Annotated in this window: 101 protein-coding genes (1 of these 101 only partly in view); 67 read left to right on the forward strand and 34 right to left on the reverse strand. The window is 50.2% G+C overall.

The genetic code is table 11. From position 1 onward, the window contains the following. The 7 genes from IC230_RS13855 to IC230_RS13885 form a co-directional block, all read right to left on the reverse strand. Positions 1 to 2,221, reverse strand: partial view of a gliding motility-associated C-terminal domain-containing protein gene (locus tag IC230_RS13855; RefSeq protein WP_191039620.1) — the 5' portion only. It extends 158 nt beyond the left edge of the window; only the first 2,221 of its 2,379 coding nucleotides appear in the window; it begins with the start codon at positions 2,219 to 2,221; the stop codon falls past the left edge of the window. Between the two features lie 570 nt (positions 2,222 to 2,791). Beyond that, complete coding sequence (locus IC230_RS13860) at positions 2,792 to 3,202, reverse strand: hypothetical protein (RefSeq protein ID WP_191039621.1); 411 nt, start codon at positions 3,200 to 3,202, stop codon at positions 2,792 to 2,794. 22 nt (positions 3,203 to 3,224) lie between these two features. After that, positions 3,225 to 3,488 (reverse strand): hypothetical protein, encoded by a 264-nt coding sequence (locus tag IC230_RS13865; protein ID WP_191039622.1) that lies wholly within the window; start codon positions 3,486 to 3,488, stop codon positions 3,225 to 3,227. Between the two features lie 342 nt (positions 3,489 to 3,830). Beyond that, on the reverse strand, positions 3,831 to 5,174 hold the full coding sequence (locus IC230_RS13870) for a DUF4270 family protein (protein ID WP_191039623.1): 1,344 nt from the start codon (positions 5,172 to 5,174) through the stop codon (positions 3,831 to 3,833). A gap of 12 nt (positions 5,175 to 5,186) precedes the next feature. Continuing rightward, the gene (locus IC230_RS13875) at positions 5,187 to 5,534 is read right to left on the reverse strand and encodes a DUF4907 domain-containing protein (RefSeq protein WP_191039624.1); all 348 of its coding nucleotides are present in this window, start codon (positions 5,532 to 5,534) and stop codon (positions 5,187 to 5,189) included. A gap of 12 nt (positions 5,535 to 5,546) precedes the next feature. Further along, positions 5,547 to 6,629 carry a Kelch repeat-containing protein gene (locus IC230_RS13880; RefSeq protein ID WP_191039625.1) on the reverse strand — a complete coding sequence of 361 codons (1,083 nt, stop codon included), beginning with the start codon at positions 6,627 to 6,629 and terminating at the stop codon, positions 5,547 to 5,549. Positions 6,630 to 6,962: 333 nt separating this feature from the next. Further along, a complete protein-coding gene (locus tag IC230_RS13885) occupies positions 6,963 to 8,441 on the reverse strand; it encodes a S41 family peptidase (RefSeq protein ID WP_191039626.1) in 1,479 nt (492 codons plus the stop codon). A 443-nt stretch (positions 8,442 to 8,884) separates the two neighbouring features. On the opposite strand from IC230_RS13885, the gene IC230_RS13890 reads away from it, so the two are divergent. From IC230_RS13890 to IC230_RS13900, 3 genes are all read left to right on the forward strand, one after another. Beyond that, positions 8,885 to 9,394: a gluconate 2-dehydrogenase subunit 3 family protein gene (locus IC230_RS13890; RefSeq protein ID WP_191039759.1), complete on the forward strand. Its 510-nt coding sequence runs from the start codon at positions 8,885 to 8,887 to the stop codon at positions 9,392 to 9,394. Positions 9,395 to 9,421: 27 nt separating this feature from the next. Continuing rightward, on the forward strand, positions 9,422 to 11,134 hold the full coding sequence (locus tag IC230_RS13895; protein WP_191039627.1) for a GMC oxidoreductase: 1,713 nt from the start codon (positions 9,422 to 9,424) through the stop codon (positions 11,132 to 11,134). 111 nt (positions 11,135 to 11,245) lie between these two features. Next, positions 11,246 to 11,872, forward strand: a complete 627-nt coding sequence (locus IC230_RS13900; protein ID WP_191039628.1) for a class I SAM-dependent DNA methyltransferase — start codon at positions 11,246 to 11,248, stop codon at positions 11,870 to 11,872. Here IC230_RS13900 and IC230_RS13905 read toward each other — a convergent pair. After that, positions 11,853 to 12,296, reverse strand: a complete 444-nt coding sequence (locus IC230_RS13905) for a response regulator (protein ID WP_191039629.1) — start codon at positions 12,294 to 12,296, stop codon at positions 11,853 to 11,855. The two genes, IC230_RS13900 and IC230_RS13905, sit on opposite strands and share 20 nt — an antisense overlap. 161 nt (positions 12,297 to 12,457) lie before the next feature. On the opposite strand from IC230_RS13905, the gene IC230_RS13910 reads away from it, so the two are divergent. From IC230_RS13910 to IC230_RS13920, 3 genes are all read left to right on the forward strand, one after another. Beyond that, entirely contained in the window at positions 12,458 to 12,943 is a 486-nt protein-coding gene (locus IC230_RS13910; protein ID WP_191039630.1) for a response regulator, read from the forward strand. Positions 12,944 to 13,194: 251 nt separating this feature from the next. Continuing rightward, the gene (locus IC230_RS13915) at positions 13,195 to 14,496 is read left to right on the forward strand and encodes a PQQ-dependent sugar dehydrogenase (protein ID WP_191039631.1); all 1,302 of its coding nucleotides are present in this window, start codon (positions 13,195 to 13,197) and stop codon (positions 14,494 to 14,496) included. Between the two features lie 672 nt (positions 14,497 to 15,168). After that, positions 15,169 to 15,696, forward strand: coding sequence for a DMT family transporter (locus IC230_RS13920; RefSeq protein WP_191039632.1), 528 nt, complete (start codon positions 15,169 to 15,171; stop codon positions 15,694 to 15,696). A gap of 111 nt (positions 15,697 to 15,807) precedes the next feature. Here the strand turns inward: IC230_RS13920 and IC230_RS13925 are convergent, their stop codons facing one another. The 3 genes from IC230_RS13925 to IC230_RS13935 all read right to left on the reverse strand — a co-directional run bounded on the left by IC230_RS13925 (position 15,808) and on the right by IC230_RS13935 (position 18,803). Then, positions 15,808 to 17,118 (reverse strand): cryptochrome/photolyase family protein, encoded by a 1,311-nt coding sequence (locus IC230_RS13925; RefSeq protein WP_191039633.1) that lies wholly within the window; start codon positions 17,116 to 17,118, stop codon positions 15,808 to 15,810. A 104-nt stretch (positions 17,119 to 17,222) separates the two neighbouring features. Further along, positions 17,223 to 18,089: an SDR family oxidoreductase gene (locus tag IC230_RS13930; RefSeq protein ID WP_191039634.1), complete on the reverse strand. Its 867-nt coding sequence runs from the start codon at positions 18,087 to 18,089 to the stop codon at positions 17,223 to 17,225. Positions 18,090 to 18,290: 201 nt separating this feature from the next. After that, positions 18,291 to 18,803 (reverse strand): pyridoxamine 5'-phosphate oxidase family protein, encoded by a 513-nt coding sequence (locus tag IC230_RS13935; protein WP_191039635.1) that lies wholly within the window; start codon positions 18,801 to 18,803, stop codon positions 18,291 to 18,293. Positions 18,804 to 18,970: 167 nt separating this feature from the next. On the opposite strand from IC230_RS13935, the gene IC230_RS13940 reads away from it, so the two are divergent. Next, complete coding sequence (locus tag IC230_RS13940; protein WP_191039636.1) at positions 18,971 to 19,696, forward strand: DUF72 domain-containing protein; 726 nt, start codon at positions 18,971 to 18,973, stop codon at positions 19,694 to 19,696. A 91-nt stretch (positions 19,697 to 19,787) separates the two neighbouring features. Beyond that, positions 19,788 to 20,678, forward strand: a complete 891-nt coding sequence (locus IC230_RS13945; RefSeq protein ID WP_191039637.1) for a sugar phosphate isomerase/epimerase family protein — start codon at positions 19,788 to 19,790, stop codon at positions 20,676 to 20,678. 91 nt (positions 20,679 to 20,769) lie between these two features. On the opposite strand, the gene IC230_RS13950 is transcribed toward IC230_RS13945, so the two are convergent. The 5 genes from IC230_RS13950 to IC230_RS13970 all read right to left on the reverse strand — a co-directional run bounded on the left by IC230_RS13950 (position 20,770) and on the right by IC230_RS13970 (position 24,871). Beyond that, on the reverse strand, positions 20,770 to 21,009 hold the full coding sequence (locus IC230_RS13950) for a hypothetical protein (RefSeq protein WP_191039638.1): 240 nt from the start codon (positions 21,007 to 21,009) through the stop codon (positions 20,770 to 20,772). Between the two features lie 58 nt (positions 21,010 to 21,067). Next, entirely contained in the window at positions 21,068 to 21,475 is a 408-nt protein-coding gene (locus tag IC230_RS13955) for a hypothetical protein (RefSeq protein ID WP_191039639.1), read from the reverse strand. 30 nt (positions 21,476 to 21,505) lie between these two features. Next, on the reverse strand, positions 21,506 to 22,789 hold the full coding sequence (locus IC230_RS13960) for an acetyl-CoA hydrolase/transferase family protein (protein WP_191039640.1): 1,284 nt from the start codon (positions 22,787 to 22,789) through the stop codon (positions 21,506 to 21,508). A gap of 207 nt (positions 22,790 to 22,996) precedes the next feature. Continuing rightward, positions 22,997 to 23,410, reverse strand: coding sequence for a DUF2267 domain-containing protein (locus IC230_RS13965; protein WP_191039641.1), 414 nt, complete (start codon positions 23,408 to 23,410; stop codon positions 22,997 to 22,999). A gap of 63 nt (positions 23,411 to 23,473) precedes the next feature. After that, a complete protein-coding gene (locus tag IC230_RS13970; protein WP_317171795.1) occupies positions 23,474 to 24,871 on the reverse strand; it encodes a GH1 family beta-glucosidase in 1,398 nt (465 codons plus the stop codon). A 199-nt stretch (positions 24,872 to 25,070) separates the two neighbouring features. On the opposite strand from IC230_RS13970, the gene IC230_RS34000 reads away from it, so the two are divergent. Further along, complete coding sequence (locus tag IC230_RS34000) at positions 25,071 to 25,652, forward strand: hypothetical protein (protein WP_223860637.1); 582 nt, start codon at positions 25,071 to 25,073, stop codon at positions 25,650 to 25,652. A 100-nt stretch (positions 25,653 to 25,752) separates the two neighbouring features. On the opposite strand, the gene IC230_RS13980 is transcribed toward IC230_RS34000, so the two are convergent. The 3 genes from IC230_RS13980 to IC230_RS13990 all read right to left on the reverse strand — a co-directional run bounded on the left by IC230_RS13980 (position 25,753) and on the right by IC230_RS13990 (position 30,806). Then, positions 25,753 to 26,157, reverse strand: a complete 405-nt coding sequence (locus IC230_RS13980) for a hypothetical protein (RefSeq protein ID WP_191039642.1) — start codon at positions 26,155 to 26,157, stop codon at positions 25,753 to 25,755. Positions 26,158 to 26,277: 120 nt separating this feature from the next. Further along, a complete protein-coding gene (locus IC230_RS13985; RefSeq protein ID WP_191039643.1) occupies positions 26,278 to 27,294 on the reverse strand; it encodes a bile acid:sodium symporter family protein in 1,017 nt (338 codons plus the stop codon). An 83-nt stretch (positions 27,295 to 27,377) separates the two neighbouring features. Next, positions 27,378 to 30,806: a methylmalonyl-CoA mutase family protein gene (locus IC230_RS13990; protein WP_191039644.1), complete on the reverse strand. Its 3,429-nt coding sequence runs from the start codon at positions 30,804 to 30,806 to the stop codon at positions 27,378 to 27,380. Positions 30,807 to 30,934: 128 nt separating this feature from the next. On the opposite strand from IC230_RS13990, the gene IC230_RS13995 reads away from it, so the two are divergent. The 3 genes from IC230_RS13995 (at position 30,935) to IC230_RS14005 (ending at position 36,082) form a co-directional block, all read left to right on the forward strand. Next, complete coding sequence (locus IC230_RS13995; RefSeq protein ID WP_317171796.1) at positions 30,935 to 31,816, forward strand: TraB/GumN family protein; 882 nt, start codon at positions 30,935 to 30,937, stop codon at positions 31,814 to 31,816. 205 nt (positions 31,817 to 32,021) lie between these two features. Next, positions 32,022 to 34,772, forward strand: a complete 2,751-nt coding sequence (locus tag IC230_RS14000; protein WP_191039645.1) for a PQQ-dependent sugar dehydrogenase — start codon at positions 32,022 to 32,024, stop codon at positions 34,770 to 34,772. 191 nt (positions 34,773 to 34,963) lie between these two features. Continuing rightward, on the forward strand, positions 34,964 to 36,082 hold the full coding sequence (locus IC230_RS14005; protein WP_191039646.1) for an outer membrane protein assembly factor BamB family protein: 1,119 nt from the start codon (positions 34,964 to 34,966) through the stop codon (positions 36,080 to 36,082). 110 nt (positions 36,083 to 36,192) lie between these two features. Here the strand turns inward: IC230_RS14005 and IC230_RS14010 are convergent, their stop codons facing one another. From IC230_RS14010 to IC230_RS14020, 3 genes are read right to left on the reverse strand one after another with little or no spacing between them, the layout of a single operon-like run. Further along, on the reverse strand, positions 36,193 to 38,385 hold the full coding sequence (locus tag IC230_RS14010) for an alpha-galactosidase (protein WP_191039647.1): 2,193 nt from the start codon (positions 38,383 to 38,385) through the stop codon (positions 36,193 to 36,195). Between the two features lie 31 nt (positions 38,386 to 38,416). Then, entirely contained in the window at positions 38,417 to 39,031 is a 615-nt protein-coding gene (locus IC230_RS14015) for a cysteine hydrolase family protein (protein ID WP_191039648.1), read from the reverse strand. A gap of 52 nt (positions 39,032 to 39,083) precedes the next feature. Beyond that, positions 39,084 to 39,875, reverse strand: coding sequence for a hypothetical protein (locus IC230_RS14020; protein ID WP_191039649.1), 792 nt, complete (start codon positions 39,873 to 39,875; stop codon positions 39,084 to 39,086). Positions 39,876 to 40,037: 162 nt separating this feature from the next. Here IC230_RS14020 and IC230_RS14025 point away from each other — a divergent pair, with 162 nt between their 5' ends. From IC230_RS14025 to IC230_RS14090, 14 genes are all read left to right on the forward strand, one after another. Then, positions 40,038 to 40,721 carry a sigma-70 family RNA polymerase sigma factor gene (locus IC230_RS14025; RefSeq protein ID WP_191039650.1) on the forward strand — a complete coding sequence of 228 codons (684 nt, stop codon included), beginning with the start codon at positions 40,038 to 40,040 and terminating at the stop codon, positions 40,719 to 40,721. A 22-nt stretch (positions 40,722 to 40,743) separates the two neighbouring features. Continuing rightward, positions 40,744 to 41,769 carry a FecR family protein gene (locus IC230_RS14030; RefSeq protein WP_191039651.1) on the forward strand — a complete coding sequence of 342 codons (1,026 nt, stop codon included), beginning with the start codon at positions 40,744 to 40,746 and terminating at the stop codon, positions 41,767 to 41,769. Next, complete coding sequence (locus tag IC230_RS14035; RefSeq protein WP_191039652.1) at positions 41,766 to 45,245, forward strand: SusC/RagA family TonB-linked outer membrane protein; 3,480 nt, start codon at positions 41,766 to 41,768, stop codon at positions 45,243 to 45,245. Before IC230_RS14030 ends, IC230_RS14035 begins: the two co-directional genes overlap by 4 nt. A gap of 18 nt (positions 45,246 to 45,263) precedes the next feature. After that, positions 45,264 to 46,697 (forward strand): RagB/SusD family nutrient uptake outer membrane protein, encoded by a 1,434-nt coding sequence (locus IC230_RS14040; protein WP_191039653.1) that lies wholly within the window; start codon positions 45,264 to 45,266, stop codon positions 46,695 to 46,697. A gap of 142 nt (positions 46,698 to 46,839) precedes the next feature. Continuing rightward, on the forward strand, positions 46,840 to 48,849 hold the full coding sequence (locus IC230_RS14045; protein ID WP_191039654.1) for an FAD-dependent oxidoreductase: 2,010 nt from the start codon (positions 46,840 to 46,842) through the stop codon (positions 48,847 to 48,849). A 341-nt stretch (positions 48,850 to 49,190) separates the two neighbouring features. Beyond that, entirely contained in the window at positions 49,191 to 49,832 is a 642-nt protein-coding gene (locus IC230_RS14050; protein WP_191039655.1) for a response regulator, read from the forward strand. A 30-nt stretch (positions 49,833 to 49,862) separates the two neighbouring features. Further along, positions 49,863 to 51,641 carry an ATP-binding protein gene (locus IC230_RS14055; protein WP_191039656.1) on the forward strand — a complete coding sequence of 593 codons (1,779 nt, stop codon included), beginning with the start codon at positions 49,863 to 49,865 and terminating at the stop codon, positions 51,639 to 51,641. A gap of 93 nt (positions 51,642 to 51,734) precedes the next feature. Beyond that, a complete protein-coding gene (locus IC230_RS14060) occupies positions 51,735 to 54,965 on the forward strand; it encodes a SusC/RagA family TonB-linked outer membrane protein (RefSeq protein ID WP_191039657.1) in 3,231 nt (1,076 codons plus the stop codon). A gap of 95 nt (positions 54,966 to 55,060) precedes the next feature. Further along, complete coding sequence (locus IC230_RS14065) at positions 55,061 to 56,629, forward strand: RagB/SusD family nutrient uptake outer membrane protein (RefSeq protein WP_191039658.1); 1,569 nt, start codon at positions 55,061 to 55,063, stop codon at positions 56,627 to 56,629. Positions 56,630 to 56,647: 18 nt separating this feature from the next. Beyond that, complete coding sequence (locus IC230_RS14070; RefSeq protein ID WP_191039659.1) at positions 56,648 to 57,742, forward strand: IPT/TIG domain-containing protein; 1,095 nt, start codon at positions 56,648 to 56,650, stop codon at positions 57,740 to 57,742. A gap of 227 nt (positions 57,743 to 57,969) precedes the next feature. After that, on the forward strand, positions 57,970 to 59,088 hold the full coding sequence (locus IC230_RS14075; RefSeq protein WP_191039660.1) for a glycosyl hydrolase: 1,119 nt from the start codon (positions 57,970 to 57,972) through the stop codon (positions 59,086 to 59,088). 294 nt (positions 59,089 to 59,382) lie between these two features. After that, positions 59,383 to 60,672, forward strand: coding sequence for a LamG-like jellyroll fold domain-containing protein (locus IC230_RS14080; protein ID WP_191039661.1), 1,290 nt, complete (start codon positions 59,383 to 59,385; stop codon positions 60,670 to 60,672). Between the two features lie 70 nt (positions 60,673 to 60,742). Beyond that, positions 60,743 to 61,156 carry a hypothetical protein gene (locus IC230_RS14085; RefSeq protein WP_191039662.1) on the forward strand — a complete coding sequence of 138 codons (414 nt, stop codon included), beginning with the start codon at positions 60,743 to 60,745 and terminating at the stop codon, positions 61,154 to 61,156. Positions 61,157 to 61,281: 125 nt separating this feature from the next. Continuing rightward, positions 61,282 to 62,493: a pyridoxal phosphate-dependent aminotransferase gene (locus tag IC230_RS14090; protein ID WP_191039763.1), complete on the forward strand. Its 1,212-nt coding sequence runs from the start codon at positions 61,282 to 61,284 to the stop codon at positions 62,491 to 62,493. 125 nt (positions 62,494 to 62,618) lie between these two features. Here IC230_RS14090 and IC230_RS14095 read toward each other — a convergent pair whose 3' ends face one another. Together IC230_RS14095 and IC230_RS14100 are read right to left on the reverse strand one after the other, a co-directional pair. Continuing rightward, complete coding sequence (locus IC230_RS14095) at positions 62,619 to 64,109, reverse strand: hypothetical protein (protein ID WP_191039663.1); 1,491 nt, start codon at positions 64,107 to 64,109, stop codon at positions 62,619 to 62,621. A 56-nt stretch (positions 64,110 to 64,165) separates the two neighbouring features. Beyond that, positions 64,166 to 65,380 (reverse strand): autotransporter outer membrane beta-barrel domain-containing protein, encoded by a 1,215-nt coding sequence (locus tag IC230_RS14100; RefSeq protein ID WP_191039664.1) that lies wholly within the window; start codon positions 65,378 to 65,380, stop codon positions 64,166 to 64,168. Positions 65,381 to 65,745: 365 nt separating this feature from the next. On the opposite strand from IC230_RS14100, the gene IC230_RS14105 reads away from it, so the two are divergent. Beyond that, a complete protein-coding gene (locus IC230_RS14105; RefSeq protein WP_191039665.1) occupies positions 65,746 to 66,546 on the forward strand; it encodes an LOG family protein in 801 nt (266 codons plus the stop codon). A 78-nt stretch (positions 66,547 to 66,624) separates the two neighbouring features. Here IC230_RS14105 and dnaB read toward each other — a convergent pair whose 3' ends face one another. Next, positions 66,625 to 68,211: a replicative DNA helicase gene (gene dnaB / locus IC230_RS14110; RefSeq protein WP_191039666.1), complete on the reverse strand. Its 1,587-nt coding sequence runs from the start codon at positions 68,209 to 68,211 to the stop codon at positions 66,625 to 66,627. A 360-nt stretch (positions 68,212 to 68,571) separates the two neighbouring features. Between dnaB and IC230_RS14115 the strand changes: the two genes are divergently transcribed. The 5 genes from IC230_RS14115 (at position 68,572) to IC230_RS34485 (ending at position 73,710) form a co-directional block, all read left to right on the forward strand. Beyond that, positions 68,572 to 69,537 carry a PhoH family protein gene (locus tag IC230_RS14115; RefSeq protein WP_191039667.1) on the forward strand — a complete coding sequence of 322 codons (966 nt, stop codon included), beginning with the start codon at positions 68,572 to 68,574 and terminating at the stop codon, positions 69,535 to 69,537. After that, complete coding sequence (locus IC230_RS14120; RefSeq protein WP_191039668.1) at positions 69,518 to 70,870, forward strand: M43 family zinc metalloprotease; 1,353 nt, start codon at positions 69,518 to 69,520, stop codon at positions 70,868 to 70,870. Before IC230_RS14115 ends, IC230_RS14120 begins: the two co-directional genes overlap by 20 nt. Before the next feature lie 96 nt (positions 70,871 to 70,966). Further along, the gene (locus IC230_RS14125; RefSeq protein ID WP_191039669.1) at positions 70,967 to 71,419 is read left to right on the forward strand and encodes a GNAT family N-acetyltransferase; all 453 of its coding nucleotides are present in this window, start codon (positions 70,967 to 70,969) and stop codon (positions 71,417 to 71,419) included. Further along, the gene (locus IC230_RS14130) at positions 71,416 to 73,548 is read left to right on the forward strand and encodes a ComEC/Rec2 family competence protein (RefSeq protein WP_191039670.1); all 2,133 of its coding nucleotides are present in this window, start codon (positions 71,416 to 71,418) and stop codon (positions 73,546 to 73,548) included. The genes IC230_RS14125 and IC230_RS14130 overlap by 4 nt, the downstream gene beginning before the upstream one ends. Before the next feature lie 36 nt (positions 73,549 to 73,584). Next, on the forward strand, positions 73,585 to 73,710 hold the full coding sequence (locus IC230_RS34485) for a hypothetical protein (RefSeq protein WP_262893164.1): 126 nt from the start codon (positions 73,585 to 73,587) through the stop codon (positions 73,708 to 73,710). Between the two features lie 108 nt (positions 73,711 to 73,818). Here the strand turns inward: IC230_RS34485 and IC230_RS14135 are convergent, their stop codons facing one another. Both IC230_RS14135 and IC230_RS14140 read right to left on the reverse strand, forming a co-directional pair. Then, positions 73,819 to 74,403 carry a hypothetical protein gene (locus IC230_RS14135; RefSeq protein WP_191039671.1) on the reverse strand — a complete coding sequence of 195 codons (585 nt, stop codon included), beginning with the start codon at positions 74,401 to 74,403 and terminating at the stop codon, positions 73,819 to 73,821. Between the two features lie 72 nt (positions 74,404 to 74,475). After that, entirely contained in the window at positions 74,476 to 75,018 is a 543-nt protein-coding gene (locus IC230_RS14140) for an ABC transporter permease (RefSeq protein ID WP_191039672.1), read from the reverse strand. A 115-nt stretch (positions 75,019 to 75,133) separates the two neighbouring features. Here IC230_RS14140 and IC230_RS14145 point away from each other — a divergent pair, with 115 nt between their 5' ends. Together IC230_RS14145 and IC230_RS14150 are read left to right on the forward strand one after the other, a co-directional pair. Further along, entirely contained in the window at positions 75,134 to 75,793 is a 660-nt protein-coding gene (locus IC230_RS14145) for a TetR family transcriptional regulator C-terminal domain-containing protein (protein WP_191039673.1), read from the forward strand. A 78-nt stretch (positions 75,794 to 75,871) separates the two neighbouring features. Beyond that, entirely contained in the window at positions 75,872 to 77,197 is a 1,326-nt protein-coding gene (locus IC230_RS14150; protein WP_191039674.1) for an ABC1 kinase family protein, read from the forward strand. An 84-nt stretch (positions 77,198 to 77,281) separates the two neighbouring features. On the opposite strand, the gene IC230_RS14155 is transcribed toward IC230_RS14150, so the two are convergent. Further along, positions 77,282 to 78,202, reverse strand: a complete 921-nt coding sequence (locus IC230_RS14155; RefSeq protein WP_191039675.1) for a pirin family protein — start codon at positions 78,200 to 78,202, stop codon at positions 77,282 to 77,284. 311 nt (positions 78,203 to 78,513) lie between these two features. On the opposite strand from IC230_RS14155, the gene IC230_RS14160 reads away from it, so the two are divergent. Continuing rightward, on the forward strand, positions 78,514 to 79,326 hold the full coding sequence (locus IC230_RS14160) for a class I SAM-dependent methyltransferase (protein ID WP_191039676.1): 813 nt from the start codon (positions 78,514 to 78,516) through the stop codon (positions 79,324 to 79,326). Positions 79,327 to 79,354: 28 nt separating this feature from the next. On the opposite strand, the gene IC230_RS14165 is transcribed toward IC230_RS14160, so the two are convergent. Beyond that, positions 79,355 to 80,377, reverse strand: coding sequence for a Gfo/Idh/MocA family protein (locus IC230_RS14165; protein WP_191039677.1), 1,023 nt, complete (start codon positions 80,375 to 80,377; stop codon positions 79,355 to 79,357). Positions 80,378 to 80,448: 71 nt separating this feature from the next. On the opposite strand from IC230_RS14165, the gene IC230_RS14170 reads away from it, so the two are divergent. The 4 genes from IC230_RS14170 (at position 80,449) to IC230_RS14185 (ending at position 83,225) form a co-directional block, all read left to right on the forward strand. Beyond that, a complete protein-coding gene (locus IC230_RS14170; RefSeq protein ID WP_191039678.1) occupies positions 80,449 to 81,564 on the forward strand; it encodes a glycerate kinase in 1,116 nt (371 codons plus the stop codon). Between the two features lie 70 nt (positions 81,565 to 81,634). Further along, positions 81,635 to 82,177 carry a deoxycytidylate deaminase gene (locus IC230_RS14175; RefSeq protein ID WP_191039679.1) on the forward strand — a complete coding sequence of 181 codons (543 nt, stop codon included), beginning with the start codon at positions 81,635 to 81,637 and terminating at the stop codon, positions 82,175 to 82,177. Further along, positions 82,174 to 82,779: an acyl carrier protein phosphodiesterase gene (locus tag IC230_RS14180; RefSeq protein ID WP_191039680.1), complete on the forward strand. Its 606-nt coding sequence runs from the start codon at positions 82,174 to 82,176 to the stop codon at positions 82,777 to 82,779. Before IC230_RS14175 ends, IC230_RS14180 begins: the two co-directional genes overlap by 4 nt. Next, on the forward strand, positions 82,776 to 83,225 hold the full coding sequence (locus IC230_RS14185; RefSeq protein ID WP_191039681.1) for a rhodanese-like domain-containing protein: 450 nt from the start codon (positions 82,776 to 82,778) through the stop codon (positions 83,223 to 83,225). Before IC230_RS14180 ends, IC230_RS14185 begins: the two co-directional genes overlap by 4 nt. 53 nt (positions 83,226 to 83,278) lie before the next feature. Here IC230_RS14185 and IC230_RS14190 read toward each other — a convergent pair whose 3' ends face one another. Further along, positions 83,279 to 83,425: a hypothetical protein gene (locus tag IC230_RS14190; protein ID WP_191039682.1), complete on the reverse strand. Its 147-nt coding sequence runs from the start codon at positions 83,423 to 83,425 to the stop codon at positions 83,279 to 83,281. A gap of 221 nt (positions 83,426 to 83,646) precedes the next feature. On the opposite strand from IC230_RS14190, the gene IC230_RS14195 reads away from it, so the two are divergent. The 15 genes from IC230_RS14195 to IC230_RS14265 all read left to right on the forward strand — a co-directional run bounded on the left by IC230_RS14195 (position 83,647) and on the right by IC230_RS14265 (position 101,637). Next, complete coding sequence (locus IC230_RS14195) at positions 83,647 to 86,811, forward strand: lantibiotic dehydratase (protein ID WP_191039683.1); 3,165 nt, start codon at positions 83,647 to 83,649, stop codon at positions 86,809 to 86,811. Positions 86,812 to 86,957: 146 nt separating this feature from the next. Then, positions 86,958 to 88,010, forward strand: a complete 1,053-nt coding sequence (locus IC230_RS14200; protein WP_191039684.1) for a hypothetical protein — start codon at positions 86,958 to 86,960, stop codon at positions 88,008 to 88,010. Positions 88,011 to 88,190: 180 nt separating this feature from the next. Then, entirely contained in the window at positions 88,191 to 88,838 is a 648-nt protein-coding gene (locus IC230_RS14205) for a hypothetical protein (RefSeq protein ID WP_191039685.1), read from the forward strand. Between the two features lie 44 nt (positions 88,839 to 88,882). Further along, positions 88,883 to 89,638 (forward strand): 3-oxoacyl-ACP reductase family protein, encoded by a 756-nt coding sequence (locus IC230_RS14210; RefSeq protein WP_191039686.1) that lies wholly within the window; start codon positions 88,883 to 88,885, stop codon positions 89,636 to 89,638. 38 nt (positions 89,639 to 89,676) lie between these two features. After that, positions 89,677 to 90,897: a beta-ketoacyl-[acyl-carrier-protein] synthase family protein gene (locus IC230_RS14215; protein WP_191039687.1), complete on the forward strand. Its 1,221-nt coding sequence runs from the start codon at positions 89,677 to 89,679 to the stop codon at positions 90,895 to 90,897. Positions 90,898 to 90,909: 12 nt separating this feature from the next. Beyond that, positions 90,910 to 91,386: a 3-hydroxyacyl-ACP dehydratase FabZ family protein gene (locus IC230_RS14220; protein ID WP_191039688.1), complete on the forward strand. Its 477-nt coding sequence runs from the start codon at positions 90,910 to 90,912 to the stop codon at positions 91,384 to 91,386. Between the two features lie 11 nt (positions 91,387 to 91,397). After that, a complete protein-coding gene (locus IC230_RS14225) occupies positions 91,398 to 92,627 on the forward strand; it encodes a beta-ketoacyl synthase N-terminal-like domain-containing protein (RefSeq protein ID WP_191039689.1) in 1,230 nt (409 codons plus the stop codon). Positions 92,628 to 92,731: 104 nt separating this feature from the next. Next, a complete protein-coding gene (locus tag IC230_RS14230) occupies positions 92,732 to 93,427 on the forward strand; it encodes a DUF2306 domain-containing protein (protein WP_191039690.1) in 696 nt (231 codons plus the stop codon). Then, positions 93,424 to 94,629 (forward strand): lysophospholipid acyltransferase family protein, encoded by a 1,206-nt coding sequence (locus IC230_RS14235; RefSeq protein ID WP_191039691.1) that lies wholly within the window; start codon positions 93,424 to 93,426, stop codon positions 94,627 to 94,629. Before IC230_RS14230 ends, IC230_RS14235 begins: the two co-directional genes overlap by 4 nt. A gap of 199 nt (positions 94,630 to 94,828) precedes the next feature. Beyond that, a complete protein-coding gene (locus IC230_RS14240; RefSeq protein WP_191039692.1) occupies positions 94,829 to 97,183 on the forward strand; it encodes a TonB-dependent receptor in 2,355 nt (784 codons plus the stop codon). 123 nt (positions 97,184 to 97,306) lie between these two features. Further along, positions 97,307 to 97,738 carry a DUF2141 domain-containing protein gene (locus IC230_RS14245; protein ID WP_223860638.1) on the forward strand — a complete coding sequence of 144 codons (432 nt, stop codon included), beginning with the start codon at positions 97,307 to 97,309 and terminating at the stop codon, positions 97,736 to 97,738. A gap of 91 nt (positions 97,739 to 97,829) precedes the next feature. Then, positions 97,830 to 99,266 carry a class I adenylate-forming enzyme family protein gene (locus IC230_RS14250; protein ID WP_191039693.1) on the forward strand — a complete coding sequence of 479 codons (1,437 nt, stop codon included), beginning with the start codon at positions 97,830 to 97,832 and terminating at the stop codon, positions 99,264 to 99,266. Between the two features lie 12 nt (positions 99,267 to 99,278). Continuing rightward, complete coding sequence (locus IC230_RS14255; protein ID WP_191039694.1) at positions 99,279 to 99,950, forward strand: 4'-phosphopantetheinyl transferase family protein; 672 nt, start codon at positions 99,279 to 99,281, stop codon at positions 99,948 to 99,950. A gap of 71 nt (positions 99,951 to 100,021) precedes the next feature. Further along, entirely contained in the window at positions 100,022 to 100,750 is a 729-nt protein-coding gene (locus IC230_RS14260) for a thioesterase II family protein (RefSeq protein ID WP_191039695.1), read from the forward strand. Positions 100,751 to 101,079: 329 nt separating this feature from the next. Beyond that, positions 101,080 to 101,637 (forward strand): TlpA family protein disulfide reductase, encoded by a 558-nt coding sequence (locus IC230_RS14265; RefSeq protein WP_223860639.1) that lies wholly within the window; start codon positions 101,080 to 101,082, stop codon positions 101,635 to 101,637. Between the two features lie 297 nt (positions 101,638 to 101,934). Here the strand turns inward: IC230_RS14265 and IC230_RS14270 are convergent, their stop codons facing one another. Both IC230_RS14270 and IC230_RS34640 read right to left on the reverse strand, forming a co-directional pair. Then, complete coding sequence (locus IC230_RS14270) at positions 101,935 to 102,669, reverse strand: LytR/AlgR family response regulator transcription factor (RefSeq protein ID WP_223860640.1); 735 nt, start codon at positions 102,667 to 102,669, stop codon at positions 101,935 to 101,937. Positions 102,670 to 102,684: 15 nt separating this feature from the next. After that, the gene (locus tag IC230_RS34640; RefSeq protein ID WP_191039697.1) at positions 102,685 to 103,791 is read right to left on the reverse strand and encodes a sensor histidine kinase; all 1,107 of its coding nucleotides are present in this window, start codon (positions 103,789 to 103,791) and stop codon (positions 102,685 to 102,687) included. A 325-nt stretch (positions 103,792 to 104,116) separates the two neighbouring features. On the opposite strand from IC230_RS34640, the gene IC230_RS14280 reads away from it, so the two are divergent. The 13 genes from IC230_RS14280 (at position 104,117) to IC230_RS14340 (ending at position 112,720) form a co-directional block, all read left to right on the forward strand. Beyond that, positions 104,117 to 105,226, forward strand: a complete 1,110-nt coding sequence (locus IC230_RS14280; protein ID WP_191039698.1) for a glycoside hydrolase family protein — start codon at positions 104,117 to 104,119, stop codon at positions 105,224 to 105,226. 104 nt (positions 105,227 to 105,330) lie between these two features. After that, positions 105,331 to 105,486, forward strand: a complete 156-nt coding sequence (locus IC230_RS14285; protein WP_191039699.1) for a hypothetical protein — start codon at positions 105,331 to 105,333, stop codon at positions 105,484 to 105,486. Positions 105,487 to 105,545: 59 nt separating this feature from the next. Next, entirely contained in the window at positions 105,546 to 105,800 is a 255-nt protein-coding gene (locus IC230_RS14290) for a helix-turn-helix domain-containing protein (RefSeq protein ID WP_191039700.1), read from the forward strand. A gap of 183 nt (positions 105,801 to 105,983) precedes the next feature. Continuing rightward, positions 105,984 to 106,277 carry an acyl carrier protein gene (locus IC230_RS14295; protein WP_191039701.1) on the forward strand — a complete coding sequence of 98 codons (294 nt, stop codon included), beginning with the start codon at positions 105,984 to 105,986 and terminating at the stop codon, positions 106,275 to 106,277. 64 nt (positions 106,278 to 106,341) lie between these two features. Next, entirely contained in the window at positions 106,342 to 106,494 is a 153-nt protein-coding gene (locus IC230_RS14300; protein ID WP_191039702.1) for a hypothetical protein, read from the forward strand. A gap of 54 nt (positions 106,495 to 106,548) precedes the next feature. Further along, a complete protein-coding gene (locus IC230_RS14305) occupies positions 106,549 to 106,701 on the forward strand; it encodes a hypothetical protein (RefSeq protein WP_191039703.1) in 153 nt (50 codons plus the stop codon). A gap of 114 nt (positions 106,702 to 106,815) precedes the next feature. Beyond that, positions 106,816 to 106,956, forward strand: a complete 141-nt coding sequence (locus tag IC230_RS14310; RefSeq protein WP_191039704.1) for a hypothetical protein — start codon at positions 106,816 to 106,818, stop codon at positions 106,954 to 106,956. Positions 106,957 to 107,098: 142 nt separating this feature from the next. Beyond that, on the forward strand, positions 107,099 to 107,242 hold the full coding sequence (locus IC230_RS14315) for a hypothetical protein (protein ID WP_191039705.1): 144 nt from the start codon (positions 107,099 to 107,101) through the stop codon (positions 107,240 to 107,242). Between the two features lie 29 nt (positions 107,243 to 107,271). Next, complete coding sequence (locus IC230_RS14320) at positions 107,272 to 107,412, forward strand: hypothetical protein (protein ID WP_191039706.1); 141 nt, start codon at positions 107,272 to 107,274, stop codon at positions 107,410 to 107,412. Positions 107,413 to 107,619: 207 nt separating this feature from the next. After that, positions 107,620 to 108,882, forward strand: a complete 1,263-nt coding sequence (locus IC230_RS14325) for a M50 family metallopeptidase (protein ID WP_191039707.1) — start codon at positions 107,620 to 107,622, stop codon at positions 108,880 to 108,882. An 87-nt stretch (positions 108,883 to 108,969) separates the two neighbouring features. Then, positions 108,970 to 110,214 (forward strand): arginase family protein, encoded by a 1,245-nt coding sequence (locus IC230_RS14330; RefSeq protein WP_191039708.1) that lies wholly within the window; start codon positions 108,970 to 108,972, stop codon positions 110,212 to 110,214. After that, positions 110,211 to 112,418 (forward strand): TonB-dependent receptor, encoded by a 2,208-nt coding sequence (locus tag IC230_RS14335; protein WP_191039709.1) that lies wholly within the window; start codon positions 110,211 to 110,213, stop codon positions 112,416 to 112,418. Before IC230_RS14330 ends, IC230_RS14335 begins: the two co-directional genes overlap by 4 nt. Before the next feature lie 143 nt (positions 112,419 to 112,561). Further along, on the forward strand, positions 112,562 to 112,720 hold the full coding sequence (locus IC230_RS14340; protein WP_191039710.1) for a hypothetical protein: 159 nt from the start codon (positions 112,562 to 112,564) through the stop codon (positions 112,718 to 112,720). 54 nt (positions 112,721 to 112,774) lie between these two features. On the opposite strand, the gene IC230_RS14345 is transcribed toward IC230_RS14340, so the two are convergent. Both IC230_RS14345 and IC230_RS14350 read right to left on the reverse strand, forming a co-directional pair. Further along, the gene (locus IC230_RS14345; RefSeq protein ID WP_191039711.1) at positions 112,775 to 114,154 is read right to left on the reverse strand and encodes an APC family permease; all 1,380 of its coding nucleotides are present in this window, start codon (positions 114,152 to 114,154) and stop codon (positions 112,775 to 112,777) included. A 224-nt stretch (positions 114,155 to 114,378) separates the two neighbouring features. Next, positions 114,379 to 115,311 (reverse strand): heme-dependent oxidative N-demethylase family protein, encoded by a 933-nt coding sequence (locus IC230_RS14350; RefSeq protein WP_191039712.1) that lies wholly within the window; start codon positions 115,309 to 115,311, stop codon positions 114,379 to 114,381. Positions 115,312 to 115,343 lie beyond the last annotated feature (32 nt).

The following is a 115,343-nucleotide window of genomic DNA, read 5'->3' on the forward strand; positions in this document are numbered from 1 at the left end:
GATTAAACACCGTAACGATGGCGTCGGGAAACGCTTCGATGCCGGGAAGATCCCAAACGTCGTTGACGCCATCGCCATTTGGAGAAAAGGCGTCCGGTACCCAGACCCCGATGTAGACGGTGATGCGGATGGTATCTTTTGCTTCACAGCCGTAACGATTTTTTACATCGAGCGTATACGTAATGTCGTTGGCAATGTTCGTGATCAGAGGATTCGCTGACGTAGCGTTGTCTAAATATTGACCCGATGTCCACTGAAACTGATTGGGATTGCCGGTATAGGCTGGGTTTAATGTAAATGTATTACCCCGGTACGTTGTCATCGTGTCAGCCAGTTGAATCGTCGGTATGGGCGAAACCACGGCTGTCTGTGACACCACCGTAGCCGCACACTCAGGGGCTGCTTTAACGCCATAACTCAATTTGTGATCGCCGACTCCTGCAGTTTTTGGGTCAAACGTATTGCCTGTTAGGCCCGTCCCGGTATAGTCGCCACCGGGCGGACTGCCTTTGAGGGTATAAGTTGGATTGTTGGGACCGCAAACCGCCGGAATCGAGTCGAGCGTAACGGCTGGCGTTGGCAACTGGATGACGACAAGTGGGGGAGACGTTCCTTCGCATCCGTAGGTATCCGTCGCGATGACTACGTAGGTACCCGCCTTTGAGGCCCGATACTGTGTCCCTGTAGTACCCGTGACGATCTGCCCATCCTTTTGCCATACGTAACGAAGCCCACCACTGCTTTGTAACAGCAATGAGTCCTGCGGACAAATCCGATTTTGCCCGGATGCTGACACAATCTTTGCCAGTACCGGCGCTGAGCGAACCAGTGAAGTGGTATCGGTAGTGACTGTACAGCCCACCGATGTATAAGTTAACACAGCCCAATAACGACCATCCTGCGTAGTTTTTAACGAATCCGTCACTGGGTTTGCTAATGCCTGACCCTCCCGGTACCATTTATAGGCAACGCCCGTATCGGCCGTGGCCGTTAACGTTACCGAACCTGTTTGCGCGCATAGATGGCCCGTGCTAGTCAGAGAGGCTTTCTGACCAATGACCCGAATGGCCAGCGTATCCGACGTACCTGCTTTACTACAGGTCGCTTTAGGTGAGACCAATACGGTATATTCACCCGCGTCACTTACCGTAAGCGTTGATGACGTAGCCCCCGACAAATTAACCCCATCCCGTCGCCACTGGTAGTTCCAGTCGTTGTTGATGGTAGCCTGAAGAACTGCGTTATCACCCTGGCATATCGTTGTCAGTCGGCGCTGGGGACGGTTCATGAGCTGAACGGTTGGAGCGGGGGTCGTTTGGGGTGGACAATCAATGACCAGCAACTGAAAATCGCGCCGTACCTCGCCAATCTTCACGCTATTTCGATATTCTTCTACCTTTATGGCAAAAACGAAAAGGCCTAACTGTGTTGCGGTTACAGACAGTTTTCCCGTCTGGGCATTTACGCTTAATGTTGGACTACCGGGGATGGCGTTCGTAGCGCTGAATCCCGACAGCCAGCTGACATCCGGATAAGGGCCAGGTGATACGCCTGCATTACTTCCCATTCCCGTACCTTTCTGATCGAGGGGCGTCACCATCGAATACCGTAGCTGGTCCCCATCTGGATCGGTACCACCAAACGGAAAGGTGAAGGCATCACCGATACAAACATACTCGCCATTGATAGGCCCGAAATGAGGGGATGAATACGAAACCAGTTGCCCATTTTGCATCAGGGCCGGAAATTCGAGGTAAAACGTAAAGCCGACCTGATCAGGGGTTCTGATATTATTGATACCCGAGTTTCGGTTACGGGTCTGGTAGGAGATATAATAGCCCTGTGGATCAGTATAGCTAGATGGAGCGAGCTGAATAGTCGCTTCGTAGGTAGAGACCACAAACTTCAGGTTACGTTGCTGCGCGCAGAACTCGTTGGCGTAAATAACGGGTTGTCGTCTTCCCGTTTCAGTAACAGTAAATGTCATCATCTGGGAATTGTTACTTTTTCGGAAAATGCCTAAAGATCCGGTTGAGGCCTGACGCGCTATGCCTGGTGTACCATCTTCGAAATACTGAGTAACAACAATTCGGTAATGGCCCGGTACGTCGCCAATAGCCTGCATTTCCAACTGACCACCAACCTGGTGCGTAGCCAGCGAAACGAGTGGCAAGCTCAGAAACAAAAGCCAGTATATAAACCGATAAGTAGATGTACGCATAAGCAAGTTGTTCTAAATCTCTTCCTCAATCCTTCTCTCACTATAACTGCATTAGGTATTCAATAGCCTGCATCTCCTGGGATTCAAGCTTAGTTAGTTCCCCAGTTTGCTTTGTAGGCAATCCATCTCTTCCTTTCTATACCAAAGCAAAATTTGACTCATCCATACGCATCAAGCGACTCTGTGGATCCGTACAAATTTGATTCTGATGACAGCAATGGATTGTTAATAAAATCGCTTAAAACTAAACTTATATTGTCCCTGAGAGCATTGCTTCTAAAGGACTACGAATCAAAACAATAATGGGCATAGTAGCAATATAAGGAAGCAGATTTACCCGCTTTAGTTGGCTATACGTCAGAATACGATGAACCGTTGCGAAGCCGGTAAACGAAGTACGGCTTGCTGGATGTGAGCTAACCCCAAATCACAGATTGATTGATGAGCCTGCAAGTTGGAATTAGCTTTTACCGACCGACCTGCCTGTGGAAATTACTCAGGTTCTATGGAAATTCCTTCCTGTGTATGGACCAATAGACCAACTGCCTGATCAGTACACTAGTACCTGACTCATGAGCTACCCATTAGCCAGGCATATACGTCATCATTACCGACAAAATAGCGACAGGCTAGCTCACTATTTTGGGCCAGCGATGCCCTGATGATCAAATCAGATCCAAGTTTGCCAAACTGGTTAACGTCGGTAAGGATAATAGCAATACGCGGCTGCCGGGTCAATCCCTGGCTGGCTTGTGGCAGCCAGTGTTGCATAAACCAATGCAGGTCTACGGGGTTAAATAAGCGTAACTGTCGTAAGTCGATCTGCCAGCGTTTGATCTGATGTCGTTTTGCCAGGGCAAGTGTAGCCAACGTTCCATCCCGAAAGTTTTCGCTACTGGGCAAGCCTACCCAGGTTTGTGTTAACAGGTGTACATTGCATTCGACCAATACCCGTACGTGCTCATTTTGATACGTCTTCATTGTACGTGGCAATCGTGTCGATCTAATGCAGTTGATCAATTGTATCCGCAGTCGCTTGGATCGCAAAAGCGCGTTGCAGTTCAAGTTCAGCGAACCGGTAAGCATATACGAACTTGTCGTTTTCCTGTTGAATGATGCCCATATCTTCCAACTGGATTACGTTGTTCCAGATCCGCTGCAAACTCCCGTAAAACCCGTCTTCCGATTGCGATAATAAAACCTGTAGCGAGGGATAGGTTGAAGTTTCGGGACGATTAGCGTCGATAGGTGTGATGGTACGTTCCATTTGCGTACTTATTCAGTTTAACCGCTGTCTCACGGTTTAAAAAAGTAACGTACATCTGTTGCATCAATGGGGCTGGGAAGGTTAATAATCAGTTCTGATTTTAAGGTCTTTTAACGTCACATCAATGGAGTTTCACGCAACGAAAGACCGCATTTAGCAGAATTAAACCGTCAATGGCCAAAAAAATGCCCAAAAACGGTCATTCCGCTTATATAAACCCATACGCAGGCTAGTTACAGTTTGTGGCGAATGCAACGCAATTAGGTAACGGCACTATACGCAAAAGCCGAACCATCATAACGGTTCGGCTTTTGATACGCTATACTGAATAATGTATTGATGCTACGTTCCTGAAGATATGAACAGTTTCATCTTCATCTGATCGCCCGTACGGAATGGATTTCCGAGCGTTACCCGCTGAATGAATCGCTTCAAGGTATAGGGGTCTTGACTTGTGGGAGCAGGCAGTGTCAGTAACAAAGGCTCATTCGGCGCTTTTTGTTTGAGAATCTCACCAATGTAATACGTCAGATCGAAGGTGTATGAATCGGTGAACAACTGTGCAAACGGATCGATGGAATAGTATCCTAAAGCACCACCGCCGGATTGAGGTATGGTGCCGCCTGGAATAGTGGCAATCGCCACGTTTTGATTATTGACCTGAAACAGCTCCAGTGAACTAGGCGGGGCAGCATTATCCAGCTGCGTACGACGAATAGGGCTAACAACCAATACAGCTTTGTTGAGATCAGCATAACCTTCAGGCCGGGCAAATTGGGCCAGATAAGGAAATTCAATCCGGGTTTGCAGTTGAGAAGCAATCGAAACAAAAGACGTATTGTCGGTCAGGCGACTACTCACAGCGTCCGATCGATTCTTAAGCGCATTTAATGGCGTGCCGCTACGATCGTTCTGCAACTGGGTGAAATGATAATTTGTAATCGGAAACAGTACGTCTGCCGACGTCTGCGGGTCCTCAATCGTGTGGTAATACAGTCTGAGTCCGCTGGTTGAGGTAGCAAAGCAGGCCAGTGTGTTGCTCGTTGAATTATTTACGAAAGCAAAGCCTGGTATAAATCTGGATAACGACGTGAAATCAGTAATCTGATTTGTAGATAATCTGGTAAATAAGTCCTGCGCCAGATTGTCCGTCATACGGAAGCGAATTTGTTTTCCCCGCCGATTGGGTTGCGGCAAAACAACCATTTTAGCTGTGGGCGTGGGGTCGTAAACGATTGAGCTGGTATTATAGTAAAGCTGAGGAGCGAGCGGATTTGCCAGCCGGTGTACACTTATGTCGAATAACGTAGTGGTGTCGCCATAAACAAAGGCTTGGCTAGCACTCACCAGGGAATAGTTCATTTCCAGCACCAGAGAATCCAGTCTCAGATTTGTTTGGGCTCCCAGGGAGTTTGACGTATAATCAAACGTAGCAAAAGAGCGCGCGTTCAGCCGTCCGGTTTGCGGATCAGTCCAGCGGCCAACCACTATGTCCGCATCCGTAGACGTAGCAAACGAATCAGCCCGCAGCACCGTTGAGGTCTGAATGGTTACCGTGTCAATGGACTGGATCGACAGTTCCTGCGGATTGATAACCGATTGACCAACATTCAGGTCACCCGATTGGCAGGCAACCAGCACGATACCGGTTAGCAATAGCAAACCGGCGTACCAAAAAGTACGCATAAGCAATGGAATTCAGGGAATTGTTACGCCTAACTGGCGTAGTTCGTCATTCGTCAGAGTAGGCAGTGCCTTTGTCTCTTGTAATTTCTCAACCACTCGCTCACCGACCCGGCGGGCCTGTTCCTGACTGGCAAAACCAACTGTACCAGCTTGCCCCGGTACAGTTGGTTGATGAATAAATGGGTTTCCGTTATTCAGAATATCGTAACCCCAGCCAGTTGACGTAGCAAACACCTCAACCTGGTAAGGCGATGAATTACGAAACAACCGGTATGCTGTCAAAACAGCCAGTCCAATCAGCGCTAGAATCAATGCGAATCGAATTGGGCTGATTCGCCACGTAGATTGGTCAGTACTCATTCTAACAGATACTTACAGTACTTGCTCAATCGTTGGGTCGAAATCCCATAGGTCGTCGAAACGAGAGGTCGAGCCTGGGCTACCCGTGGTAACGTAACCTTTGTTACCAATAGCAAAGCCTACGGCATTCGTGCGCGAAGAACCTTCGAAAACGCCTTTGGTTACCCACGTATCCGTAGCCGGATCGTATTCCCAAACATCTTTCGCCGTCGTGTTTCCAAGCGTAAGATAACCCTTACCGTTGATGGCAAACGCAACACCATAGCTACGGGCGATACCCGCGTTATCGGTTGTGAAATCAGCTTTTTGCGTCCAGCTGTTCGCGGCTGCATCATACATGAACCAGTCCCGTTGTGCTGTGCCGCTTCCATTCCCCGTACCGACGTAAGCTTTGTTGTCGATCACGAAAGCTACGGCGCCTTCGCGTTTGGCCCCGCCATATCCAGCGGTTTGCGTCCAGGCACCGGTTGCCGGATCGTAAGCGTAGAAATCTTTCAGGTAGTTGCCATCGTTTCCAGTGCCAACGAATCCTTTATTACTGGCACCAAACGCAACAGCATTGGTACGGGCTGATCCGGCAAAATCGGCAATCCGTTTCCACGTATTAGCCGTTACGTCATACTCCCAGAAATCCTTTAGTTTGTCGCCATTGGTGTTGCTACCTGTACCGATATAACCTTTATTGCCAACCGAGAAACCTACACCTAAATAGCGGGCGACTCCACCAAAATTAGCCCGTTGTGTCCAGGCATTCGTTGCCGGATTATACGACCAGAAATCGGACAGCATCTGGGTCTTGTTATCGATGCCAGTACCTAGGTAAGCGATGTTATTGACTACGAATCCCGAAGCTCCGGAACGGGCAACGCCATCCAGTGCTGATTTAACCGTCCAGTCGCCCAAAGTAGACACGGTTGATGAGCTACCGCAGCCCACCAGGAAACTGCTCCAACCCAGGCAGATCAGACTGAGTGCCCAGTTGATACGTTTCTGGTTTGTTTTATGAGCAGGAGCGGAGGAGAGTAGAATCTCAGAAGATACGGTTTTCGGCTGTGGGTTGGTTGCCGAACGAAATCGAAATGGTAAATGAATCATGAAAAAAGAGCGTAAACGAACGAACTGAAACGTAAAGGTATAGCAATTTGAGTTAAGAACGACTGTTTTGCCATCCAGATGGGGATAGACGAGCGAACAGCAAAGCCGACGGAGATTGCCAAAAGTCGGCATCGGTCATCGTTATAGCAGCATTAACTGATTATATTCATCTGACAAAATTAAGTTAAAGACCTGTTACTTACCAACGTAGTGGTTTCATAAAAATTCTTAATTCTGGCCAGATTATCCTCACTTTTCTGATAAAACTAAACGACTACATCACAAAGACCCCCTTCGTGACGTAGTCGTTGGAATGCTATTGAAAAAAAGCGCTTATAAATTCAGCGTCTTCAACTGACGGACCATAGCATGGCCACCCACTTTACGTTGGAGCGACGAGCCCAGCGCTGGAAGTGTGTTGCCAGCGGCTACGCCTTGTCGTGTGTTGGTCGTGCCCCCTGCTATTTGGTTCAACGCAGCACTCAGTAGATTTTCCTTTGTATCGCCAAGCGGCAATAGAGCAAGAGGCTCTTCTACTTCCACATTAGGCGTAAAGCCCGTCGAGTAATCCGACTGTCCGGCGTTGTTGTATGATTTAAAGACGATTGGTTGCATGCCCCATTGAATCTTGCCTGTTTCGTCGGTGATGGTAATGGAACCAACATTTTTGCCATACGTAGTGGTACCAATAGTAGTTACGGTCATGTATGGACGAAGGCCATTGATAATCAGTTCGCTGGCTGAAGCGGTGTGTTCGGTCGTCAGCACGATGACCCGCGAGAGGTTGCTGCCAATGTTCTGTGATTTATCCAGGAAATTCTGGATGAAAAAATTCGACCCATATTCCCGCTGTAATTCAGGCGTGATGGTACTGTTCCATTCTTCGCGGAAATACAACTTGCTCGAGCTAACGCCCTTGCCAATGAGGCTGGCCAGATTCGCTGACGAAGACGTATATCCACCGGGATTATAACGCAGATCGAGGACTAACTCATTTACACCCTGTGCTTTGAAGTCATTGAATACCGCATCGACCTGAGCATCGTACTCATTGGCCTTGCTGCCGTTAGCACCGGGTACAAATTGATTGTAGACCAGATACCCTACTTTTTTGCTGCCAACCGTATAGACTGAATCGAGAAAGACAGGGTTTTCCTGAAATGTTGTTGCCGTTACGCTGATCGTTTGACCCGAATCGACCAAAGACGAACCATTTACAGTAGCCAGACCGAACGCGAATGTCGTTCCCGAAAATAGCAAATTCGAATAGTTGGTCGTCGAAATCGTCTGACCATTCACCTTCGTAATAATATCGCCCCGTTTGATCCCAGCTTTCTGTGCTGGTGAATTCGGCAATACGTAGAGCACCTGTGCAATGACGTCCGTCGAGCCCGATGCTTTCAGATACAGGTTGTATTCCATACCCGTCGTGGTGGTTTGGCCGCTTAGGCTGGCCTGCAGGTCCGTACCACTTTCTTCAATCCACGAAAAACGGTCGCCAGTTGGGTTTGACGTAGCGTTGTATTTATTCAGAATGGAATCGAAGAATTTATCGGGCGACAGCGTTTTGTCGGGATTGGCCGGAATTGTGCTGTTCCAATAATACAACTCCTGCATGTTTTCCAGAATCCAGTCGTTGACAGCTTGGTTGTCTGTCGAAGAGCTGGCCAGTGGAGTAACGTCATCTGTTGTCTTTTTACAAGCTGACAAGGATAAGGCAAAGCCAGCGATCAGTAGCCATTTCGCAACGCGCAGGCGAGATTGTTGATGGATAAATTTTCCAGGCGTAGTATTCACAACGTATTTATTCATCTGTTTTTGGGGAAATTGAAGTACCGTACTTATCGTCATTACGAGAAGCGTTAACCGATTGTTGCAGGGCCGATCAAAGGACCAGGATATTTAATGACAGTTTAATGAAATGTACCGATGAATTGGCCGGGTTCATCGATGAACGGACTTGAGGTAGTGGGAAGAGAATTGATACCATCTTTAGGCTAGTAAACCAACGTAGTATCAGCATACTATAGTAACGTTTGCCCCCTGAAGAACGTTCGTTATTTCTCGTAGGCAAGCGCTGATACAGTCAGTGTTTTTACTTAATTTTTGATCTCTGAAATCAATGTATTCAGGATTGGTTGCGCTGAAATCAGTGGTTTCTACTAAGGGACTCCATTGGTTTGTTTTGTATCTTTGACAGAATAAACAGAATCGTAGTAAGTACTCCTGTGGAAAGACGTAACGCGTTAAAAACAATGGCCGGAGCCGTTGGTGGGTTTATTAGCCTTCCTGCCTGGGCCAACAGCTGGACAGTTGAAACAGCTCGCTCAACCCGGCAAATTCTCTCCCGAAACCAGATGGATCTGCTGGCAGACATGGCCGAAACCATTGTTCCGGCTACGGACACTCCAGGTGCCAAAGCTCTCAACGTACACCAGTTCATTCAGAAAATGGTAACGGACTGCTATGAGCCCAAAGCTCAGGAGTCGCTCAAGAATGGCCTGGATTCGCTGGATGGGTTGGCCCAGAAATCGTTTGGCAAACCGTTTAGCGAAGGCGACGTTGCGCAACGAACGGCCCTGTTAACGCAATTATCGCAGGACCCGGCACAGAAGGAATTTTACGGATTGGTGAAAGGGCTGACGATTCGGGGTTACATGAGCTCAGAATACGTAATGACTAACCTGACGCACTACCAATTTATACCCGGCCATTATCATGGCTGCGTACCCGTTCCTCAAAAAGCTGTATCTCAATCAAAATAAGCCGAAAGACTTTCTGTAACTCTTTTTATGTCTTACCTAAATATTGACGCTCAGGCGCTGAATACCTACGATGCCATTGTGATTGGGTCTGGTATCAGCGGTGGATGGGCGGCTAAAGAATTAACCGGCAAAGGTCTGCGCACGCTCGTCCTCGAACGGGGCCGCGATGTCCGGCACGTAACGGATTACCCAACCACGAACATGCAGCCGTGGGAGTTCGAACACCGGAATCAGTTGAAGCGGGACGTTCGGGATGCGAATCCGATCATCAGCAAGTGCTACGCTTTCTACGAAGGCACTGAGCAGTTTTTCGTGAAAGATGCTGAACATCCTTATGTACAGGAAAAACCCTTCGACTGGATTCGGGGCTATCAGGTCGGTGGAAAATCGCTGATGTGGGCTCGACAAACGCAACGGTGGAGTGACTTCGATTTTGACGGTCCCGCCCGCGATGGCTTCGCCGTCGACTGGCCCATTCGGTACGCTGATCTGGCACCCTGGTACAGTTACGTAGAGCGGTTTGCCGGAATTACCGGAAATAAAGACGGACTGGCAACTCTGCCCGATGGCGAATTCCTGCCTCCGCATGAGTGGAACTGCGTAGAGAAGCTCTTCCAGCAAAAAATGGCGTCTCGGTACAAAGACCGGCACGTCATTATGGGTCGGGCCGCCCACTTAACCAGTCCGAAGCAAATTCATTTCGATCAGGGTCGGGCCCAGTGTCAGCACCGCACGATTTGCGAACGCGGTTGTCCATTTGGCGGATATTTTAGCAGTAACTCTACAACGATTCCCTGGGCAGCCAAAACGGGTAAGATGACGTTGCGTCCTAACTCGGTTGTGCATTCTATCATCTACGATGAGAAAAAAGGTAAGGCGACGGGCGTTCGCGTAGTGGATACAAACACGAAGCAGATGCAGGAGTTTTACGCCAAAATCATTTTCCTGAATGCAGCTGCCTTGAACTCGAACCTGGTCCTTCTGAATTCAACCTCGAATCGGTTCCCAAATGGCTTGGGTAACGATAGTGGTGTGCTGGGAAAATACGCGGCCTTCCATAATTACCGGGCCGGTATCTCGGGCGAATACGATGGAGACCTGGACTCAACGACCGATGGGCGTCGTCCGAACAGTCCCTACATTCCTCGATTCCGTAACGTATTGAAGCAGGAAACGGGCTTCTTGCGGGGCTATGCGGCTGGCTTCTCCGCGGGTCGTATGTCTTACTCAGATCAGAATGCGATCGGGGCTGATCTTAAACAGAGCCTGCTCAACCCAAAACTGGGCGGCTGGCACGTCGGCTCGCACATGATGGGCGAAACCATCCCGAAAGAAACCAACTACGTAGCACTCGACCCCAATCTGAAAGATCCGTTCGGGATTCCGCAACTGAAAATTTCCATCGCCTATGACGACAACGACGACAAAATGGTGAAGGATTATCAGGAGCAGCTGACGGAAATGTTTACCGAAGCCGGTTTTAAGAATATTAAACTGCGTGATGATCATCGTAACCCTGGTCTCGATATTCACGAGATGGGTGGGGTACGGATGGGGAAAGACCCCAAAACATCGATGCTGAACAAATGGAACCAGCTTCATGCGGTCAAAAATGTGTTCGTAACCGATGGCGCCTGCATGACATCGACTTCCACTCAAAACCCATCGTTGACCTACATGGCCATGACCGCCCGTTCGGCTGACTACGCTGTCAAAGCGATGAAAAAAGGGTTGGTATAACTTAAAATCTGGCATTTTCAGCCCCTGGATAGTGGAACAGTGGTGTCAGGTTCGAAAACCTGACACCACTGTTCCACTATCCAGGGGCTGAAAATGTATAAGCACACAAGTATGAACGATCACGGAATCGGCGACCTATACGAAGCGATTGCGGACTGGTTCGACCAGAACCGGAATAAAAACCTGGTCGAACGTAACTACCTGGAAGCGCTTCTGCAGAACCGCAGACCGGGTGCTTCCGTGCTGGATTTGGGATGTGGATCAGGAGAGCCCATCGCTCGCTTTCTGATTGAGCAGGGATGCCAAGTTACCGGCGTCGACGGCTCATCGAACATGATCGCTCTGTGTAAGAACCGATTTCCCGATATGGAGTGGATCCGGGCAGATATGCAAACGCTGAATCTTGGTCGGAAGTATGATGCCATCATTGCCTGGGATAGTTTCTTTCATCTGACTCACGATGCGCAGCGGGCAATGTTTTCAGTCTTTGCCAATCATATCCAAAAAGATGGCATGTTACTCTTCACGTCAGGCGACGAGCATGGGGTCGCCTACGGAGAAATGAGTGGCCACACCGTCTATCACGCCAGCTTAGCTTCGGCAGAGTATCATTCCTTATTTGAACGATATGGTTTCGAGGTACTGCTCCATAACGTCAATGACGTAACGTGTGGTAATCGTACCGTGTGGCTTGTGAAAAAAACGATAGGTGCAGTTCTTACAAACGGGGTAGAGTAGCGGTCTGCTGCCAGAAGTTTTTCAGCAGTTCCATAAAGCGAACCCACTCTCCATACGATTCTGGTTTGGTCATGTACGCATTAGCCCCCTGAAAATAAGCTTCCTTAATGTGGAAATCGCTATCGGAAGCGGATAGAATGATAATAGGGATTAGGTGCACAGGAGAATTCTGGCGCAATTGGGTCAATAGTTTGAACCCTTCCGCACTATCGGGTACGTTCAGATCCAATAAAATGAGTTTGGGTAAAGGAGCCGCTTGTTTTTGTAGATATTCATCCAGAGCCGCAATTGACTGAATGGGAATTACGCTGGCTTCGGGAAAGCTAACTTGTGACGACCGTTCCAAAAGGTCGGCTATCGTAGGGTCGTCGTCAATGGATAAAATAATAAATCTACCAGGAGTGGGCACGGTAATACGGGGCATAAACTCGACAAAACCAAAAATACGCGATATGTCCTTTTTTTCATAAAGTCGCTTAAAAAGCCGAACAGATTTTAAACAATTATTTTAATAAGTGAGTATCAGAATGAAGATAAAAGTTGATCAGGTGACTACGTAACAAGGTGAAAATTGTCTGAACGAGCATGGAGTCAGTTAATACAACAGATAAAACATTTCCTATACTACTAATTGATGATGACCCTAATTTGGGAGATATTCTGAGTCGGGTGTCTCAGAACGCATTTCCGGAGGCTGACTTTATCCATTTTTGCTCGATCGAAGAGGCTATGGATTACCTGAAATCCTCTCCGGTCAATTTACCCAAACTGATCTTACTCGACATCAATTTTAACCGGGAAGAAGACGGGCTGGCCTATCTGGTTATGTTAAGAAAATACCTTCAAACGGTTCAAATCCCTATCATTATCCTGTCGATGATGGCTGACGAAGAGCGGATTCAACAAGCTTACTCGACAGGCGCCGTGTCGTTTCTGGAAAAATCATCTACCGTTCAGGGCTGGACCAATTTGCTGAAATCATTGAAAAAGTATTGGAGTGATATTGTTGATTTACCAACCGACCGACTTGACGGCGATAGTACCGGGTCGTTATACAAAGCCCTCGAATAGTAACTCTTCACAATCTAATAGTACTTAATTCAAGTTGCGTGATTGTCTTCATGTTGCGTAGCTACGGCATATTTGGCACTGAATAGCTCCCGCAATGACTTGCGCGCCGTCAGGTAGGTTACCAGGGCAGATCTTTGCTTTTCTATAAACATTTGTTCGCTACGCGACCAGATTAGTATTTACCAGCGCCGAAGAGCTTTTGTTGGAAGCGTAGTATAATCCTGCGTAGAACACCTATAGTTTATTAAACGATGAAGAAACCTGTTTGGGGCCTTACCTGCCTAACCGCTTCGCTGGTCGCAATGAACTGCCTTGGCGAACATAATCTCAGCAAACCGCCAGTGCACACACGTAGTGCGAAAAAAAATGCTCCCGCTGCGGAGTTGAAACTTCCTTCGGGTTTTTCAGGAATGATTGTCGCTCAGGACTTGGGCGCTGCCCGACATATAACGATCAGTAAAACCGGAGATATTTATGTGAAGCTTGCCAAGCTGAAAGACGGGAAAGGGATTTATCGGCTGCGCGACACCAATAAAGATGGGGTAGTGGATGAGCAAATTGGCTTTGGCGATTATCCGGGAACTGGGATTCTCATCAAAAACGGCTACTTGTATGCGTCGTCAAACAGCAGTATTTACCGCTATAAGCTCAACGATAATCAAGAAGTTATAAACCCCGACCAGCCCGAAAAAATAGTGTCAGGTTTGCGGGAAAAAGATCGCGATAAATCGAAATCGATTGCCGTTGATAACCAGGATAACCTGTATGTCAACGTAGCGTCCGATAACGACGCGTGCCGGGAAGCCGGAACCGGCAAAGGTATCATGCCCTGCTCCCTTGTCGACACAGTCGGTATCTGGCGTTTCAAAGCGAACGTACCTAACCAGACTACGGCTGATGGGGTTCATTTTACGAAAGGCTTAAAGAACGTAGTAGGGCTGGACTGGAATCCAAAAACCAATTCGCTGTTTGTTACCCAACATGGCCGGGGGAAGTTCGATGATTTCTACCCACAATACTACACGCCACAACAGAGCGCAGCACTACCTGCCGAAACCCTGTACGAACTGCATCAGGGCGACGATGCGGGCTGGCCTTACATTTATTATGATCCGGTTCAGAAAAAGAAAATTCTGGCACCGGAGTATGGGGGTGATGGCAAGAAAACAGGCGGGGAGAAAACGATCAGCCCATTAGCCACTTTTCCGGCTCATATGGGACCGAACGCGCTGTTATTCTACACCGGAACCGCCTTCCCCGAACGCTATCGGAATGGTGCTTTTATCGCATTTCATGGACAAAACCAGGCGATGAACAAAGGGTACCTGGTTGGATTTGTTCCGTTCAAAAATGGTAAACCGTCGGGACCGTGGGAAATCTTTGCCGACAATTTTTCGGGCATCGATTTAGCGAAACCAACCGGTCCTGTGCAGCATCGTCCCTGTGGGCTAGCCCAGGGACCGGATGGTTCTTTGTACGTAACCGATGATCTGAACGGAACGCTGTATAAAATTAGCTACAGTGGAAAGGCAACGGCGTCCGTGAAAAAGTAGGAATCAACTGTAGTGCATACGGGAGTTTGCCTGACTGCTCCTGCACTCATGGTCGATTAATTAGGCATATCGATACGTAAGGAAGGTCATCTGCGGGAGTGGATGGCCTTTTTTGTATTATGTTTAGTATCTTTCATCAGGGCTTTTAAGAAACATAAACCTGAAAGGCTGTGCCTGATCACGAATCTTTACCGACGAATAAATTTCGTGTTGTTCTATTTGTCAGTGCTGAATACTACTTCTACATGGCAAATCTACAAACCTGCCTTTTGCTGATCTCCAATCCTGTACGTGTTAGTAAATGCAATCTATAAGTTAGTCATCTACTCGCTGAAAATGAGTTTATATGTTTTATTCCTGGTTTTAACCGCTGCTGTTCTACATGCCACCTGGAATCTGCTTTCCAAAAAAACACAAGGTAAAACTCCCTTTATCTGGTTAATGTATGTTGCCAGTAATATTGTGTATCTACCAGTGTTACTCGTTAAAATAAAGCAGGGTGATACGATCTATTCACAACCACTCTTATGGTTTTCGTTAAGCAGTGCGGTGCTGCATCTTGGGTACTATATCGTATTATAAAAGGGGTATAGAAGCGCTGAACTTTCAGTTGTATACCCGCTTGCCCGAGGGTCAGGGCCTTTGTTTTCGTCTACAGCGGCTATTTTATTCTTGCACGAACAGTTGAGAATAACGGCAACTATTGGCTTGTTCTTAATTATTGCAGGTGTGCTGTTGATAACCGGATTAAGCTTTAAAAAGGAAGACAACAATCAACTAATGCCAGGCATTACGTACGGCGTGCTTACGGGTTTGTTCATAGCCTTATACACGTTTAACGACACGATTGCCGTAAAATCCTATGCCGTATCCCCTTTGCCGCTCACACTGGGTACCAACTTTTTTGGGGCCATTTTGCTGTTTCCATTCATCGTCTCCAAAAAAGAAGAACTAAAAAGAGAACTGAAATTGCATAAATGGATCATTATAGCCATTGCTATCTTAAGCCCTGCTGCTTACATACTGGTATTGGAAGCGTTGACGTATGCGCCGTTAACCGTCGTTGCACCAGCCAGAGAAACAAGCATTTTATTAGGTGTATTTATGGGCTCAAGGGTATTTAATGAAGAGGATGGCAAAAGAAGGCTATTTGCCAGTGTACTAATACTGGGTGGCATAATCGCCTTAAGTTTGAGTTGAATCTGTATAACTCACTGGATTTCACTAGAAAGTCGTGTTGAATACGTATCATCCAAGAATAGACATACAGATAGTTAAGGGCTGCTGTAAGAAACAAAAAATAACTGGGGTTTACGGTCGTAATGCTTTGCGGTACGTATCAATGGCTCGCTGCCGGGCAAATCCGTGCTCGATTATCGGTTTTGGGTAATCAGGTGTGCCATATTCAGGGACCCATTGCCGAATGTATTCTTCTTTTGGATCAAATTTCTTGGCCTGCGAAATGGGGTTAAATACCCGGAAAAAAGGTGATGCATCATTGCCCGATCCGGCTACCCACTGCCAGTTGCCGTTGTTCGCCGATAGATCGTAATCCCGTAACTTCTCGGCAAAATAGGCCTCGCCAATCCGCCAGTCGATCAGGAGGTGTTTAATGCAGAAACTAGCTGCATTTAAGCGCGCCCGGTTGTGCATCCAACCCACCTGATTCAGTTGCCGCATACCCGCATCGACCAACGGATAACCCGTCATGCCCTGCTGCCAGCGCTCGATGTCTTCCGATCGGTTAAGCCAAGGAATGGCTTCGTAGGCCGGTCGGAACGGTTTATGCTCGACGTGCGGAAAATGGTCCAGAATCTGAAAATAAAAATCCCGCCAGATCAACTCCGTCAGGAAACGCTCACCTTGGGCCTGAGCCTGCTGAACCAGGTGACGAATGCTGATTGTCCCGAATCGTAAGTGAATACTCAGTTCGGTCGTTCCGTGCAGGGCGGGCTTGTCCCGATTTTTAGCATAGTTCTCTAATACTTCCTTCGGTACCTGAGTGGCTGGAAAATCCTCCTTTACTTCCTGAAAGTTCATCGATTCCAGGCTTGGAATCGGTTGAGCTGTGCGTTTGTGAAAGTGATGAAAATACGACTCTGTGGGGTAGGAGCGTACATAAAAGTCGGTAAGCGTATCCTTCCATTTTCGCTGATAGGCACCAAACACCGAGTAAGGAGTCTTTGAACCCGTCAGCACTTCATTGGTGTCGAAGATTGCCTGATCTTTATACGTGTGTAACTGAATTCCGGCTTCCTTTAATAATTCCTGAACACGCTGATCCCGCTGTTTGGCGTAGGTTTCATAGTCTGTATTTGTATAAACGGCAGCGACCGAAAACGTTTGTAAAACTTGTTTCCAGACGGCAATAGGCTCATCGTAATAAACCAGCAGGGTTGAACCCATTTGGGTCAATTGCTTCTGAAGCTGGTGCAACTGCTGATGAATAAAACTGACGCGTCGGTCGTGCCGGTCGGCCAGCGGGTCGAGAATGGCACGGTCGAAAATGAACAGAGGGAGAACGGGTTGACCACTTTTAAGTGCATAGTAAAGGGCCGCGCTATCGTCGAGTCGTAAGTCGCGCCGAAGCCAGCAAATCGAAATAGGTTGATCAGCAGCCATTGAGGATATATTCTGGATAGGATCGTTCGTATTATTGGGTACTACGTATCAAAATCAATCAGTGACAACGTATTAAATCATTGTCACTGATTGATTGGATGGGGTTAGGCATTGCCGCCGTTGACGTCCAGCAGGCTGCCCGTAATGTATGAGCCGTCACTCGATGCCAGCAATACGTAGGCAGGTGCCAGTTCTTCGGGCTGACCTGGCCGTTGCAGGATCGTTTTGCTGGCCGCTTCGACAACACCATCGGGACCCATACCCGCACCCGGCAGAAACGGCGTATAGATCGGACCGGGCAATACGGCATTGACCCGAATTTTTTTCTCCCCTAACTGTGTAGCCAGCGACATGGTGAAGGCGTGAATCGCTCCTTTTGTTGACGCATAATCAACCAGTTTCGGCTGGCCCATTTTACCCACGATGCTTCCCGTATTGATGATCGAATCGCCTTCGTGAAGATGGGGTAGGGCGGTTTGTACCATAAAGAAGTAGCCGTAAATGTTCGTTTCAAACGTCCGGCTTAACTGTTCTTCCGTGATGTCTTCAATTTTCTCCACAATGTGCTGATAAGCGGCATTGTTGACCAGAATGTTGAGCTTGCCAAACTGGGCGATGGTCTGATCAACAACTTGCTGGCACTTTGCCTTGCTGCGAACATCCGTAGCCAGCGTCAGACACGTACCACCGAATTGTTCGGCCAAGCGCTTGGTTTCCTGCGCATCGACTTCCTCTTCGGCCAGATACGTAATAACAACGGATGCACCTTCTTTGGCGAACGCAATGGCCACAGCCCGGCCAATGCCTGAATCGCCCCCGGTGACAATCGCTACTTTGCCTTTTAGTTTGCCCGCAGCCTGATAATTGGTGAGATCGCTGTCGGGTTCGGGGGTCATTTTCGCCTGTATGGCGGGAAACTCCTGTACGTCACTTTTAAGTTCTTCTGCTTTTGGGTATTCAGGTTGTTCCATTTGTGAAATTGGGTTGATTCTGTTGAGTAATACGTTGTAATCCTATATCTATCACCTTGTACACGAAGATTGTTTGGTAAACCTGTTAAACAATGCGAGCCGGTCGCACTTATCGATAAGTGAAACCGGCTCGCTTGCTGATTTGAAAATAGACTGCCAGATACGTTAAACGCTTATCCTACAAGTCCGTTACGTTCGTGCTTATTGAGGCTCGTCGCCAAATTTTTCGTTGTGGCCCGATTTGCTGGGTTGTCCTGTTAGAGCACCTTTGGCCATTTCAAACAGATTCATCATTTTACCACCTGGTTTGTCCCAGTATTCACCCGCGTGGGTAGTGACTTTCAGAAGCGTAATATTCGGATCGTCTTTGCCTTTGGGAAACCAGGTTTTCAGAAAATCACTCCAGAGATCATTAATCTTAGCCTGATCGTCTACCACTTCGGCATGTCCTGATGTGGATACGTATACTTCTGATCCGGTATCAGAAAAGCCCAGACCGACCCGGCTATTTTGCTGAATTTCAGCTATTTTGTTCGAATCGTTGTAGGTGAAAAACCACATACATCCTTCACTATCGATTTCGTGCGTAGCCATCGGACGCGTGTGAAAATCGCCGTCGGCCTGCTGCGTCGTGAGCATGGCAATGCGGATGTCCTTGATTTTCTCTTTGAGCTGACCCAACTCGTTGAGATTTAATGTTTGTTGCGCTTGCATAACGTTTCTGAGTTAATTTCCCTGTCACAAGTCGGTGTTTACGGGAGAAGTTTACCGATTGCAGATATATTTTTTTTAATCAGTCAAGCGAAATAAGTTTAACTGGGGTTGTTCACGCATGAGTTTCCTGTAGTAACGTAGCGTGGTACCTGCTTTCTTCGCAATTTATGAGCATTCACATTGGTACGTCGGGGTGGAGTTACGATCACTGGCAGGGCGTTTTGTACCCGCATGATACGCCCGTTCATGATCGATTGGGGTATTATGTACAGCGTTTTCAGACTGTCGAACTGAACAGCAGTTTTTACCGATGGCCGAAACAAGCCACCTTTGCCAGCTGGCGACGACGGTTACCCGACGGCTTTCAGCTCACGGTGAAAGCGCCCCGTGGACTGACTCACGCCAAAAAACTTTATGCGCCCGAAACCTGGATGTGCCGGATCAAAGCCTGTTGGCATGAACTGCGCGAAAAACGGGCAATCCTGTTAGTTCAGCTTTCACCCAACCATGCTTATGACTATGAACGACTAGCGTATTTTCTGGACCAGGTGCCATGGTGGATGCGTGTAGCGGTCGAATTTCGGCATCCGAGCTGGCATACGGAAGCTATTTTTACCTTGCTGGAGCAACACCAGGCCGCGTATTGCATCACGAGTGGTGCACATCTGCCCTGTATCCTGCGCGCTACAGCCCCGTTCGTGTATGTACGCATGCACGGACCCGACACGGATTGGCTTTACGGCGGCTCATACTCCGATACAGACCTGCGTTGGTGGGCTGATCGCATTCGGGAGTGGGCGGGCATGGGCAAAGACGTCTTCGTGTATTTCAATAATGACGGTGGCGGCAATGCGGTACGTAACGCCGAAACACTACGTTGGCTCGTTGGGTAACGACGGGAACAGTAAACCCTATCGTTCTCTGGCTTTAGCCAGTATGAGCGCGGGTACTTCGCCCGTTGCCGATTAATCGACCTATACGCTAATGAGTCAGTCCTCCAACATTACCCGTAAACAGTTTCTTAAACTAGGTGCCCTGGCTACGTCAGCGGCTCTTTTGCCTCAACTCGATGCCTTTGCCGCTTCATCAAAAAAAGTTGGTTTACAGTTATATACACTACGGGATCTGATGGCGAAAGATCCGGATGGTACGTTAAAAAAAGTGGCGCAGATCGGCTACAAGGAAGTTGAATCGTTTGGCTACTCAGATGGCAAATTCTTCGGTAAAACGCCGAAAGACTACGCGGCATACTTAAAAAGTCTGGGCTTATCGGCTCCCAGTGGTCACTACACGACGGGTAAAACGATGCCTAAAGCCAAAGGCACGCTAATGAACGACTGGAAGCGAGCCGTTGATGATGCCGCCACGATTGGTCAGAAATACATGGTCTGCGCCTATCTGTTCCCCGAAGAACGTACCAAGCTAGATGATTACTTAAAGTTTGCTGATTTATTCAACAAATCGGCGGAGGTATGTAAGGCAGCTGGTATTCAATTTTGCTACCACAACCATGACTTTGAGTTTAAGCCACTGAGCGGAAAAATGCCGTATGACGTTCTAACCGGCAATACGGACAAAAACCTGGTAAAACTCGAACTCGATTTATATTGGGCTACTATGGCAAATCAGGACCCGGTCGCTTTGTTTAAAAAACACCCTGGTCGTTTCCCGCTTTGGCACATCAAAGACATGGAAAAAACACCCGAACGCGCGTTTGCTCCCGTCGGAACCGGATCCATCAATTTCCAGCGCATTTTCGACGCTCAGAAAACCGCAGGTCTGACGCATTACTTCGTGGAGCAGGACGTTTGCAAACTGCCGCCGTTGGAATCCATCGCGATTAGCTACAAGAACGTGGAAAAATTGAAGGTGTAAACGAGCCATTGCCGACCACCAACAAAAATCAAAGCGGGCAAGATTCGGTCTTGCCCGCTTTGATTTTATGGATTGTTGAAAAAACGTATTCTTAATCAGCTTGTTCGAAAGCATAAATGTTGAAAACGTCGTCCCATTCGACTCCATTCTCATCGTTCCATTTACACTTGATCGCATCACGATTATTCACTGATCCGATGCTTGTTTCTTCTGCATCGTAGCTATAGGCGGTCATCGTCTCGCCATTGTCGATTTTCCGAACGCGAACTTCTTCGTTACTATCCAGCTTGCCTCGAATGTAATCTGCATCGGAAACGCCATTTTTCTCCATGTCAAATCAAACGTTGTTGTGTTCTCTTATTACTGTCAAATCGAACAAAAGTTTATCGTTAAGTCTCTTTTCGATGAGCAGAAGGACTTCGCCGAAGCACAACGACAAACATGTTGATGATGTACAGGACCTGGCTCAACACAAGCGCCATGGCAATCCATACCAGCCAGTTGCCAGTAAACAAAGGCAGTGTGAACGTAACGAGTGCCGCTAGCGTCAGGATCAGATGAGTAGCTGTAAGGGTTCGATTCGGTCTGGTTGTACGGCGGCTCATCAACCAATAGCCTGCTCCAATCACTAGCAGAAATATGGAGGCCGCAAACGCAAAATGTAGATTACCAATAACGTAATACGTATCCGCAAGCTGAATATCTACCGTATGCTGGCTGAAGATAATACCTAACAAAATCAGCACAGGAATGGCTAGCCAACTGGTCATGTAAGGTTTTCTTAGCGCGGTTTTCATGGCCAAACGTTACGTAGTTCCTCGTCTCATTCAAATTCCTCCGAACCGGGCAAACGCCTGCCGTTCCAGCTCTTCCCGATGGTCGGGGTGGGCGATATTGATAAGGGCGCGAGCGCGCTGGCGGAGGTTTTGGCCGTACAGATCGGCGATGCCATATTCCGTGACGATGTAGTGAACGTGCGCGCGGGTGGTCGTTACGCCCGCTCCTTCTTTCAAAAACGGCACGATTTTACTAAGCCCTTTGCTTGTCATAGACGGAAGCGCGATGATCGGTTTGCCTCCTTCCGAGAGCGAGGCTCCCCGAACAAAATCCATCTGGCCACCCACACCTGAGTATTGGTACGTACCGATGGTATCCGCGCAGACTTGTCCGGTCAGGTCAATCTCGATGGCGGAGTTGATGGCGGTTACTTTCGGATTTCGTCGAATAATGGCTGTATCGTTGGTATAGCTGGCCTGCTTCATCGCAACACCGGGGTTATCATCAATGAAATCATAAACCCGCTGGCTACCCATCACAAACGCCGACACGATGCGATAGGGGAGCACTGTTTTGTGTTCACCCGTAATGACGCCCCGCTCAACGAGGTCAATGACGCCATCCGAGAACATTTCGGTATGAATACCTAAACCTTTGTGGTGAATAAGTTCGGCCAGCGTAGCGTTCGGTATCCCACCGATGCCAAGCTGCAACGTAGCACCGTCTTCAACCAGGCTGGCAACATACTGACCAATCTTCCGATCTTCGGCGCTGATCTCACCTGGCAACACTTCGTACATTGGCTCATCGACCTCAATAGCCGCGTGCAGCATAGACGCCGGAATCAGGCCATCACCATGCGTGCGCGGTACGCGTGGGTTGATCTGAGCCACTACGTATTTCGCCGACCGAATAGCGGCCAGCGATACGTCGACGGATGGTCCCAACGAACAGTAGCCGTGTGCATCGGGCGGAGAAACCTGAATCAGCGCTACGTCGATGGGTAGAACTTTTCGCTGGAACAATAGGGGAACTTCGCTCAGAAAAACCGGTACGTAGTCGCCAATGCCCTGGTTGAGCTGCTTCCGCATATTCGCTCCGATAAAGAACGAATTAGGCCGAAACGATTTTTGGTACTTCTTCTCCAGATAGGGCAGGGGGCCTTCGGTATGAATATGGCATATTTCGACGTTGCTCAGGTCATCCGCCCGGTCAACCATCGCCTTGATAAGGACATGGGGCGTCTGCGCAACGCTATGAATAAAAACGCGGTTGCCGGACTGAATGGCGGAAACGGCCTGTTCGGGGCTGGTAATTGGGAGAATAACGGACATCAACTATAGGGGATAAGGGAATGGAGTGAATCCCACCCCAAAAATACCGACCGAACTAAACATGTTTCTTATCCAGCCAACTGATTAGTATCAGTCCCCTGGCTTATTGTTACGCTGGTAAAAGTCAGAAGTAGACATGAAACAGGCTCCGGCATGTATACCCGCTCGATTATTGGCAAGCGACAACGTCGGAGCCTGTTTCGTGGATTACCTGGGTGAATTCTGTGCGGTTTGACTGCTCTCGAATAAAGGAGCGTAGTCTTCCGAAAGTGTAATCTTTATTTTATGCAACTCACCCTCGGTAACCATCCGGCCCAAAAGCTGCATAAACTGCTGCGTATAGTGTTGACCGGTTTCTTCATCGACGCCTAATTTGTCGGCTACTCGCTGGTAAAACTCCGTTAATTTAAATCGCTCGCCCTGGTCGCGCTGCTCGGGGCTAATTTCCCGAATGATGTCCAGCAATGGAGCGGGTAACTGAGCGCCAAGGTTGTCGGCTGCATTACCGGCCAGATGTTCGGTCAGGGTGTGCAGAAAAGCCCTGGTAATGTCCAGCACTTCTTCCTCAGTCTGAACGCCGAGTTGTTCTTTGGCTTCGTGAATAAATTCAGGATATTGCATAACGTTGTGAGTTGTTTATCTGCCAGCACAACCCCATGAGTAAGAATAGAGTTTGAAAAAAGATCAGTTAATCGCAACCGAGTGCTCTGTCGTTAATAACTGCTGAAACCAGCGCCCCGACGCCTTCACGATACGTTGCTGAGTTCTGAAATCGACGTAGACAAGCCCGAAGCGTGGACGGTAGCCTTCAGCCCATTCAAAATTATCCAGGAATGTCCAGGCAAAATACCCCTCGACCGGTAAACCTTCCTGTTTGGCCCGCAACACTTGCTGCAGGTACTTCTGGTGGTACTCAACCCGCGCTACGTCATGAACCGCACCCTGTTGAACCGTATCGAAAAAAGCCGCTCCGCTTTCGGTGATGTAGATTTTTTTGACACCTTCGTATTGACTGAATTGTTGAATAACCCGATACATACTTTCGGGGTAAACTTCCCAGCCCATTTCGGTGATCGTCTGCACGTTCCGACGCAGGGGCGATACGTCTTTGGCCCAGATATACGGCATAAAATACGATTGCTCGACGACGGCCCGGAAATAGTGCTGTAAACCAATGAAATCGTAGTCGAACGCGAGCCGCTCCATGTCGCCGGGTTTTGCTGTTTTTTTGGAGATACCGTACAGAAAAGGCAGTTCTTTGGTTGGGTAGCCTAATCCCAACGAGGGCTCAATGAAAAGCCGATTCATCAGCGCATCGACGCGGGTAGCGGCATTCTGGTCTTTGGGCGTAAACGGGTCAATGGGTGAGCAGGAGAACGTTGTGCCGACCTGTGCATCCGGTACGTTACGTCGGACAATGCGGCCGCCCTCGGCTTGCGCCAGTGTCGTGTGATGGATGACGGGCAGCAGGTTTCGCAAACTCCGCCGGCCCGGTGCATGCTGACCCGTGAAATACCCCAGGATAGAAAACGCCAGCGGTTCGTTCAGGATAATCCAGTGCTTGACTTTGTGCCCAAACGCTTTGGTACAGACATCTGTGAAGTCCGAAAACCAGTCGACGACTTTCCGATTGGGCCAGCCGCCTAAGTTCTCAAGGGCCTGTGGTAAATCCCAGTGATAGAGCGTAATCCAGGGCGTAATGCCCAGCGCAATGCATTGGTCAATTAGCTGATCATAAAAGGCCAGTCCCAGGTCGTTGATACGTCCGCCATTGGCCGGGCCAAGACCATCGGGCAGAATGCGTGACCACGACAGTGAGAAACGGAAGGAATCGAAGCCCAGTTCTTTATGCAACTGTAGATCGGATACGTAACGATCATAAAATTCGCAGGCAACGTCGGCTGTTTCGCCGGTTTTGATCTTACCCTTCTGCCTGCTGAATGTATCCCACACGCAGGGCGTTCGTCCGTCACGATCGACAGCGCCTTCAATTTGGTAAGCGGCTGTGGCGGTGCCCCAGATAAAATCAGGACCAAACGCCTGGCGGTTCAAGGGAGATAACTCTGACAATGGAATGGGCACGATACGTTGATGGGCTAATCTCGCAAAAGTACCGAGTCACTACAAAACGATACGTAACGAAACAATTATTTAACATACGCTCTGTGGCGAATGATTTAATCGAATCTTAAGTCACCAATGGAAACTTTTCGTTGCGAATCTGTCTTGCCCAATCGCTTAGTGCCTTGATTAATTTATTGGCTAAACAATGCGATTCAGTATGACAACTACTACCCAATACCTGTGGGCGGCCTTGATGGGAGCCGTTCTTCTTTCTTCGTGTAGTCGCCCGGCGGCTTATTTTCAGCGAGGATCAGCAGAGCCATTTCCGGCAGCCGCTTCTCAATCCGAAGTGGCTGGAACTCTTCCTACATCGGTCCCTGCACCGGTAGAGCCGTTAACGCAGCATGGAGAAATGGGGACGGATTATAATGCCTACGTTCGTAAAGATAATCAGGTCGTGGCCAGTGACCGTGTAGGTGAGCATATAAATCGAATGAAGCATCTGGGCGTATCGACCCGAACGACGCAGCAGTTGGAAGAAAGTAGTACGTATCGGCAAATGAATCGGGTAGAACGGTTGATGTTGAAGGTAATAAACCGGAAAATCAGTCGGCAACTGGCCCCTAGTCGTCCCGAGAAAGCCATGGTCAACAGACCGATTCAGGTGATAGGCGCGAGCGTTTTGCTCGTAGGAGGTTTGCTACTGCTGATACTCGGCTCGGGTACAGTAGCTTTTATTGGATTGATTCTCTCGCTGGTGGGAGGGGTTGGTGTAATTGTCGGACTATTTGGCATTTGATGAACGAACCCCCGACTCTCGGGGAGGGTGTATACAATCGAATGACCGCCCAGTCCGGTACGAATCGGATCAGGCGGTCATTCGATTGTATTCGCCACGTCTAGCCACGGCGGCCGTAAGGAACGGGCTGATTTCTGTTATAGCGGTTGTTCTGCTGAACGGCAAACAGTCTGTCACGCTGGGCGGAGGTTAGAACGGCCAGCATATCCTGACGTTTACGGAGCTGAAGCTGACGGAGGCCATCAGGTGTCATGCGGCTTGTTGAAAACAGGCGATCATAGTTGTCTTCGATCTTATGCAACTGTTTTTCCTGCCGACGAGATAAGCCAACGATAGCATCAATGCGGTCTATTTTTAAGTCGTCCTGAACCTGGTCGCGGTCATAGCGAGAGCCACCGTATTGTGGAGGACGGTTGTCAAACGGTTTTGAGTATACGCCTTGAGCGAAGGTTACACTGGTTGCTAAGCTGAAGAGAGTGATGGCGGCAATGATTGTCTTTTTCATGTCAGTACGTTGTTTATTTGTGCGTTACTGATTCTTAGAAGGCAATCCCGTCGTTGCGTTTAATCAAGGTATAGAGGCTTCTGGCTGAATGCCTGTTTTTAGCTATCGAATTCGGCTAAATCACTTCTGAATGACCTCATATTTTTCTTTTTGCCGCTGTGCCATCGACTGAGCAATGATGCTGGCGACAATCAGTTGCAGCGCGTGGTACATCATAATCGGTAAGAGCGCTACGCCAGCCATATTACCTGGAAATAGTACGTTGGCCATCACGCTGCCTTGTACCAGCGATTTCTTGGAGCCACAGAACAAGGCCGTAATACGGTCTTCCCGATTGAAGTTCAGTAATCGGCTGAGTAACGTAATCAAACCGAACATCAGAAAGAATAATCCCAGCATAAGCCCGGCCAGCCACAAAAGATCATCCACTGAAATTTTCTCGAACGAATGGAGCGCGAACGATTCGCAGAAAGCGGTGTACACGATGAGCAGAATGGTAATCTGGTCGAAATACCGTAACGAGGTTTTAAATCGGGCTGCCAGCCAACCCAGCCGCTGATTCAATAACAAACCCAATATAACCGGCAGAATGACCTGAAGCGTCAGTTTCCCAATCACATCCGTAAGATCGTATTGCCCGTTTGTGCTGGTTAATAGATAACTCATCCAGATGGGTGTAATGAATACGCCAATCAGGCTTGAAATGCTGGCATTGAAAATAGCCGCCGGAATATTGCCACCCGCAATCGACACCATCACCACCGACGACGAAACCGTTGACGGCAAGGCTGCTACGTAGAAAATGCCCAGCCACAGCAATTCGGTATCGGGCGTAAGGAACAGCGAACGGGCGGCCAGCACAACGGCCGGGAAGACCACAAACGTAGTGAGGTGAATGACCAGATGCAGCCGATAATTCCGTAAGCCTTCCCGCAACTGACTGAAATTCAGCTTTAATCCATAAAAGAAAAAGATTAGGGAGACGCCATACGTAGCCAGCGACGATAACGAAAAAAGACCTTCCTGAATGCCGGGCTCAGGCCAGAGCTTAGCCAAACCAATCATAGCCAGGAGGGCCACTATAAACCAATCGAGCCCAACCCGAGCCAGTAGCGTACTCAACGACGTTTTAGCCATAATGAATACTAACCTGATAAAGGTATCACGGGTTTCAACCCGTCTGGGGATGGTCTGAAAAACGGGTTGAAACCCGTAATACCTTACATATTTCGTCGGTACTGGCCACCGACGGCGTAAAGTGCGTTCGATAATTGACCCAGCGAACATACTTTGGTGGCCTCCATCAGGCTCTCAAAGATGTTTTCGTTGGCCAACGCGGTGGCTTTCAGGTTAGCAAGTGCTACGTCAGCTTCCGCGCGATGGGCATTCTGGAAGGCCTGGCACGCGTCAACCTGAAAGCGTTTTTCGTCGTCGGTTGATCGGATCAATTCGGCGGGAACGATGGTTGGCGAACCGGCCGGATCGAGAAACGTATTGACGCCAACGATGGGTAAATCGCCATTATGTTTCAGCGTCTCGTAATACATCGACTCTTCCTGAATTTTGCTACGTTGATACATCCGTTCCATTGCGCCCAATACGCCCCCGCGCTCGTTAATGGCCAGAAATTCCTGATAAACAGCTTCTTCAACCAAATCGGTTAACTCTTCGACCACAAAAGCGCCTTGTAGTGGATTCTCGTTCTTAGTTAAGCCAAATTCTCGGTTGATGATCAGTTGAATAGCCATCGCCCGTCGGACCGACTCTTCCGTCGGTGTGGTAATGGCTTCGTCGTAGGCGTTGGTATGCAGTGAGTTGCAATTGTCGTAAATCGCTAGTAAAGCTTGCAGTGTCGTGCGAATGTCGTTGAATGCAATTTCCTGCGCGTGCAAACTCCGACCCGAAGTTTGAATGTGATATTTCAGTTTCTGTGAGCGTTCGTTCGCTTTGTATTTATGCTTCATCGCCTTCGCCCAGATTCGTCGGGCAACACGCCCCAGCACGGTATACTCCGGGTCCATGCCGTTCGAGAAAAAGAATGATAGGTTGGGGGCAAAGCCGTCTACGTTCAGACCTCGGCTGAGGTAATATTCCACGAACGTAAAGCCATTGGAAAGCGTGAACGCCAGTTGCGAAATTGGGTTGGCGCCCGCTTCAGCAATGTGATAGCCCGAGATTGAAACCGAATAAAAATTCTGAATCCGATTGTCGATGAAATAAGCCTGAATATCGCCCATCATTTTGAGCGCAAATTCCGTCGAGAAAATGCAGGTGTTCTGCGCCTGATCTTCCTTCAGAATATCAGCCTGTACCGTACCGCGGACTTTGCGCAACGTATCCGCTTTGATCTGTTCATAAACCGCTTTGGGTACTACTTTATCGCCCGTCGTACCAAGTAGCAGTAGGCCCAGGCCGTCATTGCTATCGGGTAGGGGGCCGTTGTAGCGCGGGGCATGGGCCATGGAGCTTGGGGCGTAGGGAAGCGTAACATCGACATTCACCCCATGCTCCTTGCTCCCTGCACCTTGCTGGCGCAGCCATTTCTCACACTGCTGATCAATGGCTGCGTTCAGAAAAAAGCCGAGAAGCATGGGCGCGGGGCCATTAATGGTCATGGAAACCGACGTAGCCGGGTCGCAAAGATCGAAGCCGGAGTAGAGTTTCTTGGCATCGTCGAGGGTACAAATGCTTACGCCTGAGTTACCGACTTTGCCGAAAATATCCGGTCGCAGGGCCGGGTCTTCGCCGTAAAGCGTAACCGAGTCGAATGCTGTCGAAAGTCGTTTGGCGGGCAATCCTTTCGATACGTAGTGAAACCGGCGATTGGTCCGTTCTGGGCCACCTTCGCCAGCAAACATGCGCGTGGGATCTTCACCTTCTCGTTTGAGCGGAAAGACACCCGCCGTGTAGGGAAACTCGCCCGGTACGTTTTCGGTGAGCAACCAGCGCAGAATGTCGCCCCAGTCGTGGTATTTTGGCAGGCTAACCTTCGGAATTTTCAGATTCGACAGCGTTTCAGAATACAGCGGTTGTCGGATGATCTTGTCCCGAACTTTAAATTCATAAAATTCCGCAACGTAACGTTTTTGGATGTCGGGCCACTGTTCCAGCCAGGTTCGGCATTCGTTGGAAAGCCGGGATTCCAGGTCGGCCTGTAATTTTTGCAACTCTTCTTTCGCTGACTCACTCGTCACGATCTTCAGGACTCCGTCAAGCTGATACAGCTGCCTTGCCAGAGTAGTTTGTTCGGTTACGAACGTAGCATAACGGCGGCTTTCATCCACAATCTCAGCCAGATAACGGACTCGGTCAGAAGGGATAATGGCGTGGGGCAGAGGGCGTGGGGCTGAGGGCAAAGCAGCATCAACGTTTTCCCTTCGCTCTAACCCCTCTGCCACAGGCCCCATGCCCACTAACCTCATTATCTGATCAAACAGCGCGTTCATCCCCGCATCATTGAACTGAGCGGCAATCGTTCCAACGATTGGCAATTCGTCATCTGCTACGTCCCAGCGGTTATGATTTCGTCGGTATTGTTTCCGGACATCGCGCAGGGCATCCAGCGAGCCGCGTTTGTCGAATTTGTTGATGGCTATTACGTCGGCGAAATCGAGCATGTCGATTTTTTCCAACTGCGTAGCCGCACCGTATTCGGCGGTCATCACGTAGAGCGTTTTGTCGGCATGATCAGTAATTTCCGTATCCGACTGGCCAATGCCTGATGTTTCGACAAGAATCAGATCAAACTGAGCGGCTTTGCAGATATCAATCGCATCCTGAACGTAACGGCTCAGTGCCAGATTCGACTGCCGTGTTGCCAGCGAACGCATGTACACCCGTGGCGCAGCGTCGGCTGGCGAATTGATGGCGTTCATCCGAATGCGGTCGCCGAGAAGTGCCCCGCCCGTTTTCCGTTTCGACGGATCAACGGAAATAATCGCCAGTGTTTTATCGGGAAATGTTCGCAGAAAACGTAGCACCAACTCATCAACCAGCGACGATTTCCCCGCGCCCCCGGTTCCGGTGATGCCGAGGACGGGAGCATAGTGCGTGGAGGTAGGAGCAGGGAGTTGACCAGGATATTTATCTGGATGGTTTTCGGCGGTGGTGATTAGCCGGGCGATTACGTCTGTATTTTTTGGAAATACATTTCCCGTATTCGCTGTTTTCAGTGGAGAGGCCGGGGGTAGGGTAAAATCGCACTGACGTAACAGATCGTCAATCATGCCCTGCAAACCCATCGTCCGGCCGTCGTCGGGGGAGTAAATGCGCGTAATGCCGTACGCGTGCAGCTCTTCGATCTCTGAGGGCAGAATCGTCCCACCGCCCCCGCCGAAGATGTTGATATGACCAGCTCCTCGTTCGTGAAGCAGGTCATACATGTACTTGAAAAACTCCAGATGCCCACCTTGATAGCTCGTTACGGCAATGCCCTGAACATCTTCCTGAATCGCACAATCTACAATTTCGGCTACGGATCGATTATGGCCCAGGTGAATCACTTCAGCCCCCGATGCCTGCATTAGCCGACGCATCAGGTTAATGGCGGCATCGTGCCCATCGAACAACGAAGCCGCCGTAACGATGCGGATTTTATTTGTGAAGGCCAATGGCTGCGAAGAAACTGGTCTAGGTTGTTGAGCAATCATAGGTTTAGGAATTCCGTTAGGTAAAGCCGGGTAGGTCAAAGTTACGAAGCAAAATGGAATGTAACTTTGCCTGGTAAAGCCGTAGCTTTTCTCACTAGTGTAAAGGCATACTTGCCCAACTGTTAACGATGATGATAAAACGTATTACCACTCAACTCGCTCTGTCTGGCCTGTTACTAGCAGGAACTTTACTCAATACACAGGCACAGGACAACGCGCTTCTGTATGAAGTTACGGGACCGGGTCTATCGAAGCCATCGTATCTCTACGGTACGTTCCATCTGGTTTGCCCAGCGGATTTAACGATTACCGATGCCATTAAGAAATCGATTGGCGAGAGTCAGCAGGTGTATTTGGAACTCGACATGGACGACCCGAACATGATGATGGACATGCAGAAAGCCATGATGATGCCCGCCGGGAAAACGATAAAGGATCTACTCAAACCCGAAGACTATACGGTACTGGACAACTACCTGAATCAGAAAATGCACATGGGCCTGGCGCAGATGGGCATGCTTAAGCCAATTGCATTGCTCTCGATGATGTACATGACCGTATTGCCCTGCCAGCCAGCTTCGTATGATCTGACGTTTGCGCAGATGGCGGCCAGTGAAAAGAAAGAAGTGCTGGGCTTAGAGAACTTATCAACTCAACTGAATGCGATCGATAAGATTCCCATGCAGGAGCAATTAAAAGGATTGGTCGATATGGCTAAAAAGCCCGAGGAAGCGAAGAAAGAATTCACCGACTTCATTACGTTGTACAAAAGCCATGACCTCGCCAAACTGATGAATGCTATGAAAACCAGCGAGTTCAGCGGGGGCGACTTTTCGCAGTATGAAGAAAGTCTGTTAAACGAACGTAACGCCAGCTGGATTCCGGTGATCGAAAAAGCGGCAAAGGAAAAGTCAACGTTTTTTGCCTTCGGCGCTGGTCATCTGGGCAATGATAAAGGGGTAATTAGTCTGCTCCGAAAAAAAGGCTATACCGTCAAGCCATTGGAGTGATTCGTTTTGGTATCGTGGACTTTAGTCCGCATAGCCGTAGGCTAAATTGTAGTTATTGATGATCTGCCTACAGCCTTGCGGACTAAAGTCCGCGATACCAAATTGAACACATAGTTAGACCCAGTGCTAAACACGCTTTTGTCAGGATATAATGTGGGAAACCTACAAACGGTTTCCATCACTCGAATAAATCACGGCAAAAGTTATGGTTTCATCTCTATTTAACTACGTATCGCTGGGTAGTGCTTTATTGGGTCTGCTTGCTCCCTTAGGGAGTTTGGTTGAGAAACCTGACCAGCCGTTACGTCAATCCGCAACGGTTGCGATCGATACCGCCAATCGGCCGGAAGAAAACCGGTTTACGAAAACAATCCTCTCCAACGACCTTAACGAGCCGATGGAACTGGCCGTAGCGCCCGATGGTCGCGTGTTCTTCGTCGAGCGGCACGGTAAGTTCTATATGTACGATCCCGTCCAGAAGAAAACCCGATTGCTGCACGATTTTCCGGTGAAAGCCGTCGAGAAATACCTGAATGGGTTGCTGGGGATGACCATTGACCCGAATTTCAAGCAGAATCATTATCTCTACTTTTTCTACACCATTCAGGATAACAACCAGACCAAACAACGTATCGCCCGGTTTAAAATCAACGACGACAGTACGTTGGATCTGGCCAGCGAGAAGCCCATTATCGAATTTCCGATCGATCTGGAAGTCAGTGCACATACGGGCGGTTCGATGACCTGGGACACGCACGGCAACCTCTTTATTTCAACAGGTGATAATACGGTGCCGTTTGAGTCAAGCGGCTTTTCACCGACCGATTGGCGACAGGATCGGCTGACATTTGATGCGGCCCGGTCAGCCGGAAACCCGAACGACTTACGAGGCAAAATTCTGCGCATACACGTTGAGTCCGATGGTTCCTACACGATTCCAGAAGGCAATCTGTTTCCAAAAGGCACCACCGGAACCCGGCCCGAAATTTACGTAATGGGGTGTCGTAACCCGTACCGCATTTCGGTCGACCCGGCTACGTCAATTGTATACTGGGGCGAAATTGGGCCGGACTCCGGTGTCGATGGACCGCAGGGACCTCGTGGATACGATGAATTTAACCAGGCGAAAAAGCCCGGCAATTATGGTTGGCCATTCTTTGTGGGCGATAGCAAACCCTATCACCAGTATGATTTCGCCACGAAAGCGGTGGGTAATTTGTTCGATCCACAGACACCTGTCAACAATTCGCCCAACAATACGGGGGCGAAACAATTACCCCCCACGACTAAGGCTATGGTCTGGTATCCGTATAACAAATCCGACGAATTTCCTGAGCTGGGTGTTGGTGGTCGTTGTGCGATGGGCGGCCCGGTTTATCACTACAATGCCGCGCTTCAGTCGAAAACAAAGATGCCCGCTTATTACGACAGGGCACTGTTTATGTACGACTGGATGCGTAACTGGGTGTTTGCGGTACGCTTAGATGACCAGCAGAATTACCAGTACATGGAGCGGTTCATGCCGACGCGGGGAGACTTTCGGCGACCGGTCGATATGGAAATTGGGCCGGAGGGATCGTTTTACATGCTGGAGTACGGCTCGGTTTATGGCATCGACAACGAAGATGCTCGGCTGGTACGTATCGATTTCAACCCAGGTAACCGCGCTCCTATTGCTCAAATCACTGCTAAAGACACGATTGGCCTGACTCCGCTGAAAGTGACTTTTACGAACACAAGTTACGATTACGATAAAGATCAGTTACGGTATCAATGGCGGTTTGAGGGCAATACGGTGGCCTCAACCGAAGCGACACCAACGTACACGTTCAAAAAGAATGGTATTTACAAAGCTGTTCTGACCGTAACGGACCCCGCTGGTCAGAAAGCGACCGATACGTTAACGATCAAAGTTGGCAATACGACGCCGACCGTTGCGATTGCCACAACGGATAACAGTACGTTCTTCTTCCCGAATCAGACGCCCCTAAATTATTCAGTGGCTGTAAGCGACAGAGAAGATAAAGCGATTGATAAGAAAAACCTGAAGATTGCCCTAACGTACATCCCGAAAGTGGCCGGGAATGAGCAGCAGATGGGTCACCAGCAGATTTCGGCCTCGTATAACCTGGGTAAATCGCTGATTGCGGGTAGTGACTGTAAAGCCTGTCACCAAGTAGCCGCCAAGTCGGTTGGTCCATCGTTTACCGACATTGCCAAACGGTATCAGGGTGACAAAACGGCTACGGCGAAGCTGGCGAACAAAATCATTACGGGGGGCGGTGGCGTCTGGGGCGAACACGCCATGAGTGCACACCCGCAACTCTCGCGCGATGAGACCACGGAAATGGTGAAATACATTTTCTCGCTGGGTGTTCAGCCTACTAATAATCAGTTGCCTCAACAGGGAAGTTTGACTCTGAAAGATCACCTTGGCAACGACCAGTCGAGCCGGTATATTCTGACGGCTTCGTATCTGGATAAAGGCAGCGCGGGCGGAGCGCAGCCCAAACTGGCGCTGATGAAAAGTGATGCGTTGGTGTTACGTCCGACCAAATTGATGGTGACCGAAGCCGATTCTCTGTATAAAATCTCGAAGCAGGGAAGACGCTTAAATAGCATTAACGATCAGTCGTATTTTATTCTGAAGGCAATTGATCTGAAAGGCATCGATCAGCTAACGTATCACTACGCATCGAAGGACCAGAGCGCTACCATTGAGGTACGTACCGATTCACCAACGGGTCCGGTCATTAGCACCGTCAGCACAACCGCAACTGGCGATAACCGCAAATATGCCGACGTAACAGCGCCGATTCAGAATTCGGGCGGCAAACACGATTTGTACTTCGTCTTCGTCAAACCCGACGGGAAGAATTTGCTCGCACTGGAATGGATCGCGTTCCAGCGGAAAGGCGACCCCATTCCGGAAGAAAAGCCGCAACCGGGAAGGTAACAGGCATTGATACAATTTAGTCAACACGCCCGACTCGTCAGCTTACTGGACGGGGCGGGCGTGTTGCTAAATTGTTTTCTGAATTGCAGACAAAGTTGATATTTAACGTAACCTGTATTGTCTTTTGAATTGTATTAAAAAGCCTATAATTTTCGATTCGATAAAAACAGGAGCCTCTAAACATGATGACTTTGAAGCACTTTTTTCGCTCTCTATCCTTACGCTTCCTCTTCGTAAGCCTTATCTGCTTTACAATCTTTTCCTGCACTGACCATGTCAATCCGCCCGAAGAGCCGGATGAGGATGAAACCGTTTACGTTGGTGGTAGTCTTGAAAGTAAACTTTACGCTTTCAACGCGGCAACAGGTACTAAAAAATGGGAATTTTTAGCGGGAGATTTAATTTTTTCAAGTCCGACAGTCGCCAGTGGGATCGTCTATATAGGAAGTGCTGATGGAAGACTATACGCTGTCGATGCAGTAACGGGCATAAAAAAATGGGAGTTTATAGCGGGCTACAACATTCTATCTTGTCCTACTGTAACTAATGGTTTGGTGTATTTTGGAAGTGATAAACTTTATGCTCTTGATGCGCTGACTGGTGTGAAAAAATGGGAGTTTGATCAATCAATCTACAAAACCTGGTTTAATCCAACGGTATCTAATGATATTGTCTATGCAATAGATTACCGTAAACTATACGCCCTGAATGCAAAGACGGGAGGTAAAATATGGGAATTCACATCTGTCGAAGGGTTTGCGCCTAATCCCACCGTAGTCAACGGAGTAGTTTATGTAGGAGGGGATAAACTCTACGCACTTGATGCACAGACAGGGATTAAAAAATGGGAATTTATGATAGGGACTTTTTTTCAGGACAGAAATTTCATAGGTAATCCTACAGTAGCTAATGGAATTGTTTATGTTACAACTCCCTTTAATTTATATGCACTTGATGCGTTGACTGGTACAAAAAAATGGGAGCTTGGGAGAGATGTTGGAAGAAGTTCAAGCCCCATTGTAGCGAATGGAATAGTTTATTCAGGTAATGGTTCTAAATTATATGCGGTTGATGCACTGACTGGCGCTGAAAAATGGAAATTCACTGCAGGAGATTTTGTCAAGGACCCCACAATAGGGAATGGAGTCGTTTATGTAAGTAGTGAAGATCGAAAACTATATGCTATAGATGCGATAACAGGAGCAAAAAAATGGGAATCTATCACAGGTGATAAACTATACTCTTCTCCCTGTGTCGTAACTAAGAAAGGAGTTGTTTATCATCCCGGCCTTAGTGGCGATCAGCAGTAAGACGTGAGTTTTATTAACTGCTCGAGTAAAAACGGTATCGCGGACTTCAGTCCGTTAAGGTAGTTAATTATCGGCTTCCACTCCTAACGGACTAAAGTCCGTGGTACCTTTTATTTTACCTCACTCACTTCCAGTACCACACTCTCCCGCCGAGAACTTACCTGGGGGTTAAAACCAATTGTCATGAGGTAATTGCCGGAGTACGTTGCGGTTGATGGGTTAACTGCCGACTTCGTGCCGGGATAGACGTTCAACTCCTGAATTTTATAGGTCTTGTCGGGGTTGAGTCCTTTCAGTTTGATCGGCGCTACGCTGCCTGCTTTGTACCGGTTTTTGACCAGATACGTAAACCAAACGGCCCGGTCCTGCGCTTCGTTGACGTACAGGAGTGACGCTACGTCGCTGGTGTAGGGTGAGGCTAACCGGAACTGGTCGCCCTGCCAGATGATGGGTTTGATTCGGTCGTAAGTTTTCAGGGCTTCCTGACTGAATTGCAGTTCAGGTTCGGTGAGTTTGCTGACGACGATATCGTACCCGATTTTACCCATCATCGCTACGTCGGTGCGGAACTTGATCGGTTGTTTGCCCCAGTCCGTTACGTGGTTGCAACTCGCGATAGCCGGGAAGAAGTACGAATAATTCCACTGAATAAATACCCGCTCCAGTCCGTCGGTGTTATCGCTGGGCCAGTATTCGGTAAAGTAACGTAGCGCGCCGTAATCCACGCGGCCACCACCCCCCGAACAGAGCATCATCGGCAGGGTAGGGTACTTCGCCCGAATGCGCTCGACTACTTTGTACAGCCCCTGAACATAATCGACGTAGAGGTTCGATTGATTTTGGCTGGTAGACGAGTAAGCGTTGTAAATCACCGCGTTGCAATCCCACTTAATATAGCTTAGCGTCGGATTTTTGGTCATGATGCCATTCACGACTTCATAGACAAAATCCTGCACTTTCGGGTTCGTCAGATCGAGCACCAACTGATTCCGGAAGTAATATTCCTGGCGATTCGGCAGCTTAATGACCCAGTCCGGATGTTTTTCGTACAGCTCACTTATCGGGCTAACCATCTCCGGTTCCAGCCAGATGCCGAATTTGATACCCGAACTTTCCGCTTCTTTTACCAGGTATCCCAGGCCATGAGGTAGTTTTTTGGCGTTCTCCTGCCAGTCACCCAAACTCGTGTGGTCGTCGTTACGGGGATACTTGTTACCGAACCAGCCGTCATCCAGAAGGAACAAATCGACGCCTAGTTTTTTGCCGTCTTTGATAAGCGTTGAGAGCTTTTCCTCGTTGAAATCGAAATACGTCGCTTCCCAGTTGTTGAGCAGCGTCAAGCGGTTGCCCTGTCCCTGCGGAATACGGTGTTTGCGTGCCCAGCGATGCAGGCTTCGGCTGGCCACACCCGTTCCCTGTTGCGAATACGTGAACAGAAAGGCGGGCGTGGTAAACTCCTGATTGGGCGCTAACATATAGGCCGATGCGTATGGGTTAATGCCCGGAATAATCCGTAGGTTATGCAGTGGATCGACTTCAAACGCCAGCTGGTAATTTCCCGACCAGGCCAGCGTACCGGCAATTACCTCGCCCCGATCTTCGTCGGCAGGTTGGTTGAGCGACACCAGAAATGACGGTGGCTGGAACAAGTCGGCGCGCGTACCCAGCTTTGTGTCCAGTACTTTAATCCCTTCGGTAAGCTGGATCTCCGACGGATTCATTTCATTGGCCCAGTCGCCGTGGAAATGCGTCAGGTAGTATTTTTCGGCGGGAATATAGAGGTTCGCCGACGCATATTTCTGCATGGTTATCGGCTTTTTCTCCGCATGGCGAATCGTGGCCCACTGCTCAATAACGTCTTCTTTCTGATACGCTTTGTAATACAGCGTTACGTCAAATGGATACTGTGGGTCTTTCAGGTACACTTTCGTTAGCACAATGCCATCGCCTGCGGGTTGGGTTTCGTGCCGAACGTAGTGAAGGTCGAGCGAAGGATTGCCGTCGGCATGGGTCACCTGAATGGCGGGTTCCAGTAAATTTCGGCTACCAGCGGGCGTATAGACTGAATTATAAATGCCGGTATAATCCTCGCCCCGCTTGCCGTTTTGAGGAATGGCTCCGTACTCAGCCGTGTTACGTAGTTTAGCTCCCAGATGCACCAGCGTCGGTATCTGCTCTTTATCGACCCGGATCACCAGGGCGGTCTGCTGGGTTTCAATCACAATGTGGGTATCACCGGGAGCGGCTTTGGTGGGTAAAACCATCAGTAAAAAAAGCGATAGCGCCAGAAAAGATTGTTTCATTGGTACTGCGGGAAGGGATTGATTTTACGAATTAAACAAGCGATACATCCTGGCAGAGTGTGGCCAGATCAAGTTGGCTGGACGGGGTTACATCTGCTCCCAGCAGCCGCTTCATATATGCAAGCGCATCGTTCGTATAGGTAGGTTTGATGGCGGCTACACAATCGGATGGGATGCTGATGTTGAAGTCACGCATGTACGCGTCGTTAGCGGTGAAAAGGATGCATGAGTCCGTCGTCATTCCTGTCAGAATCAGATGTTTGGTCTGAAGGTAGACGAGCAGTGTATCCAGTGTAGTTACGTAAAAAGACGAGTGTTTTGGTTTTAAAACGACATAATCGTCAGATTCCGGACTGAGAATACTGGCCAGAAATTCTCCGCGAACCCCGTCGTTTCGAACGTGATCGACGGCTTCTTTGAAGTCGGATCGCCACCGGCCAAAATTATCATTGACGTAGATGACGGGAATACCCAGCGCTTTTGCCCGGCGTTTCAGGACGGCAATATGCTCGGCAGCTACGCGGGCGGGCTCGGCTAATTCGTCTCCGCCCGGAAATTCCAGGTCGTTAATCATATCGATGATCAATAAAGCCACCGGAGACGTATCGGGAACGTTGCCGTGTAAATCGGTATCCTTCGGATTCATAGTTTTCATCTACCGTTAAGCCCATAAACCTGCCTGTAAGGAGAACTTCTCGCTAAGGATTCGGTTTGGTTGTATATTCCTGAAATCGATACACTTCCTGCCGTACTACGTCGAAAGTCGGCGCTAGTTGCGTGCGTGACTGTTTATAAGACGGGTCAGCAACGGCGTTCATAGTTGATACGTAGTTAGTTGTGCTAAATTCATATTCCTTCTCGCTGCCGTTGGGAATCAGCAAGGCCGAGAAGTCCCAGCCCAGGAGTGTATTTTGTTTGATACGTTCTTCGCCTAACCGCTTCATCTGGCTTAATGAACTCTGATAATCAGCACCCGGATTTCGGCGACGCATTCGGTCGATAATCATCAGGTTGGAACTGCCGGGAGCAAAGGCTGGTGCAAACGTATCTTCCATGGTTTCCCAGATTTCCATTTTAACCACTGGGGCTGTAGCCCGGTCGCGTCGTTGTAGATCAGCCATTTTCGCCTGAATACTATCGCCATAGATACGGGTCATCGCTTCGGGTGATGCGCCTTTAATCGCCATTTCCCGCGAAACGATCTTTGTTACGTAGTCATACTCGGTTTGGTTCGGATTCGACGTAAACTGCTTGACCGTCATATACCAGCCTTCGAGCTTACCTTCATCAACAGCCGCCTGATTAATCTTTTTCCACTCCCGCTCAACCGGCAATGCGTCCTGGATCGTCAGGCCGGGATTCAGTTTGTGATAAATCAGAAAGGTGTAGGTTTTGACCGGAGCTTTCGACTGAGCTATCGCACCAGAAACACAAGCCAGAAAAAAGCCGGAGAGGAAGATCGTATTCCGGATAAAGGATAAAAAGGGCATGGTAAAGACTTGGCTTTGGGATGGTGATCAATGTACGTCTGGAAAAGGGAATGCGAATCAAGGATTACCTATTTGTATTTTGCATTTTGTAAATAAAAAATTAAAATCAACTGGGGGATTTTTCTGACCTACTTGTCTTATGGATATAAACCTTCCGATCTGATGCCTGCTAACGCATTTTCAGTTCATCGTTCTACCGACCCGCTACCAACTGGTCCAGCACCTTTGCCGCAGACTGACGCCCATGCGTCAACGTTATTGACGGCTACTAACGGCGAGCTGTTTATTCGGAATACGTTTGCTGCCGATCCAAAACTAGGGTGTGAACTGCTTTTTCGGCAATATTTCGCGCCGTTGTGTAGCCACGCTGTTCGGTTTGTCTATGATCGGCAGTTGGCCGAAGACATCGTTGCTGACCTGTTTTTTACCTTTTATCAGAAGGAGCTTTACCGGCAAATCACAGGGTCGTATCGGGCCTATCTGTATCAGGCGGTACGTAATCGGGCGTATAATAGCCTGCGTTGGGAAATGGGGCGGCAGGAGACCTTGCCCGACGATCTGGATCGACCGGATCTAGACGCTTCGCAACCGGACCGACTGATGCAGCAGGATGAATTGTATCGGGCGCTGGAACAGGCTGTGCAGCAACTGTCTCCGCAACAGCAACGCGTCTTTTTGCTGAACCGGTTTGAAGGGAAATCCTATAAGGAAATCGCAGAAGCGCTGGATCTAGCTCCTAAAACCGTTGAAAACCACTTGTTACGGGCTGTTTCGACCGTACGGCAATTGCTGCGTCAACAAAAACTGATTAGCTGTGGGCTGCTACTATTGGCGACACTAGCATAGGCTTCAAGTAAGACATCACATCATGGAACCTTCTAAAGAAGTAGTATTCAGCTATTTTGCTGGACAGGCAACGTCGGTTCAGCAGAACGTAATCCGCGAATGGCTGGCTCGACCAGAAAACCGGGAGACGTATTTTCAGTGGCTCGATGAGTGGGAACGATTGTTTCCCCAATACGCGCCCAACGTAGCACACCACGTAGCGCAACTTCGACACCGACTTGATTCGCCGGATGAAAACCAGCCTATGCCAATACGTCCCATCGTTAATGAGCCGCGTTCCTACTGGACGCTGGGACGGTGGTTAGTAGCTGCTTCGATTGCGTTTGCCTTTGCTTTACTTACCGGAGGCTTGCTGCTACGTGAACGATTGTTCTACAGGACGATTGCTGCTGGCTCCGGTCAACTTCGTTCGCTGAAGCTTTCCGACGGGTCAACGGTTGCGCTCAACAGTAATTCGGCGATTCGCATACCCCGGGTGGGTTACGGATGGCTTTCGCGCCAGGTCTCCTTGACGGGCGATGCGGTTTTTGATGTAAAACATCTGCCCAACGACCAGCCATTCGTTGTTCAAACTGCTGATGGGCTATCAATAGAAGTATTAGGAACGGAGTTTTCGATACGTAGTCACTCCGCGCGCACCGAGGTGGTCCTGAAACGCGGGCGGGTAAACCTCCATTATGCAACTGCCGACCGACCGGGGCAGGATGTGATGATGAAGCCTGGCGATCAGGTCACACTCGACGCCCAGGGGGCCTTACAGCTTCGGCCACAGGTCGATACCACCCGGTTTGCCCAATGGCGTTACCGGCAGTTTCGTTTCAATGATACGCCCTTGCGGGAGGTAGCACGTCAGATTCAGAACGTATTTGGCGTAACGGTGCAACTGTCCGACCCGGCATTGGCGCGCCGAACGCTCACCGGCACTATCCGCGCGGGTTCGTCTGACGAACTCGCCGAAGCCCTCGCCGAACTGCTGAACCTGCACGTGATTCACCGTGATCAACAACTCGTTTTTTCAACAACTTCTGAATCCCAAATCGCTCAATGAGAAAATCATTACCTCTTGCATTAACAGCGGGTTGGTTGCTTGGCGTAGGCTACGGTCCTACATCAGCCCAAACGCTGGCGTTTGCCCGAACCACCCAGCTTACCACCAAAAGCCAGTCGGGCAAGCCGAACAGCTTGCCGACAGCCCATCAGGCGCTTAAACAGACGCTTTTACAACTGAAAGATCACTACGGAGTTGATATTCTGTTCGAAGAATCGGTCGTGTCGAGTCACTTAATTTCGCTGGAATCGCTTGACTTGAACGCTCGTCTGGAAACAAATCTGAATGCGATTCTGAAACCGTATGGAATGCGGTTCAAAAAAATGCGTTCTGGAGCTTATTTGATTCTGCCGCCCAAAAACAGCGATAAAGCACCGGCTAACGTAGCAGAGTCGGCAACGGCGGCTGTCTCGGCGCCAGTTCCGTTGTTCGGCTTAATGACCCTGCCGGGTCTTCACGTGAGCGAGTCTGTTCCGGCTGACGTTCGGGTATCGGGTCGCGTAACGGGCGAAACGGACGAAACGCTGCCGGGGGTGAGTGTGGTAGTAAAAGGATCGCCCAGAGGAACAACGACCGACGCCCAGGGACGCTACCAGATCAACGTACCGAACGACCGTAGCGATGTTACGTTGGTCTTCAGCTTTGTGGGGTATGTGAGTCAGGAGATGCCGGTGCGGAATCGCTCAACGATCGACGTGCAATTAGTGCCCGATACCAAAGCCTTGAACGAGGTGGTAGTCGTGGGATATGGCCAGGTCAAGAAAAGCGATTTGACGGGCGCTGTCGCGACCGTTCCCGTGGAAGAGATTCGGAAAGTGGCCGTTACGTCGCTTGATCAGGCGTTGCAGGGCCGGGCCGCAGGCGTACAGATTACGCAGAACTCCGGGGCACCGGGCGGTACCACCAGCATCCGCATTCGGGGGGGTAACTCGATTCAGGGGGATAACGAACCGTTATACGTCATCGACGGGATTCCGTTCAAGAATGATGGCGCTGGTAGCGGATCGAATTTCAACGTATTGAGCACCCTCAATCCCAGCGATATTGAGTCGATGTCGGTTCTGAAAGACGCGTCATCGACGGCGATTTATGGGTCGCGCGGGTCCAATGGAGTTGTGATCATCACCACCAAACGGGGTAAGGCGGGTAAGTCGACGATCAATTTTGACGCGTATTACGGAATTCAGAACGTGCGCCGGAAATATCCAGTCCTGAATGGGCGGGAATACGCACAGTTTGTCAACGACGCCAACACCAACGAAGGTCGTCCGGGAGTGTACACGCAGGCTCAGATTGACGCGTTTGGCACAGGCACCGACTGGCAGGACGAAATTTTCCGTCAGGCACCCATGTCGAACTACCAGCTGTCGATGAGCGGGGGCGATGAGCGAACGCAGTACGCCGTTTCGGGCGGTTATTTCAAACAGAACGGAATTGTGGTTAACTCCGATTTTGACCGCTATTCTTTCCGGGTCAATCTGGATCGGAAACTGACTAATAAAATTAAAGTAGGCAATAGCCTGACCGTGAGCCGGACCGTGACAAATCAGGCCCGTACCGACGGCGATCTAGGCAGCGCCGGTTTAGTGACAATTGCTGCTCTACAGTTTCCACCGATTCTGCCGGTACGTAGTGCCGACGGAAATTACCTGATCACCGATCCAGCGCTGGCTTTTACGGCCGACAATCCCGTGGCTTTGGCGCGTGATAATAAAAACCGGAACACCGCCTACCGGGTCTTCGGCAATGTTTTTGGCGATTATCAAATCATTGATGGGCTGAATCTACGCGTTTCGCTGGGAATCGACGGTGTTTTACAGAAGCAGGATTCGTATCTGCCGCGCTCCGTGTCAAGTGGCTTGGCGCAGGGTGGAGCGGCTTCCATATATAACTCCCAGTCCATTACGTGGCTGAATGAAAATCTGCTTACGTATACCCGCACGGTCAATACCGTTCACAACGTAACGGTGTTGCTGGGCTACACGCAGCAGGGGAACCGTACGGAAAGCAGCACTGCGTCGGCCCGGAATTTTGTCAACGATAATCTGGGATCAGGGAATCTGGGTTCGGGTTCTGTACCCTTGACACCTAGTTCGGGCATCGGCACCTGGGGACTCGAATCGTACCTGTCCCGAATTAACTACGGCTACAAGGACAAATACCTGCTGACGGCCTCGTTCCGTGCCGATGGGTCCTCGCGTTTTGGGTCCAATAAACAGTATGGTTATTTCCCGTCTGTTGCGTTGGCCTGGCGGGTTTCGGAAGAAAGCTTCCTGAAAAACAACCGGGTCATCAACGACCTGAAACTTCGGGCAACGTATGGCTCCACCGGTAACCAGGATGGCGTCGGTAATTATCCGGCCTATTCGTTGTTGGGTACGCAAAACTACGTCTTTGGCAATGTCGTGTCGACCGGACTTGGACCCAATCAGATTGCGAACCCGGATCTGTCCTGGGAAACGACGACGCAGGCTGACGTGGGGGTGGATGTTGGTTTCCTGAACAACCGCATTACGTTGACCGCCGACGCGTACCTGAAACGAACCAAAGACCTGCTACTGAACGTAACGATTCCGAGCACGTCGGGCTATTCAAGTGCGATTAAAAACTTAGGTCGGGTCGAGAATAAAGGGATTGAGTTGGGCATTTCGTCGCGCAATATCGATGGTGATTTTAAATGGAGTACCGACGTAAACTTCGCCCTCAACCGGAATAACGTACTGGATATTGGCGGAGCTCCGCAGATTTTCGCGGGTAACGTAGCGAACATCGGCCAGAACCTCAATTCGGGCATCATCCGGGTAGGGGAACCGCTGGGTTCGTTCTATGGATACGTAACGAATGGGTTGTATCAGACGACCGATGAACTGACCGCCCTGAGCGATCCACAGGCCCGGAAACCCGGCGACCGGAAATACCTCGACCTCAATGGTGATAAGAAAATCGACGATAACGACCGGACGATCATCGGTCGCGCGCAGCCCAAATTCATTGGTGGGATCAGCAATACGTTCTCGTACAAAGGCGTGGAGCTTACCGCGTTTTTTCAGGGCGTATATGGTAACAACATCCTGAATGCGAACCGGTTTGAGTTGGAATACCTGAATGCTACGACCAACCAGGACCGCGACGTACTGAGCCGCTGGACCCCGACAAATACGAATACCGATATGCCACGGGCGTCGACAACCCGGCCCGCTAACCGCATCTCGACCCGGCAGATTGAAGACGGTTCGTATCTCCGGCTGAAAAATATTCAACTGGCGTATAACCTGCCGGCATCGGTGCTGAAAAGTCTGAAAATTCAGTCGTTACGGGTGTATGCGACGGCACAGAACTACCTGACCTGGACTAGTTATTCGGGCTACGATCCGGAAGTGAATCGCTTTGGTCAGGACAGCCGGAGCCAGGGTTTCGACTACGCCAGTTACCCATCGGCTAAGACAATCCTCTTCGGCCTAAACGTTGGTTTCTAACCCTCAACACGAACTTTCATGAAAAAGACCATATTGCTTGTCGGCCTTTTGTTCAGCGCGATGACATCCTGCGAAGTGCTGAACCAGACGCCTGAATCCAATTTTACCCCGACGAATTTTTATAAGAACGCCGACGATGCCAAAGCTGCCGTCAGTGCGGTTTATGATCCGTTGAACTCCTCGAATCTGTATGCGCAGGTGATGTGGATTTTGCAGGATCAGGCGACCGACGACGCTGAATGGGGCAACGGGCGGTCGACGGCCAACCAGCCCAAGAATGACCTCGACAAATACACGTTCACACCAGCCACCGTTACGTTCCAATCCATCTGGTCGACCGTTTATTCGGCCATTAACCGGGCCAATACGGTGATCACTCGTGTGCCGGGAATTGCGATGGACGAGAGTCTGAAAGCGCGTTACGTTGCCGAGGCTAAATTCATGCGGGCGTTCTATTATTTTACGCTGGTTCGATTGTTTGGGGACGTACCAATCATTACCGCTGAAACTACTTCGCTCAGCAATCTGAACGTAGCGCGGGCGCCGTTGAATGATGTGTATACCCTGATCATCCAGGATTTTACCGAAGCGGAGACTATTCTGCCCACGACGTATTCCACCGCCGACCGGGGACGGGCCACGAAGGGAGCCGCCAAAGCATTTCTGGCTAAAGTGTACCTGACACGCCAGGACTGGGCCAAGGCGTCGGCCAAAGCCAAAGAAGTGATGGACCTGAATGCGTATGACCTTTGGGCCAACTTTGCCGACGCCTTTCTGATTGCCAATAAAAATGGGAAGGAAGCGGTATTTGAAATGCAGGCACTCAGCGGTGGTTTTAACGAAGGTAGCTGGATGCAGGGCTACATGCGCCCCAATTTCGACCGGGTGAATGGGATTTCCGGTTTTGGTGATGATCCCCCAACCGAAAACCTGTATCGGGCGTATCGCGCGGATGATAAACGCCGAAACGTTACGTTGCGACTCTACTCCGCTACGTCCACGCCGGCAGCTCCGGCGAGTGTGTTGTTTCCGTGTTACGTCTACAAATACCTCGATCCAACCGCAACCGGTAACGGCGATGGCGGAAATAATTACCCCATTATCCGGTATCCCGACGTCATGCTAATGTATGCGGAAGCGCTGAACGAACAGGCTGCGAATAGTGCCGATGCCTACACCATGATGAACCGGATTCGCAACCGGGCTGGGTTACCCAATCTAACGCCAAATCTGAGTCAGGCCCAGTTTCGGGATAGCGTGTTGTTGGAGCGTCGGCTGGAGCTAGCCTTCGAAGGGCATCGCTGGTATGATCTGGCTCGCACAAAAAAGCTGATCGGTGCTATAAAAGCACAGAACCCGACGATTGCCATAGATGAACACCACTATCTGTTCCCGATTCCGCAAACGGAGCGCGACGTAAATTCGCAACTAACCCAAAATCCGGGGTACTAAGGCTGGCCGGAGCCAGCATAGCGCCTTAACTATGTTGAGTGGGTACCACGGGCTTTAGCCCGTATCGGATGCCAGGCGCTGTACGGACTAAAGTCCGTGGTACCTATCGGATCATTTAGTTCGCCTTAACTTTTATTCACGCATGAAAAAACGACTTATTCTTTTCACTGTCGTTACGTTCTATACCCTGATCTCGTTTGCCCAGACCGCGCCCGTTACGGTTGATGTGTGCGTATATGGAGGCTCGTCGGCGGGTGTGATTGCCGCTTACACCGCTAAAAAAATGGGAAAATCGGTAATCCTGATTGAACCGGGCCGGCACCTCGGCGGACTGACGACGGGCGGCCTGGGGTATACCGATATCGGCAACAAATACGCTATTTCGGGTATTGCCCGTGATTATTATCGACGTATCGGAAAGCATTACGGCAAGTTCGAGCAGTGGATTTTTGAGCCACACGTAGCGGAAGATTTGTACAGGGAATACGTCAAACGCGCTGATGTAAACGTAGTGTATTCGTATCGGCTGGTGTCGGTAAAGAAGCAAAATGGCAGTATTCAGAGCATTACGCTGGAACCGTCAACGGCTCAGTCGGGTGGCAATCGAACTCTCAACGCGAAGATGTTTCTCGACTGTACGTATGAGGGAGATCTGATGGCGAAAGCGGGCGTTAGCTATACCGTCGGGCGGGAAGACAACAAGATGTACAACGAAACTTTCAACGGTTTTCAACTGCTCAATAAGCACCAGTTTGTGGATGGGGTAGACCCGTATAAAATTCCCGGCAAGCCCGAAAGTGGGTTATTGTGGGGCATCAGTACGGGAAAGGTTTTACCCGCAGGAACGGGGAATAAACAGGTGCAGGCGTATAACTTTCGCATTTGCCTGACGAGCGATCCCGCTAATCGGATTCCCATCACAAAACCCGAAGGCTACGATTCGACTCGCTATGAACTGTTGTTGCGGGCCATCGACAAGAATCCGAAACTGGCGTTCAACACGATCCTGAAACCCGACAAGATGCCGAATCAGAAAACGGACATCAACAACAACGGTCCCTTTTCCACGGATATGATCGGCGTGAACTACGATTTCCCCGAAGCGAGTTATGAACGGCGGGCTGAGATTCAGCGGGAACATGAGCTGTACAATAAAGGGCTGCTGTACTTTATCGGGCATGATCCCCGCATGCGCAAAGACATCCAGACTGAAATGCTCAAATACGGGTATCCGAAAGATGAATACACCGATTCTGGTAACTGGTCGACGCAGATGTACGTGCGCGAAGCCCGGCGCATGATCGGTGAATACGTCATGACGCAGGCCAACTGTCAGGGGCGCGAGGTGGTTTCAGATGGCGTTGGCATGGCGGCCTACACGATGGACTCGCACAATTGCCAGCGGATCGTGATCGAGAAAGATGGTCAGAAGATGGTCAAGAATGAGGGGAACGTAGAGGAAGGTGGATTTCCGCCCTATCCAATCTCGTACCGTTGCTTAATCCCGAAAGCGAGCGAGTGTAAAAATCTGTTGGTACCAGTCTGTTTGTCGGCCAGCCATATTGCTTATGGATCGATTCGGATGGAACCGGTTTTCATGGTGCTGGCCCAATCGTCGGCCATAGCGGCCAGTATGGCGATTGACGGTAAGACGTCGGTGCAGGCTGTAGACGTAGCGAAACTACAAAATACGTTGAAAGCTAACCCATTAGCGGATGGCAGTACGCCCGAAATTCTGGTCGATAACGATGACGAAGCCCACGTGACCCGCACCGGCGACTGGACGCGAGACAATAATCCTAAAGGCGCTTATGGACCCAGTTATTTTACGACGAAAGGCGCAGGGGAAGCGCTAAAAACGATACGGTTTACGCCCGACGTAGCGAAAGCCGGCATGTATCAGGTGTACATGTATTTCCCGAAATTGGCTGGTGCGTCACCCACGACAACGATTACCGTATCTGACGGAAACCAAACGAAAAACTTGACCATCCGTGAATCCGATATTCGGGTCGAAGGGCAAACCTCGGGCGAATGGGTATCGCTGGGATCAGTTAACCTGTCATCCGGCAAGAAAAGTTATGTAGACGTATCCACCAAAGACACCAACGGAATTGTCGTAGCCGACGCCGTATTGTTCGTGCCGAAATAAACAGAACGGTTTCTTTTTGCATAACCCCGCTGGGACGGTTGCAGCCGACCGTTCCAGCGGGGTTATGCTATTTAGTCCAATTCGATGGGCCCTGATTAGGACATTCGGGTAATTGAAAGACCTGTCGTAACCTCCCCAGCGTTCGCTTTGTTTGTAGGGTTTTCCCTAAGTTTATATAAAATCGGGTTTTCACTATTCTTTGATCGGTACACTTAGTCCTACTTTTGCTAAACAAAGTTCTATTTAATAAGATTGTTCAACTATTTAATTGACCAGTCAAATTAAAAAGGGACATAACGGGTTTTTTCTTTGAAAGAACCAATACGTAGCAACGTCACTTCATGATACGGGTACTGATAGCGGATGATCATAATGTCTTTGTCGAGGGAATCGAGTCGCTGATTTCCGGCTCTCCGGAAATTGAAGTAACCCATCGGTGTTATAGCGTATCATCGGTCATCGAACAACTGGCCCGTAATACAATCGACGTTGTGTTACTGGATATGTCGTTCCCCCACATTGACGACGGCCTTGGGCTTTGCGAGTACATTACCCGCACGTACCCAATGACGAGTGCGATTGCGCTGACCATGCACGACGATGCCAGCTTAATCAAACGGGTGGTAAAGAAAGGCGCCAAGGGCTATTTACTGAAGAATACAACGAAGACAGAATTGCTGCAGGCCATTCACACCGTTTATCAGGGGAAGCACTATTTCAACGAAACCATTACGTCGATTCTTCTCCATGAGGGACCTCGAGCGAGGAAATCGTCGGCAGGTGTAAAACCAAACCTGACGCCCCGCGAGTCGGAAGTACTGACGCTTATGGCGCAGGGACTGACAACTCAACAAATGGCCACGCAATTGTTTGTGAGCGCCAAAGCGGTTGAGTTTCATCGAAGCAGTTTGTTAATGAAGTTCAGTGTTCCCAACACGGCCCTGCTGATCAAGACCGCGATGGAAATGCAATACATTGACTAATCACCGAATCCAATTAGCGATCAATCACCAATGACGGTTGACACTACGTTCTTTCTGCTGCGAAAAACAGGACTAGGGGCTCTATTGCTCGTAGCGATGACTGTTTTAGGGCAGGAAGGGAGAGCCATAGCCCAGACGCCAACCATTGACAGTCTCAAAAAAGAAATCAAACAACTGGTGTTGGCTAAAAACTATGGTCCGGCAGCCAAAGCGTATGAGCAGTTGGGCGGCTTTTACCATCAGCTGTATGGCTACAATAAGTACACACTGGACTCGTATTTCAACGGCCTGAAATATTACAACCTGACGGGCGACTCGGCAGGCTATTACAATGCGCACATCGCGATCGGGGATTACTACACGCATGATTATTTTATGCAGGCGTCTGCGGAGAAGTACATAAAAAAAGCACGTCAGTTTTTCGAGCGGACACGTAACATGCCCAAGGTCATTGAGTGCCGGCTGGGTCTGGCGAACATCGCCCAGAAAAAAGAACCTATACCAACGAATTTAGCAACGGAATTGCGCGAAACCGAACGCATGAGTGTCCAGTATAAGCAAGCCTTTTCACAGGCGTTTGCCCTGAACCTGCTAGCCAATACGTATTCGCGGATCAAAAATCCCGATTCCGCGCAGTATTTCGCCAGCCGGAGCTTAGCGATCTCTCAGCGCCTGAACGTCAGTTGGCTGATCAGCCTGAATTACTTTTATCTGGGCATTGTCGAACAGTTCAGGAACCATTCGCAGGTTGCCATCGATACATACCAGAAAAGCTATAAACTGGCCGAAGCGGAGAAAAACGTAGGGATGTTACGGGAATTGTCCAAGCATTCCGCCGACGCCTATTCGCGCATGGGCGATTACAGGCAAGCGTATGCCTGGGCCTTGAAGACGGCGGCCTTTGCGAATCAGTTTTATGAATCGGAGCAGACAAAAAGCATCCGGTTGCAGGAATTGGACAGTCAGATCAAAACCCTGGCCGTTGAGAAACAACTGGCCGAGGAGCAAAGTCAGAGTCAGCGTTTTCTGAATTCGATGCTGGTCGGTATTCTGGTCATCAGTATCGTAGGCGTAGCCGCTTTGGTGTACTTACGGCGGCAGCAGAAGTTGATAGCGCGCCAGCAGGCCGTGATTGCCCAGCAGCAGATCCGGCAACTGGAACTGAAGTCATTACGGGCTATGATCGAAGGGCAGGAGGGTGAACGGAGCCGGATTGCCCGCGATTTACACGATGGTCTGGGGATTCAGTTGTCACGAATTAAGCTGTTTGTTGAAGCCCATCAGGAGCAGTTGCCGTTGTCGGTGAAAGAGCCACTGAACCAGTTTCTGGACGAAGCCTGTACCGAAACTCGCTTGATTTCCAATGATTTACGGCCGTATGCGCTGTCGACGTTTGGACTCATTCCTGCGCTGGAGGATCTGGTGCAAAAGCTTAATTTAGTCAACGAAACAACGCTGGTACTGGAGCATTACGGCGAATTACCAACCTTAGGTGAAGAGGCCTCTGCTATGATGTATCGGGTAATTCAGGAACTACTGAACAATGCCCTGAAACATGCTCATGCACAGACAATTACAATACAGATTATGACCAACGATGAAACCGCTCTAATCAGCGTCGATGATGATGGGCAGGGCGGTAATTTTTCGGAAGAACCCACCAGTGGCAATGGCTTGGCGAACATTAAATCACGAATTGCCTACCTCGGCGGGCAGGTCATGTGGCAGAGTGAAGAGGGAAAAGGCACGTCGGTCATGATCTCGCTCCCCATGCATAAACTAATCAAAACGGCTCCAGCTATCGCTTAAACGAACGGCTAACATAATAGGCTGACAGCCACACAATAAGCTAAATAATCCACTAACTCTATTACCTAAGTTCACAATTAATTTCTATTGTATATGATCAAACATGTGCTTTCGGGGGCTTTCATCCTGAGCAGCTGGATAAGCGTCCACGCGCAGGAACGAGCCATGACCAATGCAGCCCTGGATAAAAACCAGACTGCACTGGCGAGCATAAAAGCGGCTAAAACCATGGCGAATGGGCCATCGGATGCCAAAGCGTTGATAAAAGGAACGATATCTGACGAAAAAGGAAGTCCGCTCCCGGGCGCGACGGTATCAGTGAAAGGCACTACGCTCGGAACGACTACAAACGTTAACGGAGAGTTTTCAATTAATCTGCCTGCCGGATCAAAAACGCTGGTTATTTCCTTTATCGGGATGAAAACGCAGGAAGTCGAGGTTGGCTCGAAAACTACGTTGAACATTACGCTCCAAACGGGCGATCAATCGCTCGACGAAGTTGTTGTTCGGATTGGGTACGGTACCGCGAAGCGTTCGGATGTTACGTCATCGATCACCACGGTGAAAGCGGCTGATCTGAAAGACATTCCGGCGGCTGGTATCGATCAGCTTTTACAGGGTAAAGCGGCTGGGGTAACGGTTACCAGCAATGGCGGCCAGCCGGGCGGTGGCGTATCGATCCAGGTACGTGGTGTTACGTCGATCAACAGCAACGACCCGCTATTCGTGATTGATGGGGTACCGTTTGTGCGGGGCAACACGTCGTCCAGCACAGGGTATGCAGGTCTGGGCGGTGGCGACGGACAAACCGGAAATAGCGTCATGGCCATGCTGAACCCCAACGACATTGAGAGCATCGACGTACTGAAAGATGCGTCGGCACAGGCTATTTACGGGTCACAGGCGGCCAACGGGGTCATTCTGGTGACGACGAAAAAAGGCAAGCAGGGCGAAGGCAAGATCAACTACGAAATGTACACCGGCGTTTCGGAAGTGGCCAAGCGGCTGAACCTGATGGATCTGCGGGACTTCGCCCGGTATCAGAACGAAGTACTACCGATCATTGGTAATCCGGTGTCGGATGAGTTTAGAAACCCGGATTTACTGGGTACGGGTACCGACTGGCAGGAAGCGATGTTCCAGCATGGAAAAATCAACAACCACCAACTGAGCTTTTCGGGCGGGAAAGACAAAACTACGTACTACCTCTCGCTGAATTATTTCGATAATAAAGGGATTCTGCTCGGATCAGATTTCAAGCGGTATTCGAGTCGGTTCAGCATCGACAGCCAGTTGAAAAGCTGGGTGAAAGTCGGTATCAGCGCCAACGTATCGCGTAGTATTCAGAACGTATCGCTGGCCGATGCGGCCGAAGGAACGATCTGGTGGGGTGCGTCGACCAGTCCGCTGACACCCGTGAAAAATCTGGATGGCACCTGGGGTGGCGGTCAGACGGTTGGAGGTGTTCAATACAACGGCTCGAATCTCGTCGGCAATAGTGAGTTCCGGGGCAATACCAAAACCTCGAACAATGTCTTCGGAAGTTTATATGCCGAAGTGCAATTATTGAAAGACCTCTCGCTACGGAACGAACTGTCGTATTCGCTGGGTCAGGATAATAACATTGCGTTTCAGAAAGCGGGTAACGTAGGCAGTACGGCGTTCCGCAGCAAACTGATCGACTCTCGTTCTGATAGCTATTACTGGTCGCTGACGAACTACCTGACGTACAACAAGAACCTACAGAAACACGGCTTCCAGGCCACAGTAGGTCACCAGGTTCAGAACTCGTACTACCAGTCGATTTCGGGTACGAAAGTGGATTTGCAAGCCAATATTTTTGACCTCAGCACCGGTAGCGCCGACCAGACAACCTGGGGGCTGAGCGGGGGCAAAGGCCAATGGGCGATGGAGTCATATTTCGCCCGCGCCAACTATACGTACGATGATCGGTACTCGCTGTCGGCCAGTTTCCGGGCGGATGGTTCCTCGAACTTCGGGCCAAACAACCGGTGGGGGTATTTCCCCGGTGTATCGGCGGGCTGGACGATTTCGAACGAGAAGTTCATGAAAGGAGCGGTGTCGAACGTATTGAGCTACGCTAAACTACGGGTCGGCTACGGGCTGGTGGGTAACCAGAACTTCCCTGGTGGCGCGCCTAACCCGGCTTACGTCGGAGCGGTACAATTCTTCTCCGGTCCGGTTGGTTTTGGTTCCTCGAACATGATCAACGGGATTCCAAACCCGAATCTGAAATGGGAGTCGGTCAGAACGACTAACGCCGGGGTTGACCTGGGCTTCTTTGGAGGACGTATCGACGCGACGATTGATGTCTACAAAAAGGTAACGTCCGACATGATCATCTTCCTGACCGGCCCGAACCTGATTGGCGTGGGCGATCAGTGGGACGATCTGAAAGCACCTCTCGGTAACGCTGGCCAGATGACCAACACAGGTGTTGATATTGGCCTGACAACCACCAACATCCAGAAAGGCAATTTTAGCTGGAAGACCAACGTCGTGTTCACGCAATATACCAACAGCTACGACAAAGCAGCGAGTGCGGCTTCAGCGCTGGATGGCAAGGTATATTACAACAACTATTTGATTACGCATACGACGCCTGGCAATCCGGTGGGTTCGTTCTGGGGGTTGAAAACAGATGGACTGTTCCGCACGCCGGCTGAGCTGGACGCCAGTCTCCCGCAGTTTGGCTACAAGGTAAATTCGACCGAAACCTGGCTGGGCGACATTCGCTTCAAAGACATCAACGGCGACAAGAAAATCGACGCGCAGGACTACACGTTCATTGGCAGTCCATTACCGAAGTTCACTTGGGGCTTCACCAATACGTTGAATTACGGCGATCTGGACTTCTCGATCTTCCTGCAGGGCAGTCAGGGTGCCAAGGCGTTTAACTTCCTGCGCTGGCAGCTGGAAGGCCTGAACAATGCCTATACTAACCAATTGAAAACAGTGAATGATCGGTACACGGAAGCCAACCCGAACGGTGCGTTGCCCCGGTTCACAAATACGAACAAGAATAACACAGCCATGTCGGATCGCTACGTAGAAGATGCGTCCTACGCCCGGATTCAGAACATTACATTAGGCTACCGGCTTCCAAAGACGCTGCTTAACAAAGTGAAGATTCAAAACCTGCGGGTTTATGGCTCGATTCAGAACCTGAAAACCTTCACAAATTATTCCGGCTACGACCCCGAAATCGGCGCGTTCAACAACAGCATCAAGCTGATGAACGTCGACACGGGCCACTATCCGAATCCACGTACGTTCACGGTAGGCGCCAATCTGCAATTCTAATGTCAAGATACAAGACAAGAGACGTAAGACACAAGACGTAAGAATCACCAGATCTTTCATCTAACGTCTATTCTCTTTCTTCAAATTAAATCAACATGAAACTTAAGCCACTATATGCCCTCATGCTTCCGGCGGTGCTGTTGTCTTCCTGCACGAAAGACTTCATTGACCGGCCTTCGCTGTCGGGCACCACAACCGGAAACTATTACAACAACGCGGAGGAAGTCCGGGCCGCGACCAGTACGCTCTACAGTGGGTTGCCCTGGCGCAACTACGAAAGCCGGGCGCAGGATGCCATCGGCGACGTAATGGGCGGCAACATGTTTACCTATACCGACGTCGAATACCTGAACTTCACGGTTTCGTCGGCGTCTGACCGGATCGGGGCAGCCTGGGGAGCGTTTTACAAGATCATTGGCTATTCCAACGTCATGATCAAAACGTTCGAAGAAAAGAAAGCGGCCGGTGGCGGTGCGGCTTATCTGGACCCGGCCATTGCCGAATGCCATTTCATTCGTGGTATGATTTACTTCTACATCGCCCGTACGTGGGGAGCTGCGCCGATCATAACTGATCCGGGCGCAACAGCCCTCTCGGGTAATTTCAACATCCCGCGTTATCTGCAAAAAGACGTATTACGGTTTGCCCTCGAAGAACTGAAAATGGCCGAAGCGGGATTGCCCGAATCGGACGTAGCGGGTCGGGTGACAAAGGCCGCAGCCAAGGGCCTGATGGCCAAAATGTATCTGTACAGCAAAGATTACGCGAACGCCAAAGCAAAGGCCGACGAAGTGATCAGTTCGGGTAAATATAGCCTGGTTACCGATTACACGGGTATGTTCACCAAAATGAGCATGAACAACAATGCCGAGGCCATCTTTTCAATTCAGCACCAGTTTGCTGCAGACCCCTGGGGAACGGGCAACATCAAAAACCCGGATCGCGGGGCTGGAGCGCTACGTACCTCGGAAGCAGATGCGTGGGAAATGTACGTACCCACGCTGGACATGCTGAAAGAATACGAATTCGGTGATCTGCGTCGGAGATGGTCGGTGATGGAACAGGGCTGGACCAACCCAAGCTGGAAACCCCAGCGTGCGAACATGCCTAAATACAACGCGTTTATGGCCAACGGATTCAAATACGATACGTTGCAGCCGACGGCCGATGGCGGTAGCATGAGTCCTACCCGCGCCAACATCGTCAAATACTTCGCCGGTCCGGGGAAGGGATTTGGTGGAGAACCCGTGCTGGGTCAGAATTCGGGCAACAACGTCGTGTTGTTACGTTACGCCGACATTCTGTTAATCTACGCCGAAGCTACGTTGGCGGGGGCTGCCTCGACGACGGATGCCAAAGCACTTGAGGCTCTGAATAAGGTTAGAGTCCGGGCCGGTCTGTCGCCGAAGACGTCGTTTACCAACGATGATATTCTGCACGAACGTCGGGTAGAATTCGCGTTCGAAGGCGACTACTGGTACGATGTTCAGCGGCAGGGTTTCGCCAAAGCGAAGACGATTATCGAGAAACAAAACCGGGGAACAGTAACAGGCGCTACGTACCTCACTAATTTCACGGAAGACAAGATGTTTCTGCCGATTCCGGCGGGTGAGATCGTACAAGATCCTGAGTTAGGCAAAGAGCCCGTTCCGTACTATAACTAATTTCCACTGAGTAAGCCAATGAAATTCAACAAAATAAACCGAATAGCAGGCTTGGCCTTCCTGACCGTAGTTACCGGTTTCTGGATGAGCGCCTGCACAAAAGATACCGACGGGAGCCCGCAGATCGCACCGGGTAATCCCGTAGCGACGAAGATTATGCCGGACTCGGCCGCTGGGGGTGGACTGGTTACGTTGACCGGTACGGGCCTGGGCGACATTCGCAGCATTGTGTTCGAGAAACAGAACGTACCGGCTGGATTTCAGCCCACTCTCAACACCGATAACGTACTGATTTTTCGGGTACCTACCGACGTGCTGGGTGGGAAACAGAACATCACGTTCACTAACAGTGCGGGTAATACGCTGACAGTTCCGTTTAAAGCGCTGGCGTACCCAACGGTGACGTCGGTCTCGAACTACAACTTCACGAAAGGGACGGTCATTACGCTCACGGGCAATAACTTCGACGACGTAACGGCGGTGGCCATTGCCGATTCAGTGAAGGGAATTTCGGATGCCGCCATTGTTGTCTCGAAAGCGAAAACGCAACTGGTCGTTCAAATGCCGACCACTACGTTAACGCGTGGTACGCTCAGTATCACGAACAGTACGGGTCGGATGCGGACCAAGCAGGAATTTGTAAACGTCGACAAAGCGTATCAAATCTTCACCGATGCCTACGGGGCTGGTTTTGCCGATGGCTCCTGGGGTGATGCTGCCGCCATATCGACGAAAGAGTTTGCAAGCGGAAAAGCTTCAATCGGTAAAAATTTCCAGAAAGGAAACTGGCATTTGATTGCGTTTGCCAACTGGTCGTCGTCGGCCATTCCGTACTCGACGGATTATACGTACGTAACGGGCTGGATCAAAGGCGCTTCGGCTGATTATTCGCTCTATCTGACTACCGATGCTGGAAAAGCAGGCTTTGGCGACTTTGTAGAAGCGAACAAAGTCGATGTGAAAGCGGGTGTCTGGAACTACTTCAAGATCAAGCTGTCTGATATGGATTTCTGGGTAGCGGGCAAAACGCTGAAGCAGGTTGGTTTCCGCATCAAAGGGCCTGATAAACAAGATGAAACATTCTATTTTGATGACCTGATGCTGGTGAAATAACCAGAAGGTTGTAGCCAGTTGTCTGGAACCAACCTAGAATACGTAGCAGTCGCGTAGCGACGGAATGTTTGTAGATGAAGCTAGGGTCAGATTCTGACAACGTAGCGCTCCAACAATTGTCCAGTCGCTACGCGACTAACTCCACTGAACGGACAATCTGTTTTCTATAAACCTCCCGTTACTACGCGACTTTTATTTGCCCGAAATGACGTAACTCGTTTACCTATATGCCATTACGTTTACCAACTGACCTGAATCGTTTTTGTCAAAAACTCCCTGTTTTTCTACTGAGTATGTGCCTGATTGGTAGTCTTTCGAGTTGCAAAGCCGCTGAACCGCTGACCGTGGCGGATACCGTGCAGAAACCGACAAATCCGGCGTCCCCCCTCAAACCCTCAAGTCAGCTCAGGGATAGCCAGGCGACGGCTTCCACGAAAGGTCTATTCGCCTATTTGATTGAGCAGTACGGACGTAAAGTCATCTCAGGTCAGCAGGACGATGTGGAATACGTACTGGAAAAAACCGGTAAAGAACCCGCCATCGGCGCCTTCGATTTAATCGATTACTCACCTAGTCGGGTTCAGTTTGGTGGTAAACCACTACGTACCAGCGAGGCCTGTATTGATTGGGCGAAGAAGGGGGAGGGCCGGGGCATTATTAGTCTGTGCTGGCACTGGAACGCACCTACCGATCTGATTAACCAGGCCCCCGACAAACTGTGGTGGAGCGGCTTTTATACGAGAGCCACTACGTTCGATCTGGCAGCTGCCTTAGTCGACAAAAACGGCGAACGGTACAAACTTCTACTCCGTGACATCGACGCCATTGCGGGACAGCTTAAAAAGTTTCAGGATGCCGACGTACCGGTGCTCTGGCGACCATTGCACGAAGCGCCCGGCGGTTGGTTCTGGTGGGGTGCCAAAGGTGCCGGGCCCTTCAAAGAACTCTGGCAAATTCTATACGACCGCCTGACCAATTACCACCAGCTACACAATCTGATCTGGGTCTACACGGGCACCGACACCATCAACCCGGACTGGTATCCCGGCGATCAATACGTCGACATCGTTGGTTTAGATATTTACACCGAGGCTACGGCTACTCTAGGCCTCAACTGGACGAATGCACAGACTGCCTTTAACGGCAAAAAACTACTGACGCTCTCGGAAGTAGGCCACTTGCCCAAGCCGGATAACGTCCGTACGTTAAATACATGGTGGTCCTGGTTCGCCGTCTGGACTGGCTCCGACTGGATCAAAAAACAACCGCTCGAAGCGTTGAAAGCTGTGTATACAGACACCGACGTCATCACACGTGACGAATTGCCCGATTGGAGAAAGCGATGAATAAGTAGGGAGTCGATAGTCTACAAAGAGACGCAGACAGATTATAGGTAATATCGGCTATTTCTATCCAGACAAAAATAAGTTTATATTCGCTGTTACCTTGACTGTCATAGCTGGCATGATACAGCTATATGGATATTAACTCTCGCCAGACAGGTTTGAGTTTATATGGCAGACAGGTCAATTCAGTATAAAACTTATTTTCAGGCTTCAACGTCTGATTTGACGCTGCAACAGGTCATCCCTGACAGAGTATGCAACGAAATCTGACGCTTATGGCCAATCCATACCGTGATGAAATTAGTTTCGCGAGCCACGTCTGGGCTACTGCTTCTCCTCTGCTTAGTATTCGTTCGGTGTAGTGTAACGCCCAATACACCCCAACTGCCCAAGAGCTCAACAAAGACGTTCACTGATCCTATTGTTGACGGGTTAAGTGGTGCATCCTCAATGTATGATGCCAGCACGTTCACCTATACTGTGACAGTACCCTTTGGTACCGACGTAACAGCTCTTAAGCTCAGCTTTATTTTCCCAACCAAAGCAACGGCTAAACCAACTTCCGGTAGTGTGCAGAATTTTACTAATCCGATCCTTTACACAATTACCGCTGAGGACGGCAGTGCGCAGACGTATACGGTAAAGATGGTGGTGGCAGGACCACCTAAATCGTCTGAAAAGCAAATCACAGATTTCAGGTTTGCCACTCTCAGCCCGGTTGTTTCGGCAACGGTCGACCAGACGACGCGTAAAATTGCGGCTATAGTACCGGGAAGCACAAGTTTGACAACCTTAGTCCCAACCATCGCATTTTCCGCTAAAGCAACTGTTTCGCCCACTTCGGGACAGGTCCAGAACTTTACCAATCCAGTAATTTACACCGTTACGGCTGAAGATGGCAGTACACAGACCTATGAAGTAGCCGTAAAGGCGGAGGTAAAAGTCGATCCACCCGTCAGTAATTCGGTGATCGCCTATTTTTCGTTTGATCAGAATGATTGCCGAAATGACAATGGGCCGGAGAGTGGTGGTACGCTGAAAGGGAACGCGAGCTTCGCAAACGGTGTGAAGGGCAGATGCCTGCTGCTAGACGGTTCCGGCGACTATGCGGAACTAGGTAGAGGTTACCGTCTTTCCAACTCGTTTGCGATTACGGGCTGGATCAATCCGGACGAAGTGAACCGGATGTATGCCTCCATTTTTGCTAAATATGAAACAGTTAATTACGGTCCGTATGATTTTTATTTGAATACCAATCATGCGGCCTTCTGGATTTCTGATGGTTTGGGACTTAATAGAGAGGTTCTTTCGAAGGGGACCGTCAAGGCCAATCAATGGACACACGTAGTGTGGGTAGCTGATAACAGAAAAATAAGGATATATATCAATGGTGTTCTGGACAATGAAGAAGCGATCATCGCTATGACGTCAAATAATGACCTGGTGACTATCGGGCGGAATGCCTTTGTGCCGCTATTGGGGGCAGCTTCGGACTTTAAAGGTAAAATTGACGAGCTGAGAATTTTTAATCGCGCGCTGACTACGGCTGAAGTTCAACAACTCTATGCATCTGAGAAGCCCTGACCGCAATAAATATACAGCAAAATAGTTTACCTGGTAAAAGACAAAGACGATTCTATCCTGGACAACTCGTATGAAATCCGTATCAGCGAAAATGGGTGTCAAATCAGGTGCCCGGGCGATATTGATCAACGCGCCCGCCGACGCCATTGACGCCATCGATCTGCCAGATCTTGATCTTGACACTAGCTTGAGTGGTGATTTTGACTACATTCACCTTTTTGCAACGACTCAGGCTGAGCTTCATGAGAAATTTTCAATCCTGAAAGCGCATTTAAAGCCAACCGGTAATCTTTGGGTTTCCTGGCCGAAGGCAGGTCAGCAGGGAACGGATCTTGTCCTGACAAAAGTGATTGAAATAGGTTATGACTATGGGCTTGTCGAAAGTAAAACACTGAGCATAAACTCGACTTGGTCGGCCATAAAGTTTACACACCCTCAGAAGGGAAAAGTATATGCGAACAGTTACGGAAAACTTAAATTGTGAAGGAAACAATAGGATAAATCAAGTGAAAAGCCACAACGGATAAGTTGCTTTAGTTTCTGTACTTTTGCAGTATGGAAGTAGATTACATCGACGTAGACGTACCTGAAGTAGTAGAAGTGCCTGGAATGGAAATCCTGAAAAGTGACCGACTCACGCATCTGAAATACGATATTCGCGGCCCGATTTATGAGAAATCGCTTGAATTGGAAAGCCAGGGGTATAAAATCATCAGCCTGAATATTGGTAATCCCGCTACGTTCGGCTTCGATGCACCCGACGAAATTGTCCACGATATTATTCTGAATATACGTAACGCGCAGGGCTATTCTGACTCGCGGGGCCTGTTTGCGGCCCGGAAAGCGGTGATGCACCATACGCAGAACATCGGTTTGCCGGGTATTACGATCAACGATATTTACATTGGTAATGGCGTCAGTGAGCTAATCATGCTGTCGATGCAGGCATTGCTCAACGAAGGTGACGAAGTATTAGTACCCTCGCCCGATTACCCGCTCTGGACGGCATCCGTTGCCTTTTGTGGTGGCAAGCCCGTGCATTACATCTGCGACGAAGCCTCTGACTGGAATCCCGACCTGGCTGATCTGGAACGGAGAATTACGCCCCGGACACGCGCCATTGTCGTTATTAATCCCAACAATCCGACCGGTGCAGTTTACGAAAAAGATGTGCTCGAAGGCATTGCCCGACTGGCGGAGCGACACAAGCTGATCGTATTTTCCGATGAGATTTACGACCGGATTCTCTATGACGGGGCCGTACATTATCCGATTTCCAAAATGATTCAGTACACACTCTGCATCACGATGGGCGGCTTGTCGAAAAATTACCGGGCCGCTGGTTTTCGGGGTGGCTGGATGATTCTTAGTGGAGCGCGTCAGCGGGCAAAATCGTATATTGAAGGACTGACTTTACTGGCTAGTATGCGGCTCTGCGCCAACGTACCGACACAGTATGCTATTCAGACGGCATTGGGTGGTTATCAGAGCATTAACGATCTGGTTATGCCAACGGGGCGTCTGCACAAACAGATGATGCTGGCTTATGAACGCATGATCGCGATTCCGGGGGTTACGTGTGTGAAGCCCAAAGGCGCTTTGTACATTTTCCCAAAAATCGATCTGACGCAGTTCCGATTAGCCAGCGATGACGACTTTGTTTACAACCTGCTCACCGAGCAAAAAGTACTGGTTGTCTCCGGCAATGGCTTCAACTATATTCACAACGATCATTTTCGCATTGTCTGCCTACCAACCGTTGATGAACTGAACGTAGCGTTAGACCGGATTGAAGGCTTTCTGGAAAGCCGACGGAAGTAAGCTTTTTTATTGACGTTCCCGATTGCTAAACAACGTAGAGCGAGCTTTTTCTTAGAAGCTCGCTCTACGTTGTTTAGCTTATTATTTTACCTGCCGATGGCAGTCACTTTTATGACAATAGGTCCTTACTGCGGGAAGTAATCAATTTTGTCCGCATCAATATTATTCGTGATTTTAGCCTCGCCACCACTACCACCAAGAATTACCGAGCTGATCGTGACAACTCCCGCCGTAGCATTAGGAGTCAATAAACCATCCAGGCCAAAAGAGAGCTTATCGCCAGCGGCAACAGCCTGCGTAGTGGTTAGTACGTAGTACGTTGGATTGGATGCATCAAAATTCCACACATTGTTCTGTACGGATCGACCTCCTACTGAGCTGGTTCCGCTATTGAAAGTGAGATTAATCATAAGATCTTTGGTGATCTTGACGGTAATCAGTCCCGTCGTAGCGACGGAATTCAATTCAATTACATCTACGACGACAGAGAAGGGCGTGGTACTGTACTGAGTAGAGGGACGGGCATACAGAACTGGCAACAGATCGGGTACTTGGAAAAATGTTTTGGTGTAATAAGAAAGCGGATCTGTTGCTGAGCCAACCACTGTGGTTGTTAGGCTACGTAACGAACTTGACGGAGTTGGCGAAGGACCCGTGGTTAGAGTACCCGGAGCGCCAACATCGGATGTGTTGTATTCCCAGTTTACACTACCCTTCCAGCGGGTAATAAAATGAGGAGACTGATTATTAAAACTTCCGTATTCTGTGCCTGTATCATGCTGGATGTCAATCGTAGCCTGGGTCGGTGCATCGGCGTAAATGTGCCAGGTACGGTTTGTGCCCTGTGCCAAACCACTTTCATCCGACAGACTTGCTGTATGGTCTTGTACACTAACGTGGAAAGTCCCCTCACTAGCGGTGATCTGCACTGGGTTGTAGGTAAATGAATTTTCAAAACCTACCGGAAAGGTGAAGGCTGACGACGTAGCACCAAACTGTTTAACCATGTGGCCCATGATACTATTGCTGGTCTGAACGTAACGATTAGGTCGGTACCCAGTAATCGTCGCATCAGCATCAAATACAAAGTCGTTGCCATTTAACACAACGTCGCCACCATCAAATGCTGCTTGTCCGTTGTCAGATACCAGATTAAAAGCCTTTCCAATTTTCAACGCGGCTGCCAGGGCTCCACCCGGATTTATACTGCCAAAGCCCGGATCAGGAATGTCCGTCAGCACCATGCTCTGTAAATTATTCATGTCAACATTGACATCCATGAAGTTGCCATTATTGCCATCAAGCATCGTTGGGCTGGCCGCACCGCCAGCTTCCTGTGGATTGTAGAAAATAAGTTTGCCGGTTCCGGTCAATGTTGCGGTTGGGTCAATCCACACATTTTTGCTATATATTTCCCAGGTGCCGTCAATGGTATAGAGGCCCGGCCCCAGATAGAGCGATTCGGATATATCGGTCTGTAGGCTCGTTATGGTAACTGTTCCACTGTAAGTTGCTGTAGAGCCAGGGGCCTGTGCAAATACACCTGATAACGGCAACCCTACACCCACAAGCGCAGCAAGTAATAGGTAATGGCGTGCTATTCTAAATTTCTTCATACATCAGGGATTGCTAAAGGATGAGACAGGTAGATAAGGTTCTGAAAATGCCCATATCAGTGAACAATTTTCAGAACATCGCCCGTGCGATATACGTCGCCTTCCTGTAGGCCAGCCGCCAGCGCTGCTGCATTGTCAGCATACTCCACTACCCCAGTTATCCGGAGGCCGTTGCCCGTTTTGAGTTGACCGGTAGCATCGACAATCACGGGACGATTACCCGTTCCCGCTAAATCAGCAACCTTAAGGGTATTATTTACGGTTAGGACCCTGCCTGCTAAATCGCCATCAATCAGGGGGGTATTGGTACTGCTATTATCAATCATTAACCGGTTACTACCTGTATGGTAAGCTCCCGCATTCGCTCCGAGGGCTATATTCCCACTTCCCTGGCCGTTCGCTCCGCTTTGTGTACCGATATAGGTATTATAACTGGCCGCACCTGAGTTGGCGCTTGCCCCCCAGCCAAGTACGACGTTTTGTTCTCCGCCTGTGCTGAAAAACATCGCGGCCTGCCCAACCGCTGTATTACGACTTCCGTCGGTCATAGAAGCGCCAGCCACACTACCAAGAAATGTATTCCGGGTGCTACTACCCCCTAAAGAATTACCCGCTTCATACCCTAAGGCTGTATTTTCTGTCGTGTGCGAGCCTGCGCTAACTGTGCCAATAGCCATGGCATTGTAGCCGATGGCCGTATTTTTTCTATAATCACTTGATGCCAACATCCGGGCTACTACGTCACCACCGGCCCGGTTGCCGAACGTAGTATTGAAATCCTGACTTCCTCCGCCCGGATAAGAAGGTAATCCTATATACCCCGAGTGCAAACTATTCACTTTAAATCTGAGCGGCTGCGCATCGGTCGTTCCCAAATAATTTGTCAGTGGATTCGTGCCGGTATTACCAGTCAGACTCCAGAAATCTCCGCTTGCAGAAGTACCTTTAACGCCTACCCAGCCTGTTCCATCAAAATAATACTGACCAATTCCGCCAGTAATAATAGGATAAGCAGTATTCGTGCTGGTAACGGCAGCATTGATATTGTAAATACTCATACCAGCTACAGCAGGTCCATTAAGTCCCCACGTAGTGGTATTGTTCAGCGTAATTCGTGGCAATAGAAGCCCTTTGTTGCTGCTTTCCAGGTCAAGAATTGCTGCTGAATTGGGGAGAGACGAACTTCCTGTTACGGTGCCGTCCTTGATTTTGGTTTGGGCATACCCGCTCATCGCAGAAAGAACACAGCCCAGTAGGAATAATTTTCTCATATGTAGTTATGTTAAAATTTTCTTTGAGACTGTTGCTGTGAATAGTAGTCACTACTTATTTTATAGCGCTCAGTAGTAATCGAAAATGTTGTAGGATTTCTGATTGAAAAGGTTTGAGTAGTTTCAATTGTATAATAGGAACCCCGGCGGATCATGTCAATCAAATGATCTAAAGAGAGTAGAGTATTAAAATAATTTGTAGAGCAGGATAAGGACAGAAACGTTTTTGATCGTCTGGTCGTTATTACGTTCCGCGAAAACAGGCGTTCTATTGGCTGGAAACTGTTTTTGATTAAATTGGGGACTATTTTTTATGATAACGGAGTGAGTACGTTTCGCGCCCACTGCCTTTTTTTACTACGTACATGGAAGAAACGAAAGAAAATGTTCACCGCTCTGAAACGCAGAGCACCGAACGCATTGCCAACGATTTACCTAAGCGCGACGAGTTACTCTTAACCCCCGACGAACAACGCATCAAAGAAGCTTTTCAGGATCGTGACTGGAATGAGATCAAGACGGCCGATTCATGGGTTATTTTTAAAGTAATGGCTGAGTTTGTTGAAGGGTTTGACAAACTGGCCAAAATTGGACCCTGTGTATCTGTATTTGGTTCGGCACGTACCAAACCCGATCATCCTTACTATAAGATGACCGAAGAAATTTCGGCCAAACTCGTGCGCCATGGGTACGGCGTTATCACAGGTGGAGGGCCGGGTATTATGGAAGCGGGTAACAAAGGCGCTTTTGAAGAAGGCGGCAAATCGGTTGGCCTGAACATAAAACTACCGTTCGAACAACATAGCAACATTTATATTGATCCCGACAAGAGCATCAACTTCGACTTCTTTTTCGTCCGGAAGGTGATGTTTGTAAAATATTCCCAGGGTTTTATCGTCATGCCGGGGGGAATGGGCACGCTCGACGAACTATTCGAGGCTCTGACTCTGATTCAGACTCGAAAAATTGCCCGTTTTCCCATTGTGCTGGTCGGCCGGTCGTTCTGGCAGGGGTTAGTGGACTGGATTATGAAAGAAGTACTGGAAGAACAGAACAACATTAATCCGGAAGACATGAAACTGATCAGTATCGTCGATACGCCGGCAGAAGCAGTAAAAGTCATTGATGATTTCTACAGCCGATACCTCCTGAAACCAAATTTTTAACGTAGCGCCGGGTTGGCCAGTCAGCAAATAAGTTGTTGTAAGCGTAGCACCAGCCCTGATGGACTGGTACTACGTTAGTTAAAAGGGTGTCTCCTGGCTAGGGTCAGCATTGCCGAAGTTCGACATGTCGTTGGCTTTACTCTTGAAAACGCTGCCCGCCGAGGGTGGTGCCTCAAAACTGCTTAAGCCGTTCACATCCGGTGCAAAACCCTGCGCTTGCACGGGTTCAAAATACGAGTCAAGGTCGCAGAATTTCGTAAACTTATTGATGAACCGAAGTTGGATCGTATCGAGCGAGCCGCTTCGGTTTTTGGCAATAATAACCTCCCCAATCCCCGCCGTTGAGTTGCCGTTTTCATCGGCCGTAATGTTGTAATATTCCGGACGGTATAGAAAGCAGACCATATCGGCATCCTGCTCAATCGATCCCGATTCCCGAAGGTCAGAGAGCTGCGGTTTTTTGTCACCCCCCCGCGTTTCCACAGCCCGGCTCAACTGCGACAGGGCAATAACCGGTACGTTCAGTTCCTTGGCCAGGTTCTTGAGCGCTCGGGAAATCGACGCAATTTCCTGTTCGCGGTTACCACCCATACGCCCCGACGTATCGCCCGACATCAACTGGAGATAGTCAATCACGACCATCTGAATGTCGTGCTGGGCCTTTAGTCGTCGGCATTTTGCCCGTAGTTCCAGGATGGATAGGGCAGGGGTATCATCAATAAAAATAGGGGCTTCGGTCAACCGCTGGATTTTGTGGTGCAACTGCGTCCATTCGTGTGGCGCCAGCGTACCTTTCCGAATTTTCTCCGAATCAATTTCCGCTTCCGCCGATATAAGACGATTGACCAGCTGTACCGACGACATCTCCAGCGAAAAAATGGCTACCGGTTTGCCATGGTCAACTGCTGCATTTCGAAGGGCAGAAACAACGAATGCAGTTTTTCCCATCGCTGGCCTGGCCGCCAGAATAATCAATTCTGTAGGCTGCCAACCCGACGTAACGCGGTCGAGATTCGTGAATCCTGACGGTACGCCAGTTAGTCCTTCCTGATTTTTTTTGGTTTCGAGTTCATTAAGCGCCATCCGAACGATGGTACTCATATCGGCGTAGTTCTTCTTGATGTTCGATTCCGAAATCTTGAAGAGCGACTGCTCGGTTCGGTCGAGAAGCTCAAAAACGTCGGTGGTGTCCTCGTAGGCGTCGCGCAGAATCGTGGACGACATTGCGATCAGCGCCCGTTTTAGCGCCTGTTCCGACACAATCCGGGCGTGGTACTCAATGTTAGCCGCTGAATTGACCCGGAACGTCAATTCCGAAACAAAGCCACCGCCACCAACGAGTTCAATTTCGCCGGTTTTACGAAGTTGCTGCGTAACCGTCAGTAAGTCAATTGGATCAGAATTGCCAAACAGCGTTAGAATGGCCTGATAAATCCGCTGGTGCGCTTCTTTATAGAATGTTTCAGGCTTAAGAATATCGACAACGGACGAGAGCGCATCTTTCTCGATCATCAGCGCCCCAAGTACCGCTTCTTCCAGATCAAGCGCTTGCGGAGGTAATTTACCGAGGCCTGTATCGAGCCAATGATTACCAGCTTGCTGACGACCTCCGGCAAAGGCCGACGGTTTGCGAAGATGTTGGTTAGGGCGAGCGTTATTTTCCATGTCTTACTGCAAGTTTACGCAATCCTGACCGCATAAGGCAAATTTCACCCAGCCAACGTATAGCCTGTCTCGGGCATTAAGCAGCCGTAACATTCTGGTAATGTTGATACTATCGAGCCAAAAAAAAACTTCTTTTTTTAAGCAACGATCCGGGGAGAAACTTGCGTACATGATATAGGAAATAGACAGTAGACTGTACATCAGCAAGATAGAGATTTATTGCAAAAAAAAGATCGTTTTTTACCAGATTTTAGCTAGAGGTATGAAATAGATTAAAATGAATAAATTTTTCACAAAACGCGTTGTAAGAGTAAAGAAATCGATTACTTTTCGGAATCACACTTTAACTCTATTTAGCATTTGGTCGAAAAAGTCATCACCCTCGACAATGTCTCGCTCATCGACTTTCTGGGCGTTGAGAATCACAACATCAAGGAAGTGGCCGCTGCCTTTCCGATGAGCAAAATTATCTCGCGCGGTAACGAGATCCGGATTAAAGGCACAACACCGGAAATCAGCCGCATCAGCGACATTCTGGATTCGTTGCTGGAACATTACCAGCGATACGGTAAACTAACCCACGAAAATGTCCAGAACTACATCAGTCATAGTGGGCAACCCACCAACGGGACTACGGTAGCTCCGCCTGTGTTACCCGACGATGACGAAGTGCTGGTATATGGAACGCGGGGCGTTGTGGTCCGGGCAAAGACCGATAATCAGAAGCGACTGGTCGAAGCCGCCGAGAAATACGACCTGGTCTTCGCTATCGGCCCGGCCGGAACGGGTAAAACCTATACGGCAGTAGCAATTGCCGTTCGAGCCCTGAAGAATAAGGAAGTTAAGAAAATCATTATTACCCGTCCAGCCGTGGAAGCCGGTGAAAATCTGGGGTTTCTGCCGGGCGATCTGAAAGAAAAGATCGATCCGTATCTGCGTCCGATCTACGATGCGCTCGATGACATGATTCCGGCCGAAAAACTAAAGTTCTACACCGAAAATCGGATCATTGAAATTGCGCCGTTGGCGTACATGCGTGGGCGAACGTTGAACAACGCGTTTATTCTGCTGGATGAAGCGCAAAACACGACGTCGATGCAGATGAAAATGTTCCTGACGCGGATGGGACCAACGTCGAAAGCCATCATTACCGGCGATAAATCGCAGATCGATCTGCCTAATCGTCAGAAATCAGGACTGGTTGAATCGGTGGACATCCTGAAAAACATCAAGGGCATTGCGTTTGTTGAACTCGATGGCCGCGACGTAGTGCGTCACCGCCTGGTTCGTGAAATTATCACCGCATATGACAAAGCTGGTCAGTAGTAACCGGATGCTTGTAAAACGAATCGGCTGGTCCTGGCTGGCCGGTTCGTTTTGTTGTTTACTCATCTCATCGGCAAACGCACAGACGATAGACGAAACGGCGCTGAACCGATGCGGTACGGTCGAACGGGAGCGTATTCTGCAACAACGGAATCCCAATCGCCTTAGACAGGTTAACGAACTAAATCGCCGTATTGAACAGCTTCAATCGCAGTCAAAAACGCTACGCCAACAGGCTGATGAAAAGATTTATCGGATTCCGGTAGTCGTTCATGTCGTGCACAGTACCGCATCCGGTCAGATTGGCGGAGCGAACAACATAAACATTTCCGACGAGCAGATTAATTCTCAGATTCAGGTATTGAATGAAGACTACCGGCGGAAGGAAGGAACAAACGGGTACAATACCAGCTCCATCGGTGCTGACGCGGGCATTGAATTTTACCTAGCCACAACCGATCCGAACGGACAGCCTACGAACGGAATTACGCGTCATTACTACGCTCAGAAAGGGTCATTCGACGTTTTCTCCGATGATTTGTTGCTATCGCAAATTGCGTATTGGCCTAGCGATCGCTATTTGAATATCTGGGTAACCAGAGTTAATCAATACCTGGGGTTTACTCAGTTTCCGACAACAGCTGATACGTTAAAAGGCTTGCCTTCCGACGTAAACGAGTTGACGGACGGTTCGATTATCGACTATCGCTATTTTGGGCGGCAGACTGGAACGGTTACCAACAATACATATGCGCTGGGACGCACGGCTACCCATGAGATTGGCCATTGGTTAGGACTGATTCATACCTGGGGCGACGGCGATGGCTGCGCCGAAGACTACGTAGCGGATACCCCACTAACGAAGGCCGCGAATCAAACGACTCAATGTCGGCAGACGTATTCAACCTGTGTGGCTGGTAAGCAAACCCGCGATCTGACTGAAGATTTCATGGATTATTCGCCGGATGCCTGCATGAATCTGTTCACCGCTGGTCAGGTGGCGCGAATGCGGGCGGTGCTTGCTTTGAGTCCCCGCCGGGTTAAATTGATTAATTCATCGGCCGGCCCCCTCGCCGAAACCGAAAAACTTACCATCAATCTATACCCAAATCCAACTACTACAGCGCCTTCAATAGATGTACAACTGAAAGGGAGCCAGTCATTTACGGTCGATCTTTTCGATGCGACTGGACGGCAGCTACGAACGACTACCTATGCAAACTCGCCCAGCAGTCGTATTTCACTGCCTGTAACGGGCCTGGCGACAGGAATCTATATTGTCCGGGTTAAAACCGATGGCGAAACCGCCAGTAAGCGATTGCTATTACAGTAAACAAACTCCACTGTTTGTCGCTACGTAAGGTTGCCTATGTGTTGCGAACCGCTTTTTATTCGTAATATACAGGCGTGATTATGCCCGTTCTATTCTATGATTACCGTTTTGCCAATTTCCAGCCCTTCTGATCTTGAAGCCGCGTTTTCCATTCGTCGACAGGTTTTTGTGGAGGAACAGCATGTTGACGCCAGGGAAGAATACGACGAATTTGAAACCACGAGTGCGCATTTTCTGGCTCGTGTCGATGATGCTCCCGCCGGTACGGCCCGCTGGCGACGTACCTCGAACGGGGTGAAACTGGAGCGATTTGCGGTGCTGCCCCAGTTCAGGGGATCTGGGGTTGGGAAAGCGCTGGTACGTGCCGTACTTGACGATGTATTTAGTCAGCAGCCAGAACCGATTGAACGGATCTATCTTCATGCTCAAGTGACGGCTATGCCGCTGTATACAACCTTTGGCTTCGTACCCGTTGGTCCAATGTTTGAAGAAGCCGGTATTCAGCATTACAAAATGGTATTGCCTGGATCAGCCTACGCGACGGAATGAAAAGCCAGCCTTTCGCACGTTACGTAGCTGCGCTGATCGCTGGAATTGTGTGCTACGTTCAACTACCAGAATGGGATGAGCTTCCAATAGCCACCTTGATTATTGGTCTCGCTTTACTCATCTGGGGCTTTCTCCGTAACGCTGGAAAGACAATTAAACCGATTCAACTTACGTCCGGTACCGGCGGATTGTTGATTCTGGTGACTCTCGGGTGGGCTATTACGTACCAGCGAACCGCCAGCAACCGATCAGATAATCTTGTGCATCTTGCTGATACGTTGCGTGCTTACGAGGGCGTCGTTTCTGCACAACCTGAAGAGCGGGCCAAAACATATCGCGTTGAACTGGAAATTCGCCGGGGTGAATGGAAAAACGATCAGTCTATAAACCAGTGGCGTCCACTTAGTGGCCGGGTCATTGTGTATCTGGATAAAGCCGATCAGGCGATGCCGAAGTATGGGGAAGTATGGCTGGTATCCGGGTCGCCCCGCCCGATTGATCCGCCGTTGAATCCTGGCGAATTTAATTACAAGCAATACCTCAGCTACCGGAATATCTACCACCAGCAATACCTGCGACCATTTCAGCGGCATATTCTGGGCGTAGCTCCGCCAAATTCTATTACTCAATTGGCCACAGCTGTCAACAGATGGGCCGATAGTGTATTTACGCATCAGGTTGGTACTCGCGCTGAATTTGGTATTGTTAATGCCATGATTCTGGGTGTTCGGGATGATTTAGATTCTGAACTGTACCGTGCATACTCAGCCGCAGGGGCGGTCCATATTCTGTCTGTATCGGGGCTTCATGTCGGTATTTTGTTTGCTGTATTAACATTTCTACTCAGCTTTCTAATCAAACGGCCGCGCGGAAAACTGCTGATGGCTGTGCTTCAGTTGGCTATCCTGTGGTTTTACGCGCTTATAACCGGTTTTTCTCCACCGGTGTTACGTTCTGCGGGTATGTTTACTCTGCTGATTCTGGCGAACGCCTTTGGGCGGCAACAGCAGTTGATGAATACATTGGGGGCGTCGGCCTTTTTTATCTTGTGCTTCGATCCTTACGCGCTGTTCTCGGCGGGCTTTCAACTGTCTTATTTGGCCGTGGCTGGAATCGGGGCCTGGCAGTCGTCGTTTTATCAATCGCTGACCTTTCGGAACAAATGGGTGAATCGACTGTGGGAGCTGACGGCTGTAGCCATTATTGCCCAGCTTATTACGTTTCCGTTGGGTGTATTCTACTTCCATCAATTCCCGACCTACTTTCTGCTGGCCAACCCGATCGTTATTGTGATGTCGGAGCTGCTTTTGCCACTGGCCATGGCGACATTAGCCTTTAGTTGGGTGCCTTTTGTAAGCGACGTATTGGGCTGGCTGTTACAGAAAACGGCCTGTTTGCTCAACTATGCGGTTACGCAAACCAGTCAACTGCCGGGAGCGGCCTGGGATGGATTGTGGCTTTCGCCGGTGGCAATGCTGTTAACTTATGCCGTCATTCTAACCGGAGTAGCTTTGTTGCTAACCCGTAATCGAACGTATGTATGGGCAACCTGTATCACGGCAATGCTGCTGGCTGGCGTAATCCTCTGGGATGAGTATGAGCAAGCGCACCAGCGCCGGTTAGCCGTCCATTTTTTACCGCATCGAACGGCGATTAGCCTGACTGATGGACACCGAAGCACGCTCCTCACTGATCTCGACACGGCCGATACGCGCTCTTATGATTTCTACCTGAAGAATACATTTGGGCAATGGGGCGTTTCAGACCTGGCAGTTGCTCATTTAAGCCGCAATCTCAACGCCGTAGGTGCTCCAGCGAATATTCCCGCTTATTACCAAAATCGTGAATATGCTTTGTGGGTCTGGCAAGGTAAAACACTGTTATTTGTGAATAAACTGAGTGGCCGAAATCGCTGGCGTCTGCCCGCCGTAATCGATTACCTCATTATCCGACGTAACGCCCTTGAAGACTGGAATCAATTGAACGGACGTATTGTCGCGCGGCACATTATCTTCGATGATTCCAATAAAACGCCCCTGACAGACAAGTTATTAACCGATGCTAAACAACTGGGAATTGCTTGTTATTCAGTACGTCAGATGGGCGCGTATGTAGCCAGTTTGAACTGATTATGCTTATATTCGTGAATTCATGAGACTACGGCAATGACACTCAGTATCGCAAACTTACCGGAAGACCAGCGGGCTACAACCGTCGAATTTGCTACTTATCAGATGGACGACGATGCATTTTACGATCGGTCCGGTGTTCCGGTTTTGTCGTCAAAATGAATATCTGAAATTTGAGCGCAAGCATACGGATTTTAATTAGCCTCTTGGTGGAGAGGACGTACTGCCGGGCTTTATGTTTACCCTACGACTGTTGATCGGTTAATTTGCTCAGGGTTGACCCGGTGCTTTGTTCAACGAATCGGTTCTGACAGTTGGAGCTTTATTTAGCGAGTCTTTCTTTGGGGCAGGCGGTCGGAATCCGCCAACAGCCTTCTGCATATCGTCTTTCTTCGACTGATACGTCGTCCATTGCTCGGGTGTCAGGATGGTTTTGAGCTTATCTTCTTTTTCTTCGTTGAGCATGATCATCATATCCTGAATTTGCTTCCGCGAATCAGGGCCAGGTTTACCACTTGGTCCGATAATATCTTTGATGGCATCCTGTTGCTGGCTGGCGTATTCGTTATTGAGGTTTTTAACCTCTTTTAGCTGATCCTTACTTAGCGACAGGTTTTCCTTTAGCCATTTTGTTTCCTTCTGGGCAATGTCGCCAGCAATGTTTGGGATGGAAGCTCGCGGACTGCTGGACATGGAAGGGTCCATACCACCCATTCGACGACCATATCCACCCATACCACCACCATAGCCCCCGCCGTAACCACCATATTGGCCAAAACTCTGATGACTCATCAGCAGGCCAGTGAACAGGACTAAACTGTATACCGAGTAGGTTAAACGAAGCTGAAATTTCATAGGAATTGCCTGCTGCTTACAGGTACGGTTATAATGACGAATTACGTTTAACAAAGTTAAGGAATTATACGATTACCGGACATTGCTTTCCGGCGTTTGGATTCGCACGCGCATGCGGGGCTGCTCACCGTCGGGGACAATGACGACGATGTGATTTGTTACGGTTTCACCATTTTCCAGCATGTGACCCGCCTGTACCTGAACGGTATTGACAATTTCTTTGCCTTCTGCGTTTTTCGTAGTTGTCGAATAAGGAACCAGGAAAGGACGCGCCCGTACCGTGGCTGTTTTAGAGGTCAGCCGGGCGCCGGTAGCGTTAACACAATCGAAATTGGCCATCAGATCCTGGTTTTGCAGGCCCAATGTTGTTTGCCGGGGGAAAAATAAGCGGGTGCAGCCACTTTTATTGGTGACGTAAAACGTTACTTCATACCGTTTAAACGTACCCTTATTCCCAATATCTTTTTTGAGTTCACTCCGTATCGAATAGCCGTATTCGATACCATTATACAGAGCCGGTTCTTTATCCGTAATGTCGTAAGAAGGCTGTGCTTTGGCTAAAAGGGAGAAACAAATGCCCAGGAAGATCAGTGAGCAGATCGACAGGTGATTCATCTACAGCAGGAGGACTTTTTTAACTCGAAATTTATACTAAAAATGGACTGGAAGAGACTTGTTTTTGACTAAACGAATATAAACTTTTCTCCCATACACACCGTTCCCTTTATATATGGAAACGCTCGAAAAAATTCGTAAAGCGTACACGGAGTACGTACTGGAAAACGGGAAACAACCAACCTCTGTTTTTCAGTTTGCAAAGAAACTGAAAATTGCCGAAGCTGACTTTTACAAAGAATACACGTCGTTCGATGCCATCGAGGCCGACATCTGGTTGACCTTTTTTACCGAAGCAAAAACCACTGTCGAAGCCGATGAAACCGCTCAATCATATTCAGTTCGGGAAAAATTGCTTGCCTTTTATTACACTTGGATTGAGCTGTTAAAAGGACAGCGCAGCTTTGCTGTATACAGCTATGGTCGATTGCGTGAAGCCAGCAAAGGCCAGGGAGCAAGGGGCATGGGGCGTCAGCAGTCGCAGGTATTCAAGCCATTCAAAGAAGCGTTTTACGACTATGCCCGCGATCTGCTGGCGGAAGGCCGTGAAAGCAAAGAAGTCGAGCCTCGCCCGTTTATCACGGATCGCTATCCAGATGCACTGTGGGGGCAAACGCTCTATCTGCTCGATTTCTGGATACGTGACGTGAGCAAAAACTTCGAGAAAACCGACACTGCCATCGAAAAAGCCGTCAATACCTCCTTCGATCTCATTGGTCGATCGCCTTTAGACACGCTATTCGACTTCGCCAAGTTTATGTACCAAAATAAATAGCATGGGGCAGAGGGGTAAGGGCAAAGGGTGTGCGTTAAGTGCCCCATTTCCTCTGCCCCGTGCCCCGTGCCCGCTGCTATGAAAACCCAAACATCCGTTCCAACGACCAAAGTTGCCCGTGCCAGTCAGTTTGTAAAGGCTGGCGTGAAAGTCGGTGGGAATTATATCAAGCATTACAGCAAGAAGCTGATTGATCCCAGCTTGTCGAAAGAGGAGTTGCACAAAGACAATGCGGCTGACATCTACGACGCGTTGAGTGAACTGAAAGGTTCGGCGCTGAAAATGGCGCAGATGCTGAGTATGGATCGGGGGCTACTGCCGGTTGCGTACTCCGATAAATTCGCCATGGCACAGTATTCAGCACCGCCTTTGTCGGGGCCGCTGGTTGTCAAAACATTCAAGACCTACTTCGGAAAATCACCGGCGCAACTGTTCGATAGATTCGATATCGAAGCGGTCAACGCGGCCAGCATCGGTCAGGTACACCAGGCCTGGAAAGATGGTAAAAAACTAGCGGTGAAGGTGCAGTATCCGGGCGTAGCTGATGCTGTTAGCTCCGATCTGAAAATTGCCAAACCCCTGGCGGTGCGGTTGTTGAGTCTGAACGAACGCGACATTGACCGGTACATGGGCGAGGTTGAATCGAAATTGCTGGAGGAGACCGACTACGAGCTGGAACTGAAACGATCCATCGAAATTTCACAGGCCTGTGCCGATATTCCCGATCTGGTGTTTCCGAAATACTATCCTGAGTTTTCCTCGAAGCGAATCCTGACGATGGACTGGCTGGATGGTTTACACCTGAAAGAATTTCTTCGAACAAATCCGTCGCAGGAAGTACGCGACCGTATCGGCCAGGCTCTCTGGGATTTTTATGATTTTCAGATCCATACGCTACGTCAGGTACACGCTGATCCGCATCCGGGTAATTTCCTGATGCGGGCCGATGGGACAATGGGTGTCATCGACTTCGGTTGTGTAAAAGTCATTCCTGATTTTTATTACGATAATTACTTCCGGCTGATTAATCCCGATACGCTCGAAGATGCCGCATTAACGGAAGAAGTGTTTAATAATCTGGAGTTTTTGACCCCGGAAGATTCGCCTAAAGACCGTCAGTTTTTCTCTGATCTGTTCAAGGAAATGACCCTGATGCTGGCAGAACCCTTCGCTGTGGAAGAATTCGATTTTGGCGATGATACGTACTTCAATAAAGTCTATGCGTTTGCCGAAGGTCTGGCTAACGTATCAGAACTGAAAAATTCGAAAGTGGCGCGCGGATCGCAGGATGGTTTGTACGTTAATCGGACGTATTACGGTCTCTACGCCATGCTGAATGAACTAAAAGCCAAAGTAACGACGACAAGGCCCGAGTGGCTTCGCTCGAAGAAGCTGGTTGTTTAAGAAGGTCTTTAACCACAGAGCCACGGAGAACACAGAGAATTTGCTAAAAAACTCTGTGTTCTCCGTGGCTCTGTGGTTAAATTCTTATGATAATGGCTGGGGTGGAGGGGTCGACGCACCGGCAGGTTTAGATTTATCTTCCGGAAGTGGAACAAACTCTTTATTATCATTCGGCGGTAACGTAATACGTCCGGCCTGCCAGTCAGCTTTGGCCTGCTCAATCCGATCTTTTCGGGAAGAAACGAAGTTCCACCAAATGAATCGTTCGCCAAGTGGTTCGCCACCCAATAGCATAATCGTAGTGGTTTCGAGGGCTGTAATCACAGGATCAATTCCGGGTTTGAACACAAGCAACTGACCGGCTCCGTACCGGTTGCCATTCACGTCTACCGTTCCTTTTGCTACGTAGGTGCCCCGCTCGGGGTAACCCATAGGCGGACCAAACCGAGTACCGGGTTGTAGAACGACATGCAGGTAAAATAAAGGCGAGTGCGTTTTAACATCGTTACGTAGTCCAAAGGCATTGCCGGCAATCAGTCGCATCCAGACACCTTTATCTGTAAAGATTGGCAGTTCGTGCGGCTGGTAATTATCGAACGAGGGAGCCTCTTCTTCATCGGTTTCGGGCAGGGCCACCCAGGTCTGAATCATTTCCAGCGTACCACCCGCGAGTGTAGCCGGATCTTCAAAGCGTTCGGAATGGGCAATGCCACGGCCCGCCGTCATCCAGTTCACTTCGCCGGGACGAATCACCTGTTGAACCCCCAGACTGTCCCGGTGCGTCACCTGCCCATCGAATAAATAACTGACGGTAGACAGACCAATATGTGGATGCGGCAGTACGTCTATGCTCGGCGCCTGTTCAGGTGCGAACGTTACCGGACCGCCATGATCCATGAAAATAAACGGGCCGAGCATCCGTCGTAAACGATAGGGAAGAATCCGCCGGACATTGAATCCGTTGCCCAACGAAGCGGGCCGTGCGTCGATAACTAAATCTAGCATACAATACGTTGTTAATTGTGCCCAACAGGAACTTATACCGTTTGCCGTCAATGTCGATCGTCAAACGGTAGAGAATAACGAGCCTTACTGCGAATCGACCTTTGGCTCAAAAAATCGATCTCTCATCTATTAAAGTGCTTACTTTTAACCCATTACGGCAAGCATCTATCCGACATCACTTCCGGTTGGCTTTGGCTTTCTGATTAGGAGAAGGCCTAGCGTACAATGGGGTTCTCCGGAAACAGCTTAGAATCGCATAAAAGTAAAAACTCATTTATGATTTTTAGTCACGGGTTTAAACACAACGGCAAATGAATCCGAACAAAGCATTATGGGAAAAGGGGGACTTCACCCAACTTGCCAAAACTATGAGGGAAAGTGGCGAGGCATTGGTTGCCAAACTGGGCATTACGAAAGGGCTTAACGTACTTGACCTCGGTTGTGGCGATGGCACTACGGCCATACCGGAAGCCAAACTTGGCGCTACGGTCTTGGGAGTCGATATAGCCCGGAATCTCGTTGAAGCCGGAAACCGTCGGGCACAGGAAGAAGGACTGGCCAATTGCACCTTCCAGGAAGGGGATGCCACTGATTTACATGAATTGGCCGATGCGTCGTTTGATCTGGTCGTTAGCATATTTGGCGCTATGTTCGCTCCAAAGCCGTTTGATGTGGCCAGGGAAATGGTTCGGGTCACTCGCCCGGGTGGACGGATAATTATGGGAAACTGGATTCCGGGCGACCCGACGTTGGTGGCACAAATACTGAAGATCAGCGCGGCCTACACACCGCCACCACCAGAAGGATTTGTTAGCCCTATGTTGTGGGGTGTAGAAGACCATGTCGTAGAACGTTTCGAACAGGCGGGTGTGGCGAAAGAAAACATAACCTGCGTTAAAGATACCTTCACGTTCAACCCTCCTTATGCACCCGCTGTATTCGTCGAAAAATTCAAGCACTATTACGGTCCCACCATGAACGCGTTTGAAGCCGCGGAGAAAAATAATAAAGCTGAGGAGCTACAACGTGAATTAACCGCTTTGTTTGAGAGTCAAAACAAAAGCGCAGACAAAAACACTACGTCCATACCGGCTACGTACCTAAGAGTGACTGTATTGCGCTGATAATCAGATTTAAGTTTCGGGCGCTACGTTACCGCTCTGCTGACTGGTAAATCCGTTCTACGATTTCCTGTAAAACAGCACCCTGTTCGGCGGTGCAAACGGTTGAGGGCTTACCCTGGCAGGCATCCAGAAAAGCTGCGGTGTTTTTTAGCTGTATATCAACGTCTTCCAGATAGGGGAACTGTACGTCGGCCAGCTCGCCCGCCAGTTCGGTGTGAAGCGAAAAGGGAAACAGCTTCACACCCCCTTTGCTGCCAAAAACCTCCAGATTGCGGTCCCGCTCGGCCTGCATATTGAGCGCAAACGAAGCCGATAGAATAATGGACGCTTTAGTTGAAAACGATAGATAGGCCGTAGCGGCATCTTCTACCTCAAACGTTGATGGATTCCAGGAACCTAACAACCCTTTACCGCCCGCCTTACCGATGAAATCGTACGTATTTCCCAGAACTTGATCGGGTGTGGGATAGCCAAGTGCATACAGCGCCAGATCGAGAACGTGAACACCCAGATCCATCAGAGCGCCACCGCCCTGCATGGTCTTGTCCGTAAAATAACCCCATCCCGGAATCCCGCGTCGACGAAGGAAATTAGCCTTGATGTGATAGATATCGCCCAGCAAACCGTCGGCTTTGCAGCGCATCAGTAATTCCCACTCGCTGGTTTGCCGAAGCTGAAAATTATAGGCTAACGTCAAGCCTTTTTGAGCGGCTAAATCAGCCATTTCCCGAGCGTTCTGTGCGATCAACGCTGGTGGTTTTTCGCAAAAAACGTGGCAAGTATGGTCCAGTGCTTCCATCGCCTGCGGGTAATGGAGGTTATTAGGCGTGCAGATAACCGCTACGTCCGGCGCACACTGCTGATACATCGTACCCGTATTGTCAAAAGCGTTGGCGATGCCGTGTTTGTCGGCCAGAGCCTGGGCTTTGGTGAGGTCGCGGCTACAAACGGCTATAATTTCTACCTGATCAGCCAGCTGTTTAAGAGCCGGGATATGGTTAGTATCCGCAATGTTTCCTCCGCCAATGATGGCTGCTTTGAATCTGGACATGGTTGTCAGAAGTTGATAAACGGACAAGTTTACTGACTTACCTGCTAACTTGCCAGCTCAAACGAATCAGTATGAAAATTTTACTTGCCCCTGATAAGTTTAAAGGCTCACTAACAGCCTCGGATGTTTGTAAGGCGATGACAGAGGGGATTCAGTTAGCTGATAAATCCGCTGAGATTGTGGCCGTACCGATGGCTGATGGGGGCGAAGGTACCGCTGACGTACTGACGCAGTCGACCGATGGAATCTGGCATACCGTTACGGTGCAGGACCCGTTGGGACGCCCTGTTCAGGCGGGCTACGGAATCTCGGGCGACGGCACTACGGCCTTTATCGAAATGGCTCAGGCATCGGGTTTGCGATTGTTGACGTCGTCGGAATTTGATCCGTTCACCGCCAGTACGTTCGGAACCGGCGAGTTAATCCAACAGGCGATTGAACACAGTGTTGAGCATATTGTACTGGGTATTGGGGGGAGTGCTACCAACGATGCCGGAACGGGCATGGCGGCTGCTCTGGGCTGGCGTTTTCTGAATCAATCAGGTCAGGAAATACGACCCTGTGGCGGTAATTTAGGCCAGATTTATACGATTGAGCCGCCTGTTCAGACATGGCATGGAACGGTGGAAGTCGCCTGTGACGTAACCAATCCTCTTGTAGGCCCGCAAGGTGCTACGTTCATCTATGGGCCGCAGAAAGGGGCAAAACCAGTTGATTTGCCTGTACTCGATGCCGGTATGAAGCATTGGGCGAACATAGTACTGGCTCAGTTTGGTATAGATTTATCCGATATGCCGGGTGCCGGTGCTGCTGGCGGGTTAGGTGCTGGTGCCGTGCTCTTTCTGAAAGGGCAACTCACCGAAGGTGTTAATCTGCTGATGAAACACACACGGCTGGCCGAACAACTATCCGGGGCAAATCTGGTGCTTACGGGCGAAGGACGTATCGACAATCAGACCTTGCAGGGAAAATTAATTGCGGGAATCACTCGGTTAGCCCGCGGACAAAACATTCCGGTAGTGGCACTTTGCGGTTCGTTACAGCTTACGCCAGCCGAACTCACTACGTTAGGATTAACCAGCGCATTTTCCATTATGCCCGGCCCCGCCAGTTTAGACGATGCGCTGGCTAATGCCGCAGAGTACGTAAAGCGAACAACTTTTCAGATAATGCAACTAATCCGGTAAATGGTTATTGGCCAATTCTGCGTTTTTACTAGTAGAAAAATAACCGCCAAATTTTGTGATATTTTGCAGTATGGATAGTACAAACGTTGTTAACAAGTCGGCTCCACAGGCTAAACCACACTTCGATGATATTTTTATGGATTTAGCGGTGAACCTGGCAAAGCGATCCCATTGCATCAAGGCGCAAGTCGGCGCAGTATTGACCCGGGACACACGAATTATTTCCATTGGTTATAACGGACCACCGGCGGGCACACACAATTGCGACGAAGAATTTCCGGAGGTGGGCTGTCCGCGCGATTCGAAAGGGTCCTGTTCGCTGGCGTTACATGCCGAGCAAAACGCGATTCTGTATGCGGCCAAAAACGGTTCAGAAATTGAAGGCTCCACCATTTACGTAACGCTGTCGCCCTGCATCGCCTGCGCCCGAATTATTTACAGCATGAAGATTGCCCGGGTCATTTATTTGCATTCCTACGCTGAATACAAGGGCATTGCTTCCGACGAAGGGGTTGACTTCCTTCGCCGATTTGGGGTGACGGTCGAGCGATACGTTTCCGGAGGGAGCACTACGTTGTTGTCTGAGCCGCCGATGTCAATGCAAACACGATGAATATTCTGGCGCATGGGTACCTGTCTGGCCGAAACACAGAATTACTCATCGGAAACTTTATCGGTGATTTTATTAAGGGTGATCCGGCCAGCGCGCGCCATGATCTGACGCCCGGCGAAATCGCGGGGGTTCGACTTCACCGCGCCATCGATACGTTTACCGATGCTCATCCCGACGTAGCCGCCGTGCGCGACCTGTTGCATCCACGTTGTCATAAGTATGCGGGTGCGGCTGTGGATATTTTTTTCGATCACTTTCTGGCCGCTAACTTTCAGGCGATTACGGGTGAACCCTTTCCCGTATTTGTGTCGTATTTCTATCAGGCCTTGCAGGACAACGTAGTACGGCTTCCTGCATCGGCTATGCGTATGGCCGATTATATGATCCGGCAGGATTGGCTGACGAGTTATCAATATCTGGAAGGCATCGACCGTTCGCTGAAGGGCGTTTCCCGCCGAACCGTGTACCCATCGGGCTTAGATACGGCCATTGAGGATTTAGAACAGTATTACGATCAGATTTACAGCCATTTCACGTACTTTTGGACTGCCTTAGTCGAGCATATCCGACCCATACGTACTGCTTTAATCGCTACTTTATGAACCCGAAGAAAATAGCCTCCGCACTTGCCGTTCTTGTTGTCGTTGTCCTCACCGTCATTACGCAGATCAGCTGGAAAAATGCCGAGCCCTGGCGTCCGGATCAGTTAATGGAGCCTGCCGACCTGGCTACAGTTATCACCAGTTCGGATGCGAAAAAACCGCTGATCATCAGCATTGGACCGGCTGCTACGATCAAGACGTCCGTAGGGGTTGGTCCCGCCAATGAAGCTGAGAACGTAGCGAAACTGGAAAAACTGCTGAGTAAGGAACCCAAAAACCGGGACATCGTAATTTACTGTGGATGCTGCCCATTTGCTAAATGTCCGAACGTCCGGCCAGCGTTTACGAAGCTCAACGAAATGGGCTTCAAGAACCACAAGCTGCTGAACATTGCCAAAAACTTAAAGACCGACTGGCTCGATAAAGGCTACCCCGCCATCGATTAAGCAAAACCAGGCCACAATCATCAGTCAATAAAGGGAACCTAGCCAGGTTCCCTTTATTCGTCTATCAGGTCGTCCATCTGGCCGAACAGATCTCCTGCCGAAACAAGCCAGTTGTTGTCGAAGGCACCTTCGTCGCCCGTGAACATGTCGTCATCCTGTAAAAAATCGAGGTCAAGGGATTTACTACGTCCGGTTTTCATGGCATTCGCTGATTTAGTATGAATCAAAGTTGGCGCTAAACTCCAGCGTTCACTACAACTACAGGTTATAATTCATACCGCTTACTAACTATGTGAGACAAGCAGGAATGTTTATTAAAATTACATTAAGATAAACTTACACTTGTATGATTAACTGAGTATTCCGGTATATTGAGGCTGTTTACGCTATATCCTGATTAGTATCTAATTGTGTGTAACTTATGCGAAAATTAACCTCTACTAGTTATTATCTGCTTCGTACGCCATTAAAACCAATCCATACATTAACACTTATCCAAGACGCTTTATCTGACTCAAACCTTACACAAACAGACGAATTAATAGGGCAACTCTGGGCTGATCCGGAGATACAGGAGGCCATCTACATTGCTTCACCGGAGTTTCATCAGGAAGTAGGCAAATGGCTTCAGCAGGACAATAAAGAGGGGGAGAAGGGACGGAAAATTCGTACATCATTTTACAAATACGTAACGCGGGCGTGTACCCGATCGACCCCCTACGGGTTATTTGCTGGCTGCGCCACGGGAACCATCACCGATGCGCCCACACAAGTACGTTTCGCCAACGAGCGTCTGACGCCTATCTCGCGCTTAGACATGCAGTACGTAGCTGAACTGACAGCTCAACTCATTAACATCCCCGCCATTCGGAATCAGTTGCGGTTTTACCCAAATACCAGTCTTTACGCCGTCGGGGATACGTATCGATACCTGGAAAGCCGACCAATGGATACGAACCGGCGTTATTTTCTCTCCGCCATTAAAAGCACGGATTACGTAACGACTATTCTGCAGGCGGCACAAACCGGACGAACGCTGGACGAGCTTAAAAACGAACTGCATGATCCCGATTTGACCGATGAACTCATTGTCGATTTTCTGGAACAGTTGGTTGATGCGCAACTGCTGGTCAGTGAGCTGGAACCGACCGTAACGGGCGATGAGCCACTCGTTCGCTTGCTACGCCGGTTGAGCGAACTCGAAGAAACAGAGGCTGTAACGACGTGTATCCAAAAAATTCAGTCGCTGATAAAAAGCGAAGGTTCGTTGATGGAACGAGGTCCGCAGTTGCAGCAACTTATCACAACGAATTTTCCGGGCTGCTCGGGCAAAGATCTGCTTCAGACCGATTTGTTTTTTGATACGCAGGCCAATACCCTCAACCAGCAGGTCGTGAACGATATTATTCGACAGGTTGAGCAGGTGTTGCCGCTGTGCCGTATCAGCCAGACGCCGAGTCTGGAAACGTTCCGACAACAGTTTTACGAACGCTACGAAGAGCAGGAAGTGCCGCTCTTGCTGGTTCTCGACAGTGAATCAGGTATTGGCTATGGTTCCGAAACTGGCGCGTCGACGGGATACATGCCTCTGCTCGACCGGCTGCAAATGCCGTCATCCTCAACGACCGACCTCAGCGGGGGCTTTTCCGTGAATAGTTTCAAATACCAGCGGCTGCGTCAACTACTGCGAACCGGAGCACCGGTGGTCACCCTGACGGACGATGATCTCGTTGTCATGAAAGAAGGGGATCTGGAATCGGTTGCACCCAGCGCCTATCTTTTCGGTACGTTACTGGCCGCTTCCGGCGCGACGGCTGATGCGGGTGATTATCAGTTTCTGCTCAAAGGGCTGATCGGCCCATCGGCGGCTACGCTTATGGCGCGGTTTTGCCACGGCAGCGAGGCACTAACGGAGCAGTTGAAAGCCAGTCTGGTGTCTGAAGAAGCGCACTACCCGGATGCCGTTCTGGCCGAGGTCGTGCATCTGCCCGAAGCACGGCATGGAAACATTCTTAGTCGCCCAACGCTACGTCCGTATGAGATTCCGTATTTGGGGCAGTCGTCGGTTGCGCCGGAGTATCAGATTCCGTTGAACGATCTGTTGGTATCGGTACGGAACGGACGTGTCCGGCTGCGCTCCCGGCGGCTGGGTCGGGAAGTGATCCCTCGATTGTCGTCGGCGCATAATACGCGAAATGGGGTGGCGGCTTACCAGTTTCTACACGATCTTCAATACCAGCAAACCTTAGCGCCGTTCCGATGGGATTGGGGCATGTTCAATGACGAGCCGTTTCTGCCCCGAATAGCGTATCAAAAGCTGATTCTGAGTCGGGCGCGCTGGCTGATCAAACGCGACGAATATGCCCAACGCCTGAAAAAAGCTGCTTCCGCTGACGCCTTGATTACCGAGCTACAAAGGGCATTGAACGTACCTGCCGAAGTCGTACTGGCGCAGGGCGACAACGAGTTATGGTTACGATTAGATACCGAAATTGGTCGGCAGATTGTAGCCGATCAACTGCGACAGTCTGATGTTATGTTGTATGAGCATCTGCAAACGCCTGACCAGTGCTGGGTATCGGACGGGGTTGGGCAGTATGCCAATGAACTCGTCATTCCCGTTCAGCGTCCAGCCGTACTGGAATCGCCCGTAAAATCTGCCAATACGTCAAGGCCAATGGCTGCACCAACAGCTTCACTAACAGACGTAGTGAAACGCCAGTTTATACCCGGCAGTGAGTGGCTGTACGTAAAAGTATACGGCGGGGCCAAAACGCTGGATATATTACTAACGCAGGTGATCTACCCCCTGACGACCCAGATGACGCAGATTGGTCTGATCGATCAGTGGTTCTACGTCCGGTACAACGACCCCAACTCGCATCTGCGCCTGCGTTTTCACCACAAAACCCAACCGACGTTCTGGATCACCATGCTACAGGCGTTACAGATGCATCTTAATCCGTACGTGAACGAAGAAACGGTAGTTTCGATCCAGACCGACACGTATCGGCGGGAACTTGAACGCTACGGAGCCGCCAACATGCTGGCCAGTGAGCAGTTGTTTCATCAGGATAGCGTTGCCGTTGTATCTATGCTGTCGCAGGTCGAAGCCGACGACGATGAAACGTATCGCTGGCTGATGGCACTCCGGGGCGTCGATCAGTTGCTGACGGATTTTCAACTACCGCTGACCGATAAAAAAGCCCTGCTGGAACGACTGCGAGATCAGTTCTTTCGGGAATTCAATGGCAACGATACGTTGATGCGAAGTTTGAACGACAAATACCGCGAATCCCGTTCGCTGATCAATTACGTCTTTGGCGACGACAGCTCCGACGATAAGATCAGGTATGCGAAAGCTTGTCTAGCAACTCGTTCGGAAAGCCTGCGCTCGCTGGTGCCAGCCATCGAGACGAATCTGGCTGGCATGGGCATGACAAAACAGGACGTACTGCCGCATTACATCCACATGTTTCTCAATCGATTGTTTATGTCCGAGCAGCGGTTGCATGAATTGATCATTTACCATTACCTGCTCAAACACTACACCTCGGAACTAGCCCAGCAACGTCAGACTGCCTAAATGTGGGCGAAATAGGTCAAATAAAGTTGCCGATAGATAAGATCTTATTCGAGCGAAAGCCCGGTATGGCTTATTTTGAGACGGTAACAATAATCAGCAGTGTGATGTCGCTGGGTTGACGTTGCGTTGCGCAGATTCTCTTCCTCATGAAACCGATCCGTGTATGCATCTATGGAGGTACCGACCTTCAGGGATCGTCTCCCCAATTTACTGAGGAGCTGGCCTATACCATTCTTAAGTCAATGTCACCAGCCGTGATCATTACCGGCGGATTCCTTTATAAAAAGCCTACTGAAGAATCTAACGAAGCCTCACAGGCAATATCCACAGATGTTGCAGCCCTGAACGGAGCGAAACGATACACACAAGAGTACGGCGTTGCTTTGAAGGATTGCTTTGAGGCCTGGCTTCCCGACCCTGATCTTGATGATCGACTGGAGAGCGAGGGTGTGGTGAGAATGAGTGAAGGAGATAAAATCACTGTTCGGATTATGCGGGGAAAAACTCCATTAGGGCGTCGTTTGGCGATGGTTTCTAATGTCAACTTTGTCGTAACTGTTTCGGGTAGGCGACATACGGAGGTAATCGTTGAACAGGCTCTTGAACTAGGAGTTCCAGTACTACCCATACCTGATTTTGGTGGTGACTCAAAAGAATTGCTCGAAAAGTATGAGCAACGCATTGCTACCGCCTTCGAATCAGACGCCCTTGCTAATTGTCTCAAAACACTGTCAGAGGAGATGACAAAGGATCGACAAAAAGCCGTTGGCGCAGTAGTAAATCTAATTCGGACAGCAAAGTTGGGAAAGTGCCTCATTCTAACTCCCTTCGATGATCTGCACAGAAGCTTCTACAAATTAACGGTGGAACCATCAGTGGCTAAGCACATGCTGCCAGTTCGCCTGGATGAGATCGCCAGTAGTGACCAGATCAGCCTCAGTTTTGCCGAGGCTGTGCATTCCTCTTGGGCGATTATCGCTGACATAACTACTATAAATAAAAATGTTATGTACGAGATTGGCTACGCGCACGCTCTCGGACGAATCCCGCTGATGTATACCCGTGACGAGAAAACCCGCAAAAAACTACCAGTGTATTTTCGAACACTGAACGTACCCGTTGCCACTGGAGATGAGCTGATAGAGCTTATTGAAAAACACCTTCTTGCTATTAAAGCAAATCGAAGAATCTCTTGGTAAGATTATTTGCCGACAATCCAAACATTAATGGGAACTTCTTGCTCAATGCGATATAATGAGCCTTTATTCAAGTTTTATAAAACCTGATCATTCCTTATAACGTCGGGTTATAGCTAACCGTCGGGGCGTCGTGCACTTTTGTCACAGGATTTCTTGCTAATCTCTAAAGACAAAACGTGTATGAAACGGTTCCTCATTTTTGGCTGGCTCGTCCTCGGGACTTTGACCAGCGCAACGGCCCAGGCCGATCGCTATGCAACGCAGATGCGTAAGCTGCTCGCCGAAATGGATACAGTGCGTGGCTCCAAATCAACGCAGGAGCTGGCCTATCGTTTTCTACGGGTCGCCACGGCAGAGCAGTCGAAATGGCTTCCGTACTACTACGCCAGTCTATGCTTTGTGACAGCCGCTTACGAAGAAAAAGACGTAACGAAAATCGACGCGCTCTGCGACGTAGCGCAACAATACGTCGAGCGTGCCGACAGCCTCTCGGCGCCGAAAGTTGAATCGCTCTGTCTGAAATCGATGATTCCCCTGGCACGTATATCGGTGGACGTTATGAAGCGGGGGGCGGCAAACCTGATCGAATCCAAGCAACTTCTTCAGGAAGCCGTGGCGCTGGACAATCGCAATCCCCGCGCGTTCTTCCTGCTCGGTCAGCAACTGGCCAACATGCCGACGGCCTTCGGTGGGGGAAAACAAAAAGCCCTGCCTTACTTCCAGAAAGCGTCGCAGCTGTTTGCGGATAAAGTAGCCCAGGAGGCAACGCTCGACGTTCACTGGGGGCGCGAATCCAACGCCAACATGCTGGCGCTCTGCCAGAAATAGAATTCAGTCGACGACCTATTCCTAACCCTTTTTCTTTTGTTTTTATGCAACCAATAACCGATTCGAAAGTGGTCCTGGTGACCGGTGGTACGCGTGGCATTGGCCGGGCGATCTGCCTCAAGTTAGCGTCGCTGGGTCATACTGTAGTGTTTACATACATTACCAACGAAGCACTGGCGCAGTCGCTGGTGGAGGAAATCAACGCGATGACCCATGCACCTGTTATGGCTTACCGCTGTGACATGACCAAACTGCCGGAAGTACAGAAGCTGTTCAAGGAAATCAAAGCGGCCTTCAAACGGGTAGACGCCGTGGTCAACAACGCTGGCATTCTGGGCGATGGAAAGCCGTTTATGATGTCGCCCGACGCCGACTGGTGGCACGTGTTTCAGACCAACGTATCGAGCGTAACGAATACCTGTCGGGCCGTACTGGCGACCATGATCAGCCAGCGCAAAGGACGTATTATCAACATTACGTCGTTGTCGGGCCAGAAGGGTAATCCGGGTCAGTCGGCGTATTCGGCCTCTAAATCAGCCATTGTTACGTTCTCCCGCTCGCTTTACAAAGAAGTTGGCCAGTTTGGGATTACGGTCAACTGCGTATCGCCCGGCCTGATCGAAACGGATATGACGAAGGAACTGAGCGAAGACTATTTCTCGTCGCGGATGTCCAAAACGCCCCTCAAACGCAAAGGCACCCCCGAAGAAGTTGCCAATGTCGTCTCGTACCTGATCTGCGAAGCACCGACCTACATGATCGGGCAGGAACTCACCATTGATGGCGGTATCGGCGGTTGATCATCCCCGTTCCATTCACCCTTAAACAGCCAATTCTCATGCGTAAACGAGTAGTCATCACGGGTATGGGTGTCAGTAACTCCATTGCCCGCTCCCGCGACGAGTTTCAGTTGAGCCTGCGCGAAGGACGGTCCGGTCTGAAACCGATTTCGCCCGACCGCTTCCCAACCGACGCCAATTGCTATGCTAATAAACAGGCCTGTACGCTGGATCAGGATCTGTACGAGTCGCTGAAAGACGAAGACGAAACCATCTTGTCGCGGCTGTCGATGCTGGTCATGCAGGAAGCCCTCGACGATGCAGGCGTTGACCGCACGCAGGTTCAGAGCGACCGCGTAGCGTTCTGCACCGCAACAACCATCGGAGGAGCTTATCCATTCATTCGCTGGACGCGCCGACGGCTGGAAGGCAACCTGACGCCCGAAGATTTTGAACTGCTTTTCCGTTGTTCAACACCCACGATGATCAGCAAACTTCAGCGGCATTTCGGCTTCAGGGGACCTATTTCGACCATTTCAACCGCCTGTACGTCAGGCACGAACTCCGTCGGCAGAGCGTTCGATATGATTGCCCACGACCGCATTGATATGGCCCTGGCCGGTGGGGTAGACGTCTTCACGGAATTGACCTTCAGCGGGTTTAACTCGCTGCAATCGCTGTCCAAAAACATTTGCAAGCCCTTCGATAAAAAACGCGACGGTCTGACACTCGGTGATGCTGCAGCGTATTTAGTCGTTGAAAGTTTAGACTCAGCGCTGGCAAGAGGTGCCCGGATTTATGCGGAAGTAAAAGGCTATTCCGCCACGAACGAAGCGTACCACCCGACAGCGCCGAAACCCGATGGCAGCACGGCCTACGAAACCATGATGCATGCGTTACGGCAGGGTGGGGTAGAGGTCGAAGCGGTCGAGTACATCAACGCGCACGGCACTGGTACCAACGCCAACGATTCGATGGAAATCAACGGCATCCGGCGTCTGGTTGGCGACCGGCCGGTCTTCATCAGCTCCACGAAGTCCATGATCGGGCATACGCTGGGCGCAGCCGGTAGCGTCGAACTCATTGCTACGGTGCTGGGGATGCACCACGACTTTATTCCGCCGTCCTGCAACACGGGCGAGGCTCTCCTGACCGACGACGATAACATCGTATTGGTACGTGACAAGGGGTTGGTCCGGCGGTTTGATACAGCACTGTCGAACTCGTTCGGGTTTGGCGGATGCATGGCTTCTATTGTGGTACAACGCTTTGTGGCTTAACTCCTTACGACCATGACAACAACATTTAAAATCCCTTACCCAAAAGACCTGCTGCCCCACCGGCCGCCCATGCTGCTCATTGATCGTGTGGATAATTACGACCCAGGGCAGACCGTTCAGGTCAGTTCCTTCATTACCCCCGACAACCGATTCTTCGAAGGGCATTTTCCCGGCGAACCGATTTTGCCCGGTATTATTCTGGTTGAAATGATGTTCCAGGCTTGCGGTATTTTCGGTCGACTGGAGGGCATGTTCAGTCAGGCCAACAAAACCAATACGGCTAACCCCGCGTTACCTGCGGTACGTTCCGGCCGGGCGATCAAGATTGACCGGCTGACGTTCACCCGCGAAGTTCGGGCGAATGACCAGCTGATTATTTCTGTGAAACACCGCTTCCAGATCATGAAATACATGGTGTTCGACGCGAAGGTGGAGATTGCGGGTAAAGGAGCCGCTGCCAAAGGAGAAGTAACCGTTTTAATCGCTTAACCGATCTGATCATGTCTGCTAATCAAACTATTGTTTTAACCGGGGGAGGCATCCTGTCGAGCCTCGGCAACGGCGTTGAAACGTTCTGGCAGAACCTGCTGGCCGATCAGGCGGGCGTTGGTATCCGCGAAGACTGGACGATCCCCGAAATTGGTACTCAGTACTTCGGTACGTGTCAGCCGTTTACCTTCACGGAAGCATTTTCTAAACTCAAGCCACCATTTCCGCTTAAGTATTCGCAACTGGCGATGATGGCCTGCCACCTGGCGTTTCAGCACGCGGGACTGTCGATGGACGAGCTAACCCCCGAACGGGTAGGCCTGCTGCTTGATACGTCGTTCGGTGCCAACGCTGCTGCCGAAGAGTTTCTGATCAAACTGTTCCAGGCCGGACCCGCCAAGGTTAGCCCCTTTACCTTCACCAAAACGACCGTCAACTGCGCCCTGGGCGACGTAGCGCGGACCTTCGGCATCAAAGGGCCCAGCTCCATGTCGCTGGGTGAAAACAGTGTCTGCTACGGGTACGATCTGTTGCAGGACGGCAAAGCCGACGTAGTGGTTTGCGGAGGATTCGACGAAGTGCGCGAGATTACGCTCTGGTCGTACGCCGAGCGAAAGTATCTGCTCTCGCCTAAATCCGACGGGCAACCGGTCGATCTGCCGAACAACACCTCGACCGATAACGAAGTCATGGTGATGGGTGAAGCGTCGGCCTTTGTCGTGCTCGAAACCCTGGAGCATGCAAAAGCCCGCGGGGCGACCATCTATGCCGAACTGGTTGATTACCACGCGCAGAATGACCGGGATTACCGCGAGTTCATGCATACACGTAGTGAAGACGATCTGACCAGTACCATGAACGGCGTGTTACGTCGCAGTAATACGTCGCCCAGCTCGGTAGGCCTGGTCGTGGGTGGAGCCTGTTTGCCGCAACACCTGAGTGGAGCCGAGGGCAACGCCATTCGACGCATCTGGCCAACGGACGATCTGTACTATACGACCCTCAAAGGCCGGATCGGTGAGACGTTCAGTGCCTCGGGAATTGCCTCTCTGCTGACAGCAGCACTGGCCCTGCGCGACAAAGTCGTACCGGGAACGGGTTACGCTTCGACCGAACCCACCGATGGACTCCGCATACCGGAAACGACAACAACCTACGAAAGCGAGAAAGACTACGCCCTGGTCAATTCGTGGCACGCCAGCGGTAACAATGTCAGTCTGTTGCTCAAGCGCGCAGCCTGACCTGGGTACCACGGGCTTCAGCCCGTATCTCATAATAGAGTTTATACGGGCTGAAGCCCGTGGTACCTAGGTTAGTCGCGAAGCTCAAAATGCTCATTACCACTATGAACACATCTCTGATTCTCAAAGCCCTGATCATTATCCATGCGACGGGAGGTACGTTGGCTCTTGCGTCCGGACCGGTCGCTATGCTGACGAAGAAAGGCAGCACGCCCCATCGCCGGGCCGGGCGAGTGTATGTCTGTAGCATGGCCGTTGTGTTCGTCACGGCGGTTGTCGTGGCCTACGTCAAAAGTCTGGCGTTTCTGTTCATGATTGCCTTTTTTAGCTTTTATCTGGTATTGGCAGGCTATCGGGCGCTGAAGCTGAAAAAGCTACACCTGGGTCAGCAGCCCACCTGGATAGACTGGGCGTTACAGGGCGGAGCGGGTTTGTTTGCCATAGCACTGGCTGAGTGGGGCATCTATACCTGGTTGCAGGGTGATACCTTCGGGATCGTGGCGATTGTCTTTGGGGCCGTTCTTTTGTGGCGAACCAGCCATGCCGCTCTGCGGTTCGTGCACCCACCCGAAGATCCCAAATACTGGTTGTATACCCACATCGCCGGTATGTGCGCCGGATACATCGCTACTCTGACCGCTTTTCTGGTTGTCAATAATCATTTCCTGCCGGGCGTTGTCGCCTGGTTGTTGCCAACCGCCGTTGGAACGCCCTTGATCATTCGGGCCATCCGCCGGGTACGTAACGCCAGTGCTGTCAACCGACCCGTTGTTTCTGAACTAACCTCGTCTCCCTCATGATCCCACTTGAAACCTCCGTCGGGTTGAAGTCCGAGACATTTGCCCGTCGCTACTTAGCCGATTACACTACGTTGCAGGAACGGATTCTGGCGCGGGAACGGCAGAAAATGGCCCTACACCAGACCAAAGACTGGGTGTTCGTATCGACTAACCTGACCAATTTTATGCCTGAACTGCCCATGTCAGACCATGAGCGGATTTATTTACAGGTCGTGGTCAATCACGCGGCTCGCGCCCACGACCGGCAACTGGTCGACGACCGCGCCGTGGATTATCTTCAGCCCGAAGGCAACCTGACGTTCCTGGAACCTGCGGAGAAACGAAAACCAAAGATTTTCTGCACGTATCATTTGGGGTCATACCAAAGTATCGTCGGGATTCTGGCCCGCGAAGGCATCGACATGGCGATGGTCGTAGATACCAATACAGTTCAGAAACAAAGCGAGGAAACAATCAAAACCGTTTCCCGGATCAATGAACTGAATAACGTATCGTCGCGGATGCGGATATTGGATGCTGAGCGGCCCGACATCGGTATCTGCATGGCGCAGGCGTTGCGGCAGGGCTATTCGATCGTGATTTACATCGACGGCAATTCCGGTACGGGCGGTATCTACAAACGCGGTCCCAAAACGCTGATGGTGCCTTTCCTGAACCAGGAACTCTGCTCCCGAACCGGTATCGCGCTGACATCCTTCGCGCTGAAAGTTCCTATTATCCCGATGGTGTCGTACTACGAATGGATCAACGGTTCGCGGACTCCCCGGTTCCTGTTTTTCGATCCGATTGCGCCAGCATCCGGCGTCGTCCAGACGGACTACGTAGCGGATACGACCCGATCGCTGTATGCACTGCTGGAAACCTACCTCCGCCGGTACGTCGATCAATGGGAAAGCTGGCTGTACGTGCACAAATTTCTGGATTTCGACAGCTTGAGTAAAGGGCAGCAGTCGGCGTATGCCAGTGACGTAGCGAATGATGACCGGGTGTATTTTCAGGAAAATCGGTACGGCTTATTTAAGATGGACGTAACGTCCTACCTAATGGACAAACGGACCTACCGCATCGTTGCCATCCACGCCGATCTGTTCAGCATACTCCAGGATCTCCGGCAGCCGCAGCTATTGAGCGACGTAACAAACCGATTGACGTCAACGACGTTGGCACAACTGGTTGAGCGCGGTATTCTAGCAAAAGTCTGAGAAACTGTTCAAGTCCGTACAATCCGGTTCTCAACCCTGATAAACGCGCTGCTATAAGGTGTAAACGAGGTTCTGAGGAACCTTGCTCTGTCGGGCTCTTAAACCCGACATCACCAGAACGACAGACCACACTGTGCTGAAATAATACGCTTTTACAAAATCCAACTAGTCAAATTAACACACTGAAAAGGCTACAGGCATGAACGCGAAACGACGGAGAGAAAGCCTATGGGTGAGTTTGCTGAGTATACTAACCCTGACGGTTCAGGCGCAGACCCAAACCGGACGAGGACGTATTACGGATACGCAATCGGGAGCAGGCGTACCACTGGCTACGGTTCAGGTTCTGGATGAACCCACGATTGGCGCTACCGCCGACTCTACAGGAACGTATCGGCTAAGCCAGGTGCCGCTGGGACGACACACGCTGAAAATTACGTCCGTTGGCTACGGTGATCAGGTTATACCGGACGTATTGTTTACGGCGGGTAAAGAAACCAGCCTGGACGTACCGATGACCGAACGGGTGCAAACGGCGCAGGAAGTGCAGGTGTACGCCCAACGACCGCTGGATGCCATTGACAAAACCCTGGCCGTAACGGGTGCCCACGTATTCGACATGGAACAGACCCGCCGGTTTGCGGGCAACCGAAATGATCCATCGCGAATGGCGATGAACATGGCGGGGGTGGTGGGGAACAACGATTCACGAAACGACATCGTCATCCGGGGGAATTCACCAACGGGATTACTCTGGCGCGTTGAAGGCATTGACATTCCCAATCCGAACCATTTTGGAGCGATGGGCAACACGGGTGGTCCCGTACCCATTCTGAACTCGAACGTGATCGACCGATCGGTGTTTCTGACCGGCGCCTTTCCCGCCGAATACGGCAATGCGGTTTCGGGCGTGTTCGACATCCGGCTCCGTAACGGCAATCCGGATAAACGCGAATATACCGTTCAGGCGGGATTTAACGGTTGGGAACTAGGTGCGGAAGGCCCTTTTTCGAAAGGATCGCAGGCGTCGTATCTGGCTCACTACCGCTACTCGTTCCTTCAGCTATTTCAGGCGCTGGGCATCAATTTAGGTACCGGTTCGGCTCTGCCGCAGTATCAGGATGCGGTTTTTAAAGTTCGATTGCCACTAGGCAAAGCCGGAGAGATTGCCGTGTTTGGCATGGGCGGCACCAGCCGGATTACCTTCGAGGACGAGCCCGTCACCAATACGTTATACCCGCAGGGTGGTGAGTATTCGACCTACAACACGAAAATGGGCGTCGTTGGCCTGACACATACCTACTCCTTCGGCCCTGGTACGTCATTGCGGACAACACTGGCGGCTACCGGCAACTCTGTTCAGGCCGTGACCGATTCCATTACCAGCGATCGACGCCACTACGCGCAGTACGGCGACGGATCGAGTCAGTACAAGTACACGGTGCATAGTCAGTTCAATCGGAAGATCAGCGCGAAAAGCCGGTTTGGTGCGGGGGTTATTCTATCGTATCTGGGCGTAAACTATGCCGACAGTACGCGCGAAACAGGGCAGTTTCATTACCTGCGTCATACGACCGGTCAAACCGGGCTGGTACAGACGTACGGATTCTGGCAGGGTCGCCCATCGGATCGCTGGGTACTTAATGCGGGGGTATATCACCAGTGGCTGGCGCTGACGCAGCAGCATTCGGTAGAGCCGCGTCTGAGCGCTCGTTACCAGCTTAACCAAAAACAATCCTTATCCCTGAGTGTCGGTCGGCACAGCCAGGTGGGCCCTTTGCAGGTGTTCTTCAACCAGCAAGACCAACCTGATGGAACTGAAACGATGCCAAATCAGCACCTGGGTTTTGTCTTTAGCAATCAGGCCGTACTGGGGTATACGCGCTGGCTGGGGAAGCAAACCTCGCTGACTGTCGAAGCGTATTATCAGGCGTTGCAGAACGTACCGGTGTCGCCAACGAGTCCGTCGTATTCGCTGCTCAATACGGGCACCGACTTCCTGACGCCTTCCGCTACAGGTCTGACCAACGGGGGGAGTGGCTGCAACTATGGTCTGGAATTGACCCTGGAACGCACGTTCAGCCGCAATTACTACGTAATGGCAACCGTCTCGGCCTTTGACAGCCGTTACCGAGGCAGCGATGGCGTGTTACGGAATACCCTGTTCAACAACCAGTGGGCCGGTAATTTTCTGACCGGCGGGGAGTGGAAGATCAGTCGTAAAACAACCCTGGTCGCTGATTTGCGCGTGGCGGTGGCAGGGGGTAAACGCTATACACCCGCTGACCTGAGTGCGTCGCAGCAGACCGGTACGCTGGTTGAGCAAACGAACCAGGCCTTTGAGGGACAATTTCCAGCCTATGGCCGATTAGACGGTAAACTAACACTACGGGTGAACGGCAAACACGCCATGCGGGAATGGTACTTCGATCTAAATAACCTGACCAACCGACGCAACATTTACTCGCAGTATTACAGTCCATCAACCGGACAGGTTCGCTACTCGTACCAATTAGGTCGATACCCGGTTTTCGGTTACCGAATCCTGTTTTAGGTATCCACGGGCTTCAGCCCGTGTTCTCGCAAAATAGCTCTTCTCGTAAAACACGGGCTGAAGCCCGTGGGTACCATCAGTGCATAATCTTAAATTTTTCTAAACCATAAACCTGTTTTACCCATGAAAATCAATCTATTCCTGGCCACGATGCTGGCAATGACGGTAAGCTTTGCGAAAGCGGATGAACCCAAGCGCAAATCAGAAGGCCCTAAGTACACCGTAACGGTGACGCTCAAAAATTTTAAAGGAGATGAAGGAAAGGCGTATGTCCGGCTGCTCGATGCCAACGAAAAACCCCTGCTGGCCAAAACCGTTACAGTTCAGGGTCAAAAAGCCACGCTGACGTTCGATAACCTGACGGGTGGCCAATACGCGATTAAATTCTATCAGGACGAAAATGGAAATGGTGAACTGGACCGGGGTATGTTCGGAATTCCGACCGAAAGCTGGGGTGTTTCGAACGATGTCGATGCGTCCTTTGGTCCACCGGCTTTTGCTGCTACGTTGTTCGAGGTGAAAACCAACCGCAATATCGTCATCAACGCGAAGTAATCGTACCGGATCGTCTCCCGATTCGCGAATTGGGAGACGATTAGACAAGCTCATCTCCTTAACCGTCTGTTTATCCTTTTCCCTCCCCAGTATGCCAGCAGTCGATACATTCGTAGCCCGTTTACGCCAGCGGCATGAACCGTTGCCAGCTAAAATCGCCCTGATTGAAGGTCGGCGGATGGTCAGCTATCATCAGCTTTGGCAGCAGGTGGACCAATACACGGCCCGACTGACTCAGCACGGGATTCAGCCCCGGCAGGTCGTAGCCGTCGGTTCCGCCAACTGCGTTGAACTTTGCGCGATGGTGCTGGCGCTGTGGCAGGTCCGGGCGGTACCCTTCGTGATCAATTACAAGGTCGAACACCTGCCCCAGCTGGATTGCATTCCGGTGTATCTGGTCAACACGAAAAATACGCCCCCCGCCATAAAATCCTACGTTCACTCGCATTACACCAGCGAAGACTTCGACGATACGTTCGAGCTGATTCGCTGCTGCGGTCCGTCGACGCGGAAAGAGATGGGCGATGCCGCGTTACTGGTGACCAGCTCAGGCAGCAAAAGCCAGCCCAAAATCGTTAAACTGACCGAATCGGGTCTGGGCCAGAACGTCGAAGGCAACGTAGCAGCACTGGGTCTTCGGTCCGACGACGTAACGGCGATGGCCCTGCCGATGGGGTATTCGTACGGTTTAGTGGCGCAGTGGCTCAGTCATTTTTACGTGGGAGCCACGGTGGTCTTAGCTGATGCCCGTTTTTTTCTGGCTGAGTTGCCTCGCCTGATCGAGCGTCACCGCATTACAACCCTATTTACGGTTCCGCCCATGATCCGACAGATCAATTACTTTGCTGATCGTGGCTTTTTTCGTCTGCCAGCGGCTCATTCGCTACGTTTCGTAACGGTAGGCGGTAATCGGCTCGAACGCTCATCGCTCACCAAAGCGATGACGGTATTTGGCTGCCCGCTGGTGAAAACGTATGGCCTGGCTGAGGCTGGTCCTCGTGTGGCTACCAATTTCGTTAGTGAAGCTGATGACTGGATGGCAGATTCCGTTGGACGTCCGAATCAGGGGGTTACCATTCGTGTGCTGGATGCGAAACGCCAGGAGTTGCCCCCCTTCAAGCCCGGTATCATTCATATTGTCAGTGGATCGGTGACGGCGGGTTATGTCAATGTTCGCAAACCCCGGTATCTGATTCCGGGTCGCGAGGTGACCACCCGCGATTTTGGCTTCGTGACCGATACCGGCGAGGTGTTTATTCTCGGTCGTCGGAATGAATCGATCTATCTCAACAAACGGCGGATCTGGTTTCAGGAAATCGAAAATCTGCTCTACGGCGAGTTCAGCCTGCTCAAACTGTCGCTCGATCGGCAACAGCGTCGGGTACGGATTCGGGCTGTCGCACTGGCCGAAAGCCAGCTTTGTTCCCAGCGCATTGTGGATTACCTCGGTACGCAACTAAGCGTGGACGGCCGCAAGGTCTTCGACGTGGAGATGCTGCGGACCAACGAATTTTTAAGCGAAAAATAAACCCTTACCCGTATGACTACTTCCTGCGTTATTTACTGGACCCGGCTGTCCGGGTCATCCGTCGATGCGTGTCTGCAAGCCGGTGCGCACGACCTGCCACCCAACCTGTGGCAACGTAGCCAACATTACCGCGACCGACAGGTTCGGGCGCTGTCGGTGCTGGGAAAACGGTTACTGGAGTACGGTCTGAGCCGATACATGCCCTCTCCGCATGGCCAACTGCTCAAGTTTTTACGGTATACGGCGCAGGGAAGTCCGTATCTATCAGGCCTGGGATTGTCCGTAAGTTTCTCCCATTCCGCCGACGTAGTGGCTTGTGCGCTTAGCGAAGATGGGCCGGTGGGCGTCGATGTACAGTCGGTTCAGCGTTTCCCGATGCAAACCGACGGACGGTTGTTCTTAAATGCTGCTGAACTAGGTCAGTTCACCGAAAAGACCTACGTTGATCTATGGGCGAAGAAAGAAGCGGTCTACAAAGTTACGGCCTCGAACGGTAACGGTAGTCAGACGCCGTTTAAATCACTGACCGTCACGACGGATGGTAACGTAAAGGATGCCAAAGGGCAAACCTACCATACCCAGCCGTTCCATGTCGGTCCGGGTTATGTGAGTTACGTAGCGGCAAATGGTCCCGTTTGCGCCGAGCTCCGTTCGGTGGAAGCCCGAACGCTCTGGACAGCTTAACCCTTCACGTACCAATTCGGAGACTGGAACGCCAGCCCTGAACGATAACGTAACGTTCGACAACCTGACTCATGAAAACGCCCGTCTACTGTTTGCCGTTTGCGGCCGGCAGCCGCTTTTCCTATCAGCCCCTGGTACGTCGGTTACCGGATTCGCTTCGGTTCGTGCCGCTTGAATTGCCCGGTCGGGGTTTTCGGGCGGCTGAACCGGCTCTGTTTACCATAGAGAATGCCGTGGACGATGTCTTTCGGCAATTTGAACGGGCTACGCCAGCCGAACCGTATGCGTTATATGGGCATAGCATGGGCTCGATGGTGGGCTATCTGCTTCTTCATCGGATGCAGGAGGCAGGATTTCCCCTGCCCGTTCGCGTGTTTTTTTCCGGACGGGGCGGTCCGATAATTCCCGAAAAAGAACGACAGGTGCATCTGCTACCACGCCCGCAGTTAATTGAAAAGCTGGCCAAGATGGGGGGTGATCTTAGTCCATTGCTGGCTAATGAGCGGGCCTGGGCGTTGTATGAACCCGTTATCCGCGCTGACATGGCTGTGCTGGATAGCTTCGTCTATGAGGACGTAACGCGCCCTCCTCTGACCATCCCGGCCACCATTCTGATTGGAAGTCACGATCTGTATACGGTCGATGAAGCCGCTCTGTGGCAGCGGGAGTTTGCTGATCCCATTACGCTCCATTGTCTCGACGGCGGCCACTTTTTTATCTTCGACCATCCTCAGACAATTGGCCAGATTATTGCCCAGGATCTGAATCGTACATTGGCTACGGGACTTACGCTCGTTTAACCTGACGAATACGTGTGTATTGATTTCTGAATGCTGATACATGGATAAAGTCGGAGTAAGTGGGGCATGGAATATAGTAGATTGGTCTTTGTTTCAGATGAAATATTCTTGTTACTTTCGGGTGAATCAAAGACATTGATATGAAGTATTTTCTCCTGTTCATTTTAGTCAATACTGTGCAGGTCTGCACTTGTCTTTCTTTGTTAGCCCAGCCGGTCGTTAGAAGAGAGATCGGTGGAATACGGTTTGAAAGGCGATTTGATGAAAATACCAGGTTTTTTGACAAGAGTACTGGTAAACAGGTTTCATACCAGGAGTATCGGCAGTTAATGAAAGATGATCCAAATGGATATCATTTAGAAGCTGTTATTGATGAATATGGTCAGGCTAGTGCCTACAAGATTCGACCTACCACGCCCGAAGAACGGGAAACGCACCGCTTCAACGATCGAAATCCTGCCCTGAGACCTAAAATAGGGGAGCCCGTGCCGGAATTTGTTATGAAGGGAATTGATGACAAAGTGTACCGATCAACGGAATTAAAAGGGCATGTCGTTATCCTTAGCTTCTGGGTCAGTTTAAGCAAGCCGTTCTGGGGAACGAATCAGGCAAAAGGCTATGCGGATGCCCTGCGGCCTTATCAGTCGGAAACCGACCCTATTTCGTTAGGTATTTTACGCGAGTCAAAGGAGGACATAGTCAACGTAATGGCTACGGAAACGCTGCCATTTATCCCCATCCCGAATTCGTACGGATTCCACGAAAAATTTCACGTGACTCTAAGCCCAGCCTTCATCGTTATTGATCGGGCCGGAAACGTAGCGGCTTACATAGAAGGAATGCATTACGATCAATTGCAAAAAACCTTACAGGCCGTAAGCCGCTAAGAGACTGCCTGAAAATTATAGGCTCATGGATATGAAAATTCCTAAATCCTTTGAAAGGCTAATCTTGTAGGGCTTTTCCAAATGGTAAATATTGGGCATTTCTAGCCCCATTGGGGCGACCTGTTAGTAGTAAAGAGAAATAATTTATATTCTTGAAGCGCCATAGGTGCGACCTGATTACCAGCGTTTGGGGGCGCACCTACGGCGCTTCAAGTCGGCTGGTGCGCTGGTTTTCTATTGACAGGTTGCCCCTGCTGGGGCTGTTGCAAAACCAAAGAACACACAAATAGACTCCTCTCACTCATTCGGCGATCGCAGAAAAGCCTGCATGAAGGGCTCTTTGTATTTGCCACCGACCGGAATCCGGAATCCTGGCTTGAGCAGGAGTTCGTTACCGTCTATGGCATCAATTGTTTTTAATGACACGATGTAGGACCGATGGACCCGTGCAAACTGATGAGCGGGTAAGTTTTTCTCCATGTCGCCCATGCTCATGTACGTAATAATTTTATCCCCTTTGACGGTACGGATAATTACGTAATTCAGCATCCCCTCCACGTACGCGACATCACTGTAATCGATCCGGCGCAGCTTCCCTTTATGTTCCGTTTTTACCAGGAGAAACGACATGTCCGGTTCGGCAGCTGCGGGTGGCCGTGTTTCTACGTTTACCAGCTTGAGCGCTTTCGACACCGATTTCTGGAAACGTTCGAACGATATGGGTTTCACCAGATAATCGATCACGTTCGAGAACTCGTAGCTTTCCAGCGCGTGCTGCGGGTAGGCTGTTGTCAAAATTACCTTTGTTTTCCCTTCGTAGAGTCGCAGGAATTGCAGACCCGTCAGTTTGGGCATCTGAATATCCAGAAACAATACGTCGATGGGCTGTTCGGCGAGCAGTTTCTGCGCCTGCAAAATATCCGTTGTGCTGCTGGTCAGCGACAGATAAGGCGTGTCGCGAATATAATTCGTTAAAATTTTGATGGCGGGTGGTTCATCATCCACCACCACACACGTAAGAATTCCGGCCATGTTACGTAGTTGGAGCTAAAGCGAAAGGGACTCATAAGCGGGAACAGCATCAAACTGAACCCGTATTTCTGCACTGAACTCGTCGGTTGCGTCGGTAACTGTAAACGTCTGGTTATGAGCATAGGTTAGGTACAAACGTCTCCGCGTGTTGGTCAGGCCGACGCGCGTTGACGGTTCGAGTTGCTCTACGTCTTTTTTTCGGTTACTGGTGTAGAAATAAAATGAGTTAGCGTCGGCATGGATTCGGATGATGAGCGGATGCTCGGCGGAAGTCAGATCACCGTATTTGAACGCATTCTCGATAAGCGACATGAGTACCAACGGTAAAAACTTTAACTGGTCGAACCACTCTTCGCCTTTCACCTCCATGTCGATATGCAGGCCATCCTCAAAACGCTGCTTTTGCAAATACAGGTAATTATTCAGGTGCTCGACCTCCTGACTTAAGGTTACGGGAGCTTCGTGTTCAGGGTGCGATAAGGAATAGCGCATCATTTCTGATAAAACCATCACCGACCGCGCCAGTCTCGGCGACGTATCCATTGCTTCGGCATACAGGAAATTTAGGGTATTGTACAGAAAATGCGGGCTAATCTGCGATTTGAGGTACGCCATCACCGCCTGGCTATGCTGCTGCTCGATCACTAGTTTCTGCTGAAGAATCTTCGTGCGCTCCTTCGCCAGTCGCAGGCTTTGCAGGACGTACCAGTACCCGTAGCTGAACAGAGTAAAGTTGACGTAGATCCAGAACGTCTCCACAAAAAAGTTGCTGGCCCCGAAAAGCGAGGTAAAGGGTACGCCAATCGCCGGTAGTACGCGCCAGAAAATGAACTGGCGACACAGCACATACCCACCCAGCAGCAAGATCGTACCGATGATCAGTTTCCCATAGCGTTTGGTCGTTAAGTATCGGTCCAGCAGGACGTGGGCATTGATGTAAAACAGGGCGATCACCAGGCCATAGGTCAGCACGGTACGTTTAAGTACGGCTACCGGATCGACCCGATGGTCGAAAAATGTCAGCACGTTACCATACAGAAAATACAGGAACCAGAACGCTACGTGCCAGAGTACACGCTGCCAGCGGGTCGGAATTCGATAAAAAAAAGAGGGTTGCTTCACGTTCTGCAAACACGTTGATCAGGTAAAACTGGCGACAAATCCGCAATTAATATAGGCAAAAACGCGATTCATATAATATTTTTTCAGAGGTGACGGGCGTCCTACATCTTTGAATCAGAAACAAACACAAACACCTGCTAACTTTTACGATCATGAACGTCAAGAACAACACCCCGACCGCAAAACTGATGTTGAACAAGCGTACACTGGCTACCATGGGCGGACGCGCTATTCCGGGCCACAATGGTGGTAAAAGCATGATGACGACGGTAATGACGCTCTAGTCATCCGTCAATCGTTCGCCGACCTTTAGCCTATCGTATCCATGAACCTGTTTGCGCCCATTCTTTCTCAGCTTCGTGACCGCCTGGATGCGGCCGCAACGGGAGGTTCGCAACAGGAAGTCGGAAAGCTGCTGCTGGACTTGTATGCACCCGTCTCCGATCGTTTCGTCCGTACAGAGCGTGATGGTTATGGTCTTGCGAATCAGCTCGGTCTGATGGTTCAGGAAAATGGGTCACAGGATGCCTTCGTTGAATGGGTCGTGTTGCTGCATGGGATGAAGACCCAGGACGTATTAACGACACCGTTACAGAAAGCCATCGAGCAGGCTGACAAAGTTGTGTTCGAGACGGTTCGACGTCAGATTCGGTTGGATGCACTGACCTTTGCCGATGGAGAAGCCGCTGCGCTGAACTACTTCATGCTGCACCCGGAAACCGTTGATTACGCCCGGCAACTTGTGCAACTGATTGCCCGTCATACAGAACCCGAACGGTTGTTGTATGCCCTGGATGGTCAGGCGCAGCAGGCTGCAAAGCACAACGGACTAACGAAATTATTGATCGCTCTGGTCAGTGCCGGGCAACGGGGATTAGCCTCGCCATCGCTGCTAAAATGGATTGAATCCGCGGTCAAGTACAGGTTGCATTACCTCACGCTGATGGTAAACAGCACAGAATCGCAATCTGAATTTCGACAGTCGGCCAGCGGGCCATTTGAACAGGAAGCGCTGGCAACGAACGAGCCGATGTGGACGCGTGGTGATCTGAACGAAGTGGTGCTACTCTACCAGGTGGCTACGCTGCTGAGTGATTCCTACTACCGCCAGCTGGCCGACCGCATCGGACTGGACACGATCATGCACCGGGAAGTCGCACAGACGGTCATTCGACACGCCGAGTTTCGACAGGGAGCCGCTGGTATTGCGCACACGTACGATTATCTCTTCCGACTGACGGGGTATATGGCCTACCGCAATGGCTGGCACTACTGGCTGACAAGAACCATTGATCTGCTGAGAACAGATTTAGCAAGCAACTATTACGCACATCGCGAATGGCACCTGTTGAATGGGATAGTGGGCGTTTACCTGATGCTTCACGCAACCGTTACGCATACCCGCCAGGTCTGGAGCGATATTATCCTGCTATAACGAAATAGCCTGGCGAGCAGCCCTTGACTAAAAGTAGTCTGCAACACCCAGGCGCTGATTACAAGAAACTGTTTGACACAACACATTTAAACCTTAAACGCAGTATGAGAACGACCAAGAACGCATTTGATATGGCTCTGTCGCAGCGGACCGATTACTGGATGCCCTCGAACAATGACTGGAGCGAACTACTGACCGATGCTTCGCCGGCTGGTCCGCCCACCAATCGACTACGTATTCTGGCCTCTGCGCTGCTTTAAAACGATTGCCGTAACCTCCCTATAAAAAAATTATTCAACCAACTGATAGTAAACAGGACATGGAACAACTAGCTGAACGCGTTCGGGTGCTGCGTATGATTACCGGCTATCCGCAGGATTATGTCGCCTTTAAACTGGGTATCAGCCAGGCGGCTTACAGCAAGAAAGAAACGGGCCGTACGATTCTGTCGCTGCAGAACTTGTCCGAACTGGCCGAACTCTACCAACTGTCGATCAGAGACATTGTTGGAGCCACAACCGAAGAATTAGTTATGCTGGTTATGCGCCAGAACACCCGCCCGATCCTGGTCTGACACTACGTATCGGACTAACCGCCAGCCCATTCGCATCGTCGATGCATGGAATAGTCAGCAAAGGTTTCGTTTATAACCACCCGTTATGGTCCAGCCCAGATCGACCCGGTACCTTTGTCACAGACAATCAGCAACACAGCCTTATCAAGAATTCAGTCCTATAACCCTTAATCACTTACCCTTATGAACGATCTGTTCACCATCAAAGAGCGCGTTAAGGAAGTCGTAACCGACATTCTGAGCGTAGAGGATGCCTCGATCACCGAAATCGACGACAACACGCCCTTCTTCGGAACCGATGAAAATCCCGGCATCATTCAGGATTCGCTGGCTATCCTGGAGATCTCATCCCGCCTGGCCGAAGAGTTTGACATCCTGCCGTCCGACTTCAACGAAGACAGCTTTCAGAACGTCGAAACGCTCAGCGCAATGATCCTGGAGAAAGTTCAGGAAAATGCCCCGGTGGAGGCTAACTAACGCCCGATCCGAATACACCTAAACCCTTATTTTTTTAATAAACAACCCTTAAACCCAATCAATCATGTCTGTTAACACAAATCCCCAGGAACAACTTTCTTTCGAAATCGAAAACGAACTGACGATTGTTGAACTCGAAGAGCGTTTCGAACTGACCGCAGCCGCTTTAGACACGGATCGTTGCAGCGGCAACAGCGGCCAACTACAAGCCGTGTAGTTCTCTGCACTTGTCATTTAAAACTCATATCAACTTCCTAAACCAACTCATCCCGTGGTAAAAGACACAAAGGCCCAGGACCAACTTTCCTTCGATCTAGAGAACGAATTGTCAATTGTTGAACTCGAAGATCGCTTCGAATTAACGGCCGCTGCTATGGATTCAGCCCGTTGCAGCGAGAACAGCGGGCAACTGCAGGCTTCGTAAACTTCCTGTCATTTTTGATTTCTGTTTGCGAACGGACATCAGAGATACGGTTAATCGGTGAGTATCCTTTTCTAACTATAAATCAGTTTATTAACCCCTAAACTTTTATTAATCATGGAAGAAAACAAGACGATCGCCCCTGAGCAAACGCCTGAATCACTGGTTGAAGCGCTGACGGTTATTGAACTCGAAGAGCGTTTCGAATTAACGGCTGCTGCTTTAGATTCAGCTCGTTGCAGCGGTAACAAACGCTAAAACAAAGCACCCGTTCGAGGGAATCGGGTAGTGACCAGTCAGTACTACGTAGTGCTGCAAAATGGTTGCCTGATCTCTCCCCTAATGTGCGTACAACCCTGTTTTACAATCAATTCATAAACCTGTTTATTATTTATCAATCATGGAAGAAAATAAGACATTCGCCCCCGAACAAATCGTTGAATCAGTAGCTGAAGCGCTAACCGTTGTTGAACTCGAAGAACGCTTCGAACTGACCGCAGCTGCTTTAGACTCAGCTCGTTGCAGCGGTAACAAAGTCAAGTAATTCAACCAACTTTTATCAAATTCCTCAAAATGGAAGATAAGAAAGTTACCTCGCCTGAGCACGCGAACGAGTCGCTTGTTGAAGCCCTGTCGATCGTTGAACTCGAGGAGCGCTTTGAATTGACGGCTGCTGCGCTGGATGCTGCCCGCTGCAGCAACAATAAAGTTTAAGAGTATACACGCTCTTACGCTGAACGAATACGTAATGCAACAAGTCCCGACGTAACGGTCATCTACTAGTGCAAAAGCCTGACCCACTGGTTCGCTTTTCGCCCGGCTAACGCCATCACCCGACCACCGTCTGGGGAGCATCGGAGGGGGGACGCAAAATCCCCCCTCTTTTTTTTCTCCGATTGATCATTCTTCTACTTGAACCGTATGCAACTGGCTTCCTATACAATCGAGGAAATGGAAACCGCGGCCGGTGGCCCCCGCCATTTTCTGTTGACCGTTAATGAAAAACCCTACCGAGTGGGGGAACTCCTGTGCGTCATCCTTCAGCACATAGCCGAACGGCGCTCATCGGCCGACATTGTACCCCTGCTCAATGGCTGGGCGGCCGGTCGTCACGTGTTCACGGCGCAGGAGGTAGACCAGATTATTGAACATAAAATTCGACCACTCGGCGTTTTCAATACGTCGGTGTCGGCCAGCCCAACCCTGACCGATACGCACCGGCTCAATGGCGTTCGCTGGCGCAAAACATTGCTTCGGTATACACAGATGCGCTGGGCACTGATCGGGCTGCAATGGCTCTTTACACCAGCCGTATTCTGGCCCCTACTGGCCGTAATGGTCGGGGCAAATTATTACTACATGAACAGTCTGATTGCCGCCGAAAAATACGTGGAAACCTACGCAGCTGCGAACAAAGACTGTTTGAAAGACATTAGCTATTTTGCTCTATTCTACCCAATTATCCTGCTGACGCTGCTCATTCACGAGGTTGGGCACGCAGCTGCGAGCTACCGGTTTGGCGTGAAACCCAAAGACATTGGGTTTGGTGTGTACTTAGTTTTCCCAGTGCTCTATGCCGACGTAACGGGCATCTGGCGACTGAACAAGCATAAGCGGGCCATCGTCAATCTGGCCGGTATCTTTATGCAGTTATTGATCAACATCGGTTTGATCTGGTATACGTACCACGCCGACGCCAACATTGACGTCATCACCACCTTCCGGTACCTGTTGCATATCAACGTCAGCATCATGCTTATCAACAGCATTCCGTTTCTGATGTTCGACGGCTACTGGCTCTATAGCGACCTGTTCGGGCTGCCCAATTTACAAAAACAGGCCAGCGCGGTATTTCTGAAATACACCAAGAAAATCATCCCTCAGATACCTTATTCGCTACCACCCCAGGCGGAGAAAATGATCAACTTTCGCAACCCTCTGTTGCTGACGTATACAGCCGGCCGTTACTTGTTTCTGGCGTATTTTATTGCGTATGGTTTCGGCATATTTGCGAAGACCATCGCTAACCTGCCCTCCGTATTTTACCAGATATACATCGATTTTTCGGTTTGCTCCATCGAACCGTTTCTGCAATCCTCGCTAACGGTCGGTATGTTCGGCTACTTCTTTGCCCAGTATTCACGAACAGGTCGCCAGGTCTTTCGTACCATCCGTAAAGCCTAAGAACCAATTGGTACCACGGGTTTTAACCCGTCTTTGACTCCCATTACGGGTTAAAACCCGGGATACCTTCTCTTACTGCTAATCGCTATGGAATCGAACCTAATAAGGCAACCTCACGTCCGTTCGCCATACATCGACATGGAGTCGACCGGAACGGGTAAACTGAAAATACATAATCAGCTTTCGGGCCGGGCGTTTGAAGTGGGCGAGGGGATCGGTAAGATTCTTCGCTTCTACGACGCACCCCGCTCATTCGACGAGGTAGCCGAACAGTTTCCGCTCTACGGAAATAAGCTGGGCGTAGTCTGTCAATACCTGACTGATCAACGATTGATCTTTCCGGCCGACGATCCGGCCGAGCTGGTGACCGACCGGGTGGCCGTGGCTCCCCGGCTATTCGACGCGCAACCGTTGACAGAGTCGGACGTAACAACGCCTGTGGCGGTTTGTCTGGGCGTACCGTTTGGGAAAGGAAACGGGAAATCAATGGGTTCGGCCGAATTCCCGCAGACCATCCGGGCTTATACACAACGGTATGGCTTGGCAACAAATCGGTTAGCTCAGTCGCTGAGCTGTGGTGCGGTGGGGAATGCGGACGTAACGGATCGACTGAAGAAGCTATTTAAGGCGGATCGGTTCCGCGATGGCGGGAATCTGTTCGTTAGTGCGCTCGAATCCCCGGCGTTCATATACGAGAAGTTGTATGCCGTGGCTCGGAAACTGCTTCGGCAGGGACACGTACCCGTGACCATCGGGGGTGATCATTCGATCAGCTACCCGCTGATCCGGGCCGCTGCCGAGACGTATCCAAATCTACACGTCCTGCATTTCGACGCCCATACGGATACGTACTCGTCGCGCTACGATGCTCTACCACACGCGGGACGTATTCATCACTACGGCAACTTCATGAGTTACTGCCTGGCCCTGCCGACCGTAGCCAAAGTGTACCAGTTCGGTATTCGCGGACTGACCAATGCCTGCGAACAGGACACCGCTAAACGCCAGATCATCTGGGCCGATGAAGCCCGCACGGTTACCCTCGATCTGCCCAATGACGTACCGTATTACGTTACGTTCGACATCGACGTACTGGACCCATCGGTAGCACCCGGTACAGCGTCTCCCGTTGCCAATGGCCTGACATACGCCGAAACAACCGCCCTGTTCGAGCGACTGCTTCCCGGCAAGCGAATCATCGGACTTGACCTGGTAGAAATGAATCCTGATTTCGACCGTACGGAACTGACGACTGAAGTTGCCGTGAGTATTCTGCTTCAATTGCTGAGTTACATACCGCTAATGTCCTGCTCTAAACCCGACTCCGTATGAAAACGACTTTATTCTGGCTGAGCGTACTCGTCTGGTTTCCGCTGGTTGCCCATAGCCAGACGACCATAACCGGCCTCATCAGCGACAAAAAAGGACGACCTCTCCCTGGTGCCAGTGTTGGCATATTGGGTGGATATGACGGTGCTATGACGGCTGACAATGGTACGTTCTCGTTCAGTACGAGCGAGAAGGGATCTACAAGAGTACGGCTACAGATGTTGGGATTCCAGTCGCGCGATACGTTGCTGACGCTGGGTCAATCAGGAAATGTGGCGCTGAACCTTCAACTGAGCGACGTTTCGGTAGCATTGAACGAGGTACAGGTAAAAAGTAAGGGCAACGATTTTCTGTCGAAAGGGGGGACGCTCTCTCTACAGGCGCTTGATGTTCGGGCGATGGGCGGCTCCAACGCCGACATTGCGAATGCCTTCCGAACGCTGCCTGGTGTGCAACCGGTGACGAACGCAACGGGATTGTTAGTACGGGGTGGTTCCGGCGACGAAACGAAAGTATTTATCGATGGCATGCAGGCCAATAATTTCTTCTACACCGGTAGTCCGGACGTATCGCAGCGCGGTCGTTTCAACCCCGATCTGTTTGAAGGCAACTTCTTCAGCAGCGGGGGATATTCAGCGCTGTACGGGCAGGCTCTTTCGTCAACGCTCATTCTGGATACGCGCAATCTTCCAGCACAATCGTCGGTCAATGCGGCTATTAATTCCACCGGCGGTACGCTCGATGCGACCCATCTCATGGCCCGTCAGCGCCAGGCAATCAGTGCATCGGTGAACTACATGAACATGAGCCCGTATTACCAACTGGTTCCCCAGCGACGCGATTTTACCGAAGGGCCGTCTTTCCTGGATATGACCGTGAACGTTCGGAAACAATTTCGCCGGCAGGATATGCTGAAGTTGCTCAGTTCCTACGGGCAAAATAACGTAGCGTTTACCATGCCAAATGTAGACCGGGCCAATGTTCGGGATTATTATCGATTGCAAAGCCGGAATGTCTATAACAATCTGACGTACAGTAGTTTTTTAGGGCGAGGAATTCACCTGCACGCGGGATTTGCCTTTAGCCTGGCCAGCACAACGTATCAATCGGACACGCTGATGCAAATTGACGCCAAAAGTCCGAACCGCGCCCTGCCCGAACGCCAGGTCCTGCTGGGATCGTATCAGGGGCGGGTGGTGCTGCGCAAGGTAATCAATCCGAATACGGACATATATATTGGTGCAGAAACCCAGCTGACGACGGATACCTACGCCCGTGCCTACGCGGGTCGGTCACGTCAGGATCTGGTGAATGGGCAATACGTAGCGGCCTTTGCCGAAACAAATCTTACGGTACAGGAACGGTGGAACGCCCGGCTGGGCGTTCGTCTGGAACATCAGTCATTGCTGTCTGGAACGAATCTGTCGCCCCGAGCAACGGTAAATTATCGGTTGGCCAAACAGGAGAAATTGTTTGTTAGCTACGGTCAGTTTTTTCAGACACCGGATACGCAATGGCTCATCAACAGGACCAGTCCCAATGACCGGCTTCAGGCGCAGAAGGCAACGCATTATATTGTTGGCTACCTCCGCGAACGCGCCGGGTCGATTATCCGGCTGGAAGCTTTTTACAAAACCTATAACCGACTGCTTCGTACGACCGATACGTCGACAACGGGTCAAGGCTACGCGCAGGGTATCGAAGCATTCTGGCGCAATAAATCGCTTATCAAAAACGGTGATTTCTGGCTGTCGTATGCTTATCTGGATACCAAACGACAATATCTAACCTATCCGGTAATGGCTCAACCAAACTTTGCGGCCCGGCACGTAGCGTCGGCAGTCATGAAGAAATACCTGACCGGCCCTGCTCTAAGTGTTGGATTAACCTACACCTATGCATCGGGTCGACCGTATTACAATCCCAGTCAACCGGTTTCCGAATTTATGACCGATCGGACGGCGGATTATCATAACCTGGGCGTAACGCTCGCGCATTTAACTCGCTTCCTGGGATCAAATGCCCTGTGGGTGATGTCGGCAAATAATCTGTTGGGTAGCCAGCAAATATTTGATTACCAGTATTCAACGATCGACCCCAGCCGACGGCAGGCCGTTACGCCGTTAGCCTCCCGCTTTTATTACGTAGGGTTGTTCCTGAGCTGGGGAATCGATAAGCGCCAGAAAACTATTGACGACCTTCTTTAATTGGTTAGCAGAAAGCAGACAAACCCACTGGTTCATGCCGGTGGGTTTTCTTGACCGGCATACGTTATAACCTGACGTTGTAGCGTCTAACTGCTTTCTTCCCCATTTTTGACCTGAATTCTAACCCTTACATGCTAACACATATGAACAAGAAAAACACCCCCTGGACTGATGAGTCGGCTTACGAACTGGACTGGACTCACGCTGACGACGAGTTGCTCAAAACCAATGGCGACAGCGGAGCGCCTTCGCCCAACGATCTGACACGCTGGCTATCGTCCGTTCAGATACGTCACAAATAACCAAGTCAACGGCCTCAACTACAGTTGGGGCCGTTGACGTATTGCAGTTTGCAGTTATTCATTGAGCGATACGTTCTCGACACTAGCTTCTTCAGAGCGCTTTCGCCAGAACCAGTAAAAGGGTAAACCCGTAGCGATCAAGCCCAGACCGGTCAGGGCTTCGCGGGGCTGGTTGATGAGCGTTGTTACGACCAGTAGGGTACAGCAGATGCAGAAAAAAGCAGGTACAAACGGATAGCCTACGACACGGTAAGGACGTACTCGTTCGGGTTGCCTGTAGCGGAGAAGGATGACGCCTAAAGCCGTTGCTCCGTAGAAAATAAACGACGCAAAGACCAGCATATCCGTCAATTGATCGAAACTGCCGGACCAGACCAGAACAGCCGCCCAAACGCTCTGAAGCAAGATCGCGACGGATGGGGTTTTGTAACGAGGATGAATAACGGCCGCCGATTTGAAAAACAAACCATCGCGGGCCATCGCGTAAAACACCCGGGCAGGCATCAGAATGGATGCGTTGGTCGAATTGGAGGTCGTTATCAAAATTAGTATCGAAATGAACGTAGCGCCGAACCAGCCAGCCGCCTGACGGACTACTTCAACAGCCGCGATCTTACCGGGCATACTGGCCAGCTGTACCAGTGAATCAATGGGCAATACGTACACATAGACTACGTTCAGCAGTACGTAAATCGCGATAACAATGCTGGTGCCAACGCCCAGCGCAATGGGTAGATTCCGTTGCGGATTTTTGATTTCCTCGCCGATGTAGCCGATCTGGTTCCAGCCTTCATACCCCCAGAAAGCTCCTAATGAAGCCGCCACCAGCGAGCCCAATAAACTACTACGTACTGTTGTGCTGCTGGGTTGCACTGACTGCGTTAGATTGGACAAACTACCCGAATCGGCTGAAAACCCAAGGACGGCAATGATCGCTACGGCGACAAAAACAATGTAGATCAGCGCCCGACTAAGACCTTCCGCTACCGTAACGCCCCGGTAATTGACCAGACTCAGGAAGATGATAAGTCCCGTAGCCACACATTTCACCAGGAACTCGGTTGATTCATTGTGCAGACTGATCAGGGAAAGCAGTGACTGGCCAAAAATGTGGGAGAGCGCAGCAATCGTAGCCGTGCGCATCACCGTAAACGCACCCCAACCGTACAGAAAAGCAAATAGCCGACCATACACGCGCTTGAAATATACGTATTCGCCACCCGATTGCGGAAACATACCCGCCATTTCGGCATAAGTAAGGGCACCGGTCAAGCTAACGAGCCCAGCGGCTATCCAGCAGGCCACAACAAGCAGCGGAGAGCCCAGTTCAGCCGCCATTGGCGCAACCTTTTTAAAAACGCCCGACCCAACAATACCACTGACTACTAATAAAATAGCGGAACGAGTGTCAATCGTGCGTGCTAATTTGACCATTTGTTTCTTTGGAGATACGGTGAAGAGGAAGTTGAATTATTTTATAGAAACGTAATAGTACGAAATAATTCCTTGATCTGACTTTGATTGTTTTGCTGAAGTGATTGTGGCTATTTCGTAAAGTCAGGTTCTCAAATCCGACTTTTTAGGGGCTCATAAAGTTCACCCACAAGTTGTATGCAAGATTTCTTGAAACTGATTAAGTCAGGTTTGAGCGCCTGACTTCATATTGAGGTTGACGGATAGTTATTCAAATACGTCAGTAAGGTGGGAAGAAAGCTGGTCATGCTTTTGTAATCCAGCATCGCTTGGGGTGTTGTGCTGAACACCTGCGCCATCTGTTTTGCCCGTTGAAGATCAGCGGCTTCGACCGCCAGCCGGTTTTGGTACGTATGAATCCCAAACAGGATGGCACCTGAGCGGGGCAGTCGGGTAAGGGTTTGTCGCTCGACACGTATGTAAAGCTGATCGCCAATGGTATCGGGCGTTAACGTCGGCAACCGGTCGGCAAGTCGTTGTTGAAGGAAAGTCGTGTGGCGACTGGTCATATCGAGCTGATCGCTGATTTTTACGCTCCAGTTGGCTCGCCAAACCGGCCGACCGATGGGTAAGCGTTCCATCAGTTTCTGAGCAGCCTGCATCATCGGCTCGACAATCGGCATAATAGGCGCATGAATCTGCCCGAAGGGGAGTCCTATTTTTTCGTCCAGGCACCAATCATTCGCGAAACAGAGTTGACCCGCTACCAACGTAGCGTCATTCCCGGCTAATACGATCAGATCTTCCTGAACCTGTCGCCCAACCCAATCGAGCGGAGCGTACGGTAACGTAGTGGCATCGCCAAACGTAAACGTAATAGCTTCGTTCAACAGATGATTTTCCCAATGCCAGCGATCCCCATTCTTCTGGAGCGTGAACTGATCAGGGCCGAACCGGGCCAGATTGTGTAAGATGATGTCCACTACGTCCCACTGGGCTGTTTCGTAGTCTGGCAATGTCTGAAAGTAATAGTCAGGAAGTTCGGTCAGAAGTTGACGTTTAAGCGTGATTTCAGGGCTATACTGCGCATCTACTTCAACCAGCCGGTCGCTTTCCGACAAAGGAGCTGTGCCCATCTTGTCATTAAAACGTTGGCCAAAAGGGAAGTAAGGAAGCATAATAGACGTGATGAAATAATTAAGAGTTTGTT

The organism is Spirosoma validum (genome assembly GCF_014699035.1).
Classification (GTDB): Bacteria; Bacteroidota; Bacteroidia; order Cytophagales; family Spirosomataceae; genus Spirosoma; species Spirosoma validum.

Bases quoted from the DNA above. Each gene is read 5' to 3' on its own strand.
- IC230_RS13860 (WP_191039621.1), bottom strand. From the start codon at position 3,202: ATGAAGACGTATCAAAATGAGCACGTACGGGTATTGGTCGAATGCAAT.
- IC230_RS13865 (WP_191039622.1), bottom strand. From the start codon at position 3,488: ATGGAACGTACCATCACACCTATCGACGCTAATCGTCCCGAAACTTCA.
- IC230_RS13870 (WP_191039623.1), bottom strand. From the start codon at position 5,174: ATGCGTACTTTTTGGTACGCCGGTTTGCTATTGCTAACCGGTATCGTG.
- IC230_RS13875 (WP_191039624.1), bottom strand. From the start codon at position 5,534: ATGAGTACTGACCAATCTACGTGGCGAATCAGCCCAATTCGATTCGCA.
- IC230_RS13880 (WP_191039625.1), bottom strand. From the start codon at position 6,629: ATGATTCATTTACCATTTCGATTTCGTTCGGCAACCAACCCACAGCCG.
- IC230_RS13885 (WP_191039626.1), bottom strand. From the start codon at position 8,441: ATGAATAAATACGTTGTGAATACTACGCCTGGAAAATTTATCCATCAA.
- IC230_RS13890 (WP_191039759.1), top strand. From the start codon at position 8,885: ATGGCCGGAGCCGTTGGTGGGTTTATTAGCCTTCCTGCCTGGGCCAAC.
- IC230_RS13895 (WP_191039627.1), top strand. From the start codon at position 9,422: ATGTCTTACCTAAATATTGACGCTCAGGCGCTGAATACCTACGATGCC.
- IC230_RS13900 (WP_191039628.1), top strand. From the start codon at position 11,246: ATGAACGATCACGGAATCGGCGACCTATACGAAGCGATTGCGGACTGG.
- IC230_RS13905 (WP_191039629.1), bottom strand. From the start codon at position 12,296: ATGCCCCGTATTACCGTGCCCACTCCTGGTAGATTTATTATTTTATCC.
- IC230_RS13910 (WP_191039630.1), top strand. From the start codon at position 12,458: ATGGAGTCAGTTAATACAACAGATAAAACATTTCCTATACTACTAATT.
- IC230_RS13915 (WP_191039631.1), top strand. From the start codon at position 13,195: ATGAAGAAACCTGTTTGGGGCCTTACCTGCCTAACCGCTTCGCTGGTC.
- IC230_RS13925 (WP_191039633.1), bottom strand. From the start codon at position 17,118: ATGGCTGCTGATCAACCTATTTCGATTTGCTGGCTTCGGCGCGACTTA.
- IC230_RS13930 (WP_191039634.1), bottom strand. From the start codon at position 18,089: ATGGAACAACCTGAATACCCAAAAGCAGAAGAACTTAAAAGTGACGTA.
- IC230_RS13935 (WP_191039635.1), bottom strand. From the start codon at position 18,803: ATGCAAGCGCAACAAACATTAAATCTCAACGAGTTGGGTCAGCTCAAA.
- IC230_RS13940 (WP_191039636.1), top strand. From the start codon at position 18,971: ATGAGCATTCACATTGGTACGTCGGGGTGGAGTTACGATCACTGGCAG.
- IC230_RS13945 (WP_191039637.1), top strand. From the start codon at position 19,788: ATGAGTCAGTCCTCCAACATTACCCGTAAACAGTTTCTTAAACTAGGT.
- IC230_RS13950 (WP_191039638.1), bottom strand. From the start codon at position 21,009: ATGGAGAAAAATGGCGTTTCCGATGCAGATTACATTCGAGGCAAGCTG.
- IC230_RS13955 (WP_191039639.1), bottom strand. From the start codon at position 21,475: ATGAAAACCGCGCTAAGAAAACCTTACATGACCAGTTGGCTAGCCATT.
- IC230_RS13960 (WP_191039640.1), bottom strand. From the start codon at position 22,789: ATGTCCGTTATTCTCCCAATTACCAGCCCCGAACAGGCCGTTTCCGCC.
- IC230_RS13965 (WP_191039641.1), bottom strand. From the start codon at position 23,410: ATGCAATATCCTGAATTTATTCACGAAGCCAAAGAACAACTCGGCGTT.
- IC230_RS34000 (WP_223860637.1), top strand. From the start codon at position 25,071: ATGACAACTACTACCCAATACCTGTGGGCGGCCTTGATGGGAGCCGTT.
- IC230_RS13980 (WP_191039642.1), bottom strand. From the start codon at position 26,157: ATGAAAAAGACAATCATTGCCGCCATCACTCTCTTCAGCTTAGCAACC.
- IC230_RS13985 (WP_191039643.1), bottom strand. From the start codon at position 27,294: ATGGCTAAAACGTCGTTGAGTACGCTACTGGCTCGGGTTGGGCTCGAT.
- IC230_RS13990 (WP_191039644.1), bottom strand. From the start codon at position 30,806: ATGATTGCTCAACAACCTAGACCAGTTTCTTCGCAGCCATTGGCCTTC.
- IC230_RS13995 (WP_317171796.1), top strand. From the start codon at position 30,935: ATGATGATAAAACGTATTACCACTCAACTCGCTCTGTCTGGCCTGTTA.
- IC230_RS14000 (WP_191039645.1), top strand. From the start codon at position 32,022: ATGGTTTCATCTCTATTTAACTACGTATCGCTGGGTAGTGCTTTATTG.
- IC230_RS14010 (WP_191039647.1), bottom strand. From the start codon at position 38,385: ATGAAACAATCTTTTCTGGCGCTATCGCTTTTTTTACTGATGGTTTTA.
- IC230_RS14015 (WP_191039648.1), bottom strand. From the start codon at position 39,031: ATGAATCCGAAGGATACCGATTTACACGGCAACGTTCCCGATACGTCT.
- IC230_RS14020 (WP_191039649.1), bottom strand. From the start codon at position 39,875: ATGCCCTTTTTATCCTTTATCCGGAATACGATCTTCCTCTCCGGCTTT.
- IC230_RS14025 (WP_191039650.1), top strand. From the start codon at position 40,038: ATGCCTGCTAACGCATTTTCAGTTCATCGTTCTACCGACCCGCTACCA.
- IC230_RS14030 (WP_191039651.1), top strand. From the start codon at position 40,744: ATGGAACCTTCTAAAGAAGTAGTATTCAGCTATTTTGCTGGACAGGCA.
- IC230_RS14035 (WP_191039652.1), top strand. From the start codon at position 41,766: ATGAGAAAATCATTACCTCTTGCATTAACAGCGGGTTGGTTGCTTGGC.
- IC230_RS14040 (WP_191039653.1), top strand. From the start codon at position 45,264: ATGAAAAAGACCATATTGCTTGTCGGCCTTTTGTTCAGCGCGATGACA.
- IC230_RS14045 (WP_191039654.1), top strand. From the start codon at position 46,840: ATGAAAAAACGACTTATTCTTTTCACTGTCGTTACGTTCTATACCCTG.
- IC230_RS14050 (WP_191039655.1), top strand. From the start codon at position 49,191: ATGATACGGGTACTGATAGCGGATGATCATAATGTCTTTGTCGAGGGA.
- IC230_RS14055 (WP_191039656.1), top strand. From the start codon at position 49,863: ATGACGGTTGACACTACGTTCTTTCTGCTGCGAAAAACAGGACTAGGG.
- IC230_RS14060 (WP_191039657.1), top strand. From the start codon at position 51,735: ATGATCAAACATGTGCTTTCGGGGGCTTTCATCCTGAGCAGCTGGATA.
- IC230_RS14065 (WP_191039658.1), top strand. From the start codon at position 55,061: ATGAAACTTAAGCCACTATATGCCCTCATGCTTCCGGCGGTGCTGTTG.
- IC230_RS14070 (WP_191039659.1), top strand. From the start codon at position 56,648: ATGAAATTCAACAAAATAAACCGAATAGCAGGCTTGGCCTTCCTGACC.
- IC230_RS14075 (WP_191039660.1), top strand. From the start codon at position 57,970: ATGCCATTACGTTTACCAACTGACCTGAATCGTTTTTGTCAAAAACTC.
- IC230_RS14080 (WP_191039661.1), top strand. From the start codon at position 59,383: ATGAAATTAGTTTCGCGAGCCACGTCTGGGCTACTGCTTCTCCTCTGC.
- IC230_RS14085 (WP_191039662.1), top strand. From the start codon at position 60,743: ATGAAATCCGTATCAGCGAAAATGGGTGTCAAATCAGGTGCCCGGGCG.
- IC230_RS14090 (WP_191039763.1), top strand. From the start codon at position 61,282: ATGGAAATCCTGAAAAGTGACCGACTCACGCATCTGAAATACGATATT.
- IC230_RS14095 (WP_191039663.1), bottom strand. From the start codon at position 64,109: ATGAAGAAATTTAGAATAGCACGCCATTACCTATTACTTGCTGCGCTT.
- IC230_RS14100 (WP_191039664.1), bottom strand. From the start codon at position 65,380: ATGAGAAAATTATTCCTACTGGGCTGTGTTCTTTCTGCGATGAGCGGG.
- IC230_RS14105 (WP_191039665.1), top strand. From the start codon at position 65,746: ATGGAAGAAACGAAAGAAAATGTTCACCGCTCTGAAACGCAGAGCACC.
- dnaB (WP_191039666.1), bottom strand. From the start codon at position 68,211: ATGGAAAATAACGCTCGCCCTAACCAACATCTTCGCAAACCGTCGGCC.
- IC230_RS14120 (WP_191039668.1), top strand. From the start codon at position 69,518: ATGACAAAGCTGGTCAGTAGTAACCGGATGCTTGTAAAACGAATCGGC.
- IC230_RS14125 (WP_191039669.1), top strand. From the start codon at position 70,967: ATGATTACCGTTTTGCCAATTTCCAGCCCTTCTGATCTTGAAGCCGCG.
- IC230_RS14130 (WP_191039670.1), top strand. From the start codon at position 71,416: ATGAAAAGCCAGCCTTTCGCACGTTACGTAGCTGCGCTGATCGCTGGA.
- IC230_RS34485 (WP_262893164.1), top strand. From the start codon at position 73,585: ATGACACTCAGTATCGCAAACTTACCGGAAGACCAGCGGGCTACAACC.
- IC230_RS14135 (WP_191039671.1), bottom strand. From the start codon at position 74,403: ATGAAATTTCAGCTTCGTTTAACCTACTCGGTATACAGTTTAGTCCTG.
- IC230_RS14140 (WP_191039672.1), bottom strand. From the start codon at position 75,018: ATGAATCACCTGTCGATCTGCTCACTGATCTTCCTGGGCATTTGTTTC.
- IC230_RS14145 (WP_191039673.1), top strand. From the start codon at position 75,134: ATGGAAACGCTCGAAAAAATTCGTAAAGCGTACACGGAGTACGTACTG.
- IC230_RS14150 (WP_191039674.1), top strand. From the start codon at position 75,872: ATGAAAACCCAAACATCCGTTCCAACGACCAAAGTTGCCCGTGCCAGT.
- IC230_RS14155 (WP_191039675.1), bottom strand. From the start codon at position 78,202: ATGCTAGATTTAGTTATCGACGCACGGCCCGCTTCGTTGGGCAACGGA.
- IC230_RS14160 (WP_191039676.1), top strand. From the start codon at position 78,514: ATGAATCCGAACAAAGCATTATGGGAAAAGGGGGACTTCACCCAACTT.
- IC230_RS14165 (WP_191039677.1), bottom strand. From the start codon at position 80,377: ATGTCCAGATTCAAAGCAGCCATCATTGGCGGAGGAAACATTGCGGAT.
- IC230_RS14170 (WP_191039678.1), top strand. From the start codon at position 80,449: ATGAAAATTTTACTTGCCCCTGATAAGTTTAAAGGCTCACTAACAGCC.
- IC230_RS14175 (WP_191039679.1), top strand. From the start codon at position 81,635: ATGGATAGTACAAACGTTGTTAACAAGTCGGCTCCACAGGCTAAACCA.
- IC230_RS14180 (WP_191039680.1), top strand. From the start codon at position 82,174: ATGAATATTCTGGCGCATGGGTACCTGTCTGGCCGAAACACAGAATTA.
- IC230_RS14185 (WP_191039681.1), top strand. From the start codon at position 82,776: ATGAACCCGAAGAAAATAGCCTCCGCACTTGCCGTTCTTGTTGTCGTT.
- IC230_RS14190 (WP_191039682.1), bottom strand. From the start codon at position 83,425: ATGAAAACCGGACGTAGTAAATCCCTTGACCTCGATTTTTTACAGGAT.
- IC230_RS14195 (WP_191039683.1), top strand. From the start codon at position 83,647: ATGCGAAAATTAACCTCTACTAGTTATTATCTGCTTCGTACGCCATTA.
- IC230_RS14200 (WP_191039684.1), top strand. From the start codon at position 86,958: ATGAAACCGATCCGTGTATGCATCTATGGAGGTACCGACCTTCAGGGA.
- IC230_RS14205 (WP_191039685.1), top strand. From the start codon at position 88,191: ATGAAACGGTTCCTCATTTTTGGCTGGCTCGTCCTCGGGACTTTGACC.
- IC230_RS14210 (WP_191039686.1), top strand. From the start codon at position 88,883: ATGCAACCAATAACCGATTCGAAAGTGGTCCTGGTGACCGGTGGTACG.
- IC230_RS14215 (WP_191039687.1), top strand. From the start codon at position 89,677: ATGCGTAAACGAGTAGTCATCACGGGTATGGGTGTCAGTAACTCCATT.
- IC230_RS14220 (WP_191039688.1), top strand. From the start codon at position 90,910: ATGACAACAACATTTAAAATCCCTTACCCAAAAGACCTGCTGCCCCAC.
- IC230_RS14225 (WP_191039689.1), top strand. From the start codon at position 91,398: ATGTCTGCTAATCAAACTATTGTTTTAACCGGGGGAGGCATCCTGTCG.
- IC230_RS14230 (WP_191039690.1), top strand. From the start codon at position 92,732: ATGAACACATCTCTGATTCTCAAAGCCCTGATCATTATCCATGCGACG.
- IC230_RS14235 (WP_191039691.1), top strand. From the start codon at position 93,424: ATGATCCCACTTGAAACCTCCGTCGGGTTGAAGTCCGAGACATTTGCC.
- IC230_RS14240 (WP_191039692.1), top strand. From the start codon at position 94,829: ATGAACGCGAAACGACGGAGAGAAAGCCTATGGGTGAGTTTGCTGAGT.
- IC230_RS14245 (WP_223860638.1), top strand. From the start codon at position 97,307: ATGAAAATCAATCTATTCCTGGCCACGATGCTGGCAATGACGGTAAGC.
- IC230_RS14250 (WP_191039693.1), top strand. From the start codon at position 97,830: ATGCCAGCAGTCGATACATTCGTAGCCCGTTTACGCCAGCGGCATGAA.
- IC230_RS14255 (WP_191039694.1), top strand. From the start codon at position 99,279: ATGACTACTTCCTGCGTTATTTACTGGACCCGGCTGTCCGGGTCATCC.
- IC230_RS14260 (WP_191039695.1), top strand. From the start codon at position 100,022: ATGAAAACGCCCGTCTACTGTTTGCCGTTTGCGGCCGGCAGCCGCTTT.
- IC230_RS14265 (WP_223860639.1), top strand. From the start codon at position 101,080: ATGAAAGATGATCCAAATGGATATCATTTAGAAGCTGTTATTGATGAA.
- IC230_RS14270 (WP_223860640.1), bottom strand. From the start codon at position 102,669: ATGGCCGGAATTCTTACGTGTGTGGTGGTGGATGATGAACCACCCGCC.
- IC230_RS14280 (WP_191039698.1), top strand. From the start codon at position 104,117: ATGAACCTGTTTGCGCCCATTCTTTCTCAGCTTCGTGACCGCCTGGAT.
- IC230_RS14285 (WP_191039699.1), top strand. From the start codon at position 105,331: ATGAGAACGACCAAGAACGCATTTGATATGGCTCTGTCGCAGCGGACC.
- IC230_RS14290 (WP_191039700.1), top strand. From the start codon at position 105,546: ATGGAACAACTAGCTGAACGCGTTCGGGTGCTGCGTATGATTACCGGC.
- IC230_RS14295 (WP_191039701.1), top strand. From the start codon at position 105,984: ATGAACGATCTGTTCACCATCAAAGAGCGCGTTAAGGAAGTCGTAACC.
- IC230_RS14300 (WP_191039702.1), top strand. From the start codon at position 106,342: ATGTCTGTTAACACAAATCCCCAGGAACAACTTTCTTTCGAAATCGAA.
- IC230_RS14310 (WP_191039704.1), top strand. From the start codon at position 106,816: ATGGAAGAAAACAAGACGATCGCCCCTGAGCAAACGCCTGAATCACTG.
- IC230_RS14315 (WP_191039705.1), top strand. From the start codon at position 107,099: ATGGAAGAAAATAAGACATTCGCCCCCGAACAAATCGTTGAATCAGTA.
- IC230_RS14320 (WP_191039706.1), top strand. From the start codon at position 107,272: ATGGAAGATAAGAAAGTTACCTCGCCTGAGCACGCGAACGAGTCGCTT.
- IC230_RS14325 (WP_191039707.1), top strand. From the start codon at position 107,620: ATGCAACTGGCTTCCTATACAATCGAGGAAATGGAAACCGCGGCCGGT.
- IC230_RS14330 (WP_191039708.1), top strand. From the start codon at position 108,970: ATGGAATCGAACCTAATAAGGCAACCTCACGTCCGTTCGCCATACATC.
- IC230_RS14335 (WP_191039709.1), top strand. From the start codon at position 110,211: ATGAAAACGACTTTATTCTGGCTGAGCGTACTCGTCTGGTTTCCGCTG.
- IC230_RS14340 (WP_191039710.1), top strand. From the start codon at position 112,562: ATGAACAAGAAAAACACCCCCTGGACTGATGAGTCGGCTTACGAACTG.
- IC230_RS14345 (WP_191039711.1), bottom strand. From the start codon at position 114,154: ATGGTCAAATTAGCACGCACGATTGACACTCGTTCCGCTATTTTATTA.
- IC230_RS14350 (WP_191039712.1), bottom strand. From the start codon at position 115,311: ATGCTTCCTTACTTCCCTTTTGGCCAACGTTTTAATGACAAGATGGGC.